The 111,345-nt window shown below is 33.3% G+C and carries 136 protein-coding genes, 2 tRNA genes and 1 pseudogene (2 of these 139 running past the window's edge); 57 read left to right on the forward strand and 82 right to left on the reverse strand.

Features of this window, described 5'->3' with window-relative positions; all coding sequences use genetic code 11:
- The 3 genes from NADRNF5_RS03295 to NADRNF5_RS03305 form a co-directional block, all read left to right on the forward strand.
- Window positions 1-1,107, forward strand: the 3' portion of a protein-coding gene (locus NADRNF5_RS03295; protein WP_048115684.1) for a multicopper oxidase domain-containing protein. The gene continues 288 nt to the left of window position 1, outside the view; the window shows 1,107 of its 1,395 coding nt (coding positions 289-1,395); its start codon lies beyond the left edge, outside the window; it ends in the stop codon at window positions 1,105-1,107.
- Between the two features lie 68 nt (window positions 1,108-1,175).
- A complete protein-coding gene (locus NADRNF5_RS03300) occupies window positions 1,176-2,108 on the forward strand; it encodes a D-2-hydroxyacid dehydrogenase (RefSeq protein WP_048115686.1) in 933 nt (310 codons plus the stop codon).
- A gap of 131 nt (window positions 2,109-2,239) precedes the next feature.
- Complete coding sequence (locus NADRNF5_RS03305) at window positions 2,240-3,082, forward strand: hypothetical protein (RefSeq protein WP_048115688.1); 843 nt, start codon at window positions 2,240-2,242, stop codon at window positions 3,080-3,082.
- On the opposite strand, the gene NADRNF5_RS03310 is transcribed toward NADRNF5_RS03305, so the two are convergent.
- The gene (locus NADRNF5_RS03310) at window positions 3,079-3,594 is read right to left on the reverse strand and encodes a hypothetical protein (RefSeq protein ID WP_048115690.1); all 516 of its coding nucleotides are present in this window, start codon (window positions 3,592-3,594) and stop codon (window positions 3,079-3,081) included. The genes NADRNF5_RS03305 and NADRNF5_RS03310 overlap by 4 nt on opposite strands.
- Complete coding sequence (locus NADRNF5_RS03315) at window positions 3,591-4,247, reverse strand: hypothetical protein (RefSeq protein WP_048118900.1); 657 nt, start codon at window positions 4,245-4,247, stop codon at window positions 3,591-3,593. The genes NADRNF5_RS03310 and NADRNF5_RS03315 overlap by 4 nt, the downstream gene beginning before the upstream one ends.
- 214 nt (window positions 4,248-4,461) lie before the next feature.
- Here NADRNF5_RS03315 and NADRNF5_RS03320 point away from each other — a divergent pair, with 214 nt between their 5' ends.
- Genes NADRNF5_RS03320 through NADRNF5_RS03330 form a run of 3 tightly spaced genes read left to right on the forward strand, consistent with a single transcriptional unit; the run spans window position 4,462 to window position 5,889 of the window.
- Window positions 4,462-4,917 carry a 50S ribosomal protein L15e gene (locus tag NADRNF5_RS03320; protein ID WP_048118902.1) on the forward strand — a complete coding sequence of 152 codons (456 nt, stop codon included), beginning with the start codon at window positions 4,462-4,464 and terminating at the stop codon, window positions 4,915-4,917.
- 1 nt (window position 4,918) lies between these two features.
- The gene (locus NADRNF5_RS03325) at window positions 4,919-5,470 is read left to right on the forward strand and encodes a hypothetical protein (RefSeq protein ID WP_048115692.1); all 552 of its coding nucleotides are present in this window, start codon (window positions 4,919-4,921) and stop codon (window positions 5,468-5,470) included.
- Window positions 5,471-5,523: 53 nt separating this feature from the next.
- On the forward strand, window positions 5,524-5,889 hold the full coding sequence (locus tag NADRNF5_RS03330) for a DUF6659 family protein (protein ID WP_048115694.1): 366 nt from the start codon (window positions 5,524-5,526) through the stop codon (window positions 5,887-5,889).
- 88 nt (window positions 5,890-5,977) lie between these two features.
- On the opposite strand, the gene NADRNF5_RS03335 is transcribed toward NADRNF5_RS03330, so the two are convergent.
- Window positions 5,978-6,643 (reverse strand): peroxiredoxin family protein, encoded by a 666-nt coding sequence (locus NADRNF5_RS03335; protein WP_048115695.1) that lies wholly within the window; start codon window positions 6,641-6,643, stop codon window positions 5,978-5,980.
- Between the two features lie 170 nt (window positions 6,644-6,813).
- Here NADRNF5_RS03335 and NADRNF5_RS03340 point away from each other — a divergent pair, with 170 nt between their 5' ends.
- The 3 genes from NADRNF5_RS03340 to NADRNF5_RS03350 are packed head-to-tail and all read left to right on the forward strand — an operon-like array spanning window position 6,814 to window position 8,887.
- Entirely contained in the window at window positions 6,814-7,269 is a 456-nt protein-coding gene (locus NADRNF5_RS03340; RefSeq protein WP_048115697.1) for a response regulator transcription factor, read from the forward strand.
- A gap of 48 nt (window positions 7,270-7,317) precedes the next feature.
- Entirely contained in the window at window positions 7,318-7,806 is a 489-nt protein-coding gene (locus tag NADRNF5_RS03345; protein ID WP_048115699.1) for a HEAT repeat domain-containing protein, read from the forward strand.
- 1 nt (window position 7,807) lies between these two features.
- Window positions 7,808-8,887, forward strand: a complete 1,080-nt coding sequence (locus tag NADRNF5_RS03350; protein ID WP_148313056.1) for a plastocyanin/azurin family copper-binding protein — start codon at window positions 7,808-7,810, stop codon at window positions 8,885-8,887.
- Here NADRNF5_RS03350 and NADRNF5_RS03355 read toward each other — a convergent pair.
- The 5 genes from NADRNF5_RS03355 to NADRNF5_RS03375 form a co-directional block, all read right to left on the reverse strand.
- Window positions 8,884-10,953 carry an AAA family ATPase gene (locus NADRNF5_RS03355; RefSeq protein WP_048115702.1) on the reverse strand — a complete coding sequence of 690 codons (2,070 nt, stop codon included), beginning with the start codon at window positions 10,951-10,953 and terminating at the stop codon, window positions 8,884-8,886. The two genes, NADRNF5_RS03350 and NADRNF5_RS03355, sit on opposite strands and share 4 nt — an antisense overlap.
- Window positions 10,950-12,092 (reverse strand): DNA repair exonuclease, encoded by a 1,143-nt coding sequence (locus tag NADRNF5_RS03360; protein WP_048115704.1) that lies wholly within the window; start codon window positions 12,090-12,092, stop codon window positions 10,950-10,952. The genes NADRNF5_RS03355 and NADRNF5_RS03360 overlap by 4 nt, the downstream gene beginning before the upstream one ends.
- The gene (locus NADRNF5_RS03365) at window positions 12,092-13,624 is read right to left on the reverse strand and encodes an ATP-binding protein (RefSeq protein WP_048115706.1); all 1,533 of its coding nucleotides are present in this window, start codon (window positions 13,622-13,624) and stop codon (window positions 12,092-12,094) included. The genes NADRNF5_RS03360 and NADRNF5_RS03365 overlap by 1 nt, the downstream gene beginning before the upstream one ends.
- Complete coding sequence (locus NADRNF5_RS03370) at window positions 13,621-14,412, reverse strand: DNA double-strand break repair nuclease NurA (RefSeq protein WP_192828371.1); 792 nt, start codon at window positions 14,410-14,412, stop codon at window positions 13,621-13,623. The genes NADRNF5_RS03365 and NADRNF5_RS03370 overlap by 4 nt, the downstream gene beginning before the upstream one ends.
- Window positions 14,413-14,531: 119 nt before the next feature.
- Complete coding sequence (locus tag NADRNF5_RS03375; RefSeq protein ID WP_148313057.1) at window positions 14,532-15,506, reverse strand: hypothetical protein; 975 nt, start codon at window positions 15,504-15,506, stop codon at window positions 14,532-14,534.
- Between the two features lie 162 nt (window positions 15,507-15,668).
- On the opposite strand from NADRNF5_RS03375, the gene NADRNF5_RS03380 reads away from it, so the two are divergent.
- The 4 genes from NADRNF5_RS03380 (at window position 15,669) to NADRNF5_RS03395 (ending at window position 18,510) form a co-directional block, all read left to right on the forward strand.
- Window positions 15,669-16,211 carry a PEFG-CTERM sorting domain-containing protein gene (locus NADRNF5_RS03380; protein ID WP_048115712.1) on the forward strand — a complete coding sequence of 181 codons (543 nt, stop codon included), beginning with the start codon at window positions 15,669-15,671 and terminating at the stop codon, window positions 16,209-16,211.
- A gap of 23 nt (window positions 16,212-16,234) precedes the next feature.
- Window positions 16,235-17,053 carry an aspartate dehydrogenase gene (locus tag NADRNF5_RS03385; protein ID WP_048115713.1) on the forward strand — a complete coding sequence of 273 codons (819 nt, stop codon included), beginning with the start codon at window positions 16,235-16,237 and terminating at the stop codon, window positions 17,051-17,053.
- Between the two features lie 93 nt (window positions 17,054-17,146).
- Window positions 17,147-18,103, forward strand: coding sequence for a quinolinate synthase NadA (gene nadA / locus NADRNF5_RS03390; RefSeq protein ID WP_048115714.1), 957 nt, complete (start codon window positions 17,147-17,149; stop codon window positions 18,101-18,103).
- Between the two features lie 5 nt (window positions 18,104-18,108).
- A complete protein-coding gene (locus NADRNF5_RS03395; protein WP_048115715.1) occupies window positions 18,109-18,510 on the forward strand; it encodes a tetratricopeptide repeat protein in 402 nt (133 codons plus the stop codon).
- On the opposite strand, the gene nadC is transcribed toward NADRNF5_RS03395, so the two are convergent.
- From nadC to NADRNF5_RS03410, 3 genes are read right to left on the reverse strand one after another with little or no spacing between them, the layout of a single operon-like run.
- On the reverse strand, window positions 18,507-19,325 hold the full coding sequence (nadC, locus tag NADRNF5_RS03400; protein ID WP_048115717.1) for a carboxylating nicotinate-nucleotide diphosphorylase: 819 nt from the start codon (window positions 19,323-19,325) through the stop codon (window positions 18,507-18,509). The two genes, NADRNF5_RS03395 and nadC, sit on opposite strands and share 4 nt — an antisense overlap.
- Before the next feature lie 43 nt (window positions 19,326-19,368).
- Window positions 19,369-19,545: a transcription elongation factor subunit Spt4 gene (spt4, locus tag NADRNF5_RS03405; protein ID WP_237089325.1), complete on the reverse strand. Its 177-nt coding sequence runs from the start codon at window positions 19,543-19,545 to the stop codon at window positions 19,369-19,371.
- A gap of 13 nt (window positions 19,546-19,558) precedes the next feature.
- Window positions 19,559-20,155 carry a DNA-directed RNA polymerase gene (locus tag NADRNF5_RS03410; protein WP_048115721.1) on the reverse strand — a complete coding sequence of 199 codons (597 nt, stop codon included), beginning with the start codon at window positions 20,153-20,155 and terminating at the stop codon, window positions 19,559-19,561.
- Window positions 20,156-20,301: 146 nt separating this feature from the next.
- Here NADRNF5_RS03410 and NADRNF5_RS03415 point away from each other — a divergent pair, with 146 nt between their 5' ends.
- From NADRNF5_RS03415 to NADRNF5_RS03430, 4 genes are all read left to right on the forward strand, one after another.
- Entirely contained in the window at window positions 20,302-21,414 is a 1,113-nt protein-coding gene (locus NADRNF5_RS03415; RefSeq protein ID WP_048115723.1) for an Mrp/NBP35 family ATP-binding protein, read from the forward strand.
- Between the two features lie 41 nt (window positions 21,415-21,455).
- On the forward strand, window positions 21,456-21,920 hold the full coding sequence (locus NADRNF5_RS03420; protein ID WP_082052025.1) for a GTP-dependent dephospho-CoA kinase family protein: 465 nt from the start codon (window positions 21,456-21,458) through the stop codon (window positions 21,918-21,920).
- Window positions 21,921-22,072: 152 nt separating this feature from the next.
- Window positions 22,073-22,450: a hypothetical protein gene (locus NADRNF5_RS03425; RefSeq protein ID WP_048115727.1), complete on the forward strand. Its 378-nt coding sequence runs from the start codon at window positions 22,073-22,075 to the stop codon at window positions 22,448-22,450.
- A 38-nt stretch (window positions 22,451-22,488) separates the two neighbouring features.
- Window positions 22,489-24,528, forward strand: a complete 2,040-nt coding sequence (locus NADRNF5_RS03430) for a sodium-translocating pyrophosphatase (RefSeq protein WP_048118908.1) — start codon at window positions 22,489-22,491, stop codon at window positions 24,526-24,528.
- Here NADRNF5_RS03430 and NADRNF5_RS03435 read toward each other — a convergent pair.
- Both NADRNF5_RS03435 and NADRNF5_RS03440 read right to left on the reverse strand, forming a co-directional pair.
- Window positions 24,525-24,707, reverse strand: coding sequence for a hypothetical protein (locus NADRNF5_RS03435; protein ID WP_048115729.1), 183 nt, complete (start codon window positions 24,705-24,707; stop codon window positions 24,525-24,527). The two genes, NADRNF5_RS03430 and NADRNF5_RS03435, sit on opposite strands and share 4 nt — an antisense overlap.
- A gap of 56 nt (window positions 24,708-24,763) precedes the next feature.
- The gene (locus tag NADRNF5_RS03440; RefSeq protein WP_048115731.1) at window positions 24,764-25,021 is read right to left on the reverse strand and encodes a DUF2024 family protein; all 258 of its coding nucleotides are present in this window, start codon (window positions 25,019-25,021) and stop codon (window positions 24,764-24,766) included.
- A 48-nt stretch (window positions 25,022-25,069) separates the two neighbouring features.
- On the opposite strand from NADRNF5_RS03440, the gene NADRNF5_RS03445 reads away from it, so the two are divergent.
- Window positions 25,070-25,462: a cyclophilin-like fold protein gene (locus tag NADRNF5_RS03445; protein ID WP_048115733.1), complete on the forward strand. Its 393-nt coding sequence runs from the start codon at window positions 25,070-25,072 to the stop codon at window positions 25,460-25,462.
- On the opposite strand, the gene NADRNF5_RS03450 is transcribed toward NADRNF5_RS03445, so the two are convergent.
- Together NADRNF5_RS03450 and NADRNF5_RS03455 are read right to left on the reverse strand one after the other, a co-directional pair.
- Window positions 25,459-25,851 (reverse strand): M67 family metallopeptidase, encoded by a 393-nt coding sequence (locus NADRNF5_RS03450; protein WP_048115734.1) that lies wholly within the window; start codon window positions 25,849-25,851, stop codon window positions 25,459-25,461. The two genes, NADRNF5_RS03445 and NADRNF5_RS03450, sit on opposite strands and share 4 nt — an antisense overlap.
- 2 nt (window positions 25,852-25,853) lie before the next feature.
- Entirely contained in the window at window positions 25,854-26,945 is a 1,092-nt protein-coding gene (locus NADRNF5_RS03455; RefSeq protein WP_048115736.1) for a cupredoxin domain-containing protein, read from the reverse strand.
- A gap of 97 nt (window positions 26,946-27,042) precedes the next feature.
- Between NADRNF5_RS03455 and NADRNF5_RS03460 the strand changes: the two genes are divergently transcribed.
- On the forward strand, window positions 27,043-27,930 hold the full coding sequence (locus NADRNF5_RS03460) for a heme o synthase (protein ID WP_048115738.1): 888 nt from the start codon (window positions 27,043-27,045) through the stop codon (window positions 27,928-27,930).
- Window positions 27,931-27,933: 3 nt separating this feature from the next.
- Here the strand turns inward: NADRNF5_RS03460 and NADRNF5_RS03465 are convergent, their stop codons facing one another.
- The 5 genes from NADRNF5_RS03465 to NADRNF5_RS03480 are packed head-to-tail and all read right to left on the reverse strand — an operon-like array spanning window position 27,934 to window position 32,066.
- Window positions 27,934-28,230 carry a hypothetical protein gene (locus tag NADRNF5_RS03465; RefSeq protein WP_048115740.1) on the reverse strand — a complete coding sequence of 99 codons (297 nt, stop codon included), beginning with the start codon at window positions 28,228-28,230 and terminating at the stop codon, window positions 27,934-27,936.
- Between the two features lie 2 nt (window positions 28,231-28,232).
- On the reverse strand, window positions 28,233-30,401 hold the full coding sequence (locus tag NADRNF5_RS03470; RefSeq protein ID WP_048115742.1) for a CDC48 family AAA ATPase: 2,169 nt from the start codon (window positions 30,399-30,401) through the stop codon (window positions 28,233-28,235).
- A gap of 8 nt (window positions 30,402-30,409) precedes the next feature.
- Complete coding sequence (locus NADRNF5_RS03475) at window positions 30,410-30,691, reverse strand: elongation factor 1-beta (RefSeq protein WP_048115745.1); 282 nt, start codon at window positions 30,689-30,691, stop codon at window positions 30,410-30,412.
- 3 nt (window positions 30,692-30,694) lie between these two features.
- Window positions 30,695-30,874: a zinc finger domain-containing protein gene (locus NADRNF5_RS10875; RefSeq protein ID WP_082051976.1), complete on the reverse strand. Its 180-nt coding sequence runs from the start codon at window positions 30,872-30,874 to the stop codon at window positions 30,695-30,697.
- 55 nt (window positions 30,875-30,929) lie between these two features.
- A complete protein-coding gene (locus tag NADRNF5_RS03480; RefSeq protein ID WP_048115748.1) occupies window positions 30,930-32,066 on the reverse strand; it encodes an NAD(P)/FAD-dependent oxidoreductase in 1,137 nt (378 codons plus the stop codon).
- A gap of 66 nt (window positions 32,067-32,132) precedes the next feature.
- On the opposite strand from NADRNF5_RS03480, the gene pth2 reads away from it, so the two are divergent.
- From pth2 to NADRNF5_RS03500, 5 genes are all read left to right on the forward strand, one after another.
- Complete coding sequence (pth2, locus tag NADRNF5_RS03485; protein WP_048115750.1) at window positions 32,133-32,486, forward strand: peptidyl-tRNA hydrolase Pth2; 354 nt, start codon at window positions 32,133-32,135, stop codon at window positions 32,484-32,486.
- A 44-nt stretch (window positions 32,487-32,530) separates the two neighbouring features.
- A complete protein-coding gene (locus NADRNF5_RS03490; protein WP_048115752.1) occupies window positions 32,531-34,132 on the forward strand; it encodes an NHL repeat-containing protein in 1,602 nt (533 codons plus the stop codon).
- Window positions 34,129-34,365, forward strand: coding sequence for a tRNA pseudouridine(13) synthase TruD (gene truD / locus NADRNF5_RS11705; RefSeq protein WP_250634621.1), 237 nt, complete (start codon window positions 34,129-34,131; stop codon window positions 34,363-34,365). Before NADRNF5_RS03490 ends, truD (NADRNF5_RS11705) begins: the two co-directional genes overlap by 4 nt.
- A gap of 29 nt (window positions 34,366-34,394) precedes the next feature.
- Window positions 34,395-35,324 carry a tRNA pseudouridine(13) synthase TruD gene (gene truD / locus NADRNF5_RS03495; RefSeq protein ID WP_250634623.1) on the forward strand — a complete coding sequence of 310 codons (930 nt, stop codon included), beginning with the start codon at window positions 34,395-34,397 and terminating at the stop codon, window positions 35,322-35,324.
- Window positions 35,325-35,393: 69 nt separating this feature from the next.
- Entirely contained in the window at window positions 35,394-35,624 is a 231-nt protein-coding gene (locus tag NADRNF5_RS03500) for an Lrp/AsnC ligand binding domain-containing protein (RefSeq protein ID WP_048115754.1), read from the forward strand.
- Here NADRNF5_RS03500 and NADRNF5_RS03505 read toward each other — a convergent pair.
- On the reverse strand, window positions 35,621-35,830 hold the full coding sequence (locus tag NADRNF5_RS03505; RefSeq protein ID WP_048115756.1) for a hypothetical protein: 210 nt from the start codon (window positions 35,828-35,830) through the stop codon (window positions 35,621-35,623). The genes NADRNF5_RS03500 and NADRNF5_RS03505 overlap by 4 nt on opposite strands.
- 103 nt (window positions 35,831-35,933) lie before the next feature.
- Between NADRNF5_RS03505 and NADRNF5_RS03510 the strand changes: the two genes are divergently transcribed.
- Window positions 35,934-36,620 carry a hypothetical protein gene (locus NADRNF5_RS03510; RefSeq protein ID WP_048115758.1) on the forward strand — a complete coding sequence of 229 codons (687 nt, stop codon included), beginning with the start codon at window positions 35,934-35,936 and terminating at the stop codon, window positions 36,618-36,620.
- A gap of 1 nt (window position 36,621) precedes the next feature.
- On the opposite strand, the gene NADRNF5_RS03515 is transcribed toward NADRNF5_RS03510, so the two are convergent.
- Window positions 36,622-36,876, reverse strand: a complete 255-nt coding sequence (locus NADRNF5_RS03515) for a hypothetical protein (protein ID WP_048115760.1) — start codon at window positions 36,874-36,876, stop codon at window positions 36,622-36,624.
- Window positions 36,877-36,996: 120 nt separating this feature from the next.
- On the opposite strand from NADRNF5_RS03515, the gene NADRNF5_RS03520 reads away from it, so the two are divergent.
- A complete protein-coding gene (locus NADRNF5_RS03520; RefSeq protein WP_048115765.1) occupies window positions 36,997-37,497 on the forward strand; it encodes a hypothetical protein in 501 nt (166 codons plus the stop codon).
- On the opposite strand, the gene NADRNF5_RS03525 is transcribed toward NADRNF5_RS03520, so the two are convergent.
- From NADRNF5_RS03525 to NADRNF5_RS03530, 3 genes are read right to left on the reverse strand one after another with little or no spacing between them, the layout of a single operon-like run.
- Window positions 37,487-37,720, reverse strand: a complete 234-nt coding sequence (locus NADRNF5_RS03525) for a hypothetical protein (protein ID WP_048115766.1) — start codon at window positions 37,718-37,720, stop codon at window positions 37,487-37,489. The genes NADRNF5_RS03520 and NADRNF5_RS03525 overlap by 11 nt on opposite strands.
- 33 nt (window positions 37,721-37,753) lie before the next feature.
- Window positions 37,754-37,906, reverse strand: a complete 153-nt coding sequence (locus NADRNF5_RS11285) for a hypothetical protein (protein ID WP_192828352.1) — start codon at window positions 37,904-37,906, stop codon at window positions 37,754-37,756.
- A gap of 36 nt (window positions 37,907-37,942) precedes the next feature.
- Window positions 37,943-38,977 (reverse strand): alcohol dehydrogenase catalytic domain-containing protein, encoded by a 1,035-nt coding sequence (locus tag NADRNF5_RS03530; protein ID WP_048115767.1) that lies wholly within the window; start codon window positions 38,975-38,977, stop codon window positions 37,943-37,945.
- A 73-nt stretch (window positions 38,978-39,050) separates the two neighbouring features.
- On the opposite strand from NADRNF5_RS03530, the gene NADRNF5_RS03535 reads away from it, so the two are divergent.
- Together NADRNF5_RS03535 and NADRNF5_RS03540 are read left to right on the forward strand one after the other, a co-directional pair.
- Window positions 39,051-39,284, forward strand: a complete 234-nt coding sequence (locus NADRNF5_RS03535; RefSeq protein WP_048115769.1) for a hypothetical protein — start codon at window positions 39,051-39,053, stop codon at window positions 39,282-39,284.
- Between the two features lie 43 nt (window positions 39,285-39,327).
- On the forward strand, window positions 39,328-41,355 hold the full coding sequence (locus NADRNF5_RS03540; protein WP_048115771.1) for a thioredoxin domain-containing protein: 2,028 nt from the start codon (window positions 39,328-39,330) through the stop codon (window positions 41,353-41,355).
- Here NADRNF5_RS03540 and NADRNF5_RS03545 read toward each other — a convergent pair.
- Complete coding sequence (locus NADRNF5_RS03545; RefSeq protein ID WP_048118911.1) at window positions 41,352-41,672, reverse strand: hypothetical protein; 321 nt, start codon at window positions 41,670-41,672, stop codon at window positions 41,352-41,354. The genes NADRNF5_RS03540 and NADRNF5_RS03545 overlap by 4 nt on opposite strands.
- Window positions 41,673-42,011: 339 nt before the next feature.
- Window positions 42,012-42,350, reverse strand: a complete 339-nt coding sequence (locus NADRNF5_RS03550) for a hypothetical protein (protein ID WP_048115773.1) — start codon at window positions 42,348-42,350, stop codon at window positions 42,012-42,014.
- Between the two features lie 301 nt (window positions 42,351-42,651).
- Between NADRNF5_RS03550 and NADRNF5_RS03560 the strand changes: the two genes are divergently transcribed.
- On the forward strand, window positions 42,652-43,110 hold the full coding sequence (locus NADRNF5_RS03560) for a hypothetical protein (protein ID WP_048115777.1): 459 nt from the start codon (window positions 42,652-42,654) through the stop codon (window positions 43,108-43,110).
- Here the strand turns inward: NADRNF5_RS03560 and NADRNF5_RS03565 are convergent.
- Complete coding sequence (locus NADRNF5_RS03565) at window positions 43,070-43,831, reverse strand: FxLYD domain-containing protein (protein ID WP_048115778.1); 762 nt, start codon at window positions 43,829-43,831, stop codon at window positions 43,070-43,072. The genes NADRNF5_RS03560 and NADRNF5_RS03565 overlap by 41 nt on opposite strands.
- A 166-nt stretch (window positions 43,832-43,997) precedes the next feature.
- Here NADRNF5_RS03565 and NADRNF5_RS03570 point away from each other — a divergent pair, with 166 nt between their 5' ends.
- Window positions 43,998-44,255: a hypothetical protein gene (locus NADRNF5_RS03570; protein WP_048115780.1), complete on the forward strand. Its 258-nt coding sequence runs from the start codon at window positions 43,998-44,000 to the stop codon at window positions 44,253-44,255.
- A 105-nt stretch (window positions 44,256-44,360) separates the two neighbouring features.
- On the opposite strand, the gene NADRNF5_RS03575 is transcribed toward NADRNF5_RS03570, so the two are convergent.
- From NADRNF5_RS03575 to NADRNF5_RS03605, 7 genes are all read right to left on the reverse strand, one after another.
- Window positions 44,361-44,708 carry a hypothetical protein gene (locus NADRNF5_RS03575; RefSeq protein ID WP_048115782.1) on the reverse strand — a complete coding sequence of 116 codons (348 nt, stop codon included), beginning with the start codon at window positions 44,706-44,708 and terminating at the stop codon, window positions 44,361-44,363.
- Window positions 44,709-44,797: 89 nt separating this feature from the next.
- On the reverse strand, window positions 44,798-45,487 hold the full coding sequence (locus tag NADRNF5_RS03580; protein WP_048115784.1) for a YidC/Oxa1 family membrane protein insertase: 690 nt from the start codon (window positions 45,485-45,487) through the stop codon (window positions 44,798-44,800).
- Window positions 45,484-45,774 (reverse strand): hypothetical protein, encoded by a 291-nt coding sequence (locus NADRNF5_RS03585; RefSeq protein WP_048115786.1) that lies wholly within the window; start codon window positions 45,772-45,774, stop codon window positions 45,484-45,486. Before NADRNF5_RS03585 ends, NADRNF5_RS03580 begins: the two co-directional genes overlap by 4 nt.
- A 33-nt stretch (window positions 45,775-45,807) precedes the next feature.
- Window positions 45,808-46,041, reverse strand: coding sequence for an Lrp/AsnC ligand binding domain-containing protein (locus tag NADRNF5_RS03590; protein ID WP_048115788.1), 234 nt, complete (start codon window positions 46,039-46,041; stop codon window positions 45,808-45,810).
- Between the two features lie 52 nt (window positions 46,042-46,093).
- The gene (locus NADRNF5_RS03595; RefSeq protein ID WP_048115793.1) at window positions 46,094-47,410 is read right to left on the reverse strand and encodes a DEAD/DEAH box helicase; all 1,317 of its coding nucleotides are present in this window, start codon (window positions 47,408-47,410) and stop codon (window positions 46,094-46,096) included.
- Window positions 47,411-47,512: 102 nt separating this feature from the next.
- Entirely contained in the window at window positions 47,513-48,319 is an 807-nt protein-coding gene (locus tag NADRNF5_RS03600; RefSeq protein WP_048118913.1) for a DsbA family protein, read from the reverse strand.
- Window positions 48,320-48,391: 72 nt separating this feature from the next.
- Window positions 48,392-48,466: transfer RNA gene (locus NADRNF5_RS03605), tRNA-Thr, on the reverse strand.
- A gap of 119 nt (window positions 48,467-48,585) precedes the next feature.
- Here NADRNF5_RS03605 and NADRNF5_RS03610 point away from each other — a divergent pair.
- Window positions 48,586-48,813, forward strand: a complete 228-nt coding sequence (locus NADRNF5_RS03610; protein ID WP_237089326.1) for a hypothetical protein — start codon at window positions 48,586-48,588, stop codon at window positions 48,811-48,813.
- Window positions 48,814-48,894: 81 nt separating this feature from the next.
- Complete coding sequence (locus NADRNF5_RS03615) at window positions 48,895-49,446, forward strand: pyruvoyl-dependent arginine decarboxylase (RefSeq protein WP_048118924.1); 552 nt, start codon at window positions 48,895-48,897, stop codon at window positions 49,444-49,446.
- On the opposite strand, the gene NADRNF5_RS03620 is transcribed toward NADRNF5_RS03615, so the two are convergent.
- On the reverse strand, window positions 49,447-50,604 hold the full coding sequence (locus NADRNF5_RS03620; RefSeq protein WP_048115794.1) for a hypothetical protein: 1,158 nt from the start codon (window positions 50,602-50,604) through the stop codon (window positions 49,447-49,449).
- 129 nt (window positions 50,605-50,733) lie between these two features.
- Here NADRNF5_RS03620 and NADRNF5_RS03625 point away from each other — a divergent pair, with 129 nt between their 5' ends.
- Window positions 50,734-51,303 carry a hypothetical protein gene (locus NADRNF5_RS03625; RefSeq protein WP_048115795.1) on the forward strand — a complete coding sequence of 190 codons (570 nt, stop codon included), beginning with the start codon at window positions 50,734-50,736 and terminating at the stop codon, window positions 51,301-51,303.
- Window positions 51,304-51,420: 117 nt separating this feature from the next.
- On the opposite strand, the gene NADRNF5_RS03630 is transcribed toward NADRNF5_RS03625, so the two are convergent.
- On the reverse strand, window positions 51,421-53,193 hold the full coding sequence (locus tag NADRNF5_RS03630) for a M3 family oligoendopeptidase (protein ID WP_048115797.1): 1,773 nt from the start codon (window positions 53,191-53,193) through the stop codon (window positions 51,421-51,423).
- Between the two features lie 77 nt (window positions 53,194-53,270).
- Here NADRNF5_RS03630 and NADRNF5_RS03635 point away from each other — a divergent pair, with 77 nt between their 5' ends.
- Complete coding sequence (locus NADRNF5_RS03635; protein WP_048115798.1) at window positions 53,271-53,468, forward strand: hypothetical protein; 198 nt, start codon at window positions 53,271-53,273, stop codon at window positions 53,466-53,468.
- A 14-nt stretch (window positions 53,469-53,482) separates the two neighbouring features.
- On the opposite strand, the gene NADRNF5_RS03640 is transcribed toward NADRNF5_RS03635, so the two are convergent.
- Both NADRNF5_RS03640 and NADRNF5_RS03645 read right to left on the reverse strand, forming a co-directional pair.
- A complete protein-coding gene (locus NADRNF5_RS03640; RefSeq protein WP_048115800.1) occupies window positions 53,483-53,737 on the reverse strand; it encodes a UBP-type zinc finger domain-containing protein in 255 nt (84 codons plus the stop codon).
- A 1-nt stretch (window position 53,738) separates the two neighbouring features.
- The gene (locus NADRNF5_RS03645; protein ID WP_048115802.1) at window positions 53,739-54,278 is read right to left on the reverse strand and encodes an inorganic diphosphatase; all 540 of its coding nucleotides are present in this window, start codon (window positions 54,276-54,278) and stop codon (window positions 53,739-53,741) included.
- A 101-nt stretch (window positions 54,279-54,379) separates the two neighbouring features.
- On the opposite strand from NADRNF5_RS03645, the gene NADRNF5_RS03650 reads away from it, so the two are divergent.
- Complete coding sequence (locus tag NADRNF5_RS03650; RefSeq protein ID WP_202812731.1) at window positions 54,380-54,949, forward strand: NADPH-dependent FMN reductase; 570 nt, start codon at window positions 54,380-54,382, stop codon at window positions 54,947-54,949.
- Window positions 54,950-54,951: 2 nt separating this feature from the next.
- Here NADRNF5_RS03650 and NADRNF5_RS03655 read toward each other — a convergent pair whose 3' ends face one another.
- The gene (locus NADRNF5_RS03655; protein ID WP_048115805.1) at window positions 54,952-55,368 is read right to left on the reverse strand and encodes a hypothetical protein; all 417 of its coding nucleotides are present in this window, start codon (window positions 55,366-55,368) and stop codon (window positions 54,952-54,954) included.
- A 57-nt stretch (window positions 55,369-55,425) separates the two neighbouring features.
- Complete coding sequence (locus NADRNF5_RS11755) at window positions 55,426-55,557, reverse strand: hypothetical protein (protein ID WP_255465256.1); 132 nt, start codon at window positions 55,555-55,557, stop codon at window positions 55,426-55,428.
- Between the two features lie 250 nt (window positions 55,558-55,807).
- On the opposite strand from NADRNF5_RS11755, the gene NADRNF5_RS03660 reads away from it, so the two are divergent.
- A complete protein-coding gene (locus tag NADRNF5_RS03660; protein WP_148313058.1) occupies window positions 55,808-56,113 on the forward strand; it encodes a hypothetical protein in 306 nt (101 codons plus the stop codon).
- Between the two features lie 41 nt (window positions 56,114-56,154).
- Here NADRNF5_RS03660 and NADRNF5_RS03665 read toward each other — a convergent pair whose 3' ends face one another.
- Entirely contained in the window at window positions 56,155-56,541 is a 387-nt protein-coding gene (locus tag NADRNF5_RS03665; RefSeq protein ID WP_048115808.1) for a response regulator, read from the reverse strand.
- A gap of 170 nt (window positions 56,542-56,711) precedes the next feature.
- Here NADRNF5_RS03665 and NADRNF5_RS10670 point away from each other — a divergent pair, with 170 nt between their 5' ends.
- Window positions 56,712-57,689, forward strand: coding sequence for a hypothetical protein (locus NADRNF5_RS10670; protein ID WP_052661869.1), 978 nt, complete (start codon window positions 56,712-56,714; stop codon window positions 57,687-57,689).
- Between the two features lie 33 nt (window positions 57,690-57,722).
- Here the strand turns inward: NADRNF5_RS10670 and NADRNF5_RS03675 are convergent.
- Window positions 57,723-57,819, reverse strand: a tRNA-Val gene (locus NADRNF5_RS03675).
- A gap of 93 nt (window positions 57,820-57,912) precedes the next feature.
- Between NADRNF5_RS03675 and NADRNF5_RS03680 the strand changes: the two genes are divergently transcribed.
- Window positions 57,913-58,161 carry a hypothetical protein gene (locus NADRNF5_RS03680; RefSeq protein ID WP_048115810.1) on the forward strand — a complete coding sequence of 83 codons (249 nt, stop codon included), beginning with the start codon at window positions 57,913-57,915 and terminating at the stop codon, window positions 58,159-58,161.
- 2 nt (window positions 58,162-58,163) lie between these two features.
- Here the strand turns inward: NADRNF5_RS03680 and NADRNF5_RS03685 are convergent, their stop codons facing one another.
- From NADRNF5_RS03685 to ileS, 6 genes are all read right to left on the reverse strand, one after another.
- Window positions 58,164-58,331 (reverse strand): 50S ribosomal protein L40e, encoded by a 168-nt coding sequence (locus tag NADRNF5_RS03685; RefSeq protein WP_048115813.1) that lies wholly within the window; start codon window positions 58,329-58,331, stop codon window positions 58,164-58,166.
- A gap of 31 nt (window positions 58,332-58,362) precedes the next feature.
- Entirely contained in the window at window positions 58,363-59,280 is a 918-nt protein-coding gene (locus NADRNF5_RS03690; protein ID WP_048115816.1) for a succinate--CoA ligase subunit alpha, read from the reverse strand.
- The gene (locus tag NADRNF5_RS03695; protein ID WP_048115818.1) at window positions 59,277-60,383 is read right to left on the reverse strand and encodes a succinate--CoA ligase subunit beta; all 1,107 of its coding nucleotides are present in this window, start codon (window positions 60,381-60,383) and stop codon (window positions 59,277-59,279) included. The genes NADRNF5_RS03690 and NADRNF5_RS03695 overlap by 4 nt, the downstream gene beginning before the upstream one ends.
- A 40-nt stretch (window positions 60,384-60,423) precedes the next feature.
- Window positions 60,424-60,753: a hypothetical protein gene (locus tag NADRNF5_RS03700; RefSeq protein ID WP_048115821.1), complete on the reverse strand. Its 330-nt coding sequence runs from the start codon at window positions 60,751-60,753 to the stop codon at window positions 60,424-60,426.
- Window positions 60,754-60,864: 111 nt separating this feature from the next.
- Window positions 60,865-61,452: a DNA protection during starvation protein gene (gene dps, locus NADRNF5_RS03705; RefSeq protein WP_048115823.1), complete on the reverse strand. Its 588-nt coding sequence runs from the start codon at window positions 61,450-61,452 to the stop codon at window positions 60,865-60,867.
- 52 nt (window positions 61,453-61,504) lie between these two features.
- On the reverse strand, window positions 61,505-64,702 hold the full coding sequence (gene ileS, locus NADRNF5_RS03710) for an isoleucine--tRNA ligase (protein ID WP_048115825.1): 3,198 nt from the start codon (window positions 64,700-64,702) through the stop codon (window positions 61,505-61,507).
- Between the two features lie 86 nt (window positions 64,703-64,788).
- Here ileS and purD point away from each other — a divergent pair, with 86 nt between their 5' ends.
- Window positions 64,789-66,051, forward strand: a complete 1,263-nt coding sequence (purD, locus tag NADRNF5_RS03715) for a phosphoribosylamine--glycine ligase (protein ID WP_048115828.1) — start codon at window positions 64,789-64,791, stop codon at window positions 66,049-66,051.
- Here the strand turns inward: purD and NADRNF5_RS03720 are convergent.
- Window positions 66,042-66,605, reverse strand: coding sequence for a 5-formyltetrahydrofolate cyclo-ligase (locus NADRNF5_RS03720; RefSeq protein WP_048115830.1), 564 nt, complete (start codon window positions 66,603-66,605; stop codon window positions 66,042-66,044). The two genes, purD and NADRNF5_RS03720, sit on opposite strands and share 10 nt — an antisense overlap.
- Window positions 66,595-67,458 (reverse strand): bifunctional 5,10-methylenetetrahydrofolate dehydrogenase/5,10-methenyltetrahydrofolate cyclohydrolase, encoded by an 864-nt coding sequence (locus NADRNF5_RS03725; RefSeq protein WP_048115831.1) that lies wholly within the window; start codon window positions 67,456-67,458, stop codon window positions 66,595-66,597. The genes NADRNF5_RS03720 and NADRNF5_RS03725 overlap by 11 nt, the downstream gene beginning before the upstream one ends.
- A gap of 44 nt (window positions 67,459-67,502) precedes the next feature.
- On the opposite strand from NADRNF5_RS03725, the gene NADRNF5_RS03730 reads away from it, so the two are divergent.
- Together NADRNF5_RS03730 and NADRNF5_RS03735 are read left to right on the forward strand one after the other, a co-directional pair.
- Window positions 67,503-67,835: an antibiotic biosynthesis monooxygenase family protein gene (locus NADRNF5_RS03730; RefSeq protein WP_237089327.1), complete on the forward strand. Its 333-nt coding sequence runs from the start codon at window positions 67,503-67,505 to the stop codon at window positions 67,833-67,835.
- A gap of 1 nt (window position 67,836) precedes the next feature.
- On the forward strand, window positions 67,837-68,157 hold the full coding sequence (locus tag NADRNF5_RS03735) for a cupin domain-containing protein (protein ID WP_048115835.1): 321 nt from the start codon (window positions 67,837-67,839) through the stop codon (window positions 68,155-68,157).
- On the opposite strand, the gene purN is transcribed toward NADRNF5_RS03735, so the two are convergent.
- The gene (gene purN / locus NADRNF5_RS03740; RefSeq protein ID WP_048115837.1) at window positions 68,154-68,771 is read right to left on the reverse strand and encodes a phosphoribosylglycinamide formyltransferase; all 618 of its coding nucleotides are present in this window, start codon (window positions 68,769-68,771) and stop codon (window positions 68,154-68,156) included. The genes NADRNF5_RS03735 and purN overlap by 4 nt on opposite strands.
- Window positions 68,772-68,847: 76 nt before the next feature.
- On the opposite strand from purN, the gene NADRNF5_RS03745 reads away from it, so the two are divergent.
- Entirely contained in the window at window positions 68,848-69,813 is a 966-nt protein-coding gene (locus NADRNF5_RS03745) for an MBL fold metallo-hydrolase (protein WP_048115838.1), read from the forward strand.
- Here the strand turns inward: NADRNF5_RS03745 and NADRNF5_RS03750 are convergent.
- Window positions 69,793-70,041, reverse strand: coding sequence for a hypothetical protein (locus NADRNF5_RS03750; RefSeq protein ID WP_048118940.1), 249 nt, complete (start codon window positions 70,039-70,041; stop codon window positions 69,793-69,795). The genes NADRNF5_RS03745 and NADRNF5_RS03750 overlap by 21 nt on opposite strands.
- A gap of 160 nt (window positions 70,042-70,201) precedes the next feature.
- Here NADRNF5_RS03750 and NADRNF5_RS11760 point away from each other — a divergent pair, with 160 nt between their 5' ends.
- Window positions 70,202-70,336, forward strand: a complete 135-nt coding sequence (locus NADRNF5_RS11760) for a hypothetical protein (protein ID WP_257719706.1) — start codon at window positions 70,202-70,204, stop codon at window positions 70,334-70,336.
- 40 nt (window positions 70,337-70,376) lie between these two features.
- Window positions 70,377-70,673, forward strand: a complete 297-nt coding sequence (locus tag NADRNF5_RS03755) for a hypothetical protein (RefSeq protein WP_048115840.1) — start codon at window positions 70,377-70,379, stop codon at window positions 70,671-70,673.
- A 191-nt stretch (window positions 70,674-70,864) separates the two neighbouring features.
- Here NADRNF5_RS03755 and NADRNF5_RS03760 read toward each other — a convergent pair whose 3' ends face one another.
- Window positions 70,865-72,142, reverse strand: a complete 1,278-nt coding sequence (locus tag NADRNF5_RS03760) for a glycerate kinase type-2 family protein (protein WP_048115842.1) — start codon at window positions 72,140-72,142, stop codon at window positions 70,865-70,867.
- A gap of 52 nt (window positions 72,143-72,194) precedes the next feature.
- Here NADRNF5_RS03760 and NADRNF5_RS03765 point away from each other — a divergent pair, with 52 nt between their 5' ends.
- From NADRNF5_RS03765 to NADRNF5_RS11895, 3 genes are all read left to right on the forward strand, one after another.
- Window positions 72,195-73,139: an iron-containing alcohol dehydrogenase gene (locus NADRNF5_RS03765; RefSeq protein WP_048115844.1), complete on the forward strand. Its 945-nt coding sequence runs from the start codon at window positions 72,195-72,197 to the stop codon at window positions 73,137-73,139.
- 94 nt (window positions 73,140-73,233) lie between these two features.
- Window positions 73,234-74,340 carry an LLM class flavin-dependent oxidoreductase gene (locus NADRNF5_RS03770; protein ID WP_048115846.1) on the forward strand — a complete coding sequence of 369 codons (1,107 nt, stop codon included), beginning with the start codon at window positions 73,234-73,236 and terminating at the stop codon, window positions 74,338-74,340.
- Window positions 74,341-74,399: 59 nt separating this feature from the next.
- The gene (locus tag NADRNF5_RS11895) at window positions 74,400-74,630 is read left to right on the forward strand and encodes a hypothetical protein (protein WP_082051977.1); all 231 of its coding nucleotides are present in this window, start codon (window positions 74,400-74,402) and stop codon (window positions 74,628-74,630) included.
- On the opposite strand, the pseudogene NADRNF5_RS03775 reads toward NADRNF5_RS11895, so the two are convergent.
- Window positions 74,625-75,043 (reverse strand): annotated as a pseudogene (locus tag NADRNF5_RS03775) (hypothetical protein). The gene NADRNF5_RS11895 and the pseudogene NADRNF5_RS03775 sit on opposite strands and share 6 nt — an antisense overlap.
- Window positions 75,044-75,251: 208 nt before the next feature.
- Entirely contained in the window at window positions 75,252-75,476 is a 225-nt protein-coding gene (locus tag NADRNF5_RS03780; protein WP_048115852.1) for a hypothetical protein, read from the reverse strand.
- A gap of 78 nt (window positions 75,477-75,554) precedes the next feature.
- On the opposite strand from NADRNF5_RS03780, the gene NADRNF5_RS03785 reads away from it, so the two are divergent.
- The 5 genes from NADRNF5_RS03785 to uvrC all read left to right on the forward strand — a co-directional run bounded on the left by NADRNF5_RS03785 (window position 75,555) and on the right by uvrC (window position 82,915).
- Window positions 75,555-76,187 (forward strand): pyridoxamine 5'-phosphate oxidase family protein, encoded by a 633-nt coding sequence (locus tag NADRNF5_RS03785; protein WP_048115853.1) that lies wholly within the window; start codon window positions 75,555-75,557, stop codon window positions 76,185-76,187.
- Window positions 76,188-76,272: 85 nt separating this feature from the next.
- Window positions 76,273-76,443, forward strand: coding sequence for a DUF1059 domain-containing protein (locus NADRNF5_RS10885; RefSeq protein ID WP_082051978.1), 171 nt, complete (start codon window positions 76,273-76,275; stop codon window positions 76,441-76,443).
- Between the two features lie 127 nt (window positions 76,444-76,570).
- Entirely contained in the window at window positions 76,571-78,526 is a 1,956-nt protein-coding gene (uvrB, locus tag NADRNF5_RS03790) for an excinuclease ABC subunit UvrB (RefSeq protein WP_192828353.1), read from the forward strand.
- Window positions 78,513-81,332, forward strand: coding sequence for an excinuclease ABC subunit UvrA (gene uvrA / locus NADRNF5_RS03795; RefSeq protein ID WP_048115855.1), 2,820 nt, complete (start codon window positions 78,513-78,515; stop codon window positions 81,330-81,332). The genes uvrB and uvrA overlap by 14 nt, the downstream gene beginning before the upstream one ends.
- Window positions 81,329-82,915 carry an excinuclease ABC subunit UvrC gene (gene uvrC, locus NADRNF5_RS03800; RefSeq protein WP_048115857.1) on the forward strand — a complete coding sequence of 529 codons (1,587 nt, stop codon included), beginning with the start codon at window positions 81,329-81,331 and terminating at the stop codon, window positions 82,913-82,915. Before uvrA ends, uvrC begins: the two co-directional genes overlap by 4 nt.
- 17 nt (window positions 82,916-82,932) lie before the next feature.
- On the opposite strand, the gene NADRNF5_RS03805 is transcribed toward uvrC, so the two are convergent.
- A complete protein-coding gene (locus NADRNF5_RS03805; protein ID WP_048115859.1) occupies window positions 82,933-83,562 on the reverse strand; it encodes a plastocyanin/azurin family copper-binding protein in 630 nt (209 codons plus the stop codon).
- Window positions 83,563-84,017: 455 nt separating this feature from the next.
- Here NADRNF5_RS03805 and NADRNF5_RS03810 point away from each other — a divergent pair, with 455 nt between their 5' ends.
- Window positions 84,018-84,539 carry a hypothetical protein gene (locus tag NADRNF5_RS03810; RefSeq protein WP_148313059.1) on the forward strand — a complete coding sequence of 174 codons (522 nt, stop codon included), beginning with the start codon at window positions 84,018-84,020 and terminating at the stop codon, window positions 84,537-84,539.
- Window positions 84,540-84,748: 209 nt separating this feature from the next.
- Window positions 84,749-85,414 carry a hypothetical protein gene (locus NADRNF5_RS03815; protein ID WP_048115862.1) on the forward strand — a complete coding sequence of 222 codons (666 nt, stop codon included), beginning with the start codon at window positions 84,749-84,751 and terminating at the stop codon, window positions 85,412-85,414.
- 24 nt (window positions 85,415-85,438) lie between these two features.
- Here the strand turns inward: NADRNF5_RS03815 and NADRNF5_RS03820 are convergent, their stop codons facing one another.
- Window positions 85,439-85,816 (reverse strand): hypothetical protein, encoded by a 378-nt coding sequence (locus NADRNF5_RS03820; protein ID WP_148313060.1) that lies wholly within the window; start codon window positions 85,814-85,816, stop codon window positions 85,439-85,441.
- Between the two features lie 142 nt (window positions 85,817-85,958).
- Between NADRNF5_RS03820 and NADRNF5_RS03825 the strand changes: the two genes are divergently transcribed.
- Window positions 85,959-87,392 (forward strand): NAD(P)/FAD-dependent oxidoreductase, encoded by a 1,434-nt coding sequence (locus NADRNF5_RS03825; protein WP_082051979.1) that lies wholly within the window; start codon window positions 85,959-85,961, stop codon window positions 87,390-87,392.
- Window positions 87,393-87,960: 568 nt separating this feature from the next.
- Here NADRNF5_RS03825 and NADRNF5_RS03835 read toward each other — a convergent pair.
- From NADRNF5_RS03835 to NADRNF5_RS03845, 3 genes are all read right to left on the reverse strand, one after another.
- Window positions 87,961-88,437: a universal stress protein gene (locus NADRNF5_RS03835; protein WP_048115867.1), complete on the reverse strand. Its 477-nt coding sequence runs from the start codon at window positions 88,435-88,437 to the stop codon at window positions 87,961-87,963.
- A 69-nt stretch (window positions 88,438-88,506) separates the two neighbouring features.
- The gene (locus NADRNF5_RS03840; protein WP_048115869.1) at window positions 88,507-89,004 is read right to left on the reverse strand and encodes a response regulator; all 498 of its coding nucleotides are present in this window, start codon (window positions 89,002-89,004) and stop codon (window positions 88,507-88,509) included.
- Between the two features lie 30 nt (window positions 89,005-89,034).
- Complete coding sequence (locus NADRNF5_RS03845; RefSeq protein WP_048115870.1) at window positions 89,035-89,418, reverse strand: response regulator; 384 nt, start codon at window positions 89,416-89,418, stop codon at window positions 89,035-89,037.
- A gap of 114 nt (window positions 89,419-89,532) precedes the next feature.
- Here NADRNF5_RS03845 and NADRNF5_RS03850 point away from each other — a divergent pair, with 114 nt between their 5' ends.
- Complete coding sequence (locus NADRNF5_RS03850) at window positions 89,533-90,990, forward strand: sensor histidine kinase (RefSeq protein ID WP_148313061.1); 1,458 nt, start codon at window positions 89,533-89,535, stop codon at window positions 90,988-90,990.
- A 23-nt stretch (window positions 90,991-91,013) separates the two neighbouring features.
- On the opposite strand, the gene NADRNF5_RS03855 is transcribed toward NADRNF5_RS03850, so the two are convergent.
- Window positions 91,014-91,382, reverse strand: coding sequence for a response regulator (locus NADRNF5_RS03855; RefSeq protein WP_048115871.1), 369 nt, complete (start codon window positions 91,380-91,382; stop codon window positions 91,014-91,016).
- Between the two features lie 135 nt (window positions 91,383-91,517).
- Here NADRNF5_RS03855 and NADRNF5_RS03860 point away from each other — a divergent pair, with 135 nt between their 5' ends.
- Window positions 91,518-92,165: a hypothetical protein gene (locus tag NADRNF5_RS03860; protein ID WP_048115872.1), complete on the forward strand. Its 648-nt coding sequence runs from the start codon at window positions 91,518-91,520 to the stop codon at window positions 92,163-92,165.
- On the opposite strand, the gene NADRNF5_RS03865 is transcribed toward NADRNF5_RS03860, so the two are convergent.
- From NADRNF5_RS03865 to NADRNF5_RS03960, 20 genes are all read right to left on the reverse strand, one after another.
- Window positions 92,162-93,544, reverse strand: a complete 1,383-nt coding sequence (locus NADRNF5_RS03865) for a YncE family protein (protein ID WP_148313062.1) — start codon at window positions 93,542-93,544, stop codon at window positions 92,162-92,164. The genes NADRNF5_RS03860 and NADRNF5_RS03865 overlap by 4 nt on opposite strands.
- Before the next feature lie 149 nt (window positions 93,545-93,693).
- Window positions 93,694-94,071 (reverse strand): response regulator, encoded by a 378-nt coding sequence (locus NADRNF5_RS03870; protein ID WP_148313063.1) that lies wholly within the window; start codon window positions 94,069-94,071, stop codon window positions 93,694-93,696.
- A 154-nt stretch (window positions 94,072-94,225) separates the two neighbouring features.
- Complete coding sequence (locus NADRNF5_RS03875; RefSeq protein ID WP_048118956.1) at window positions 94,226-95,050, reverse strand: CheR family methyltransferase; 825 nt, start codon at window positions 95,048-95,050, stop codon at window positions 94,226-94,228.
- A 1-nt stretch (window position 95,051) separates the two neighbouring features.
- Window positions 95,052-95,804: a chemotaxis protein CheC gene (locus NADRNF5_RS03880; RefSeq protein ID WP_048115873.1), complete on the reverse strand. Its 753-nt coding sequence runs from the start codon at window positions 95,802-95,804 to the stop codon at window positions 95,052-95,054.
- 10 nt (window positions 95,805-95,814) lie between these two features.
- A complete protein-coding gene (locus tag NADRNF5_RS03885; protein ID WP_052661870.1) occupies window positions 95,815-97,344 on the reverse strand; it encodes a chemotaxis protein CheA in 1,530 nt (509 codons plus the stop codon).
- 13 nt (window positions 97,345-97,357) lie between these two features.
- Window positions 97,358-98,413: a chemotaxis-specific protein-glutamate methyltransferase CheB gene (cheB, locus tag NADRNF5_RS03890; RefSeq protein WP_082051980.1), complete on the reverse strand. Its 1,056-nt coding sequence runs from the start codon at window positions 98,411-98,413 to the stop codon at window positions 97,358-97,360.
- Window positions 98,414-98,537: 124 nt separating this feature from the next.
- Window positions 98,538-98,771 carry a hypothetical protein gene (locus NADRNF5_RS03895; protein ID WP_048115875.1) on the reverse strand — a complete coding sequence of 78 codons (234 nt, stop codon included), beginning with the start codon at window positions 98,769-98,771 and terminating at the stop codon, window positions 98,538-98,540.
- A gap of 101 nt (window positions 98,772-98,872) precedes the next feature.
- Complete coding sequence (locus tag NADRNF5_RS03900; RefSeq protein WP_237089331.1) at window positions 98,873-99,406, reverse strand: chemotaxis protein CheW; 534 nt, start codon at window positions 99,404-99,406, stop codon at window positions 98,873-98,875.
- A gap of 54 nt (window positions 99,407-99,460) precedes the next feature.
- The gene (locus tag NADRNF5_RS03905; RefSeq protein ID WP_048115876.1) at window positions 99,461-100,828 is read right to left on the reverse strand and encodes a methyl-accepting chemotaxis protein; all 1,368 of its coding nucleotides are present in this window, start codon (window positions 100,826-100,828) and stop codon (window positions 99,461-99,463) included.
- Between the two features lie 88 nt (window positions 100,829-100,916).
- On the reverse strand, window positions 100,917-102,398 hold the full coding sequence (locus NADRNF5_RS03910; RefSeq protein WP_237089332.1) for a flagellar assembly protein FlaJ: 1,482 nt from the start codon (window positions 102,396-102,398) through the stop codon (window positions 100,917-100,919).
- A complete protein-coding gene (locus NADRNF5_RS03915; protein ID WP_048115878.1) occupies window positions 102,398-104,068 on the reverse strand; it encodes a type II/IV secretion system ATPase subunit in 1,671 nt (556 codons plus the stop codon). The genes NADRNF5_RS03910 and NADRNF5_RS03915 overlap by 1 nt, the downstream gene beginning before the upstream one ends.
- Before the next feature lie 8 nt (window positions 104,069-104,076).
- Window positions 104,077-104,778: a DUF7125 family protein gene (locus NADRNF5_RS03920; protein ID WP_048115879.1), complete on the reverse strand. Its 702-nt coding sequence runs from the start codon at window positions 104,776-104,778 to the stop codon at window positions 104,077-104,079.
- Window positions 104,779-104,856: 78 nt separating this feature from the next.
- A complete protein-coding gene (locus NADRNF5_RS03925) occupies window positions 104,857-105,360 on the reverse strand; it encodes a hypothetical protein (RefSeq protein ID WP_048115880.1) in 504 nt (167 codons plus the stop codon).
- Window positions 105,361-105,371: 11 nt separating this feature from the next.
- On the reverse strand, window positions 105,372-105,851 hold the full coding sequence (locus NADRNF5_RS03930) for a flagellin (protein WP_048115881.1): 480 nt from the start codon (window positions 105,849-105,851) through the stop codon (window positions 105,372-105,374).
- Window positions 105,851-107,215 (reverse strand): hypothetical protein, encoded by a 1,365-nt coding sequence (locus tag NADRNF5_RS10675; protein WP_052661871.1) that lies wholly within the window; start codon window positions 107,213-107,215, stop codon window positions 105,851-105,853. The genes NADRNF5_RS03930 and NADRNF5_RS10675 overlap by 1 nt, the downstream gene beginning before the upstream one ends.
- Before the next feature lie 10 nt (window positions 107,216-107,225).
- Entirely contained in the window at window positions 107,226-107,930 is a 705-nt protein-coding gene (locus tag NADRNF5_RS03940) for an archaellin/type IV pilin N-terminal domain-containing protein (RefSeq protein ID WP_048115882.1), read from the reverse strand.
- A 94-nt stretch (window positions 107,931-108,024) separates the two neighbouring features.
- Window positions 108,025-108,744: an archaellin/type IV pilin N-terminal domain-containing protein gene (locus tag NADRNF5_RS03945; RefSeq protein WP_048115883.1), complete on the reverse strand. Its 720-nt coding sequence runs from the start codon at window positions 108,742-108,744 to the stop codon at window positions 108,025-108,027.
- A gap of 110 nt (window positions 108,745-108,854) precedes the next feature.
- Window positions 108,855-109,577, reverse strand: a complete 723-nt coding sequence (locus NADRNF5_RS03950; RefSeq protein ID WP_048115884.1) for an archaellin/type IV pilin N-terminal domain-containing protein — start codon at window positions 109,575-109,577, stop codon at window positions 108,855-108,857.
- 110 nt (window positions 109,578-109,687) lie between these two features.
- Window positions 109,688-110,410: an archaellin/type IV pilin N-terminal domain-containing protein gene (locus tag NADRNF5_RS03955; RefSeq protein ID WP_048115885.1), complete on the reverse strand. Its 723-nt coding sequence runs from the start codon at window positions 110,408-110,410 to the stop codon at window positions 109,688-109,690.
- A 69-nt stretch (window positions 110,411-110,479) separates the two neighbouring features.
- Window positions 110,480-111,345: the 3' portion of a cupredoxin domain-containing protein gene (locus tag NADRNF5_RS03960; protein ID WP_048118966.1), read on the reverse strand. 1 nt of this gene lie beyond the right edge of the window; 866 of the gene's 867 nt are visible here — the last part of the coding sequence; its start codon straddles the right edge of the window (only 2 of its three bases are visible, at window positions 111,344-111,345); its stop codon occupies window positions 110,480-110,482.

A 111,345-nucleotide genomic window follows, 5' to 3' on the forward strand; every position in this document is an offset into this window, starting at 1 on the left:
TTTAGTGGTACAGTCCCAGGACCAACACTAAGAGTTACTCAAGGCGATGTAGTCAAAATGACACTTACAATTCCAGCTGATGAAGTTACTGGACACGGTAACGACATGCACGCCTCACAAATTTCTGCAAGCGCTTTTGAGTCTGTCAATCCTGGCGAAACAGCACAGTATTGTTACATTGCTGAAGCAGCTGGTATTTTCAAATACCATTGTTCTGGTGTCAAACTAATTGGCATGGACCAACACGTACTTTCCGGCATGTACGGAATTGCAATCGTTGATCCAGCTAATGGATACAAGAAACTAATGGTAGAGAAGACAAGCGGCAGCGGTGAATTAGACAGAAAGTTCTATAGTGCAGATGCATTAGAGTTCCAACTCCAATACAACCAATTGTATCTAACACCTGAAGGCAACTATGATGCCGGAGCAATGTTCAAGCATCATAACACTGCAACAGTTGTTAACGGAATGCAATTCGGTTATGTACCAAACATGGCTCATAACTTACTCGTCAATGGCGATGTAAACAAGAACATCTTTGTTGCACAACCATGGAATGGAATTGAACACAAGCAATACCAATCACAACTCTTGTTTGTTGAAAATGATCAACACGTGAGACTCTTTATCGAAAACTCCGGTAATGAACCAGTATTTTTCCACATTGTTGGAGAAATCTTGGACAGAGTTACACAAGGTAACAGAGTACAATCCGCAGCAACTGAAACATGGTTGATTGGCGGTTCACAGAATGCAATTGTTGATTTGGTCTTTGATGAACCAGGTGCATATGCAGCAGTAAACCATGATTATGCAGCAATTTACACTGGCGCAGCTACAGTCTTTGTAGCAGGTGACCCATTCGGCTTGAACCCAGTTCTAGTTGAGAAAGGAGTTATCCCAGCACCAGTAGCATCTTATGCATATGCTTTAGGCAATCCAAGTGATGCTGTCCCACCAATGGGAAAGAACAGTATTGCTCATCCTGCACTAAACATTCACGGTTTATACACTGATGAAGTAGCTTCTGAAATGCAAGCAAGTGGCGATTATGTCGCATTATGGGAAGTAATTCCTGTAGTAGCAGAAATCCTTACTTCTTGATCTTTTAACATCTTTTTTTCTTTTTATTTTCTTAATGAATTATATTCCGTAGTTCATCTTTTGATATCATGGGATTTGACGATTCAGTACTGATTTGTGATGAAGTAGATCCTATTTTGAATAAAATTTTAGAAGATAATGGACTCAAAGTCTCTTATGAGCCTGAGATAACTCCTGAACAAATTATAGAAAAAATTTCTAATTACAATATTGTAATTGTTAGAAGTAGAACAACTATTACAAAAGAAATGATCGATAAGGCAGATAATTGCAAAATAATTGCACGGGTTGGAGTAGGACTTGATAATGTAGATCAAGAAGCTGCTAAAACAAAAAACATCCGTGTAATCAATGCAGTAGAAGGAGCAATGAATGCAGTTGCTGAATTAGTTTTAGGATTAATGCTTTCTCTTGCCAGACAAACAGCTCGAGGTGATAGAGCGATTCGAAATGGAGAATGGCTAAAAAAAGAACTCAAAGGCACTGAACTTCGAGGAAAGTATCTTGGAATAATTGGTTTAGGTAATATTGGAAAAAGATTGGGACGACTTGCCCGTGCACTAAATATGAATATCATTGGATATGATGTAGTTCCAATAGATGAAGAGTTTTCAAAAGAAGTCGGATTGATGAAGGCTGACTTGAATACTCTATTGCAAAGCTCTGATTATATCTCAATACATGTTCCACTGCTTGACTCTACACACCATCTTTTAGATGCACAAAAAATGTCAACAATGAAAAAAACTGCAAAAATTATCAATACATCTCGTGGTGGAGTTGTTGATGAAGATGCACTTTACAATGCTCTCAAAAATGGAACACTGGGTGGTGCAGCATTGGATGTTTTTGAAAAAGAACCTGCAATTGGAAACAAATTGGCAGAACTTGATAATGTGATCTTGACTCCTCATATCGGTGCTCAAACAAAAGAGGCCCAATCTTTGGCTGCAAATGTTATTGCCGAAAAAATTATTCAGATTCTTCGTGGCGTCATCTAGGCTCTTCTAGTATAATTTCTGCCTGAACTTTAAAAATAAGCAAAAAAGCTTGACTTTTACGTGATTTATTCTGGGCCCTTCATTTTTAACGTCTATCTAGAGGTTAAAATATCGTAATGCAAAATTTCAATATGGACAAATTGCAATCTGACAGACTGAAGCATTTTCCAAATGTTACTTCCTTATTGAAAATCTCACTAGGACTAATTCTGTTTACAATAATTTCTACAGCTTTGGTATACGCTGAAACAATATCCGTTGAGGTTGAAGGCACTTCATATGATATTGATTATACTCCAACTGGAGTTGATGTATTAGGAATTGAAGCTGATGATTTTGGAGCACTATTGATTTCAGTTGATGTTACAGAATCTCCATCATTCTTAGAAATTGTTCTTAATAGAAATTTTTATGATTCAAAATTTGATGGTATTGATGATGAATTTTTTGTCCTAGTTGACGGTGAAGAGGGAGTGTATACTGAAGAAACTACTTCTGAAAGTAGGACTCTAAACATTGAATTGCCTTTTGGAACACAAGATATTGAAATTATTGGAAATGATTTTTTTGGTCCACCGGTAGTTGAAGAATCACCAGAAGAATCACCAGAAGAATCACCAGAAGAATCACCAGAAGAATCACCAGAAGAATCACCAGAAGAATCACCAGAAGAATCACCTGTTGTGACACCACCTAAAGTTGAGGAAAAACCAACTGTAACAACACCAAAAGTTCAGTGTGGACCAGGAACTATTCTCAAAGATGGAGCCTGTGTACTTGATGAGAGATGTGGTCCTGGAACTATTCTCAAAGATGGAGCATGTGTACTTGATTCAACTCCGAAACCAACTGTAACAACACCAGAAGGTGTAGGTAAACAAATGGTAATTTCCTTACTTGTAGCATTTGGTATAGCTGGTATTGTTGGAGTGATTTTAGCACTTATTGCTAGAGCAAGTAAAAGTAAAAACTAATCACAAGACAAATTTTCTGAATTCATTATTTTATCAAAATCAAATCCAGATATCTGAGTTGTAGTTGAATATGGGATCATTCCTATTATTGGAGTATCTACTTGTATCACAGTGATGAATTTGTTAGGATCAAGTCTAATATCTCCACCATCAAATTCAAAATCCAAAATCATAAAGACATGCTGAGATGCTGCAAGCTCTTCTGATGAAAAAATACCTTCCTGCACTTGTGATGATAATGGGTTGATTATCAACGGCTTTACGACATATGATCCTATGTGCTTTGAATCATAAAATGTTCCTACTTCAAATTTTTGAAAACTAATCCAGAATGGAATAGTGTTACAAAACTCCATCTCTCCGTGATTAGACATTCCAAAGAAACTAAATTGTCCCGGACCATTCCATCTATATTCTAATGTTTGAGTTCCAAGAATGTTTAATCCTGAAACGGAAAATGGAATGACAATTACAATGATTGCAATTCCTGTAATTATTGAATGCTTGTTCATATCTCACTACTATCTGATGAAAAAGAGATTATTTTTTTATCAATTAAATAGTTTAGAGTATTTCCCAAATCTTCATCTGAAATTGCATCTCCTAACCACCAATACCCAACATTTTTCACCCAATCAGGAATTGTAATATCGTAAACATTTTTCTCATTAATTTCAATAGGGATACTGACTATTTTTTTATCTACATATTTCTCAAATGCATCCATCAAAAATCCGTCTGAAATATTTCCAGAAAGCCAGTTGGCCATGATTGGTTTGATTAATTCTGGAATACATGTTGAATTTGAATCAATTAAATTAAATTCTGCAGTAACTTGTACCCCTGAATAATCAACATCTATGAAATATTTCCCTAATGGAAAAATTTCTTTTTCAAATGGAATAAGTGATGGAACTGGAGTCTGTAATTCTGTTATTAGAATTGGGATTGCACTGCTGCCTTTACCGGATTCATCTCTAATGTGAATAATTGCAGATTCATCAATGATTTCAGAAACCTCGATTGTATAAAATAATTTTTCACAATAGGTGTATGTAGTTTTTTCCAATATTATCTCAACTGAAGGCTCGGCGTGAATACTAGGAATAACTGAAATGATGCTCAATGCCACAAATAATGATAATAGAGTAGATTTTGTTCTCATCCCTCGTTTTCTCATACTGTCCAATAAAAATCTCAAATAATTTCTGAGGAATCCTTTTTAATAACTTGGGACTAGTTTAATTATCGAGTTTTCTGCGGAAGCAAAATCTTTGAGTGAGTGAAATTCGTTCACTCAAAGCAATTTTTACAACTTAGCGTTGCTTGGAATAAATTTTTGATTTACAGTTATTAAAGGGGATTTTTTTATGCCTGATATGCCTAGTCATCAAGACAAAATGTGGATCAGTCTTTGGAAGGAAAATGCTCCTGAACTACGTGAACGTGTAGTTGGATGGCGTAAGCAAAATGCAATCACTAGAATTGAAAAACCCAGTAGATTAGAGAGGGCTAGAAGATTAGGCTACAAAGCAAAACAAGGAATCATCGTTGTTAGAATGAGAGTCGGTACTGGTGGTATGAGAAAACAAAGACCTACTGGTGGTAGAAGACCAAAACATCTCGGTGTTACAAGAATCAAAGCAGATGATAACATGAAAACTGTTGCAAATAGAAGAGTTCTTGAAAGATATCCAAATATGAAACTTTTAGGTTCTTACTTTATCTATAAAGATGGAAAACATTATTGGTTTGAAGTTATCTTGGCAGACCCTCAACATCCAAGAATTGCTCAGGATAAAGAATTAAACAGACGAATTCCTCAAACTGCATAAGTTGAAGATATTATTTTCGGTTTCACTAGTTTTACTATTTGTAATTTTACCTGCATATGGTCAGGCTTTGTCTGATGCAACAGGATTAGTAAATCGATTGGATATTCAAACAGGAGGCTATACTTTTGAAATTGAAACAATTTCTAATTTCAACATCAATGATTTTGATTTTAACCCCGATGAGAAAAGATTGTCTCTGTTCATAAATAGTGGATTGGAAAATAATTTGGGTGAAGTACTAATTCCTCAAACACTTTTGGGAGGTAATTTTACATTTTATCTCAATGAACAACAATATTTTCCAAAAATTAATTCTAATGAAAAAATCTCATTTATCACATTGAATTTTACTGGCACTGGTGAAAACAAATTGGAGATTTTTGGAACAACTTATCTTGACGGGTTAGAAAAGAAGGATGAATTAATTCAAAATGAGATGCCTCCAATACAAACAAAAGAAACAATTTCTGATTCTCTTAGTTGGTTTGCACTAGTAGGAGTTTTGGTAGTTGCAGCAGCATTAATTGCAGTGAAACTAAAGAAAAGAAAGTAATTCCTCTATTTTTGATACAAAAACTCTAATAATTTAAGGTATGAATACATTTTATGGATTATGAAAAATTTTGCTCAGATATTTTAGCTGCTGATCCTAAAATTAGGTTTGCTACCGTATATGATGAATGGGCCTCTCGTGTTGCAGGTGGAATACGCGAGGGAGTTGAAAATTTACTTTCCAATCATGCTGAAAATGAATTAGTTAATCTTTCAATTATGGATTGGAAAGCACGAAAGGACATGTCAAAATGGTTGGGTATGACAAAATATACTCTGGGTGAATATGATAAAGTCAAACGATTTTCATTTTATCTTGGGGCTGAGCATCTGCTTTTGGTTAGTGCTGAAAAAGATGCAGACACTAATGTTGTAGTTGATGAAGTAATCAAACTCTATTATCAAAATCAACCAAAATGATTCTTTATGGATAATCCAAAAATTGCTTTGATTGGGGGATTCGTTACTGTAGTTGCTTTGTCAATAGCACTGGTCTTATTTCGTTGATTTAATCTTCAGCCATTAATTTTTTAATAATGGCTTCTATGTGTCCGGTTTGTCCAAATGACACATCTCTGAGAATTCCTTTTCTATCTACTATTATTGTTGATGGCGTTCCTTGCAATGCATATTTTTCAAATGTCTCAGCAGAATACTCCTTTGATTTCATATAGTCCTTGACTCTTTGAATTATTTGATTTTTGTAATCATCAGGCTGTGAATCAAAATCGGGAATTTGCGGATAGATAAACTGCATGATTTTTTCTTGGCTAATTTCTCCTGAAGTCTTTGTTAAATTATCCATCCCTAATGGAAATGGAATTTTATAATTTAGCTTATTTCCATCTTTTAATTGTCCATACATTGATAGTGCATTTTTTGTTTCTCCAATAACTTCACCAGTTTCTGCAAGCATCTTCAAATTTTCTAATGTATTTTTGTCAAAATCTTCAAATGCTGTTGCAAGACCTAGTACTCTAACTCCGTCATCTTTGAATTTATTGTAAATGTTAATTGCCTCTGGAAGTGCATTCATGAAACATCCTGGACAATTGACTTGAAATACTTCTAATACTACAATATGATCTTTTTCCTGGTCAAAGTTTGTTGGGGCACCTTGAACCCATTCTGAAACCCCAAAATTTGGTGCTTTTTGGCCAATTACTGCACTCATAGTACAATCTTATATTTTTTCCATTAAATACTAAACGCTAATTGTATTTTCTTTATATTGGAATTATTCATAGTAGAGTAGAAAATCCTACTTGTAATTTTAAATACATAATTTTTGATTGTTAAAATAAACAGACAATTCGATAAATCCCTTAGGAGCGAACTGTATTTGTGAGAAAATTTCCAATTATATTGATAGTAGATGACTCTCAAGCATTTCGTGTGTTCTTTAGGGATACTCTGAAAAGAACTGTAAAGTGGGCCCGTATTGTAGAGGCTAAAGATGGTTATGAGGGCCTAAAGATGTATCTAAAGTACAAACCAGATGTGATTTTATTAGATTTGAAAATGCCTAAACTAGATGGCTTCAAAGTATTGGAAGCTATAGTTCGAGATAACATGAATACAAGAGTTGTTGTAACTTCTGCGTATATTGATGATCAAACCAGTATCAATGAATTAATGAAAATTGGCGCCTTTAGCTATCTTCCAAAACCTATGAATCGTATGGTTCTGATGAAAACCATCACTGATGTTCTCAATAGTGGTAGAAAAGTTGATTCAAAGAAAAAGTCTCCAAGGGACAAAAGGACTTCTAATTCTTTTGTATTGAATCAAAATTATTAGATTTTTTTCAAGTAACCTAATATAGGACACACAAAGTTTCAAAACAAATTGCAAGTAGTAACTGATGATAGATTAGCACTTTTTGCTGAAATGGAAGAAAAGTATGAGCAGAAAGATACCGATTATTTTGTATCTCTTTTAGATCATCCTGATTATGTTGTTAGAACCAGAGTAGCTTGTATTTTGGTTGATTTTGGTGGTGAGGATAAGGTGCAATATATTGCCAAAGTTTTAAAAAATGATGAAAATGAATTGGTTAGACATGAAGCTGCATTTGCATTAGGTCAGATGAGCTATTCTAGTGCCATTCCCCCATTAACTGATGCAACTCTCAATGATCCAAGCATGTTTGTGCGACATGAAGCTGCAATTGCTTTGGGTGTTGTTGGAAATAAAGAGGCTAAAGAGGCACTTCAAAAAGCATTAAACGATCCGGATCCTCCAGTTGTAGAGTCAGCCGTAGTCGCCCTATCAAATATTGAATTTATGGAAAAGTTAAGTAAGAACGAAAAGTTTGCAAAGTTAACAGGTGGATGAGATGAATTTTGCATATGGAGTAATAGCAATTGTTGGTGTTTTAGCTGCAATCACATTGGGATTCATTGCAATGAATCCGGATGATATTATTCAACCAAGAATAGTTTCAATTGAAGAAAAACCAACTGTTTGTACAATGGAATATGCTCCTGTATGTGGTATTGATGGCGAGACTTATGGTAACATGTGTATGTTAAACGCTGCTGATGTAAAATTGGTCCATGAAGGCGAGTGTAGTGTTGATGATCCTAAAGTAAAACCAAGAATTCAACTTGAAGAAATAGTAGAACCAGAACCAATGGTAGAACCAACACCTGAACCAACTATGACTGCTCCAATGACATCTGGAATTCATACAGTAAACATTGCTGAAGGTTCTGGAGCACCTGGATGTGAAGAAACAAACGAATGCTATTTGCCTTATTCTATTATAATTTCTGTAGGTGACACTGTAATTTGGAACAACCCTGACAGTGCTGCTCATACTGTAACAAGTGGAACTATTTCTGATGGACATGATGGAATGTTTGATTCTAGTTTGTTTATGTCTGGTTCAACTTTTGAATTTACTTTTGATGAATCAGGAACATATGATTATTTCTGCATGGTTCATCCATGGATGACTGGCAAAGTTGTTGTTAATGAAATTGAAGAGATGATGGTAATTGAAGAACCTGAACCTGAACCAATGGTAGAACCAGAAACAATGACAGAACCTGAACCAATGGTAGAACCAGAAACAATGACAGAACCTGAACCAATGGTAGAACCAGAAACAATGTCAATGGCTATAGTCTCACTTCCTGCAGGATCTGCAATTCCAGGATGTGAAGAAACAAACGAATGTTACTTGCCTTACGAGATTACTGTATCTGTAGGTCAAACAGTTACTTGGAGTAATGATGATTCAGCTGCACATACTGTAACTAGTGGAACTGTTGATGCTGGAGTAACAGGAGTATTTGACTCTGGATTATTTATGTCAGGTTCAACCTTTGAGCATACATTTGAGAAAGCAGGAACATATGATTATTTCTGCATGGTTCATCCTTGGATGACTGGAATTGTTACAGTTAACTAAAGTGCTGTAACCAAACTTCCTTGTTCAGTGGATTCAAATTTGTAAATCTGTTCTACACTTGAATCTTCAAAGATTTCTGTATCGTGAGTAATGATTAGAAACTGCATGGGTGTTTGTGAGTTTGAAATCTCTGATAACTGAGACAAAACCCCTACCAGTGATTTTTTTCTTTCAGCATCCAAATGTGTTGTCGGCTCATCAAGTATCATTAGATTAAGATTTGATGCGCCCAGAAGACTTGCCATTCCTAATCTTAATGCTAATGCTACACTGACTTTTTCTCCTCCGCTAAGTGATTCTAAATCTAGCATTTCACTTTTTGAATAACATGTTATAGAAATATCTCTAGCTTTTTCTGATAATGTAATTCTCTGTATCTTTGTGTTGAGTAATGTCAGGTATTCTGAAGTTTTTACTGATATTGTATTTAGTGCCCATGATCTTAGACTTGTTGCAACTGGTCCGTCTCTACTGAAAATGTTTAGCTGAATTTCATCCAGTTTTACAATATACTCTTTAACTGTGATTAATTCTGAAATTGAATTTTGAATTTTTTCTATTTGTTCTTCGGATTTAGTAATTTTCTCTGAAATTGCTCCAATTTGTTGGTGGATTCCTGATAGATAATTTTGTTTTTCAGCTACTAATCTTTTTAGCTTGGCAAACTCGTTTTCATCAAATCCTTCAGTTTCGCTCTCCAATTTACAAATACTTTCAAATATCATTTTTGCATGTGTGTCTATTTGTGAGATTTCTAATAAACTCCCATTGTTTGTTAAAGGGATTTTCTGTTTTTTAATTTCTACTTCTTTTTGAATTTTTTCTAATTCTTCTTTATTTGTAATCGAGTGCGCTCTAAGTGTTGCTTCTGCATCTCGTGCATTTTGTACTTTGTGTAAAAAATCTTCTTTCTTTTGATTATACATGTCTCTCTCTTTTCCTTTTTCAATAATTTCATGCTCTAATGTTGTCAATTCATTTTTTAGATGGTCTTCTTGGAAAAGTGGATTAAGTTTTTCTACATGTGAATCACAAACAGGACATTTGTTATCTTTTAGCTGAAGTTTAGATGCTAGCAATTGTTTCTCTTTTAATGATGCGGTTTGAATTGTCATTTCTTGAATTTTCTTTAATGTATCCTCTATTGCTTGATCAATTTTTTGGATTTTCAATTCCAAATCTTCTTTTAGATTTGCATGCTCAAAACAATCTTTACAATCATGTATTTTACGCTCATTTTCACTAATTTCCCGCTTAATTTCATGTATGGCCTCTTTTGCATATGTCAAAAGCTCTTTTTTCCTCAATTCTAATTGGTTAATTTTATCTATTTTTGGAGATTCAGTTTCTACTTTATCCCGTAAACTATCTACTTCTTTTTGCAATTGGTTTTGTTTTATTTCTAGTTGATTTTTCTCAGGTTTTGCATCTTCTACTTCTTTTTGATTTTTTTCTAACTCATGTGACAAAATTTCAATATGTGTGTCATCATATCCGATTTTTTCTCTAATTTTTCCTCGAAATTCTTTATTTACCATTTTCATCGCTTCTGATGCAATATCGAGTTTATCAATTCCTATAATCGCATTAAGTAATTCTTTGAATTCTTTGGGTTTGGCATTAATTATGGCATTTAGTTCTCCTTGTTGTACAATTGATGCAATCTTTAATTTTTCAAAATCAAGTCCTATTACTTTTTCAACTTCATTCGTCATCGATTCCCCAAATTGCTTTCGTTCACCTGCTGCAATTTCAATACGATCTTCTTTTGTAATTTCTGAAAATTTTGCAGATAGACTTCCCTTACTATCTATTTTTCTTACTGCCTCGTAATTTTTTCCACTGATAGAAAACCCTACTTTTGCAAATCCTTGATTTGCACCACGTTTGATTAATCCTTTATTTGATTTTCTTGTGTGCTGACCAAACAATGCAAATGTTATTGCATCAATGATACTTGATTTTCCTGCACCGTTATCTCCTACAAATACTGTAACTCCGTTTTCAAATTTAATTTTTGTATTGGAATGTGCTAAAAAATCTCCTAGTTCTATAGTTGTAATCATTGTTTTTTCACCTTTTTATATTTCTCAAAATTTTCATAGACTAATTGAGAAGCCTCTTTAATTTGATTTGATGATAATATTGGAAGTAATTCTTTTATCGCAAAACTTGCATTTTCTTCTGAACCTAATGCGTCAACTGATAGTCTAAACATTTCATCATCTATCACATTTGGTCTATCTAGGAATACTGAAGAATCTGAAATTTGTTTTGAACTAATTCTCCAAAAACATCTGAGGACCAATGAGTTTAATCTTGCAATTTGTGCCTGAATTTGATCAGTTTCTATATTTTCACCTTGAATTTTTACTTCTACTATTGGTTTTTTCTTTGAATTTGATATCTTTTCAGAAATTTCATCGATTGTTTTTGATAATTCTTGATATTTTGTTTGAAATGAAAATTGTGGTCTGGTATCTAATTCAATCCAATTTGGATTCGCCTCTTCCCCTGAAATATCAACTTCGAAGAATCCTTTTTTTGTATCTTTAATTCCTTCACTTGTAGTTAATTCGATAGAACCAGGATATGCAATTGGTCCATTTAGGTGATTGAATCGTTTAACATCTTTGTCATGTAGGTGACCCATGGCATAATATGTAAAATTTTTTGGCAAATCTGTTGATTGTATCTCTGCTGCAAATTTGTTGAATTCTGTAACACCTTGATGCAAAACCAATATTTTGTGTCCTGAGTGATTTTGTGCTATTTTATCAATTTCAGAAAATTTATCTTCATATTGCGGAATTTCTGCCTTTCTAATTTTATCAAACCCTGCTAAGAGAACTCCTTTGTATTCTAATGGTTTTCCTTGTCCAATGTATTTTGAAAATTCCAAATTATGATAAACATATGGAATGGGTGTAGTTCTTATTCTACTAATGTCATGCTCTCCTAAAATAAAAAATGAATCTATGTTGTTTTGTTTTAGTCTCTTCAAGCCATTACCCATTTGCACAATTGCGGTTCCGTTAGGATTTGGAACATGAAAAATATCCCCCGCAAAAATTACAAAATCTACATGATCTTTTATTGAAATATCTATTGCTTGATTAAATACGTCATACACATCTTGTGCACGCTCATCTGTACCATATTGCACTAATCCCAAATGTGTATCTGAAATGTGAGAAAATAACATTAGTCTAACAACAAATCTTTTTGAACTAGTCCTTGAGTTGATTCAATTGCAACTTCCTTCATTTTTTCTGCATTTGCCCAAGCATTAACTGCACTTTGATCTGCACCCATGATTTTCTCTTTTACTTCTTCAACATGAACTAGTGATGGTAAATTTGTCCATTGTCCAACTAGAACTGCGTCTCCCACGTTGAGTGATGTCAACTGTGCAATCAATTCACGACTGGTAGATTCAGTTGCTGAGGCTATTTGACGCTGATCATCTTCTTGAATAATTTTCATTATGGCAAATGATCCTAATTGGCTTAGAACATTCAGATCCACACTTCTAGGCCTTTGTGATACGATCCCTAATCCTAATCCAAACTTCCTTCCTTCTCTTGCAATTTTAGCTGCCCAATATTTTGCACTGGTATCATGGTCTTTTGGAATGAAAACATGTGCTTCCTCTATTATTACAAATATTGGCGAATTAAATTGATAATTTCTTTCTCGTTTTGTTTTTCCATGCCTTGCAATACTTGCATCTTTTCTATCTTTCAATAACTGTTGTAAATAAAATGCTACAGCTACATTTGCTTGTTTTTCTGATAGCTCTGAAATGTTAAGGATGTTTGTGCGACCTTCCTTGATAAAACTAATCGGATCACCCATGTCTGGATCTAAAATATCTTCAAATCTTCTTTGTGCCTCTTCTATAATGTCTTGTACTCTATATGCTGACGTTCTAATTTCTTTTAATTTTTTATCCTCAGAATTAACTATGAAATCAATTTCGTTTTCTAGCTTTTGCCAAAACTCTTTTGATTCTTTGACATGTTTTGTAAATGCCATTCTTAAAACTCGTTGTTGAACATTTGCACCATCTCTAATTTCTAATACTTCTGAGAGTTGATCAGCATCTAGTAATCTAGGATTAATTTTGGCATCAATTACATTGATGCGTGGTATGTTTAGACTTGTGTAGTCGTTGTGATAATCAAATATTATTACTGTTCCCTTTAATTTTGAAATTTGTTTTGTAACAAGAGACACCAGATTACTTTTCCCCATTCCTGTCATTGCTAAAATCCCTAAATGTCTTGAAACAATTTTATCCAAATTTATCTTGGCTTCAATGGTTTTATTTCGTAAAAGATTTCCTATTGTTACCCATCCTTCTTTTTTTGGACTAAAAATTATTTCCAAATCTTGTTTACTTGGTTGGGTAATTTCTGTACCTGGAATTGGTGGAATTGAGGGTATGATTGATTGGCCTTTTCTCAAATTTTCTAAAAATCCTAAAATTCCTATATGTGCTGTAAATGTTTTGTCGCGTTTGTTGATTTCAGCAATTTCTGTGCTTTCTGATGCTTCATCAAAATTCCTAACATCCATAAAAGCTGCACTAGAAACAGATGATCTTTCAACCAATCCTAAAATTTCCCCTTCATCTGTTCTTATTTTGATATATTCTCCCACAGAGAGAGCCCTTGAAGTTATTGCCGTTACAAATGTGGGTTTTGATTCCCCAATCACGAATCCTAAACTCAACCTAGAACCTCCCTTGAACCAATTTCATTACTTAATCCTAACAAACTAACCATTTTTGCAAGCTCTTTATCAGATATTTTACAGTTGTTGTGTGCAAGCTTTAATGCATACGGGTATCCGCCAACACTATTTTTGTATAATTTATTCATTGCAGTTTTAATGTCATTTTCATCATGTTGATCCCCTAGAAACTCCAATTTAATTATTGGAGTGGAATCACTTAATCTGACAAATGTAGATGAGATGACTTTGTCTGTACCGTATTTTTTTTCTACAAATATTTTACTAAACCCTGAATTATTTGAAACATGGTTGTAATAGAAAATATCTCCTGCAAGAGATCCTAAATTTTCAAATTGTTTTTTTGTATTTGATGTTTTTGCAATAAAAATTACGTTGTCTCTTTTTTTCATTGTTTTAACTACCAAAGAATCTAGAGATGATTGTCTTGTCATAAACTGAGAATGAAGTGATCCATCCATTAATACCAAATCCACCATGTCAACTGTTTTTTCACATGCCTCGATCTCCATCTTACTTGCAATTCTTGAAAGGTCTTTATCTGAGCCAAGACCTGACTCATGTAAATCCACTAAAATTTCTCCATCTGACTTTATTGAAACTGCAGTTGTTGCCCAAAGTTCTATCCCTTGAAATTTGGTGTTGTTAAAACTACTATCTATGCCGGCAGTAACTGCTTCTTCTTTTTCAGGCGTAAATTCCACCCAATTCTCCTTTGCCTTTTGTATGATTTGCTCAAATTTTGGACCTTTTAGAATTGATAACATTTTCTCTCTGTTGATAATGGCGTCTTTGTAAACTGTATTGAGCACACCAATAGTTTGTTGGTTTGAATAAAATCTTTAGGTTATACTAAACTTTGACAAACCTGTTCTATCAAAACCATTTATCCAATTCTACCTTTATAGATAATTTTTTCATCAGTTCCTGAAGGTGTACTTCTATCAATGTATCTGATTTCATATTTGTCTCCGATGTGAATCACTTTACCGTCTAATTCTCTTGGGATCTTAATTTTTACTTCAAACGTGCTTGTATTGGGTCCCGTCTCAATCAAAGAACTGGAATTTGCATCAAATCTTGGATTTGCAAGTGTAGTTCTAATTCCTCCTTCTCCTCTGAATTCAAATGAGCTTAATGGAATTTTGTCTTCATCTTTAGAGTCTCTATTTGCATCAGGTTCGTAAATTCTTAATGTAAATTCATGTCCAATTCTAGAACCTCCTCCAGAAGTTTCAACTTTGGCAAATGTGGAAGTTAAAGGAAATGATTTTACAAGTATTCTTTTATCTCCTGCAAAGTCTGATTCATCCAAGTATTTTATGATGACCACATCATCTTGACTTAATGGTTTTCCATTGATTGTAGCAGGTAATTCTAATCTGATATAAAATTCACCAGTGTTTGGTCCTGTCTCAATCATTTTCTGAGGACCGCTAATTTCAATTCCATTAACTGTAAATTCAAACAAGCCTTGTGTGGAAATTTCTTCAACTCCATTATGTGCTACATTCAAGTCTTGATCTTTTATGTAAAAATTAACAATTGACATACTTGATGCAGGAATAGTTTCTATTTCTTTTTCTGAAGCTGAAACTGTTTTGAATTCTTTTTGCAAATCTGTGAATTTTATTGGAATGAATAACATTCCTAATTTTTGCATTTTTTCGGCAGTTTCTGCCCTTACACAGGCAGCAAAACCATTTGTTCTGATAACTAATTCTAATTCTGTCTTACAAAGAACATCTTGGGGTGAAATTCCACGTTCCATTTGTTTTCTAGGAGAATCAAAGTCTCCAAAAACTGGTTGTATTATAATGAGAAAAAGACTACAAAAAACTGTAATTTGCAAAGCATTCAACACAAATTTTTGATTTTCTTTACATAAATAATTTGGTGATAAATTGTACTTTGTTTCCGACTAGAAAATCAAAATTGATAATTAACTATTTTGTTATATGTGTTGGAATTATACTATTACTACTTGATTCGTTATGTTTTTCTACTTCTTTTACTTTTGGTAATGCCTGCATCCAACTATGCTTTTGCTGAACACATATTCAATCCTGATGCATATGCGCAATACCTTGACATTTCTCAAATAGAATCTGAAAAATTCACTTTTGAATTTGATGAAAAAACCTATGACATTTACTATGGATATCGTGGTAGTCTTGATTCTATGGGTGCTAATCATCAATACCCTATACTATCTTCGATGAATATCAACCAAGAACGAAAATCGATTGAAATCATAATGGAGGATGTTCCAGAAAAAACTGATTTTTGGGTAAGAACTCCTGAAGATGTTCTTTATGCTGAAGGTGAAAAATTCAAAGTTATAGTAGATGGGGTAGATACTGGTTATGATTTGATGAAATACCCTAATGACTATGTCGTTGGTTTAGTAATTTCAGAAGACACTAAAAAAATTGAAATAATTGGAACTAGAGTCATTCCGGAATTTGAAGGATTGACAATTTTGATTCTTGGGGTTTCTATTCTGGGAATAATTTACGTGGCACAAAAGAATCCCCTTGTAAAGGGTTTGACTAGAATTAATTAAGTGAACAGTTCTAGTATTATTGATTGAAACGAATAGGTTTGTTGGGATGTGGCGCAATAGGTACTCAAATTGCTCTTGCTATTGATTCAGGAAGGATTCCCGGCACGCTCACCCATGTTTATGATGCATCTAAAGAAAAAGCATCTGAACTTGTCTCAAAATTAAACTCAAAACCAGAAATCGTTGAAAACTCTCACCTTTTATCTTCTCATAGTGTAAACATTATAGTTGAAGCTGCATCTCAGGATGCCGTAAAAGATGTTGGCCTTAGTGTATTGCAAAATAAACGTGATTTGATGATAATGAGTGTCGGTGCATTATTGGATGAATCAATTTATGATATTTTATCTGATGCATGTGATCACTTCAAAAAAACTATCTACCTGCCCTCTGGTGCAATTGCCGGTTTGGATGGAATTAAATCTGTAAAAGACGAATTAGAATCTGTGTCGATTACAACAACTAAACACCCGCGTTCTCTGAAAGGTGCAAAGTTTTTTGAAACATCTCAAATTGATTTGAATGCTATTAGTTCACCTACAAAAATTTTTGAAGGCAGTGCAAAAGAGGCAGTTTCATTGTTTCCTGCAAACATCAATGTTGCAGCACTTCTTTCATTATCTGGAATCGGAAGTGAAAAAACAATCGTAAAAATTATCGCTGATCCAAATACTGATAAAAATACTCACCATATTGAGGCAGCAGGAAAATTTGGAAAGATGGATTTTACAATAGAGAATTTTCCAGATTCTAACAACCCTAAAACAAGCCGATTGGCAATTTTATCTGCAATTGAAACCCTACGAAAATATTGCTCGGATGATATTCAGATAGGTACCTAATCTGGCAATAATTGCCACATTTACCAGATTTTTAGAGAATTCTGGACTGCTTCCCATTCTTTAAATCCCTACAAACTCAAAATTTTGTAGCCTATGTTAGTTCAACAATCATCTCAGCTCAAAGAAGAGATTCTAAGACTCAAGAAGGAAAAAGATGTGGTAATTTTAGCACATAATTATCAAATCCCTGATGTGCAAGATGTTGCAGATTTTACAGGCGATTCCTTGGGGCTTTCACGTCAAGCTGCCACTGTAGACCAAAAGACAATTTTATTTTGTGGTGTAAATTTTATGGCAGAAACTGCTGCAATTATTAGCCCAGACAAGAAGGTACTTCTTCCTGATTTGGAAGCAGGTTGTTCTCTATCTGATTCTATTACTGTTGCTGAATTACGTAATTGGAAAAAGCAACATCCTGACGCAATAGCTGTAGGTTATGTTAATACTACTGCAGAAATTAAAGCGGAATTGGATTATTGTTGCACTTCATCTAATGCAGTAAATGTTGTAAAGGCAATCCCTGAAGAAAAAGAAATATTGTTTTTGCCTGACATGTTCCTTGGCTCTTATGTTGCAAAAATGACTGGAAGGAAAAATATGCATATCTGGGCAGGAGAATGTCATGTGCATGCTGGAATTACTCCTGAAGATGTAAATGAAAAACTAAACTCTATGAAAGATACAGAATTTGTAATTCATCCTGAATGTAGCTGTACTACCCCTATGATGTATGATGTTGCTGATGGAAGCTATGATGGCAAAAAAGTTTCAATTCTTTCTACTGAAGGAATGCTAAATCACGTGCATCAATCAAAAGCAAAAAACTTTGTTGTTGCAACAGAGACTGGAATCCTGTATAAAATGAGACAGCAAAATCCGGGAAAAACATTCATCCCTGCATCAGAGAAAGCTGAATGTCAATACATGAAGATGATTACTCTTGAAAAAGTGTATGACGCACTGGTAAATGAAAAGAATGTCATTACTGTACCAAAAGAAATTGCCGATAAGGCTCGTTTGGCAATTAATAGAATGCTTGAAATCAGCTAAATTGCGTGACTGCTTTGGTTGGATTATTTAGTAGAACTCCAAAAGATCCCAACAAGAAAAAAAATATTGAAAAACTCAAAGAGATAAAAAAACTAGTCAAAGAAAAAAAATATACTGCTGCTCTAAAGTCTGGCAATGATTTTTTGCACAAAGTTCCACACCATCATGATATCTTGTTTACTATGGGTGGAATATACTATTTACAAAACAAGTACAAAACTGCAATATCTTACTTTGATAAAGCATTAGAAATCGGTTCATATGATGTTGAAGTTTTACTGCTCAAAGCATATTCTCATCAAAAACTAAGTGAAAATAAAAGGGCAATTCAGTGCTGTGAAAAAATTCAAGAAATTGATCCTAAAAATAAATCTGTTTTAAAATTACTAGAAGAATTGAATTCTTAAATTTCTAAACTCATATCAATTCCTTTTACAGAATTTGTAATGCTTCCAATTGATATGATGTCTACTCCCGTCTTACCATAATTTGCAATATTTTTAGAATTAATCCCTCCTGATGCTTCAATCTTTATTCTGTTTCGTAATTTTTCATTTTTGAGCACTTGTATTGTTTTCTTGATTTGTGCTGGTGTGAAATTATCCAGCATAATTATTGATGCCCCCTCTTTTGCTGCGAGAACTGCATCTGATGTTTTTTCAACTTCCACTTCGAATTTTTTGTGTCTTTTTTTTGCTTTTTTAATGAGTGATGATATTGAGCCTTCAATTGCAATATGATTATCTTTTATCATGATCATTTCATCCAGTCTGAGTCTGTGCTTTTTACCTCCTCCAATTTCCACTGCTTCTTTATCAAAATATCTTAGTCCAGGAGCTGTCTTTCTGGTTGCATACAATTTTGTTTTTGTTGGAATCTTTTTTACAAGTTGATTTGTTTGCGTTGCAATTCCGCTCATTCTAGTAAGTATGTTTAATGCAGTTCTCTCACATGTGAGGATTTTTCCTGCATCTCCTGAAATTGTCATTATGGTTTGATTAGGTTTGACTTTGGACCCATCTTTTCTAGTAATTTTGACATTACATCCTTTTAATTTAAAAATATTTTTTGCATAACTTGCTCCTGCAACAATAGCTTCTTCTCTTGAAATTATTTTGGCTGAAATTTTTTTCTTGGGTAAAAGTGCACTCGTAATATCTCCCGTCCCTATATCTTCAGCAAGAAATTGTGATAATTGTTTTTTAGAATTAAATGACAACATTATTGTTAAAATATTAATGTGATTTTAAAGATTTAGAAATTTTTTATGTTACTTTGATTGCATACTTACCTTTTTGAGTGATGCCTAGAGTTTTTGAAATCTCTGAGTTTGTAGGATCAACTACAAGTACAATTCCAGTCCAGTCTGGTGTCAAATCTGATGATTTACAACCAGGACAAACTTTGCCTGTTGTAACAAATTTGCATTTACGGCATGCCATTTCTCGTGCCATCTTAACTTGCCTCTACTTCAGCTTCTTTTGCAGGTTTATCTGAATCCCCTGTGGATTTTTTAATCTCTTCTACAATCCAGTCATCTGCACCAAGGAATGGTTGTCTACATGTAATTCCAATCTTGCCCATTGCAGCAGCTTTTCCTAGTGATACTGCAGTAATTCTTGCACGAAGTGTAGAACCAACTTTTAATGTTCTTCCACTTTGATTAGCTAAAATCATTCCAGACTTTACATCACTTTTGAGATAATCATCCATCACTTGTGAAAGGTGAAGTAATGCATCAGTTGGACCTATTCTTACAAATGCTCCAAAGTCAGTAATGTCTACAATTTCTCCTTGGACAATTTCTTGTAATTTTGGATAAAATGTTAATGCTTCAAACTGAACTCTGTGGAATGTACCGCCATCTCCTGCAATCATTTTTCCCATTTCGTCAACTTTGGCATCTAAAATCATGATGATATATCCCAAATCTGCATTAATCATACTCTCGTACTTTTCCTTGAGAATGTTTACTGCTGCCTTTTTGAGTGTAGTTCCAAATAAGCTGGGAGGAATCCTAACAACATCAACTAGGGTAGATATAGAAAACAACTAAGTTTTTTTCTTGAATTTCAATTTATGAATCTTTGGGTGATTTACTCATAATTTTCTAAAGATTTTGTTAATTTTTCAAAAAAATGACAATTTTTTTTGATGTCTGACTTATGTTTAAATAATGTAGACAGGATTTTTACGCAATGGTTGGAATAGATCAAGTTCTTGAAAAACTAAGTACTGTCATTGATCCTGATTTGAAAAAAGACATTGTTTCAATGGGCATGATAAAAGACTTGGAACTAAATGATGGTGATTTAAAATTTACTTTAGAATTAACAACTCCTGCATGTCCGTTTAATGTCGAAATTGAGGATGATGTAAGAAAAGTAATTGGTGAAATTCCTGAATTGAAAAATTTTGATTTAAAAGTAACTGCTAAAGTCATGGAGGGTCGTTCACTTGATGCAGATACGGGTATGGCAACTGTCAAAAACATTATCGGTGTTGCAAGTGGAAAGGGTGGAGTTGGAAAATCAACTGTTTCATTAAATCTAGCTTTGGCATTATCTGAATCAGGGGCTAAGGTTGGCTTACTTGATGCTGATATCTATGGCCCTAGCATTCCGTTAATGTTGGGAATGAAAGACGGATTCATGGAAGTAGAAGAAAACAAACTTCAACCTGCAGACTTTAATGGACTAAAAGTTGTATCATTTGGCTTCTTTGCAGATCAATCTAATCAAGCAGCAATTTACCGTGGCCCAATTATTTCTGGAATCTTAAAACAATTTTTAGTTGATACTAATTGGTCTGATTTGGATTATCTTATTGTGGATCTTCCTCCTGGTACTGGTGACATTCCACTTACACTTGCTCAAACAATTCCTATTACTGGAATCCTTGTTGTTACTACTCCGCAGGATGTTGCAAGTAATGTTGCAGTAAAAGCTGTGTCTATGTTTGAAAAACTAAATGTTCCAATAATTGGTGTTGTTGAAAACATGAGTCACTTTATCTGTCCAAACTGTGATGACAAACATTACATCTTTGGTCAAGGTGGTGCAAAAAAAATTAGTGAGCAGTTTAACATGCCATTCTTAGGAGAAATCCCATTAAATTCTGGAATCATGACAGGTTCTGATTTGGGAAAGCCAATAATGATCACAAGTCCTGATTCTCCAAGTGCAGACGCTTTTAGAAAGAGTGCAAAAAATATTGCGGCCCAATGTAGTATTCTTGCATCAAAACTACAAGATGAAATGGCATCTGAAGGTACTGGCGAAGAATCTGCTCCCGAGCCAAATACAACTTAGTCACGATTACTGTGAAGTTACCTGATTCTTTAAGAGATCAATTGAAAATTCCTTTAGGATTACTTTTACCTGAAAACCAAGCTGATAAAATAAATATTCAAAAACATCTTTTGCCAAATTCCTATATCGTTACTGTTGGTGACAGAACAACCAAAAAGATGATTGAGTTTGGTCTTATCCCTTCTTTGCAAATTATTGATGGTCAGGAAAAACGAGAAAAAAAAGACCCACCAAAACTTGCAAATGCTATTGAATTGACTGTAGAAAACCCTGCAGCAGAAATAACTCCTCAAAGTATTGATGTAATTAAAAATGCCTTTACTATGAAGCCCCCAGTAAGACTCTTTGTTGTTGGAGAAGAAGATCTTTTAGTACTTCCAGTTTGTATCCATGCACCTGATAATGCAATTGTTTTGTATGGCCAACCAAATGAAGGACTGGTAATTGTAAGAATTACTCCAGAAATTAGAAATAAAGCACAATCCATACTTGATTTAATGGAATAATTGGGGTGTGATGAGACGGTGGCTGTATGATTGATGATTACTCTACTAAACCTTCTGACCCTATTAATTCATATTTTAAAGAATGAAAATACACCAAACTTCTCACAACAATTGACATTTCAAGATAAACACGGATTATTACAGTAAGATATGTGAAACTTGATCCTGAATTGAGACTGCAAATTTTGGAGAAAATTGGAATCTATTCTAATCGTTTTTCCATTTCAGAACCTCAAATTCTCCTATCTACAAAAGAGGTACTTGATGCTCCAAAAGAAATGACTGAGGGTAGACGTACTTCGGCATACAAGTATTATGGAGTTTCATATCTTCAGCATAATCTAGTTTTCATTAATGTTAGAAAAATTCCCGATGAGAAGACTCTGGAAAATACCATAGTGCATGAATTAATTCACATGAGATTTCCTTATCTTGCTCATGGCAAAAGATTCAACAAGTTGGTAAGACAAGGGCTCAAAGGAAAAACATTTTTGCCATATAGAAAAAGAAGTAAGATTTCTGCTATTTGATTTATATTTCCCAGACTTTGGCAAAAGCTGAGTATAACATGGAAATTGCTGAAATTCTGCCATTTGTTGCAGGAATTGCATCATTTTTAGTTGCTGGCGGTTTGGTTGCATGGATTACAAAACAACCTGCAGGAACAAAAGAGATGATGGACATCTCAAATGCAGTCAAAGAAGGGGCTGCAGCATTTCTAAAAAGAGAAATGATGATTATTGTTCCAGTAGCCATTGCATTATCGCTTATTATTGCAGTATTTTTGACTCCATCAAATGGAATAGCATTTGCAGTTGGTGCAGCATTATCTGCAGTTGCAGGAATTATCTCATTAAAAATTACAGTAAAAGCAGCAGTAAGGGCTGCAAATCTTAGTAGCAGTGGATTGGGAAAGACATTTGCTATGGCCTTTAGAGGAGGCGCAACAGTCGGTCTTGCAGTTCCTGCAATGGCCTTGATTGCAATTACTGGTCTTTATGTAATTTATCCAGACCCAATTACAATTGCAGGTGTAGGAATTGGCGCCAGTTTAATTGCATTATTCATTAGAATTGGAGGGGGAATTTTCACAAAAGCTGCAGACATGGGTGCAGACTTGGTAGGAAAAGTAGAGGCAAATATTCCTGAAGATGATCCTAGAAACCCTGCAACTATTGCAGACAACGTTGGAGACAATGTTGGTGATGCAGCAGGAATGGGATCTGATGTTTATGAATCATACATTGTTACAATACTTGCAGCATTACTTATTGCAGCATTAATTGGTGCACCAAACTATTTCCTTTATCCTATTCTTATTGGTTCATCTGGAATGATTGCATCAATCATTGGTGTTGTAATTGTTGGCTCAAAAGGAGTAACTGATGTGATGAAGCCACTTAATCGTTCATTTTATGTTTCAGCTGCAATTGCAATTGGACTGAACTATGTCTTTATCACGCAATTCATTGAACAGTCTGCTGCAGGATATGCTTTGTTTGGAACAACCGTAATTGGTGTAATTCTGGTTCCAATAATTCAGAAAATTACAGATTACTATACTAGTTACAAGAAAGCCCCTGTAAAAGAAATTGCAGATTCTGCAAAGTGGGGCTATGCGTCATTAACATTAATGGGAATTATCAAAGGTATGCAATCAACAGGACCATTTATGATTGCCTTGGTTGTTGCAATTATAATATCATACACTATTGCTTCATCAGCTGCGCCTGAAGGAACTGACCCAATACTTTATGGAATCTTTGGAACGTCTCTAACTGCAATGGCAATGCTAAGTCTTGCAGGAATTGTTCTTAGTATTGATGCATTTGGTCCTATTGCAGATAACGCAGGAGGAATTGTAGAGATGACTGGAATGGGAGAAGAAAATCGTAAAGTAACTGATGAGATTGATGCAGTTGGAAATACTACAAAGGCAGTTACAAAGGGATTTGCTATTGCCAGTGCTGCACTAGCTGCCTTGGCCATGATTCAAGCATTCCAATTTGAAGCAGCCCACATCTTTGAAGGCGTTTTGGAATTAGATTATAGCTTAACTAACCCTGCAATCATTGTTGGATTACTCATTGGTGGTTTAATTCCATTTATCATTACAGGTCAATTAATTAATGGTGTCTCAAGGGCTGCAGGAAAAATGGTAGACGAAGTAAGACGACAATTCAAAGCAGATTCTGGAATTCTTGAAGGAACATCAAAACCTGATTATGCTAAATGTGTAGATATTGCAACTGTTGCATCAATTAAAGAACTTTGGAAACCTGCAATCGTTGCAATTCTTGCACCAATAATTTTAGGTATCTTGTTAGGTCCAACCGCAGTTGCAGGATTACTGATGGGTGCAGTTGTTACTGGAATTTTACTGGCATACCACTTGGCAAACACTGGTGGTGCATGGGATAATGCAAAGAAGCTAGTGGAGATGAATGGCGAGAAAGGCTCTGAAGTTCACAAAGTCGCAGTAGTTGGAGACATCATAGGTGATCCTTACAAAGATACTGCAGGACCAGCACTTAACACTGTGATTAAATTACTAAACACAATTGCAATCGTATTTGTATCTGCGTTTGTTGCAATACTTGCAATCTAGTCTTCAATAATTAGTGTCATATCTAATTCATCAATTTGAGCTTGAATTGCTTTTTGTAAAGTTGTATTGTGAGTATCGCAAAATTTGAAATAGTTATCAGCTGTCTGGAAACAACCACAAATCCATTTTGTTTTCTTGTCTCCTTCTACTGTCCACTTTGAATATTTGTGCTCAGACATGATAGATGTAAAATGATAGATCTAAAAAAGTCTTGTAGAAAAAGAGAAAAAAATGTTTAAGGACAGCCTTCCATCTTTTGGATAAAGTAGCCTTTTTCCTTAATTGCCTGCTCAACAGGCTCTGGTGCTCCTTGTGAATGGCAGAATTGACATTCGTTAGTAGTCATCTCTGCTTCTCCTTCACCGATTGATTTTAACCACTCTTTTCCATATGTAATGGCTTTATCGTGATCTTTTTCACCAGTAATTACATCAAAGTGCATGGTATGACCATCTGCTGCTTTGACATAAGTGTCGTATACGTGAATTTCCATATTTGTAATTAAAAAAAGGGATATTTAATTCAAAGATAATCAAAATTCATGAAATATGCAGTTGAGATTAAAATTCCAAACTCTTCAAACATACTTTTAGAATTAGATGATCATAATTCTCCTAAAACTGTCAACGATTTTATCAAAAATTTGCCCTTTACAGTTGATCTTAATGTTTGGGGTGATGAAATCTATACTTCAAAATCTCCAATATCTCAACCTGAAGAAAATTCCAAGTCTCCTGTAGAACTAAATGATGTTGCTTATTGGCCTACAGGAAAAGCAATCTGCCTATTTTATGGTCCTACCCCAATAGGAAAGCCCGGTGAAATTACACCTGCTTCACCTGTAAATGTTATAGGAAAAATCATCTCACCTGACAAGTCAATTCTAAATGCTGTTGATACTGAACGTACAACATTTGTCTTGAAATCTGATTAATTCAATTCAATTGGAATTTCTACAATTTCTGATTCAAGTACAAATGCTCTGAAATTTTTATTGATTCCAGAATAAATTATCCATACCACTGGATTACTTTGCATGAATTTTTTGTCCGTACTTGAAGGAAATGCATCTGAATCTGGGTGTGAATGGAATATTCCGATAACATCAAGTCCTTTCTGTTCTGCAATCTTGTACCCTTCAATTAGTTGATCATTTGAGATTGTAAAATTAACTGGTGACTCTTCAATATTTTCCGTAAGAAACAAGTCTGAGACTATATCATTTTTTCCAAACAAAATTGCACATGACTCGTTAGGTTTTTGGTTTTCTGAATACTCTGATAGAATTTTTTTGTCTGTTTCTGATAAAATAATTTTCTGCAAATCTATTCTACGTTAACTGTTCCAACCATCCATGGATGTAAAATACAATAATAATCATAATTTCCAGCTTCTGCAAATGTAAACTCGTATGAGTCTCCCATAGATAATATATCTGAATCAAATACTCCATCAGCACCTGTTTCAGGATTACCTGAAGTTGAAGTGTGCATTGTACTATCTACATTTTCCCAAACTACTGTAGTTCCAACTGGGATGTTGATTACTTCTGGATCATAATATATCTGCCCTTCTTCTGGTATTGCAGCTCCTTCTGGTATTGTAACTTTGGTTGGTTCCTTTGGTGCTTCAATTATTAATGTTGAAACCATCCATGGATGTACAATACACAGATATTCATATTCGCCAACTTCTAAATTACTAGTATCTAATGTATAGACTTCACCTGCACTAATCAAGCTAGAATCAAATGTTTCTCCAAAGTCTACTGCACTAGTTACAGTATGTGCAACAGAGTCTACGTTTGTCCATTCTATTGTATGTCCTTGTTGGACTATAGCTACATCAGGTTCATAATCTGGTTTACCTTCTTCAGCTGAGCCTTCCAAAATTGCAATTGCAAATATTGGTCCTTTCGCTTCAATTTCTTCAACAGGTTCTTCTACTTCTGCCTGCTGTGGTAACATATACGTGTCAGGACTGACAAATCCAAACGCAATCCACATAATTATTCCAGTGGCTGCTGCCATTCCGACAATTGCACCGATTGGTTTTACAATTGTTGGATGCTTCATTGCAAGATATGCTATAATTATTGCTGGGAATGCTATTGCCATTAAGATTCCTGCAATAGTGATTACATAGTTTGAAGAGTTCATAGTTAATGCAAACATTCCAAATCCCAAAGCAATTGATATAATTACCAAAGTCGTTGCTTTGGCTCTATTACTAGTTGAAACACCTCCATCTAAGATACCTGCAGCTAAGAAAATCAACCCTACAAACATGGTAAGCCCTGTCAAAGCGTGCATTCCATCGATGAACGTATGCGCAATACCTGCATAAGACAAGGTAAGACCAGCTAATCCTATAGCTGTTAGTCCCATTCCAGGCATCATGAGGTCCCAATTACTCATTTAAGATAGCTGATAGAGCTGAGATACTTATTCCTTTTGAAATATGAAGATCACCTAGACGAAGAAATTAAATGGCTTTGGGAGAGGATAGAGTCAATTGGGATTTAATGAAATACTGGAAATATCAAAACCCAGAATTGTTGTACTTTTAGTAATAACTGCAGTTACATCCATGTATGCTGCAAGCAAACTAGTCCCAGGAGCTCCTGATCTTAGTTATTGGTCGTATTTACACATCATAATTGCAGGTGCTCTGGCATCTGCAGGATCTAGCGCTCTCAATCACTATTATGATAAAGACATTGATCCAAAAATGACGCGAACAAGTACTAGGCCAATTCCTTCAGGTCGAATGGCTGCATCAAGTGTTTTGATTTATGGTGTTGTTGTTAGCTGTATTTCTGTAATCTATGGATATTTTGCATTAAATGCAGTATCTGCATTCTTTATTGCAGTTGGAATCTTCTCATATGTGATAATCTATACTGTTTGGCTAAAACGTAGAAATACCTCAAACATTGTAATTGGTGGAATTGCAGGTAGTGCCGCAGCTTGGGCTGGATGGGCAGCAGCTACTGGTAGTATGGATTTGCTAGGATTCTTAGTTGGCTTTTTGGTATTTGTTTGGACACCTTCTCACTTTTGGTGTCTTGCAATGAAAATTAAAGATGAATATGAACAAGCTCAAGTTCCAATGCTTCCCGTTGTAATTGGAATGCAAAAAACATCAAAATTCATTTTAGGAAATACTTTGATTTTAATTCCATACTCATTGATACTTTCAATAATTCCTGATGGAATGGGAATTGTTTATACAATTATTGCAATTGCTTCTGGTGGATTGATGCTTGTATATCACTATAAACTGACAAAGAATCCTACGTCTGACTTTGCTTGGAAAGCATACAAAGTAACTGCACCTTATCTTACAATTATCTTTGTGGCTGTTGCATTAGATGCGGCATTTCATATTCCGTTATTCTAATAATTATTTCTCAAATCCTGGAAAACTTGCTTCATAATCTTTTTCCATCATTTCTTTGTTTTGCTCGTCGATCTTATCTACTTCCTCTTTGATTACTATAGCTTCTATCCTACGCTCATCTTTTGTTATCCATGCAACAGAAATTAATCCTAGAATTTCTAAATCTAAAAGTAGTTTATTGTATTTGTCTTCTGGAATGATTAATCCGTCACTTGTCAGGCTTCTGTAAAGCTCAACATCAGTTAATGATCCAACTTCTTTTACCTTATCATATATTGTATTTCGTAGTGGTATTGCCATTTTTATCCGTAGAATGATTTATCTCCTGTTTTTGGTACTACGTTAGATATACTTTCCTTCACCGTATTATACCACTGATCAACTTCTTTTGTAATTGATGGTCTAATCTGCTTCAAACTATTTGCAAAATGCTGACTGGATATTTTTGATGATTTCTCTCTCATTGCAAGAACTGCAGCTTCTCTACAAAGAGCAGCTAAATCTGCACCCGTGTAGTTTTGAGTGGCAACTGCAATCTCTTGTAATTTCACATCATTTGTCAAAGGCATCTTTTTTGTTAATATTTTGATTATTTCTAATCGTCCTTTTTCGTCTGGAGGTGCAACATAGAGGACTAAATCCAATCTGCCTGTTCTTAACAAAGAATTATCTAATACATCTGGTCTGTTTGTGATTCCAATGACTACAACTCTTGAAGAAATCCCTTCTTCAATTTCTGTTAAAAGTTGACTTAGAATAGTCTCGCCTACTCCTCCCTCCCCTGATTTGAATCGTGCCAAAGAGTCTAACTCATCAAAAATTACAACACATGGTGATGATGCTTTTGCTTTTCTGAAAATCTCTCTGATTGCTTTTTCAGATTCGCCCATCCATTTAGAAAGAATTTCTGGACCTCTAACTAAAATCATATTTGCTCCAGTCTCTGTCGCAAGTGCCCTTCCAAGTAATGTTTTTCCACATCCTGGTGGTCCATAAATCAAAGCTCCTTTTGGAGGTCTGATTCCCATCTTTGTGAATTTACTTGGTTCCTTCATTGCGATAATTAGGTTATCCGTTAATGCTTTTTTGATTTCATCTAATCCTCCTACATCTTGCCACCATACTTTTGGTCTTTCAACATAAAATTCCCTCATTGCAGTAGGCACTACCTCATGCATGGCATCGTAAAAATCCACTAATTTTATCTGCATAGATTGTAGTACTTCAGATGGTATCTTTTCAGTTTCAAGATCAATTTCTGGAAGATACCTCCTGATTGATTTTAGAGCAGCTTCTCTACAAAGTGATTTGATGTCTGCACCTGTATAACCGTGTAACTCTGATGACAAGTCTTTCAAATCAATATCGTCACTTATTGGCATTCCTCTTGTATGGATTTCTAGAATCTCTAACCTCCCATCTTCATTTGGAACTGAGATTTCAAATTCTCTATCGAATCTACCTGGTCTTCTAAGTGCTGGATCCACACTGTCTGGTCTATTTGTTGCACCAAGTACGATTACATTTCCTCTATCTGTAAGTCCATCCATTAATGCTAATAATTGCGCAACAACTCTTTTCTCAACATCTCCGTATGCCTCTTCTCTTTTTGGTGCAATTGCATCAATTTCATCTATGAAAATTATGCTAGGTGAATTGTCTTTTGCTTCTTTGAAAATCTCTCTTAACTTTGCTTCTGTTTCACCATAATATTTGTTCATAATTTCTGGACCATTTATTGAAAACATATTGGCCTCTGATTCGCTTGCCATTACTTTAGCTAGTAATGTTTTTCCACATCCTGGTGGGCCGTAAAGTAGAATTCCACTATGTGGCTCAATTCCTAATCTTGTAAATAATTCTGGATGTTTCAATGGAAGTTCTACAATCTCCCTCATTGCTTTGACTTCGTTTCTTAGACCTCCCACTTCTTCATATGTAACACGTACTTTTCTATCCACAGTAGATTCAGTTGAAATGGAGAGGTTTGTACTACGATCAATTTTTACAACTCCTTTTGGACTGGTCTTTGTAATTTTAAAGTCCATTGAGTTCCCTAAAATCATAACAGATATTTCATCACCATGTGTTATTGGCAATCCTTTCAATCTGTTTTTGACAAAATCAGTAAATTCCTTGTCTACTGTTACTGAATCATTAACTGGTGTAAGTGATACTGCTTTTGCAAATTTTGATGTTACTTTTCTAATTTTTACAAAATCATTTAGTGAACCCCCGACATTTTTTCTTGTTTGCCCATCAATCCTAATAATGTCTGGAAATTTTTCATCTTCATCAACTGGCCAAACAACTGCACAACTTGTTCTTGAACCCATTACTTCGATAATATCTCCTGGTGTAACTCTGAGAAAATCCATAGCTTCGGGACCAATTCGAGCACGTTTTTTACCTACGTCTCTTTGTTTTGCTTCTCCGATTCTCATTTGCAAAGGTTCTTCTTTGCGGGCCAAAAAATCTCCTATTTCATGTCGACTGACATTCGACTCATGTTAAGTACTTCAAATTCACTAACTCCTTCAACAGATCTAACTGCGTCTTCTAATGAATCCATTTGTCCTTCTTCATCTTCTAAAATAAATTCTGCCTTAAGAAATTCTAAGCCGAAAGCCAATGGCTCTTTAGCGTGCCTTTTCATAGAAATTCCTTCTTTTAGTGAACCTTTGATGGTTTCTGCTAATTTGTCAAGATCAATTTCAGTTCCATCCGGAAGAATTTTTGTGATTAGTAGTAATTGAGTCATTTTCTAAGGTCCCTGAAAATTACAAGAGGAACAAGTGTAGTTTCTTGCTGCTTCTCTGCAACTTTGACATCTCCATATTAAATCTGCACCACAATCAGGGCAATTGAATTTTACACATTTATCATTAGGCATAATGGGTCTATGACAACAACTACATGTTGGTAATGAAATCGTAGACGACATATTCCCATTTTTTCTGTAAACATCATTTATACCTTGCTTAGAAATTGAGCATGCTTTAACTCAATAATTTTTTGAGTTCTCCACCAATTAGGGTTTGAGCAGTTTTCAATGAACCTTTGACTCCAAGTAATTTTATAATGGAACCAGTATGAAAATCAAAATCATCTTTCTCTGAAATTTCTTTTGTGATCTCAGGTGTAATTGACTCAAATAATTTATTGATTGTATTGTTATCTATTCTTTCTAAGATTTTTCTTGCAAGTGATTGCTTTTCAAATTCCTTGCCAAACCTATGCATCCATTTCCTTTGATATTCCTCCAGAACTGTTTTATCATTCGTTTCTAAAAATTTTGAAATAGCTTGTCCTGCGTAAACTCCTCCCATACCACTAGTGAATATGCCTCCAGCTGTTGTTGGTTTTGCTTGTCCTGCTGCATCTCCTACAATTACTATTTTTCCTTCAACAAAATTATCAATTGGCCCTTTGATCCAAATTGGTGCAAAAATTTTCCTGATTACTGAAAAGTTTTTTCTCTCCTCTAGAATTTTATCTAGTGTTTCAGCTACGTTGATCCCTCTTCCTGCAACTCCTACTTTTCCTTTACCTTCTCCTGATGGAATGATCCATGCGAAAAACCCTGGGAATTTTTCCTGATCGAAAATTACTTCTACTTTACCTTTCTTTATCCAATTTGAATAGATTTCATATTGAGCAGATGATAAAATACCTGTTCTGTCTTTATGAATTAGCGATGAAACTCCTCTTGCATCAACTAAAATTTTACAATCAATCTTTTCCTCATTTGTTCTAATTCCTGTGTCTGTTATTTCCTGAAAACTTGTTCTGACTTTGATTACTGCTCCGTTCTTCTGAGCTTGAAAAGCAATCTGCTTGTCTAATTCTCTTCTACTAATTTCTACTACTTTTTGATTCTTTGAATTAATTGTAAAACTATTTCCATTAGGTGATGTAATTTCAGCTGAATCTATCATATGTTCAAATGTTTTTCTAAATGGAATGATTCCTAGTTCTTCTAAGCCTGCAATACTAACTAGTCCGCCACAATGCTCTGGAGTGCCAATTTCATAATCTTCTTCAATTACTAGAACTGAAAACCCTTTTGAAGCGATTTCTCTTGCACACAATAACCCTGCAACACTTCCACCTGCAACAACTACATCAAAGTACACATATTTCGTTTCTTTGTCAATTATTTAATTCAAAAGTTTTTCATTAAGCCTGTATTTGATTAGATCATGGGTGACATTAAACAAGTAATTATTGTAAGAACTGATCTAAAAATGGGTAAGGGAAAGATAGCTGCGCAAGTAGGACACGCTTGTGTACTTGGTGCAGAACATGTAAGAAAATCTCATCCTGAATGGTATCAGGAATGGTGGGGAGGTCAAGAAAAGGTTGTAGTCAAAGTCTCTGGAATTAAAGAATTACAAGAAGTAAAAAGACATGCTATTGATTTGAATCTTCCATGGTCTGAAGTTACTGATGCTGGACATACCCAGATTGCACCTGGAACAACTACATGCATTTCAATTGGACCTGCTCCTGAAAATTTAATTGATAAAATAACTTCTGAACTAAAATTACTATGATATACTTGGAATAAGATATAACGAGGCTTGATTTTTTTAAAGACATGAAGAAAAAAGCAGTAATGGTTACAGTATTTTTTGGATTTATTTTATTATCATCTACTATTATGATTACTCTCCCAGGAATCATGCCTCCAAGTGATGAAACTGAAATGACTGTTACTGGTACTCCTGCAGATAATTTTCCAGATGATCAACGTGCTCAGTTCTGTGGTTCAAGCACTCCAAAATCCACTGCTTTCATTCAAGAGTATTCTATCCCAACATTATGTACTAATCCTTTAGCTATTGTAGCTGATTATGATGGAAATGTTTGGTTCACTGAAACAAACACTGGTAATTTGGCAAAATTTGATCCTAGAACTGAAACATTTACTGAATATGAAAATCCTTCATGGCCACCTGGTGGACGCTCTATGATGTGGGGAATAGATTACGCACCTGACGGAACTGTTTGGTATACTGATGAAACATATGATTCTGTTTGGAAATTTTCAACTCTTGATGAAACGTATAGTAGACTATCTTATCCGTCTGAAGGAGATTCATTGCCTCAAAAACTTCAAATTCATGGTTCTCAAATTATAGTAAATGATTTTACTGGAAATAAAATTACCTTCTTAGATCCAAATCAATCTGAAGAAGATGTCAATTATCTAAGTATTCCTTCCCCTGTCGATGATTCTGTAACTGCTGATTTTGCAGTTGATGCAGATGATAATGTTTGGTTCACAAATTGGTTATTCCAACAAGGAGGTGTTTTAGTAAAGTTTGATCAAAATGCATATTTTGATTCTGTTTCAAATTCTGGTGAAAACTATCTTCCGCTACTTGACTTTATTGAAATATACCAACTACCTCCAGAATTACTTACGCCAAATGGCTCAGTTGTTTCTAATGATGGAACAATCTGGTTGGCCGATACCACTACGTCGTACTTTTTTAATTTTGATCCTGTGACTGAAAAATTCACCCAATACGTTACATCTGACCCATTGCCTAGCACATATGGTAACCAAACTGGAATTGTAAAGACTCCGATATCTAGACCATATTGGATTGAAACTGATGAACAGGATAGAATTGTCTTTAATGCACAAACTGCAAATAACATATCTGTCATGGATCCAAAATCTCAAACGCTAGTGGAATACCATGTTCCATCAAAAAATCCTAATTGGGGTGACTGTGATCCTGGAACTGGTTTAATGCTAGCTGATTGCGGTTTGGCTCAAATCTTTGATTTTACAATAGATGGTGAAAAAATTTGGTTTACTGAATGGGTTGAAAATAATATAGGCGTAGTTGATACTTCGGTTCCATTACCTATAGAAATTCAATTTGAATCCAATTCTATTGATCTTGCACCAGGTGGTAAAAAACATTTCAACTTTATCGTTTCCCCAAAGTCTCAAAATGATTTGATGGGTGTTTCATTAGTAATGTCTACTACTCATGATTTTCTAAATGTTGAACTTGAAAACCATTCTCCTAAAACATTTCAACTAGATTCTGATGGACCACGTCCAATTCATACTTCTATTATTGCCTCAGAGGATGCAGTTCCTGGAACTTACAAAATTCTCCTTGGTGCACAATCTACTGATGTGGCAGTCAGCAAATTTGTTACAGTGAAAATAGAGTGATACCAAATCTAGATTCAGAAATTGGTATTTCTGTTTACAGCACAACTTTTCCTGGAATCGGTGGAAAAATCAGAGTAGTTCCTGAAGATTTTATCGTCACAGAAATAATTTCAGATAAAACAAAAAACTCTGTAAGTGATCAAGAAGGATATGCTGTATACAAACTAAAAAAGAAAAAAATCGATACCAATCATGCATTATCTGGCATTTTTAAAAAAAAGGCATTCGATTAAAATCCCTTGGACTAAAGGATTCATCTGCAATCACTGAACAATTTGTTTGCTCTGGAAATAAAGGAAAAGCGATAGAAAATTTCTCAACCGAAAAATACTCGTTGGAAAATATTGGCTATGTAAAAAAACCCTTGTCGAAAAAAGACATGATTGGCAATCATTTTAAAATTCAAATTTCTGACTGCTCTGATGGTTTGTCAGAATTTATAGAATATGACCATGTCTTGAATTTTTATGGTTATCAGCGCTTTGGCTCAAAAAGACCTGTTACCCATCTAATTGGTAAGGCTATTTTACAGCGAGATTTCAAAAAAGCAGTAGATCTTATCTTATCTTTTACTTCTACGTATGATTCAAAAGAAAATATTGAAATTCGTGAAAAACTATCTGATAAGGAAAATTATGAAAAATATTTTGATCAAGTTCCAATCCAAATGGATATTGAGCGAATTGTTCTAAAGGAAATGATTGAACATGACGAACACATTCGTGCCATTCGGGCTATTCCTTTATCATTAAGACGATTTTATATTCAGGCATACCAATCTTTTATTTTTAATCAGTCTCTAAGTTTATCTTTTGAGGATGGTGAAAATCTTTTTGAGGCTCAATCAAGTGATGTTTGCTTTGATTACAATGGCATCATTGGAAAATATGTAAAAGGTTTGGATCAAAGATTGGCACTACCTTTTGTTGGGTATTCATATTACAAAAAAACAAGATTTGATTATCAAATATCAAAAATCCTAAAGCAAGAAGAGATTACACCAAAAGATTTTTTCATCAAGGAGATGCAAGAGGTGAGCAGTGAAGGTGGATTCAGGCAAGCTGCAATTCATTGTTTTAATTATACATCAAAACAAAATACTGTAGAGTTTTCATTATCTAGAGGTATGTTTGCAACAATTTTGTTAAGGGAGATCATGAAACCTGAAGATCCAATGTTGGCAGGTTTCTGAGATCATTTTTAGAAAGATATTTGCTTAGATGTCTTTAAGTTGGTGTTTTTTTAACAAAATTTGATCTAGATGGAAAAAGCATACATGCTAATTAGTTGTGAAATAGGGGAAGAGCAATCCCTTTCTACTCAATTAAAAAAAATACCTGAGGTGAAAAACTGTCTGATAACTTATGGTAGTTATGATGTTGTGGCAGAATTTGTTACAGATACTCCTGCACAAATGAATGAGATAATTTCTGCCAAGATTAGAAAACTACCAAAAATTCGAAGCACAATAACATTACGTGTTACAAACTAATCTTTTTTCAGTACGAAGATTGCTGTCCCTATTCCTATTACAATTAATCCTATTATTGCAATTTGAATGCCATAGGTTATCCAATCAGGATTTGAATACATGAATGATGATTCAGGGCCTACCACGGATTGCCCTTGAAGATGAAAAATAATGCCAAACAATCCAATAATTGCTCCTACTATTATGATGGAAATCCACTTTTTCATAAAATATCTAAAGTTTTAGTGCTAAAAAGGGTAAAGAGAATTGATAATTTGACCAAATGATTTTTCGATTTGCTCTTTAATTACATCCCTAAGAGTTGATAAAATGTACGAATGGGATACGACCTATGAGTCGCACGGCCACAAATATGTGGGTTTGATATTATTTGCATCTTCAGCATCTCTGGCAATTCTCTTGTTTCTAATTTTTCATCCACAAATTGAATCTATCAATAAAGAATCCCCTATTTTGATAAATATCATGTTTCTTCCAGCCATGGCAATTGGATTTCTTTATGGTGTGAGGATTACAGAAAGGGCTGTACGTCCTTCAGAAATACGTAGTGCGTTTAAAAGATCCATTGTAAAAATATTCTTGTTCTTTTTTGTTATAGGTGGCATGTTCAGTGCTGTGAACTTTGCAATTAATGGCGGAAGTGTGATGCCAGAAGTTTCAATTTTAGATGATGGACTTTTACCATGGGTAAATGAATTTGTAACTGCAAATGGCGGTGCAACATTTCTGATAATCACTAGTATTACATTGATGGCTTCTGCAACTAAAAGAATTGTTGGAATGAATTCTGGGTTTTTGAATAGAATGGTGACCTTTGTTGGAACCTTTGTGTTTATGACAATTCTTGTTTTGAGTTTCACTAAATCTGATCCAACCTCTTCTGGAGTCTTCTTGTATACATTTTATCAAGCAGGAATAGTTGGTGGAGCATTTTATGCTATGAATAAACTGACAAAAAATCAAAACATGCTAGAAGATTTTACTAATGGTTACTGAGTTATTCCCACTTTACTGGGTCTACATAAATTCCTGAGATTTCATTGTTAATTCTATCTCTGTATTTTACACAATCATCTGGTACAAAATCATTTAATTTACATTCATTGAAATGTGCTGTGGCATCTCTTTGAATGTTATCTGCAAAAAGTACATCATCTGCCATAAATAATGCCAAAAGACCTACAACTGCAAGACTTGCTGAAACTAAAATCATTGAATAACCAACTTGGGCATAATTGTGAGGTTCTTTCATTTACTAAAAATCAAAAACTCTTGAATTTAATCTTTTCAAGTTATGATTTTGCGATCAATTTCTTAGAACTAGGGTATTTTTTGGGAAAAAAAGAAAAGAAAGTACTCTAAAAGTTCTACATTGAGCATTCAAATTCTCCAGTATGAGTTTCTAGGTCCAATCCCTCTTGATGATTGGGGACCACCAATGGAAAAATTGGTCTATCTAATCCTTTCAAAAGATCAGGACAAATTCAATGTTCTCTATATTGGTGACTGTGAGAAGACTGATGACAAGTCCTTTTTTGTACAGCACAAAGATTTCAAATGCTGGGTTCAGAAATCAGGCTCTGAAAAATCACTTTACCTTGCAATATTGCCTATGTTTGAATCAAGTAAGGATTACAGACAAAGTGTTTACAATAAAATACTTTCAAGATACAAACCACCATGCAATTCTGAAAATACTGTAAAACCAGAGCCCACTTATACTGTTAGAAATTCTGAAGAATCGAATGAAAAACCACAAAAAATTTCTTGTCTATGTTGTGGTTCGGAAATGAAGGCAGAACAAATCCTTGAAAAATCCACCGTTTATCGATGTACTAGCTGTGGGTTGAGTGACACAAAACTTAACTCTTAACTTTATTTTGCACATCAAACAATTGCAGAGTTAGCAAATCAATAGCCTTTTTCAAATGCTGAAATTCATTGATTGAATGCATTTGCCCTTCTACTAGAGCCCTCATTATTTTAATTGAATTTTTTTGATAATCATCTGATGCAACAATTTCCATTGCATTTATTTTTGATAATAAATTGTCTAATTCTTTAATCATTTCATCTGATGGTTTATGTTTGTCCATGAATACTGTAAATTGATTTTACTATATGAATTGTTACAACAAATCTTCATCGATTTCTTGAATTGGATCCAAGTATTGCTGACATGTGCATGTGGGAATTTGACATTTGCCGACTTTGATTATAGAATTACTCTCCTCGTTTGGTGAATGTGCTTCATCAGTATGATGGCATCTATTGCAATTCATATCCAAATTCAGATTTTCCGATATTTAATCTGCAAGTTATGGTATTAAGACTGCTCGAGCTTCAATTTCGGAATTTTTTAATTTTTTTAGTACTTCATTTGCACTTTCTAATGGGAACGCTTGGGAAATCACCTCAATATTATTCTCATTGCATATTTTGATTACCTGCTCCATATCTTTTGTAGAACCAATCAAAGTTCCTCTAATTGTTTTTTCCTCAAATGCCATGAATGAAGGATTTTCTCCAACCGTTGCAATTACGATTAATCCCCCTTTTTTTACTGATTTTATTGCAGTGTCTGTAACTATGTCTGCAGGCGCAAAAACTATTGCAGCATCTAACATCCCATGTTTTTCTTTTACTTTGTCGAGAAATTCATCTTGATTTTCTGAAAATGTCATTGAATCAACTGCACCCAATCTTTTTGCAACATCAAGATGCTTCTGTGTTCTAGAAAATGCAATGACATCACAATTTTCAACTTTAGCAAACTGTATGGCCATATGTCCAACTCCTCCAATTCCAAAAATTCCAATTTTTTTATGTAATTTTGGTTCTACTGCTTTGACTGCCTTGTATGCTGTAATGCCTGCACAAAACAACGGTGCAGCATATTCTGATTTCATATTATCTGGAACTTTTGTAGCAAAATCTTCTGTAACTGTGATAAATTCTGTATAGCCACCTTTGAATGACTCTCCAGTAATTATTGATGATTCACAAAGATACTCTTTACCTTCTTTACAATATTGACAGTCTTTACATGCCTCTAATAGTGGGGTGATTCCTGCCCTGTCTCCTACTTTGAATTTGGAAACTGAATCACCTATTTGAACAACTTTACCAACAAGCTCATGACCTGGAACTGTCGGAAGATTTGGTGGTATACCAATATCCTTCCAATCTCCTTCAATTCCGTGAAGTTGAGAATGACAAACTCCACATGCTTCAATTTTTAAGAGAATTTCATTTGGTCTTTGAATTTGATGCTTATCAATCTCAGTTAATTTTAATGGATTTGTTTCAATTTTGGCACATTCAGATAGTACCATGGCACGCATTTTTTCCATATAATGGAGCATAAAGCATGAAATTTTAAGATTCGCTCATTAGAAAAATAAAGGACTAAAATTCAGATGAATCATGGCTGAAATTACTGATGAGGATCGTGAGAGGGTAAAACTATTGCAGCAAATCACAGCATCTAAAAATGAATTTAAGAAATTATCCTTAGAGCAATTACAGCGATTACAAGAATTAGTTGAAAAAAAAGATTACAGTCATGATAAAAAGGCTCATAAATCAAAAATGAAATTGCTTGGAAAAATTAATGTTAGAATTTATGAATTAACTGAAGGCAGAGGCATTTGGGGCTAGTATATCCAATTAAGTACTAATATTGAAATGACTTTGATTAAACGTGGCAGAAAATAATCTTATTCATGAGAGTAGTCCCTATTTGCTTCAACATGCACATAATCCCGTTGAATGGTATGGCTGGAATGAAACTGCATTAAAAAAAGCAAAAGATGAAAACAAACCAATTTTTCTGAGTATTGGGTATAGCTCATGCCATTGGTGTCATGTAATGGCACATGAGTCCTTTGAAAATGAAGATATTGCAAAATTCATGAATGAAAATTTTGTAAACATCAAGGTTGATAGAGAAGAAAGACCTGACATTGATGATATTTATCAAAAAGTTTGTCAAATAGCAACTGGTCAAGGTGGTTGGCCTTTGAGTATTTTTCTTACGCCTGATCAAAAGCCATTCTATGTTGGCACTTACTTCCCTGTTTTGGATTCTTATGGACGACCAGGATTTGGAAGTATTTGCAGACAGCTATCACAGGCATGGAAGGAAAAACCAAAAGACATTGAAAAATCAGCCGAAAAATTCCTTGATGCACTTCAAAAAACAGAAACAACTGCAGTTCATACAAAATTAGAACGATCAATTCTAGATGAAGCTGCTATGAATTTATTTCAAATTGGTGATCCGACATATGGTGGATTTGGCTCTGCACCAAAGTTCCCAAATGCTGCAAATATTTCATTTCTATTTCGCTATGCAAAACTTTCAGGTCTATCGAAATTCAATGAGTTTTCCCTCAAAACACTCAAGAAAATGGCAAAGGGCGGAATTTTTGATCAAATAGGTGGTGGTTTTTCTAGATATTCTACAGATGCAAAGTGGCTTGTTCCTCATTTTGAAAAAATGCTTTATGACAATGCATTGGTATCTGTTAATTATGCTGAGGCATATCAAATTACAAAAGATCCTTTTTATCTTGATGTGATGAAAAAAACACTTGATTTTGTATTACGTGAAATGACTTCTCCTGAAGGTGGATTCTATTCTGCATATGATGCAGATTCTGAAGGTGTTGAAGGAAAATTCTATGTTTGGAAGAAAAGTGAAATTAAAGAAATTCTAGGTAACGATGCTGATCTATTTTGTCTTTACTTTGATGTCACTGATGGTGGCAATTGGGAAGGAAATAATATTCTGTGCAATAACCTTAATCTCTCAACTGTTGCATTTAATTTTGGAGTAACTGAGCAAAAAGCTCAAGAAATAATTAATTCATGTTCTGAAAAATTATTAAAAGTTCGTTCAACGCGAATTCCACCAGGCTTAGATGATAAAATTTTGGTCTCTTGGAATTCTTTGATGATTACGGCATTTGCGAAAGGATATCGTGTTACAAATGATACACGATATCTTGATGCTGCAAAAAACTGCATTTCTTTTATTGAAAATAATCTTTTTGAAAATGATAAATTATTACGTACTTATAAAAATGGATCCGCAAAAATTGATGGATATCTGGAAGATTATTCCTATTTTGTAAATGCACTACTGGATGTATTTGAAATTGAACCTGAAAAAAAATATCTTGATTTGGCTTTAAAATTGGGTGTTCATCTGGTAGATCATTTTTGGGATTCAGACACTAGCAGCTTCTTTATGACTTCTGATAATCACGAAAAATTAATTATTCGACCAAAGAGCAACTATGATTTGTCATTGCCCTCTGGAAACTCTGTTTCTGCTTTTGTAATGCTAAGATTATTTCATCTTTCTCAAAAACAGAATTTTCTAGAAATTTCAACAAAAATAATGGAATCTCAGGCACAGATGGCAGCAGAAAACCCTTTCGGATTTGGATATTTACTCAATACTATTTTTAACTATGTGCAGAAACCATTGGAAATAACAATTGTTAATACTGAAAATTACGAGTTATGTCATTCTATTGTAACTGATTATCTGCCTAATTCATTTATTGTAACTATTCAAAATTCTACACAATTGGATGGCTTATCTGATTTTCCATTTTTTGCTGGAAAAACTTTTGAGGATAAAACTACTATTTTTGTTTGTAAAGATTTTTCTTGCTCATTGCCATTACATACATTAGATGAAATAAATTCACATCTTTAGATTTTTTTTAAATTTACATCAATTGTACTTCCAACTTGAGGTCTTCCCATGTTATCGTATCTTGATTTTGGCATAGCTATTGTAATTTGTGTTTGTTGATATGATTTTATATTGACTGTGGGTTGAGCTTGTAAAATAGCTTCAAGTAATGGCATTACTTGTTCTTTTGTTTCAGCATCAAGTCTTTTTGAAACATTTTCTATAATCATTTGTTTTTGTGATATTGGTTCTGTTGAAACATTTTCTACTAGTGTTAATTGGATCATCTGCCCATTATCTACTATCTGTGTTATTTTGAATTCGTTTGTTGCTGACAATGATTTGTTTAGTATTTTTGATGATTTATCTTTACCGAATTGCAAAATATAGTGCAATTACTGCAGTTGCCACAGCTGCACTTACACCTAACCCGAAGATGATTTTACTACCGTCGACATTCATATTTTTATTTTATTTATTCGGAATTAAACTGTACTGGTTTTTCTTTTTTCTGATTAACCCACTAATGATTTCTACGTAAGTGTTTTAATAGAAAAATTCTATTTTTTATTATTACAAGCCAAAAAAACTGTGTCCATACCCTCTACGCGGAAACCCTTTCTAACAGAGGAGTCACGAAAGAGTGCCTAATCAGGCACTCTTTCACATCAATATTACTATTCTTTGAAAATAGAATCTTCATTTCCATCTGCCTCTTTTTTATTGGTTTCAAATCTATGAGGTTCCAAAATAGATTTTTTGATTAGTGGGGCACGCTCTTTGATGATCTGATTGAATTCTTTCATATCTTCCAAACTTGGTGACTGTTGTTGATTTTGATATGCCTGTAAAAACCCTGAATAAACACATCCAGTAATAATGCCAAATGCAGTATCGGGAACAGATCCTATTTCTGGTACAAAATTCTCTGCAATTTGCCTATATGACTCAGATTCATTAATGTAATAGTCGATCAAACTATCGATAAAATCTTTGTTCTCTTTAGAAATTGTCATGATTTTTTCTCTATTTCCTAGTTTATTTAATTGTCTTTGAATTGATTTTTCTCTATTTGCAAAATTACCTTAATTGACTATCTGCCTGTGACGTAAGAAATATACAAAATTGATGAGACAATTAGAGATGCAGATAGGATTAATGCTAACTCTTTTTTTGAAAAAACACTTGCTCTAAAACTCATAATATCGCTGAAATGATTATGAATAAAGCCTTGAAAAACTACTCTGACTAAAATTTTAACAAATTGTACCAATTGTCTTTGATTAATCGTTTATTTATTCATAAATTATTTTTTAGATGTTGTGGAAATTAGAATCTGACGAAGACTTTTTTCGAATATATGATTCAAAAAAAATGGTGGCAGGATACTTTGATCCAGACTATGGAAACATTTTCCCAAAAGCGAACTCTGAAGAAATTATTTCATCCATGCTAAAAAATCATGATAAAATTTTAGGTGGTATTGTGATGGTCCCTCTAGTTAAATTTGGTTTATTTGATTCTGATTTGGATACTGATATTTCTAAAGTAGAAGAAAATGTAACTAGGGTTAATGAGCATTTGCAAAAATGGAAGAATTTTTTATCTCAAACTAATAAAGAAAAGCACTCAATTAGAATATCCCATACAGATCAAGATATGCTTACAATAACTTTTGAAGTGAAGTTTTCAAAACCTACTCCTCTTGAAAAAAAACACCTAGCGGAAGAACTCTCTACGACTTTAGATTTGTTGCAGAAATTAGATTTGTTATGATTTTACCTGAAAATCTCGTAATTCCAATATATGCTGATAGTGTTATTGCTAGTAAAACAAGTGTGCTTATGGGAAATTCTGGAACCGCTGCATACTCTTCTGATTCAGCAATCAATGTGTATTCTTTTATCTGACTATTTTGAATTTTATCGGGAATTGTAACCAAAAAGAAGGCATTGTCATTTACCCCTAAATAGTCTGGTTCTGGATGGATTCTGGAGACTCCTGCCACATTTCCTTCAACATCATAAAGAGTTGCAATGATTGCTACCGTATTTGCTGTAATGTAGCCATTGTTCTTGACAACACCAGTAATGATTAGGTTATTGTGATTGTCTGTTGATAATTCTGATTCAGTAATATCTATCACCTGACTTTTTGGATGACTCAACTCATAATCTAAATTCAATGAATATGATTTAGTATCTTTTGCTTCATTACTTGGCAATATCAGTTCAAATGGTCCCTTCATTCCTGGCATGATTGTATTTACTAAAGAATTCACTTCTTTTACTAAAATTTGATTTTTATTTTCATCAAATAATGTTATTATCACATTGATTTGGCTTAGGGGGACCTTGAGATTATTTGTTATCTCCCCAACAACGTGGAGAGATTTGTCGTCTCCAATAAACTGCTGATCATTTTCAATAAATACTTCTCCAAATACAGGTGTAATAATTCCTGTAATTAGAAATATGATGATAAAAACCTGTTCCATGTTTTGGTTTGTTTGAATTCTTTAAAGAAGTTTTATCTTTCATATCTTGTTCCTTTTTTGCCTACATGCATAATTGTGATAAATCAACTCAAGAGAGAATTATCTTAGAAAACTGGTCTTTTTAAAAATCTTATTAATGAGAATCGAGTATAAACTATTAGAAAATATGGCTAAAATAAAAGTACGATCTGGTAGAGGAACAGGAACTATTGAAGTTGATGAGGATGCCAGTAAATGGTCAGGCTCTGATTTCAAAAAAATTCAAGCTGCAAGAAAAGAAGCCTCAAAAGACAAGTATGTAACTGTTGGAAGAGGAACTGGAAAAATAAAATTTGGTGATATTGCATCTACCAAAACCACTGACACAAAAGGCATGTGGGTTAGTTCTGGTAGAGGAACCGGAAGACGACAACTCAAAAAGTAAACTGAAAATTAAATTACAATTAATATTTTTTTAAGTAGCCTAAATAATTTTAGCATTAATTAATATGTAAATAAAAAAATAATAGAAAAAATGAAATTGTTGAGGTTACTTGAATGAGCGCACCTTTCGAACAACTTTGTTATGATCTAAGGAAGCAGTAGTAGTCACATACAAAATATGATTCTTTCCTGCAGGAATGACTATTCTCTTTACTTTGTCATATTCTGCAACAACATATTTGCATGCACCTAGTGTTTTCAATAGTTTTTTTCTTTGCTTCCAATCATATGCTGCAGCCTTCAATGATGCCAAACTCTGCTTCTTTGTCACCAAAATGCTTACTTTCTTTGAACGTGCTGAATAAACCAGTTTTCCATTTAGATCGCATACAGTCACTACTCTAACTGATGGACTAAGTTTCAATAGTTTTTCAACAGCCACTTCAATTTCCATAATAATACCAAAACATTCTAGATGATAAAATTTACTAAAATATTTTTAAAAGATTTCATTGTTTTGTGATGATAAAATTTTTTTCCTTATTAGGGTAAATGTTCAATTTTCCATTTTTTGGCCTCATTTGTACAGTTGAACCATTCGATTTCTATCTGCTCTGAATCAAATTCTCCTAGCTCATTTCTAAATTGATTGTCGCATTGTTTTTTCATATTTTCAGAAATTTGTATTACTTTTTGTGTCAGTCCTGTTTGTGGTGCTTCAAATTTTTCTGGTTCATCATAGTTTTTGACACCCGTTTTAGCAGAATAAAATTCAACCAAGCCCAGCATCTCATATTCTAGTGATTCCTGAATTTGGGTATCTGAGCGAATTTTAGCTGATTCATCCCCTGTTTTTATCCATTTGATAAACTCTGTATCACTATCTAGTTGAGCCTGGGATGATAATTTCAATAGCTCTACTGACCCCTTGAAAATCTCTGGAGGTGATAAATCATCATATTTAGAAATTATTACTTCAAAATCTTGTAAATGCTTTTCATAAAATTCTAACAATTCTTCTTTTGTCATATCGCCTTCTTCCCATCGTGTTTTTTCAGAATAGAATTTTGTTTGCAATTCTTTAACCTCCTCTTGAATTTGTTCAAGCTCTATTCCGAATTGAAGACCTTTCTGTTTGGTTTGGTCTACAGAAAAATTGTATACTATAATAGCGCCAATTATTGTAACTGCTATTATCCCAATTGTGATATTTTGTATTTTCTTTTTCTTCAAAGATAATCTATGTAATTCCCATCTTCATCTAACTTTAATTCTACTGTAAATTCTGTACCGCTGATAAACGAATCATTTCTGGTTGTTCTAACTCTTCCAATAACTAATTCATATGGCCAAATCTCAACAACTATTGCCCCAACTTTGGCTTTTGGAGTTTCAGTAATCTCCATATCTTCTCGTTTAACTCCATGTCTTTCTAGCATATGGATGGCGTGATCTAATAGTGGTTTTGGATTATTATAATTTAATACCCAAACTGGAGCTTCATAATCAATTTTTTGCAATTTGAAACAATTCCAATATGACTCATATAACTATTATTCGGGTTGAATGACATTTAGAGTCATAGTGCTTACAACTCTTGATAATTTTCTAATTTCTCCAATCACTTTTTCAAATTCATCTTGATTTTGTGTTTGCACTTCTGCAACTACATCATATGCTCCAAAAGTAAGGTATGCATTATTGACATCTTGCATGTGTTTTAATTCATCTACGATATATTCTTCAGCTCCTAGATCACAATTCAGTAAAATGAATCCTTTGTGCATTAGTATACCTAGTAATGATTAGTGAAGTTCAGGTCTTTAAGTTTTACAGTGATTACCATCTACTACGTCCGCCGTAGCTATTTTTATTATCATTGTCTCGATATCTCTTTCTTCCGCCTCTGTCGTCTCTGGGATTTCTATTTCTGTCTGATCCTCCATATCCTCCTGAACGGCCTCCTCTGGAATAATTGGATCTTGATTGGCCGCCATATCTTCTAGATGGTGTCTGTCTTTTTAGCGGATCTGGAATGGATATTTGAATTCCCATCTCTTGATTTAAATCCCTTAGAGGAACTTTGATTTGTCTTTTAATGAGATTCCAATCTCCTACTGATGAATATGATACAAATGTAACAGCTTTACCAAGTGCCCCAGCTCTTGCAGTTCTTCCAATTCTATGGAAATATGCCATCTCTTGATTTGGTACATCATAATTTACTACTAGTTCTACTCTTGGGACGTCAATGCCTCTTGATGCCACATCTGTTGCAACAAGAATGTCTGCTTTTCCACTTCTGAATTTGCCCATGGACTGTTCTCTTCTATGTTGAGACATATCCCCTTCAATTGCAACTGCATTGTATTTTTCCTGATGGAGGAATTTTGCTACGTCTCTGGTTCTATATTTTGTTGAACAAAATACAATTGATTGACCTTTTGTTTTTTTGATAAAATCAATTAGATACTTGAATTTATCTCGGTCTTTTATTACTAAATATGATTGATCAATTCCCTCTCCACTGAGATCATCGGCATCTAAAAGGAATTGTTTTGGATTGTTGAGATATTCTTCTGACAATCTTAGGATTTCAGTAGGCATTGTTGCAGAAAACAATGACATAACTCTATCTTCTGGTGCTAAATCTAAGATAAATGAAATGTCATCTACGAATCCCATATCGAGCATTGTGTCTGCTTCATCAAGAACAATGTGGGTTACATCTCTGAGTTCGATAGAACCTCTTTTTAGATGATCAATTAATCTACCTGGAGTTGCAACAACAATCTCTACCCCTCTATGAAGAGCATCTAACTGAATTCCCATTCCTTGTCCTCCGTAAACTGTAGCTACTTTGATTCCTGTATACTTTCCAAATTTTTTAACTTCATCACTAATCTGCATTGCAAGTTCTCTTGTGGGGGCCATGATTAATCCCTGAATTCCATTTTTTGGTTGTATCTCTTGTAGCATTGCCAATGCAAATGCTGCAGTTTTTCCTGAACCTGTATGTGCTTGACCTACTACATCTCTTCCTGAAAGAAGTACGGGGATAACAGCCTCTTGAATTGGAAAAGCTTCATCAAAGTGTTGATCAGTAATTCCCTTTAGTACTTCATCTTTTAATCCTAATTCTGTAAATTTTGTCATTTTGTTTTCTTCTCTTAAGCAATGACGAAAAGCTCATTGCTTTGACGTCATTATTCCGATAATTGTAATGACTTTGAAGGTGTAATAAACGCTTGTTATTATTTACGCCTCTAACTGAGCATCAATAATTTTTTTAAAACTCTCAAATGGCTGTGCACCTTTAATCTCTACATATCCGATCTGATCATTTCCTACAAAAAATCCAGGTGTTCCTGAAACTCCATAATCTCTACCATCGTCGAGATCTTTTCTAATCTCTTCGATATATTTTCCACTAGTAAGACATGAATCAAATATTCCTTTATCCAATTGAATCTCTAATGCATAATTACTAAACAAAGAAAGTACATCACTAGTTTCTAATTTGTTCCACTGATTTTGATTATCAAATAACATATCGTGCATTTCTCTGAACTTTCCTTGCTCATTTGCACATTCAGCTGCAACAGACGCTGGTAGTGCATTTGGATGAATGCTCTGAATTGGGAAATCTCTAAAAACTAACTTTACTTTTCCTTTCTCAATGTATTCTTCAAGAATTAATGGAAGTGTTTGAATGTGGAATCTGGCACAAAATGGACACTGAAAATCTGAAAATTCTATTATTGTAATTGGCGCATCAGGATTTCCAATAATTGGGTCATTATCTGCTGAAATTTTTACTGTGGGTGTTGGTTGTTTTGTCGGTAATTGATTTTGTAGTAGTTTCAGTTCTAATTTGGCAATTGCATCATCTAGATCTTCTTCTGTAATTTGATTTGAGTTAAGTTCAGAGACATAAGAACCAGCAAAAAATGCCGCAATCCCAACTATGGTAATAAAACCGATTATTAATCCATTAAATGTTGATTTTCTTACTAAACGATGATCATTATGATTTTGATTAGATTCCACATCCTCAGAACTCATTTTGATTAATGACAAAATCCAGCATACTTATTCGTATTGCCAAATTTGGAATTAATTATAGAAATATGATAAAGCCAATGACGGGATCCGAACCCACGACCTGCTGATTACAAATCAGCTGCTCTAACCAGGCTGAGCTACATTGGCACAAAGTAAAATGAAATTTTTCAGGTTTAAAATGTTACCAAGATTTAGTTGACTCCTCTATATCTTGATCCCTTTGTTTGACAGTCAATTTATAATAATGTCGTATTTTGATACGACATATGCGATACATTGAACCAACAAGGGTCAAGGTTCTGATGATGATGTTTTTCACTACAGGGGTACTTGGAATCATTATTGGATTATCTGTTGCACCTCCATCAATGACTGTTATGATTACTTTTATGGGTCTGATCAATGTTGGTTTAGGGGCATTCTTTACATTCATCTTTCTGACACAAGTTCAAAAATCTCCCGATAAAAGAAAGAAGAAAAGAAAAAGAGATTAGATAGATATTTTTGGTTTAGATTTTAAAATTTCTCTCTGTCAATTAAAGTATAAATAATAACTCTCTTTCATGAATTCAGAAATGCTTGATTTAGTTGCTAAAAAATTATTTCTTACAAAAGGAAAAGGCGTACATGAAGATAGATTAACCAGTTTTGAATATGCATTAAGGGATGCGGGAATTGCTGGAACTAATCTAGTTCTTATATCTAGTATATTTCCACCTAAAGCAAAATTAATTTCAAGAAAAGAAGGCCTTAAGAGAATTAGCCCTGGACAGATATTGTTTACAATTTATTCAAAAAATCAGACTAGAGAACCCCATAGAATGTGTGCAGCTTCTGTTGGTATTGCAATTCCTAAGGATTGTTCTAGATATGGATACCTTTCAGAATACGAATCTTTTGGTCAAAATGAAACTCAAGCCGGTGATTATGCTGAAGATATTGCAGCACAAATGCTGGCATCTTCATTGGGAATTCCATTTGATGTTGATAAAAACTGGGATGAAAAAAGACAACAGTGGTCTATATCCGGGAAAATTTACAATACAAAAAATATTACCCAGTCAACGAAAGGTGATAAAGATGGAAAATGGACTACTGTTTTTGCAGCAGCTGTCCTCTTACTGTAATTATTTTCTATATCCTTTAAGGTAGAATATCGCAGCAGCAATTGCAACAACAGTGATAATGATCACAACTATAATTGATTCATCAAATTCTATCTTTTCAGGCTGTTTGCTTTGTAATTGCTCCCCTCCAAGTGAAAATTCTAGTTCTTGCTTGCTAACTGTTGTGTCTTTGCCGAAAATATATTTTCCTTGAATTCTTTGTCCTTCTTGTGGATCAAAAACCCAACCTTGCTCTGTAATGTTTGTTGGAATTCTTTCACCACCTATGATTTGTGAGGGTGTAATATTTCCTTTCACATCAGAAACCTTTGTACTTTCAGTATCTAATACTACTATCTGAATTATTGAATTCAAAGGGTAAAACCCTGATGAAAAATAATCTGATCTTTTCAACTCATCTGTTTTTAAAAATTCTAATGGACTGACTTCATTAATCTCTGATGCTGTTTGAGGGTAATTTACTGACAATCTTAACTGAAGTAATGATTTATTCTCAGTTGGAATTATTGAGAATGTCGTTTTTGCATTTTCGTGATTTGACAAGTTTCTTGCAACATCATAAAACCCTCCTGATTCTCTAATGATTTTAGGAATTAATATTGCAGATATTTTCTCATACATTGAATCTGTATCTTCCATCGGCATTGTATATACCGCAGAAATAGTTCCTCTGCCCGAAATTACTCCTGATGTTTCCATAGCAGTACTTGCTTCATCTGAACTGTGGATAAATATAGAATGTAGCTTGGCATTGGTATCTAGTACCTCGTTTATCTCATCAATGAATTCTCCGGCAATCTGGATGGTTCTGTTTTGAATTTGTAGAAAATTCTTATCATCTGGATTTCTCTTTACATTAATCAAAATACATGATTCATTATTTACTCCTAATACACACTGGTTCTGATTAGTTAGGGTTACTGCAGAAATATTTCCATTTTCTCTAATTCTTTGTTCTAATTCTGCTGGAATTTTGATCTCTTGAATACTGGTGCTTTGTAGTGTAATTGAGGCAGTTGTATTTTGCGATATGCTCTTATCAATAATCACTTGAGCAGTTTCTTGAAAAGTTGCAAGACTCATTTCTTGTGAATATGAATAATTTACTGAAATTCCAATCATTGCAACTAAAAAAAACAAAAAAATTAACTTCTGCATGGTGTTCCAAATATTGAGGAAATTATAAAATTTACTCTTATTTTAGATTCTCAAACATATGATTTGATTATGATGGTTGAACCCACACCAATTAGATAATATTCTCTTTATTTGAATAATCTACTGGTAATGGCACTAATTCCGTTTCTTGTTGAAACTTTCAATGAACCTATTATACAACTTATTGCAGTCTTAGTAGTTTTTGGAATTGGTCTTATTCAAGGAATAATCTTGGGGCGCTCAATTCTTGTAAGATTCCCTCGTCTTCAAAATCATATTAAGACAGTTTCTGTGACATTGTTTTTTTTATTTTTGGCAAATGCTATTTTGAGTGTTCCTAGATTTGCATCTCCTGAAAAAATTGATCTCTTTAATTTACCTGCTGGAAATACTAGCGAGATTGCTTCATCATTATTTTTGATTTTTGGAATGAATACTGGCTTTCTTACTATCTTGGCAATTTCTGTTACTGTGATGACCTTTGTTCTTTTAAAATTTACAAATCTTGGTGGTCCATCAAAAATATTCGTTTTAATTTCTAGTGCTCTTTTACTTTTGCTTACCGGTTTGAGTAGATTTACAGATCTTACTCCAAGTTCATTTGAAGTTCTTTTGTATTTCCTGTATCAATTAGGTTTCACTATTGGAATTCTTGCTGGGACGATTAGGAAAATTAAACCAAAAAAATTGGGCCTATGATTACTTCAAACGTTTAAATCAGATTGACATTTTCTTTAGGATGACATCGAATTCAAACCGTTCGGGGAACAAGCTGGCAGTCCATGCGTTGGACTGTCAGCCCCATTAATTTAAAACCTAGTTCAATAATGATAATGTTCTAACTTGGTCTCTGACATAATCAAATCCTTCTTGCCAAAATTTTGGGGATCTAATGTCAAAACTGTGCTCTAATAGGAGTTTTTCTGGTTTCTTTGAGCCACCTGCTGCAAGAATTTCAATATATGATGGAACAAAGTCTTTTCCTTCCTTTTTGTATCTTTGAAATAGTGATAGTGCAAGTAAATTCCCAAAAGAATATGCGTAGCAGTAAAATGGTGTATGGTAAAAATGTGGAATACAACTCCACTCTATTGCAAAGTCTTCAGATAGATTTACTGAATTTCCAAACTGCTCTTTGAGATTTTTAAGATATGTTTTTGAAATCTCATCCACAGTAGTTCCTTTTCCAATTTGCTCATGAGCATCTACTTCAAAAATGGTGAAAAATGATTGTCTGAGTATTGTAGCATATAGATCATCTATTTTTTCAGATAACATAATCTTTTTTTCATTGTCTGAAATTTTGTCTGATAAATTATCATACAATAACAATTCTGAAAATGTAGATGCAGTTTCTGCTAAAGGTAATGGGGCATCTTGAACCAGAATTGATCTGTTTTGCGCAGCTTGACTGTGAACTGCATGGCCTAATTCATGAGCTAAAGTAAATACGTCTCTTGACTTTCCTGTAAAATTTACTAGAACATAGGGTGTGATTTTTGGGGTTAATGTACTACAAAATGCTCCGTCTCTCTTTCCTTGTCTTACTGATGAATCAATATGTTTTTCATTGAATACCTTTCTTGCAAATTCTTCTAATGTTTCACTAAATTTCCCTAGAGATTCAAAAACTAGTTTAACTGAATTGTTGTAAGAATAATTCTTTTCTTTGATACTTGCTGCTGCTGGTGCGTACAAATCATATCTTCTTAATTTTTTCATTTTCAACATCTTTGCTTTTTGGGCAAAGAATTTTTGAAATATTGGGGAATTTTTTCTGCATACTAAAAGAAGTGATTCTATAGTTTTATCATCTACATCATTTCCAATATTCCTCATTGATATTGGGGATTTGTAACCTCTGATTTCTATTCCTTCATCTCTCCAATTGAGAACAATATTTTGATATATTTCTCCAATTACTCCTTTGTTTTCAGAATATTTTGTCAGAATTGTTTTGTAGGCCGTTTCACGAACTTTAGAATTTGTACTTCGAACATAATTTGTAAGCTCTTCTCTTGTCATTTTTTTTGTTTTATTTCCTATCTTCATTTTGTACTCGTATGCATTTGTTATTTTGTCATACAGTTTTACAAGTGCAGAGATTCCAGTAACATCTAGAGTGTTGATTATTCTCTCTTCAGGTTCGCTTAGTGCGTATTTTGCAAATAATCTTTTATGGGATAGATATTCTGTTATTTCTCCTGCATTTTTCATTAGTCTCTTTGCATTTTTGTCGTCAACTTGGGTTTTCCACCATAAATCAAAAAATAATATTTTATTTGAAATCTCGGAACCTAACTTTGACATTTTAGTCATTAGTGATGTTGCCTCATCAGATTGCGTATCTGATGAATATGATAAAGATGCATATCCTCCAATCTTACTCATCTTTTCAGAGATTTCTTCTACCTGATGCAAAATATTCATAAATTTCTCTGTTGACATTTTAGGATCTAGTTTTGATTTTATTTTTTCAAATTTTTCAGATTGTTTTTCTAATTCCTGAATTTGTTTTTGAAATGCTGGACTTTTTGGATCTTTTGCCAATTCTGATAGATCCCATTTTCCAAGCTTATACTCTTTCATTAAAAATATCAACTTGTAACTATTAAAAAATCAATATGTGCTGAAATTCTTAAATCTCAAGCTCACGTATACTATACGTGGCAACAAGAGATGATCTTAGAAATGATATTTTTAAAGCAACTGAAGAACAACAGCGACTCATGGCACTCCGAAAACCTCTCTTAGGATCAAAAGCTAACGAGGATCAGATGAATGCGTTTCGATTAACTACACAAATAATGAAATATGAAGATTTTATTCGTGATACTGAAAAACAATTACGAACAATGAACTAGTCTGGTCGTAATTATCAGTAATATTCTTTGTGAATATAACACCACTTCCAAATATCATTAGGAATTGCTTTCATTACGGGATGTCCTGTTTCCTCAAAGTGTTTAGTGGCGTGTTTTCCAATTGATGAATCACAACATCCAACATGACCGCATGTCAGACACATTCTAATTGCAACAACTGGCAGGTGTTCCTTTTCGCATTCTTCACAACTTTTTGTATTTGGGGATACTTGTTTCTCTTGAGTGAAATGCTCGCAATTTTTTGACATGCTAATATTTTTTCAAAGTGTCTTTGTATCTTTTTATCGATTCTACAATGACAATTTTTGCTTCTTTTGCAGATTTCCAACCTAAAATCTCCACTTTTTTTCCTTCCAGATCTTTATACACTTGAAAAAAGTGAGCAATTTCTGAACGATAGTGATCTTCTATATCTGCAATATCTGTAGTATGCAGATATCTTGGATCATTTGTTGCAACACAAATTATTTTGTCATCTAATTTACCATCGTCTTTCATTTGTAGCAATCCAATTGGTCTTGCCTCAATTAGAATTCCAGGATATGTTGAGTTTGTTACTAGTACTAGTGCATCAAGCGGATCCCCATCATCAGACAAAGTTTGAGGAACTAATCCATAATCGCCGGGATAGTGAAATGGTGAGAAAAGAACTCTGTCTAATTTTATCATATTGTGTTTTTTATCATATTCGTACTTGTTCATGGATCCCTTTGGAATTTCAACAATTACGTTAATAATCTCAGGAATGTCATTTCCTGATTCTATATCGTGCCAATAATTCTTACTCATTTTCTAGCTCTTCCACTATCCAATCAATATATGAATTCTGTGAATTAATTCTAGGTGAAATTAGAAAAAATCTTTTATTGTATTTTCTGATTATGTGCCTATTGGCAAAAATTGTAGTCATTGTTGGTTCTGTCAGATCTGAAAGACAAGGAATCAAAGTTGCAAAATGGATAGTTGAAAAACTGCAAGACCGAGGTCATCAAGTATCTATGGTAGATCCTATGGATTTGGAACTTCCATTACTTGATAAAATGTACAAAGAAATGAAATCCCCTCCTGTGAAATTACAAGAACTCCAAAAAATTATCCAAGATGCAGACGGATATGTTCCAATAACTCCTGAATATAATCACAGTGTCTCATCTTCATTAAAAAATACGCTGGATTATTTTTTAGAAGAATACTTTTTCAAGCCTTCAGCTATCGTTTCCTATTCTGTAGGTCCATTTGGAGGAATTCTGGCTGGAAATCATTTACGGCAAATATTGGCAGAGATGGGAATGCCTGCAATTCCATCACAATTACCAATATCCAAAGTAAAAGATGTTTTTGATAATGATGGGAAACTATTGGATGAAAATTATGAGAGAAGAATTGCTAAATTTTTAGATGAATTTGAGTGGTATGTTTCAGCTTTTACAAAACAACGAGAAATTGGAACCCCCTATTGATTTTAAACTATATCGTTGGAATTTGGAATGACTCTGAAAATCTTGACAATATATTCTCCTTCAAAAACATTTACAAATTCTCCTGTAGTTGAATCTAGGTTTCTTACTCTGAATTTGTATTCATATGATCCATCTCCCTTTACATCGACTTGAGCAAAATGAACAGGATCCTCACCGCTGTAAAACTGAATGATTACAGGAAATCTTTCAACGTATTCAGATGGTGCACCTTTTACAAAACCCCAAGGCAACGTGTTGTCTTTAGGTATGTTCATCGTGGCTACTGTTTTCTCCAAACTAATCTCTTCATTAATTGGGGTGACTGTAACTTCGTTTGTTTGTGCAGAAATCTCTACTGGAATGATCCCAATAGACAAAGCTGCTAAAATTGATGCCATCAAAAATACTTTGGATTTCATCTGATAATGTTTTTTCAAAGCTACTTAAAAAATTTTTTACTAATTTGTTCTAGTAAGTCATGGTAATTCTTCTTCTAGATCTGAGCATGCCTTGTGAACCCATTTATCATCTGAATTTTTCAAAATTTCCTTTCCTACCTTAATTGATTCTCCACATTCTACACATTTACCATTAAACTTGGCCTTCATAATGTTAATTTGATTTTACTCCATTTTAACTAGTCTTTTTCAATTACTTAATCCCAGCCAATTTTGGCTAACTTAAATAATTATTATTTATACTCAATGTGCTTAAAATGCACAACATTCGTATTAAAACCAAAAAACGTGTCATCTCATAATATCCTGATGTCTTACTTTGTGATTTTTGATAATTCTCTGAGAAAACACAAAAGTCTGTATTTTTCTATTTTAGAATTTAATTTTGGAAATGATTTCTATGGATGAATATAAAATCAAAAATCTAAATGCTGATGAAACCTACCGAGAGTTAGTGGCAACAGTAATTGAACACGTACTTCTTGGAATTAGTGTTGACTCTCTTGAAATTGTAAATAAAAAATTAAAAGAAGATCATAGTATTACTACTAGTGAAATATTTGATCATCCTGAAAGTCTAAAGTCTGTTCTGATTAGTCTTTATGGGAATTCATATGATTCAATTCTCAATAAAATTAAAAATATTTTTGATACCTCAATTAGTCAAAACAGCATATCTGATTTTGTTTCTGTCTTGGAAAGGTAGATTAAATTTTTTTAAAATTTTTGATTTTATAATACAATTTCCTAATTACTTAGAGGTATGGAATTATTGATTGAAACTTTTTTTATTGTTTCCATAATTATGTTCATACTAGATGGCTTGGGCAATATTTCAGAGGCTCCCTGTGCTATCAATTCATCCTGCAATTTTTCATCTACACTTCCTGTTAGCATAATTACTTTGGCATTGGGATTTATCTTACGGATATTCTCTAGTCCATATAGTCCGTTATATTGTGGCATCAAATAATCCATCACGACAACATCTGGTGAGTATTTTTTGTATAGCTCGACTGCCTCTTTTCCATTTCTCCCAATGGCAATTACGTCAATTGAGTTGAACCCAAGAAATTCTGAAATCACTCCAGTTACATCATGGTAATCATCAATTAGCATAACGCGAATTTTCATTACATTATGATTGATTTGTGGAATAAGTGATAGCGTTTGAATTTAATGGACAAATTACGCATGAATTAAATTTTTGATAATCAAAAGTATTCATTCTCTAATCTGGCTCACATCTATGATGGTGCTATTCTCATAATTCTTTAATTATTGAATGATATTTCTTAGGAGATATGATTCTAAACTCTGGCATAATTTTTGTATCAATACTTGTATTGATAATTGTCAGTTCAAATTTTGTATCTGCCTCTGCCATTTCTGGTAGCTCGACTGAGTTTGGTTCGCTAAATATTGACCAAGATTCAGTCTCTATCTCTGAAACTGCTCCTACAATTCTTAATATCTCTGGAACTGTAGTTGATTATAATTCGGGCCAGATGATACTAATTGAAATCAAAAAACCTGACAATACTTCGATAACTCTTAAAACTCAAGCAGATAAGGAAGGCATTTTTTCTACTCCTATTCTACTTGACTCTAATTGGACTGTGGGAAACTATCAACTATTAGCAACTTATCTCAATAATGAAATTGGTTCTGCCTCCTTTTCTATCACTTCTGTTTCTGTGCAAAATATTCCAGTCATGTCCAACATTGGAAGTTTGGAGATTGATGAAGAGGAAATTATCGTTACAGGTAATGAGAAATCCACAGTTGAGGTAAATGGTAATATTAAAAATTATCAAAGAGGAGATCCAATCACACTAAAGATTCTTCATCCTAGTGGGTTAACATCTGATGTAACAATCACTGGAAAATCTAATGGTGATTTTACTGCTCACATCAGTATCGCAGATAATTGGGAATCTGGGAGTTTTAGTATAATTGCATCTTATGATGAAGAAAATTTTGGCAAAGTGGAATTTCAATTAAATAAAATCCAAATTCCATCATATTTCAAAAATGTTGCATCCTGGTGGTCTGATGGACTGATTGAAGATTTTGAATTCGTAGATGGAATTGAATATTTAATTTCTGAGGAAATTATTGAGATCCCAAATCTATCTGGAAGTGCTGGAAGTTCTGATAATGTGGTTCCAGATTGGGTTCGTCAAAATATTGGATGGTGGTCAAATGGCCTTACATCTGATACTGAATTGGTTAATTCCATTCAATATCTGGTGGAAAAAGGAATTATTCAAGTAAATTAAATTCTAAATCTCTTACGATTTGATGTAGTGGTATGGTGGACCGGATGGGATTTGAACCCACGACCTTTGCGGGGATTACTCCCTTACGCAGTGTGAGTGCGTCATCCAAACCAAACTAGACGACCGGTCCGAAGATTCTACCAAAAGACGATCTTTTTTATCTTTAGATTAGATTATAATGTAATTACCTTGGGCTTTTGTATTCATTTTAGAAATTATTGACATGTCTCTGCAAGAATTTGATGCGCTAATTGATAGAATGAAATTGGCATACGAGTATGCTGAAAATTTGGGACAATATGTAGAGGCTGCCAAAGTTCTCTATCAGATGAATGATCAATTACCTGATGATCTTCAATTAATTTTAGATGATTTAGAAAATCCTGAATCTGCAAAATCATTTATCATAAAATACAATAATGAATTAAAATCTGCAATTGTAAATTATAGACAAAGATTGATGAATTTTTAGTTCTATTTCTTAACGCCTAGGTTTCTGTTCTTTAATCTCAAGTATGGATTTCTGCATTTTCTGCATCGTGTAGCATCAATATCGTTTCTACATCCACATTTGAAGCAAATTCTCATTACAAGACGAGCTTGCTGGGCAATTCGTTTCTTTTCTGGGTCTGTAATAGGCATTTAATTGACTCCTGAATCTCTCTCTTTTATTCTAATCGGATTTATCCATTTTTCCAGCTAATAATACTGGTACTTCTGCCGGTCTTTTTGCTACTGGAATGTTTGCCTTGTTAAACATTGAAATTTTGGATTCTGCAGAACCATAATTTCCCATTACGATTGCTCCTGCATGTCCCATTCTCTTTTCTTTGGGTGCTGCTCTGCCTGCAATGTAAGCTACTGTTGGCTTGCTAAATCCAGTATCTATGATTCTTTGAGCCAGCATTTCCTCAGAGTCTCCTCCTATTTCTCCTACAACTACCATTCCTTCCAAATCTGGAATGTCTTTTACCATGTCAAATGCATCAATTAGTCTTGTTCCGTTAATTGGATCTCCTCCAATACCAATTGTAATTGATTGACCAAATCCTGCATTGGTTAATGCATCAGAAATTTCATAGAGTAATGTTCCGCTTTTTGACAATACTGCAATTTTTCCTGCCTTGAATGGCATTGGTGGCATGATTCCGATTTTAATTAATTCTGGAATCATAATTCCTGGAGTGTTAGGTCCGATTACTACTGCTCCTTTTTGATTTGCAAGTTCTAAAGTCTCCATAGTGTCTCTAATAGGGACATGTTCTGGAATTGCAACTAGCAGTTTGATTCCTGCTTCTAATGCTTCTTTTGCAGCTGATAGAAAGAATTTTGCTGGAACAAAAATGATTGAGATTTTAGCGTGGGTGGCATCAACTGCCTCTTGCATGGTATTGTAAATTGGTACACTTTCATTCCATGTTTGGTCTCCTTTGCCTGGAGTGACACCAGCAACAATGTTGGTTCCATACTCCAACATTTTTCCTGCATGCAGTGATCCATATGATCCTGTAATTCCTTGAACTATGACTCCTTTATTTTCATAATCATCTTCTCCTGGATTTCCTTTTAGGAGTCCAAAAATATCTGTCATTTCTTAACTCCCATTACTGCAGCATTGATAGCATCCTCTACTGAATCAAATATTTTGGTTCTGGATCCTTGCAACATTTCTTTTGCTTTATCTGACTCTGTTCCCTTTAATCTTGAAAATACTGGCAAGTCAATTAAATTATCTTCATATGCTTTTAGAAATGCTTCAGCTACCACTGTTGTCTTTACAATTCCTCCATACAGATTCACTAAAATTCCTTTTACTCTATCTAATTTACTAATCAAAGTCAATGCCTCATAAACTGATTCAGTAGTTGCGCCGCCACCAACATCTAAGAAACATGCTGGCTTTCCACCATTATCTGATAACATGTCTAATGTAGACATTACAAGACCTGCACCATTTCCTACAACTGCAATGTCTCCATCTAACTCTACTAATGAAAATCCACTTTTTTCAGCTTGCTCTTCAATCTCTGTCTTTTCTTGATATTTTTGTAGTTCTGGATGTCTAAAGTTACTGTTGTCATCTGTTACAAATTTACCATCAAGTGCCATGATTGTGTCATCTTGCATTATTGCAAGTGGATTAATTTCTACCAATTCTGCCTCTTTTTCAATAGTGAGTTTTGATAATTTTTTCAAAGTGTCTACAAATTGTTCTGCAGTAGTTCCTTCCAGCCCCATCTCTTTTGCAACTTCTTTTGCAAGTTCATCTGAAACATGTCCTAATCCAACTTCTTTGATAATTTGATTTTTGACTGATTCGATCTCTACGCCCCCTTCTGCAGATGCAATGATTGTGTAGCATCTTTTTGAACGATTCAAAAATAGTGACAGATACAGCTCTTTTTTAATATCTGCCATTTTTTCAAGTAAAATTGCTCTTGCTTTCTCTCCTTTGATTGTCAAGTCCATTACTTGAGGATATTTTAGTTCAAATTCATCATCGTTTTGACATTTTTGAATTCCGCCTGCTTTTCCTCTACCTCCAACTGGGACTTGGATTTTAATTACAAATGGATATCCTAATTCTTTTGCATGCTTTCTACCGTCTTCGATATTTGTAGATGATATGCTCTCTAGTAGGTTAATTCCGTATTCTCTAAATAATTCCTTTGCCTGAAATTCTAGTAATTGCATGCAAAAAATGTGAACTCTACGGTCTTTATTAACTATGATGCTATTTTAATTGCTCATCAAGAAAATCAATCATTTCTAAAAAGCGATCTTTGCTCTTTCGTAATAATTCCTCAGGATACTCTTTAATTGTAAATACAAACTGCTGATGAAAACTTGGAACTAAAACACCGCCTGATGTCACCATCTGTTCAATAACATATCCTTTGGTTAGAGTGCAGACAATTTCTTCATAGGATTCATCCTCTTCTTCAAGAGTTTGTCTGTACAGTACAATTGGTCTATTTGTCTTTGCAACAATGTTTGAACCCTTTTCTAGTAGATCTGATAACTGTTGAATCTGCCATGCATCTAAGCTAATCTGTTTTACCATATTCTCTGTGAGTGATTTTTCTATTTAACCGTGATAAAACAACGCATCTTCACAACTTGTCGTCAATAAAATCACAAAATTTACAATTAAAAGAAAGAAAGTGATTTGGCCTTAGGCCATATCGAGTGCTCTAGAGTGTTTTCCAGTATGTGGTCTTTCACCAGAAAACTTTCTTCTCATGTGTCCTGATGGTCGCCCGTAGATTAGTTCTAAGAACCAAGACTCGTGCTCAATCTCTTCAGCTAAGATATCTTTTGCAATATCATATGTGGCAGGATCTTTTCCTAATGTCATCTGGCAAATTTTATTCCAATTGACAATTGCACCCTGTTCTGCTTTGAGACATTTCTCTAGAATTGCTTTATGATCTGTTGGATTTGCTGGAAGCTGTAAGAACTCACATCCAGACATTTTGATAAATTCTGTTGCATCATTTGGAAGGGCTCCTCCTAATTGGTAGATTCTCTCAAGACATGATTCAAAGTGACTGAGATCTTCTAGTCTTGCATCTTCAATAATTCCTTTTAGTCCTTCACCTTCCATGCCTGTACAATGTGCTCGTAGATTGGTAAAGTAATAGTATGCAGTAAATTCAACTGCTGCATTTTTTATCAACTCTTTTACCAGTTCATCAACATCTAGCCCATTTTGCTTTAGAACATTGATTCCAACAACATTTGGTTCATTTGATTCAGACATTTGATTTTACACTTTCTGGTTGTAATAAAAATATTACATTGAATTTTGATATCTATTCTACGGATATTCTTATTTTTTGACCGTCAATATCATCGTCTTTATACTCTTTGCATGATTCTGAAAAATTCACCTGTTTTACTCTGACTAAAAATGCCAAGTCATCTGCCTTGTCTTGAATCATTTCCAGTGATTCCTCATCCAAATCAAGAATTGATGCTGTCTCTAAGACATCAGTAGGATTGTATCCTCTCTCTTTTCTGAGAGTTTGGAGCCTTCTTGCAATATCTTTTATCAGTCCTTTGGCCATCATCTCCTTATTTCTGGATGTTGAAATGAATACTATGTAATTGTCCCTTTTAGATACTGCAAAATTTTCACTTGCATCAAAATCTACAACATAATCTTCCTTGTCTAATGAAATGATTTCTCCATCAATATCAAAGTCATATTTTGAATTTTCTTGTAATGATGAAATGATTTCTTCTGGATTTGTTTCTGCAAATTTTGCAACAAGTTTTCCCATGTGTTGTTTTGCTTTGGGTCCGATTCTTTTTCTCTCTAATTCGATTACTGGTTTTACTGGCATTCCTAATTGTCTTAATTCTAAAATTTGTTCCAGTCCTGAATCTTTTTGAGTTTCTACAATTGAGAATTTTTCTACATTTAATTGAGATTGCAACAAATCTGATAGTGATTCAAGTTTAGTTTTTTGATCTTTTTTGACACAAATCTGTGCTTCATTTAATGGCCATCTTCTTTTTAATTTCCCTTTCATCCTTGCCGCAGATGATACAGACACCACGTCTTTCATAATGTCAAAAGATTCCTCAATCTCTTCGTTTACAAGTGACTTTTCATATTCTGGCCATTTGTCTAAAAGAATACTCTGCTTGCCCTCAAATACTGTCTGGTATAGATACTCACTTGTAAATGGACAAAATGGATGAATCAAAATATCTAACGTTTTGAGTACTTCACTTAGTACTGCATAAATTGATAGTCTTCTATTCTTTTTGTCTTCGTCCTCATCCCACAATTCCCCTCTAGTAATTGGAATGTAGATTTGACTTAGATTGTTAATTATGTAATCATCTATTGCTTTTGCACTTTCATGGAATTTGCATGTTTGATTTTTTTCTGTGATTTTTTGAATTAGTTTTTGAAGTTTTGATAGCAGCCAAATATCTGGTGATGTGAGTAAATCATTTTGCTTTGCCCATGAAATTGTATTTGATTGTTCAAAATTATCGTATTGACTATTTTGTTTGAAATACAAGTGGAGATTAAATAATGTATTAATGACTTGATATGGTCTGGACATTAATTCATCAGTGCTGAAACTAAGTGGCTCAATAGGACTTGCCTTCCACATGAAATAGAATCTTATCAAATCAACTGGATATTTTTGCAATAACTCTGCACCTTCCAAAACATTCCCTTTACTTTTGCTCATTTTTCCACCATTCTCATCAAGCACATGTCCCTGAAACAAAAATGATTTGTAAGGTGGATTGGGGCCATTGTTTAAGATTACATTTTCAATTAGTAGAGTGTATGCCCACCCTCTAGTCTGATCAATTCCTTCAGTGAAAAATGGGGCTGGAATTTCATTGGCGTATTGCTCATCAGTCAATGATGAGTATGGTGCAGATCCACTATTGTGCCATGTATCTAAAACATACTCTTCTCTTTTTGTTTTTGAGCTTTCACATTTTTTACATTTTATTGTAATGTTGTCAATCCAAGGTCTGTGTAATTCAAAGTCGGGGCCATCAGGCAAGTTGGTTGCAGCATCAACAATTTCTTTTCTTGAGAAAAACCAGTTTTTCTCACCACAATCCTCGCAATTCCATACAGGTAAAGGGCATCCCCATATTCTTTCTCTTGAAATGCACCAAGGGTGTTTTTCTTTGATTATTCCCAAGAATCTATTTTTTGGTTGCTCAAAAAAATACTCTACACTTTCTGCTGCATCTATTGCTTTGTTTTCTAGTCTGTCTAATTTGTAAAACCATCCTCTTCTTGCAAGCCACACTATTGGATGGTGTGATCTCCAACAAAGAGGATACTTGTGTTTAATTTTTCCAATTTTTACTAGTGCATTATGCTCTTTTAGATCTTCTACTATGGTCCTGTCTGCATCTCTTACAAACATTCCCTGATATTTTCCAGCATCTTTGGTAAATTTTACTTCATCATCAATTGGGCTGAAAATCTTTACTTTTCTTTTGTTGGCTATTTTGATATCTTCTTCTCCGTTAGCTGGAGATAAATGAACAAGACCACTGCCTGTACTTGCATCGACAAATGTTTCTGAGACTGCCACATGAAAATTATTACTTTTTGAGCATTCTCTTAACTCTGGTATTTCTTCAAGTAATGGGTGGGCGTATTTCTTCCCTTCAAATTCAGAACCTTTTACAGTTTTTTCAATTTTATAATTCTCAATTTTAATCTCTGTCATAAATTCTTCTAGTCTTGTTTTTCCAACAACCCATGTTTCGTTTTCAATTTTGACATATGCATAATCTTCTTCTGGCTGTAATCCTACCATTGCATCAGTAACTAGAGTAAATGGCATGGTCGTCCATACAATCAAAAATGCATCTTCATCAACTAGTTTTACTTTGTAATATAATGAAGGATCCTTTACTTCTTCATATCCTTGATTTACTTCTGCATGACTTAGTGATGTCTGGCAACTGGGGCAGTATGCAATCACTGTGAAATCTTCTTCTAATATTCCATTTTCATGTGCTTTTTTTAGTACTTGCCATTCTCTTTCAATAAATTCATCTCTATAAGTCCAATATGCTTTTTCATGATTAAATGACATCCCAAGAAGTTCATCTACTTCTACCCAAGACTTGTTGTATTTTTTTACAACTTTTTTACATTCAGTGACAATTCTTTCAATTCCAAATTGTTTAATTGCTTCAGTCTTTCCACCTGAAACCCCTAACTCTTTTTCCACTTGCAATTCTACTGGAAGGCCTTGTGTATCCCATCCTCCATTAAATTCAATTTTTTTTCCTTGTAATGTATTGAATCTATACCACAAATCTTTGATGACTCTGCCTCTTAGATGTCCTGCATGTGGAATTCCGTTCATTGTTGGTGGACCTTCAATAAATCTAATTTTTTCAGGTTTATCTGATGCAAAAATTTGTTTTTCTAAATCAATAGATTTGATGTATTCTTTTACTTGGGTCTCTACTGATTTTGCATCAAACTTTGTAGAAAGTTCCATCTGGATTTTGATATGTATGTGGCATTATAAAGCTAAATTGACTTGATGAGACTTGGATTATATAATTGAGCAAAAGATGATTTTTGTTGGTAAATATCCTAGTAGTCGGCTCTGGAGGAAGAGAGCATGCATTATCCTGGAAATTATCTCAAAGTGATAAAGTTGATACAGTTTTTACAGCTCCCGGAAATGGTGGGACTAAAAACAATGTCTCAATTGATGTCAATGACTTAGATGGATTAGCTGATTTTGCTAAAAAAAATAATTGTTTTACTGTAGTTGGCCCAGAAGATCCCTTGGCTGCAGGAATTGTTGATAAATTTAATCAAATAAATCTCAAAGTTTTTGGCCCTTCTAAAAAGGCAGCACAACTCGAATCAAGTAAGATATGGGCCAAAGATTTCATGAAGCGAAATAATATTCCAACAGCTAGATTTGAAATTTTTGATGATGCAACTAAAGCTCAAGATTATGTAAAATCACTTGATTACAACGTGGTGGTAAAAGCTGATGGACTTGCAGCAGGCAAAGGTGTGATTGTTTGTGATAGTCTTGATGAAGCAGTATCTGCAATTCAAACAATTCTGATCAAAAAATCATTTGGTGAGGCTGGAAATCGAATAATCATTGAAGAACGAATTGATGGGATTGAGGCATCATACATTGCACTTTCTGATGGAAAAATTGCTTTAGCTATGGCATCTAGTCAAGACCATAAGAGAATCTATGATGATGACAAAGGTCCAAACACTGGTGGAATGGGTGCTTATTCCCCAACTCCGATAATCACAGATACAATGGCAGAAAAAATACAGAAAAAAATTATTGATAAAACAATACAATCAATGAAAAATGAATCTATTGAATTCAAGGGTTTTTTGTATGCAGGAATAATGATTAGAGATGATGAGCCCTATGTTTTAGAATACAATGTTAGAATGGGTGATCCCGAATGTCAGCCAATTCTAATGCGAATGGATTTTGATTTGTATGATTATTTTGTCGCAAGTATTGAAGGTAAATTATCTGACATGCCTTTGCCCACTTGGAAAAACCAATACGCCGTATGTGTTGTCTTGGCATCAAAGGGATATCCAGAGTCTTATCCAAAGGATGAAACCATTTCAGGTTTTGATTCAATTCCAAACGAATCATATGTTTTTCATGCCGGTACAAAAAAAGTAGATGGAAAAATTCTTTCAAATGGAGGGCGTGTTTTGGGTGTTACTGCTTTGGGTGATAGCTTGGAGGACGCAATAAAAAATGCATATGCTGCATCTGATAAAATATCTTGGAATAGTAAGTATTGTAGAACAGATATTGGTAAAAAGGGAATATCTTATTTTTGAGTCTGAAAAAATCTATCTTCTGTTACTATCCAATCAATAGTTACATCATGATCTGATTTTGGAATATTTTTTACAATTTGTTTTTCTAAAATTAATGCAATTGTTGTTGTGCTATTTTCTGCTAGAAATTTATCGTAGAATCCATACCCGTATCCTAATCTTACTCCCTCAGGAGAAATGCCTACTGTTGGAACTAAAATGACGTCTAGATTGTTATCTGTTGGACAGTCCTCTTTTGGCTCCATAATGTCGAAATTACCCTTCTCTAGGCTCGCAAAATCCTTTATTTTCCTAAATTCCATTTTTTCTCCAATTACTTTTGGTAGGAACACCTCTTTTCCATCACTAATTAATTCTTGAATGATGTCCTGTGTGAAAATTTCACTTTGAATTGGATAATATGCCCCGATTTTTTTGGCATTTTTGAATGCATAAATCTTTTTAATTTTTTTCTGCATCTTTTGACTTGCAATCTTTAGAAGATCAAAAGATGTGTTATCTCTTTTTTCTAGCAAAAGATTTCTCAGTGAATCTTTTTTCGAACTATCTTCCAATTTGAGTACTCAATGATGCAGCAGTAATTGTATTTTTTAATAGCATGGCAACTGTCATTGGACCAACTCCTCCTGGAACTGGTGTTGCAAAAGATGCTTTTTTAATAATTTGCTCATAATCCGAATCTCCTACAAGTTTTTCTTCAAATCTGGATATTGCAACATCAATAACAATTGCATCTTGTTTAATCATTTCTGGTGTTAGAGTGAACTTGTTTCTATCTCCCACTGCTGTAATGATGATATCTGCGGATTTGCAAAACTCTGTAAGGTTCTTTGTTTTAGAGTGGCATGTTATTACCGTGGCATTTTTTTCTAATAATAGATGATAAAGTGGCTTTCCTACTAGATTGCTTCTATTAATCAAAACAATATTTTTTCCTTCTAGATCAATTTTATGATGTTCGAACATTTCCATTACACCTGATGGTGTACATGCTACAAGTGCAGCTTTTTTCATGGCAAGTAATCCTGCATTATGTGGGGTTAATCCATCAACATCTTTAATTGGTGATATTCTTGATGTGGTTGCAAATTCATCTAGCTGTGGGGGTAATGGAAGCTGAACTAGAATTCCATGCACTGAACTGTCGGAATTGAGATTATCGATGATTCCATTTAGTTCTATTTGTGTGACATTTGAATCCAGTTTATGATCTTTTGTTACAATTCCTACTTCCTCACATGCAATGTGTTTGTTTCTTACATATGTGGCAGATGCAGGATTGTCTCCTATCAAAATCGTGGCTAAACATGGGTTGATTCCTTGAGATTTGAGCTCTTCTGCTGCCTTTTTTACCCTGTCTTTGACTGATTGAGCAATTACTTTGCCGTCAATCTTAATGCCTGTCATACTTTGATTTTGATTTGTAGATATTTAATTCTTGGAATTCATAATTGCGAATCTCAGAAAAGAAATTTAATGGTGATATTTCTAGTCACAGCATGTTTGTAATGATGGCAGATGTTCAGCTAAAAGATGGTGCTGAAGAAGATTTTAAAAAATGGTTTTCAGAATCAAACAAAATACTGGCAAACTTTCCTGGATTTATCTCAAGACGCTTTCTAAAAGCAAACGATGGGGGATATAGAATAATAGTGGAGCATGAGAGCAAAGAAACTTTCATCAAGATGCATAATAGCCCTGAACACGATAAACTCCATCCAGAGGGACATTCCTATATGAGTGCGCCACCCGCACGAAAAACATTTTCAATTGCTGCTGAATAAATTGAAACTAGATTATGACTTAAATTCATATCTTGAAAAAATTAAAAAAAATAATTCATATTTTCACACTTTTATTAATAGAGATAGTCTTGCTGCAGGTATTTTGGTTTTACAACCTGGTGAGGAGGACACACAAGAGCCTCATGACACTGATGAGGTTTATTATGTGATATCTGGAGATGGCTTTTTAAAAATTAATGACAAAGATTACCCTGTTTCAAAAGATAAATTATTTTTTGTTGGAAAAGACGTAGAGCATTTTTTTCACGGGAATTCAAAAGAGCTTAAAGTTTTGTATTTTTTTGGTGGGCCTGATTCTTAACTGATGATAGTTTTTCTTCCAAAAACTTTGACTTTATTTCTTGCAATTAGATTTACTGCTTCAGGATAGATTCTGTGTTCTTCTTTTAGGATTCTTTTTGATAATGATTCTTCTGTATCATTTTCCTTGATTTTTACAACTGCCTGAATGATCACTGGGCCTGTATCCATTCCTGCATCTACAAAGTGTACTGTACATCCTGAATACTTGGCACCATAATCTAATGCCTGTTTTTGAGCATTCAATCCTGTAAAGCTTGGAAGCAATGCTGGGTGAATATTGATTATTCTATTTTTGAATTTTTTTACAAATTGTGGGCTAATGATTCTCATAAATCCTGCAAGACATACTAGGCCGTTATCCGGGGTAACCCCGTATTTTTTTAGAATTGAGATTATTTTTTTATCATAATCTTCTCTATTTCCTTCAAAACTTTTGCTCTCGATTACCTCTGTGTTGATTCCTAATTTTTTAGCAATTTTGAGGCCTTTGGCATCTCTTCGATTTGAAATAACTACTGATGGATTTATTGGAATTTTTTTCCTTTTAATTGACTTGAGAATACTCTCCATGTTGCTCCCACGACCTGAGATTAGAATTCCTAGATTTAGCAACTAGTCAATACTAGATCAAACCTGCAATTTATATCAAATCCAATTATTTTGATTTTCATTGCCTAGAAAAGTCAGGATGACTAAAAATGGAATCCTGTGTGAGGTAAATGAAAATCGTGTTTACCTAGATCCTAAAAATACTGATAAATCTGGAATCAATTTTGTTTCTCATGCTCATTCCGATCATCTCCCAACTAAAAATGGCGGTACAATTTTAGCATCAATTGAGACAAATGAAATTGCAAATCTTCGTGGATTTAAAATGGAAAAGCATGTGGAAGCATTGGAGAATTTCTCTCTAATTGATAGTGGTCATATTCTTGGTGCCAAAGGATTGCTTTTTGATGATATTTTTTACACTGGAGATATCTGTACAAGAGATAGAGGTTTTTTGCAAGGAGCAAAAATTCCAAAATGTAAAACATTGATTACAGAATGTACTTTTGGATTACCCGAATTTGTTTTTCCAAAAATAGATGAAATACAAAAGCAAGTCAATGAATTGATTTCAGAACTTTACGGTAAAGGAATACCAGTTATTTTAATGGGGTATCAATTGGGAAAAGCTCAAACCATTACCCAACTATTTGGTCATTGGGGACCTCTTTATTTTCATGATTCTGTAAAAGACATGAATTCACTTCATCAGAAACTCGGAGTGCCACTAAATGATGGAATCGGTCATTCAGAGGCTGAAAAAAATGGACTACTAGATAAAAAACCATGGGTGATGGTAGCACCTCTAATGTCAAGTAAAAATAAATTCCTTCAAGATATGAAATCAAAATATGGTGCAGTAACAATTGGATTCAGCGGATGGGCTCAATCTACTAGATTCTCTTTTGGAAGAAGAGCTGACTATTCAATTACAATGAGTGATCATTGTGATTATAATGAACTTGTAGATATGGTTGTACAATCCGGGGCAGAGCAAGTATACACAATTCATGGTTTCGTAGATGAGTTTGCACAAGAATTACGCAAAATCGGTATTAATGCCCAACCCCTTATAGAAAATTCTTTAGATGATTTTACTAGTTGAAAATCTACTACAATCACAATTCTCAACTAGACATGTTTCAGTATTTCTAATGTGGTCGTGTGAAAAATGTTTACATTTTTCATTTTTACATATTCTTCTTTGAGATTCCTTTTGTACTATGGATTGAGCAATTGCATTTGCCTTGTCTTTTGAATACCCTTTTTTATCAATGTAAAAATGAACAATTCTATTATACAGCAAATCTGGATTGAATTGTTTTTCAAGCATCTTGTTTCTAGGCATTATTACCACTTTGTTGTATTAAAAGATCATGTGATGTCTACCTTGTATGAAAAATTCTCGCCCTATATTCATGCAGATAAAAATTAATGGTATCAAACTTGAAAATTATGACTCTGCTAATATGTAGTGATTTATGACTTAATTTATGAGCGATAAGGATGATAATACAGCCAAAGAATGGAAGAAACTAGAGCAGGATGAAATGAAAGAACAGGAACATCAACTGGAGCTACAAGATAATTATATTCAGGATGAAAAATACGATGATTCTGAGGATTAAATTATAAACTCTTTTTTAAACCAAAAACATAATTCCACTAATGGGGTTTTTATCGAATTTCAGAAAAGATTTACAGACTCAAAAAAGAAATAAATCTGCCCAAATAAATGGTAAAAATCTCAAAGGTCTGCTAAAAAAATTCAAAGAAGAACGAGATAGAATAGAAAAAGAGACTGGTATAAGACCACAAATTGATGACACAACACAAATGTTTATGCAAAAAATCCTTAATGTTTGGATTCAAGAAGGAAAGGATATTGACGAAGAAAAATTTTGGAAGGAAGTTGACTATAATAGACAATTCACACATCCTGTTGATTATTATGAAAAATCATGATGGATTTGAATTTTAATTTACAATAGTTTATCTTGAATCAAAAATACAAAATATCAGTGTAATAATTGGATAAAGAATGGTTGCGAGTTAAAAGTGGAAGAAGTAAAGGATGTAGAGATTGTATTAATCATCGATGTATCCCAAACAGCTGCACTTGTGATTGCCATAAGTAGCTTCAAAATTCTATAAATTTATCTTAAAACCATGCCTATGTCCATTAGATTGGTGTGAGTGAAATCTGTTAGAATGTTTGCTTTTTGCTTTTCAAAGAATCTGCCTGAATCACTATTTCTGAGAAACTCTTTCATTACACTCAAATCAATTTTGGTATTTTCTGTTATGGCACCTGCAAATCTGGAATTTCCATCTATCCCATCTGTTCCCATGGATGCGATGATTATTTTTTTTGATTTCTGAGTATTCTTTAAAATTCTTAAAACTAACTCTTGATTTCTGCCTCCCACACCTTTGCCCAAAACTTTCACTGTTGGTTCTCCTCCAAAAATCAGACATGTGTTGTGATTCTCTGAAATGTTTTCGAGTATTTTTGGTACTGCTTCTTTAATGTCTCCGAAAATCTGCATAGTTGACACATTATATCCTATGTCTTCAGCTTTTTTTTGCATTGCTTCTAAACAGTTTTTGTTATTTGCAATAACAAAATTATCAATTTGCGCTTTTTTTGGTGTTTCTTTGGTTTTTTTATTTAATCCGTTCTCTAGAATTTGTAAAACCTCTGTTGGTATCTTCCATCGTATTTTGTATTTATCAATAATATCTAATGCATCTGCATATGTTGTATCATCCATGTATGTTGTACCTGACGCAATGGATGAAAGATCATCTCCTTCCACATCTGACAATATCAAACTAACTCCTTGGCATTTCATATTTTCAATTAATTTTCCGCCTTTGATTTTTGATAGGTGCTTTCGAATACAATTAAACTCTTGAATGGTCACTCCAGTTTTTAAAAGCAATTTTGTAACGTGAACTTTGTCATCAAGAGTAATTTCATCAGGCATTGCCAAAAGAGATGATCCTCCTCCTGATACAAGAAAAATGATAAATTCATCACTTCGCTTATTTTGAACAAATTTCATTACTTCTTTGGCAGCTTTCACGCTTATTTTATCAGGTTCAGGATGTCTGGAATTGAAAATTTGGAATTTCTTTCCTTTGATTTTTGATTTAGATCCTTTTGGAATTACCACAATTCCACTTTTTATAGGTACTATTGCATTTAATGCCCTTGTCATAGAATCTCCAGCTTTTCCAAAAGCTACAGAATAGATGTTTGAATATTTCCCAATATTGATGATTTTATTATTCATCTTAATTTCATTTGGTGATACATACTTTGGAATGATATTTTGAGGATCTGCTGCTTGAAGACCTGCCTCTAAAATTTCTAGGCAATCTTTTTTCTTATCTGTAGTTGCCAACTCTTTGAAATTTTGTATAATCATACTGAAACTCAATAATGCAAGATATAATAATAATCAATGATGCCTTTGATTTATGCACACAGTACGTATTCCAAAAGTTATCAACTTTGGAGAAGACGCACTTGGTCAAACAGAGTATCCAAAAAATGCCCTTGTTGTAACAACCGTTCCACCAGAACTTTCTGATAAATGGTTGGCAAAAATGGGAATTCAGGATTACATGTTATATGATCAAGTGAAACCTGAACCATCAATTGACGATGTCAATACATTGATTTCACAATTCAAAGACAAAAAACCATCTGTTCTAATCGGATTAGGTGGGGGAAGTTCAATGGATGTTGTAAAATATGCTGCCCAAGATTTCGGTGTAGAAAAGATCTTAATTCCTACTACATTTGGAACTGGAGCTGAAATGACAACTTATTGTGTTCTAAAATTTGATGGAAAAAAGAAATTGTTACACGAAGATAGATTTTTGGCCGACATGGCTGTAGTCGATTCATATTTCATGGATGGAACTCCAGAACAAGTCATCAAAAATTCTGTCTGTGATGCATGTGCTCAAGCTACTGAGGGCTATGACAGTAAACTCGGTAATGACTTGACTAGAACTCTATGTAAACAAGCATTTGAGATTCTCTATGATGCAATAATGAATGACAAACCAGAAAACTATCCTTATGGTTCAATGTTATCTGGAATGGGATTTGGAAATTGCTCAACAACTCTAGGACATGCTTTGTCCTATGTGTTCTCAAATGAAGGTGTGCCACATGGCTATTCCTTATCATCTTGTACTACAGTTGCACATAAACATAACAAGTCAATCTTCTATGATCGATTCAAAGAAGCTATGGAAAAACTTGGATTTGATAAATTAGAACTCAAAGCCGATGTTTCTGAAGCTGCAGATGTCGTAATGACTGATAAAGGACATTTGGATCCAAATCCAATCCCAATATCCAAAGACGACGTTGTTAAATGTCTTGAAGACATCAAATCAGGTAATTTGTAAAAAATTCACAAATTTTTTACCTTTTTTCTATTTTCTTGATAAACTGCGAAATTGGCAGCTAGATGAAACTTTTTATGCTAATAATCTAAGGTAATTGTACTTGGCTTCAAAGAAACTCAAATTTGGAATTCAAAATGGATTAAATGTTGCAAGAGCTGGTTATACTGAAGATCAAATTTTAACGGCTTGCATGCTTGCTGATAAAACTGGCTATGATTCAATTTTCTATATGGACCACACCAATGTCCCACAATGGAAAAATGCTACTGTGCTTGATCCATGGGTTATGTTATCTGCAATAGCTGCTGTCACAAACAATGTTGAATTGGGAACTTGTGTTACTGATGCAATTAGAAGACACCCATCAAATATTGCTCTAGCTGCTATCACTCTTGATAGAGTTTCAAAGGGAAGGGCAATCCTTGGAATCGGTGCAGGTGAGGCTCAAAATCTAAAAGAATTTTGTATTCCATTTGAAAAACCAGTTTCAAAATGGGCTGAACAAATCGAAGTTATTCATACATTGTATGACTCTACTCCAGATAATACAGTTGATTATGCTGGAAAATATTATCAATTAGAAGGTGCATGTTTGCAGGCACCACCAATTAGAAAACCACGTCCTCCAACTTACATGGCTTCTGGTGGTAAAAGAACATTAGAATTAACAGGAAAACTTGGTGATGGTTGGCTACCAATTGGCTACACTCCAGAATTATTTGAGGATCATAGAAAACAAATCGAAGTTTCAATGGATAAACATAACCGAACTCAGGAAGAAAAAGATAACTTCCAAATGGCTTTGGATATCGATGTTTACTTTTCTGAAGATGCAGAAGAATCATGGGCAAAAATGAAAGAAGCTGTAAAGGTTAGTTTATTCAAACCTGAAGTTTTGAGAGTTCATGGATTAAAAGAGATTGAAGGATTTGATTTCGTAAAATACTTTACAGAATATTCTATGTCTGATCAAAGTTGGATTGTTAAAATGAGAGAGGCAGCTACCAAAATACCAGACAAAATAGCACGTTCATCTACTGCTGTTGGAACTCCTGAAGATATAATCCCGACATTTGAGCGATTCATGGATGCTGGTGTTAATCACTTTGTAATTCGATTCTGGGGAAAGAACTACTTTGGCTCTATTGATAAATTTGCAAGTCATGTCATGCCTGCACTTAGAGCAAGAGCCAAACAATAACCAGTCTCATAATATTACATACAGAAAATCATTTACTTAGCTTGTTTTGATGATGTATTATGAAGGATGATCTTCCTGAATCTGTTAAAAAATGCCTTGATATTTTAGATGAAAACGTCGAAATCTTGGCGAATCTAGAATTTGATCTAGATGATGAACAAGAAGATCAATTGACTCCGGAGATGGAACTTCATAATTTGTATGATATGACTGAAGATGTTGCTGAATCTTCAAAACTCAAACGCGCTGAATTTAATTTTTCACGAAGACAGTCTGAAGATTCTTTATGATTTGTGTGGTCTTCTGTTTTTAGCCTTTGAAAATGCCTTTGCCCTACGTTTGTTTTTTGTTTTTCCAACCTTTTACGTGTACGTTCAGTGGCATTTGTTGAGCCTTGAATAATTTTTGTTTTACTCCCATCCCTCAACATAATCTCCTTTCCTTTGAATCTAAATTCTACATCTCTGCATTTGATATAGTATTTTTTGAGACAAAAAAATATCCTGTTATTTGTACCATGCATGTCTTTGACTTCCTTTGATTTTTTTAATTCATTGATGATATTCCGCAGTAGTCCCTTGTCTATGTCTGTAATTCTATGTATTTCTCTAAACCAGATAAATTTTGACTCTGAGCCCCATTCCTCTAAAAGTTCTAGTACTTTTTGGGTTGCATCCTCATATTCTTCATTAATTTTACTCATCTATTCTGGAATCCTAAACCTAAATTTAGCAATTTACATTGATTAAAAGTATGATGGGAAAAGTCAATTTTTGTGATGTCTTTTCTTTTTGAGTTTTTTTTAAATTAATTGATATGAGTACAAAATTAGAAAATGAATGCACATATCTTGAATGCAGAATTTTACAAATAAAAAAAATGGCTCAAGAATTTGAAAACGAGGATTAATGTTACTTTTTTGATTTTTTCTTTTTTTCTTTTAATCTAGATTTTGTTACTTTGACTGATTGCTTTTGATTATTCTCCATTTTATTTGCAATAGAATCAATCTGTTTGATAATTTTTGTCTGTAATTCTGTAGAATTTGCTTTTAGAAGTTTCTTTTTTAATTTTTTTAATTGATCAGAATAATTTTTAAAATCATTTTTTAGTTCATCAAGATATGGATCATCCATACTTGCTTTCTACCTATCTTGTATTTTAGCTATTTTTTTATGATCTGGATTTATAATATTATTTATTTCATTTAATCTATGCAGCTAGTAGGGATTCTTCAGATTAAATCGTATGAGAAAATTAAAGAATTTCTACATGATGAACATGTAGGTCGTCTATCAAGTATTGATATCAATGGATTTCCTCAAATCATTCCAATGAATTTTGTATTCCTCAATGATGTAATTTACATGCATTCTCATGTAAGGGGTGAAAAATTAGATAATATTTCTAGAAATAATAAAGTTGGATTTGAAGCAGATAGGGAACTAGAATTTTTACCCTCTTACTTTGAAGATCCACATAATGCATCCCTTGCAGATACATTGTACATCAGTGTTGTAGTAAAGGGAACTGGAATATTCGTAACCAATAGAGATGAAAAAACACTAGCACTCAACGGTTTGATGGAAAAATATCAGCCCGAAGGAAAATATGATCCAATTGAATCTGAAATGAAAGTATTAGATGCTGTTAGTATAATCAAAGTTGTTCCAAATACAATTCACGGTAAATACAAAATAGGACAGCATTTGAAGCCAAAAGATAGGATGGAACTTGCAAAAAATATTCTGAAAAAAAATTCCCCATCATCAAGACAAACTCTCAAAATAATGGGTTTTGAGGAAACTGCTGATGGGTTAAGAATGATTGATGAGCCTATTTGGTAATTTAATACATTTTACTCATACATGTTTCAAGTTTATTCAAATCAAACATACACATCTACTATATTGTTTGAGATTATTTTGAATTATGGCAAAAAGTTACACCTGCTCTAGCTTGGTTAAAGATTGTACTTGGTCAACAACTGCTAATGACACTGCAACTTTGATGAAGAAAATAGTTGCTCATGCAGAATTCAAACACGATCTTCAACTATCAACAGCAGATAAAATCAAAATACAATCCTCAATCAGGGGATAGATAAACACCATTTATACAAAAATCATTTTTATTTTTAATCTCTAAATTTCCCAAAATCATTTTTTTGTTCACTTGAGGGTTCCAATTAAGAAACGTTAGCTATAAGTTCTGTTTTTAGGGATTGTATATGTTGGAGCAAACAACTAGATTTGAATTAATATCTGATTATTTGCCTACGGGGGATCAACCTCAAGCAATTGATGCCCTAGTTGAAGGGGTGAAGAAAAAATCAGTTCAAACTTTACTGGGAGTTACTGGAAGCGGAAAAACGTTCTCTATTGCAAATGTTATTGCTAGAACAGGGAAAAACACACTTGTAATATCGCATAACAAAACTTTAGCAGCTCAACTATATTCTGAATTAAAGCAGTTCTTTCCTAAAAATAATGTTGGTTATTTTGTCTCATACTATGATTATTACCAACCAGAAAGCTATCTGCCTCAAACTGATACGTATATTGAAAAAGATACTCAAATTAATGAAAAAATTGAAAAATTAAGACTAGAGGCAACTGCAATGCTTTTATCAGGTGAGCCTACAATAATTGTCTCTACAGTTTCATGTATTTACTCTCTGGGAAATCCAAAGGATTGGGAAGATTTAGCAATTACAATAAAAACTGAAGATGAAATTAAACGAACAGAAATTATTAGAAAATTCATTGATGCAAGATATGAAAGAAACGATACAGAGGTAGCACCAGGAAACTTTAGAGTAAAAGGTGATACTATTGATGTTACTCCTGCATATTCTGAAGATTTGGTGCGAATCTCCATGTTTGGAGATGAGATAGAAAAAATTACATTACTTGATCATGTTTCTTTAAAAGAAAAAAAGAAAGTATCCCAAATGAAAATTTTTCCTGCAAAACACTATCTTATAGCAAAAGATGTCCGTCAAAAAGCTGTTAACTCTATCAAAAAAGAATTACAAAAACGACTACCTGAATTAAATGAATTAGAAAAACAAAGACTTGAGATGAGAACAAACTATGATTTGGAGATGATTGAGGAATTGGGATATTGCTCCGGGATTGAAAATTACTCTAGACATTTTGATGGAAGGTCTCCTGGAGAAAAGGCATTCTGCTTGATGGATTTTTTTGGGGATGATTATATTTTGGTAATTGATGAATCCCACGTTACACTGCCACAACTACATGGAATGTACAAAGGTGATCATTCACGGAAAAATGAACTTGTAACATATGGATTTCGATTGCCAAGTGCCTTTGACAATAGGCCCCTGAAATTTGAGGAATTTGAAGAATATATCCAAAATACGATATTTGTCTCTGCTACTCCTTCTGATTATGAGAAAAAAATATCCTCTAAAATTGCCGAGCAAGTCGTAAGACCTACGGGACTGCTAGATCCTGTGGTCGAAATTAGACCCACACAAGGACAAATGGATGATTTAATCAATGAAATTAACAAAAGATCTGCCATTTCTGAGCGTGTTTTGGTTACTACTCTTACCAAAAGAATGGCAGAAGATTTGGCAGAATACCTCTCAAAAAAACAAGTCCGTGTAAGATACATGCATTCAGAAATTGATGGATTGCAAAGAACTGAGTTAATTAGACAATTACGCCTTGGGGAATTTGATGTCCTCGTTGGAATCAACTTGCTAAGAGAAGGATTGGATATTCCTGAAGTGTCACTTGTTGCAATTTTGGATGCAGACAAAGAAGGATTCTTGAGAAATTTTACCAGCTTAATTCAAACATGTGGAAGAGCTGCAAGAAATGAACATGGGACTGTGATAATGTATGCTGATAACAATACCAAATCTATGAAAAATGCTATGAATGAAACTAAACGTAGAAGGGAAAAACAAATCCAATATAATCTTGAACACAACATCACACCTAAGACTATAATAAAATCAGTACCAGAACAAGAAACTGCATTAGATGAATCTAAATTAAAATCGATTCATGATTTACATAATGATGTTGTTGATTTGGAAGCTCAAATGAAAAAATATTCTGAAGATTTAGACTTTGAGCATGCAATTGAATGCAGAGATAGGATAAAAAGACTAGAAAAGGAGATTCAATTCAAAGATGACAGAAAATAAATTAAAAATTCGTGGAGCTAGACACCACAATCTAAAAAATTTAGATATTGATATTCCAAAAAATAAACTAGTTGTAATTACTGGTTTATCTGGCTCTGGTAAATCTACATTGGCCTTTGACACAATTTATGCTGAAGGGCAAAGACGGTATGTTGAATCTCTTTCTGCATATGCACGACAATTTCTAGAGATGATGGATAAACCTGACGTTGATTCTATTGAAGGATTATCTCCTGCAATTTCTATTCAACAAAAAACTACCAGTAAAAATCCTCGCTCAACTGTGGGTACTACAACTGAAATTTATGATTACATGAGATTATTATATGCTAGAATTGGGATTCCTTATTGTACAAATTGTGGTAGAAAAGTATCTACTCAATCCATTGAGAGAATATGTGATTCTGTACTGAAAGATTTTTCAGGAAAAAAAATACTGATTTTGGCTCCAATTATTCAAAGAAAAAAAGGTACCTATGAGAAATTGTTTGAGCAAATCAAAAAGGATGGATATTCTAGAATACGCGTTAATGGGGAGATTTTGAGCCTCGATGATGACATTCCTCCACTTGATCGTCAAAAATGGCATAATATTGAGATAATAGTTGATAGAATAACTACTGAAAAATCAGAAAGATCAAGATTATTTGAGGCAATTCAGACTGCAATAAAATCATCCAAGGGTGAGGTGATGATTGCAACTGAGAAGACTGAAAAAATATTCTCACAAAATAATGCATGTCCATATTGTGGATTAACAGTTGGTGAATTAGAGCCACGCTCTTTTTCATTTAATTCTCCATTTGGTATGTGTAAAACTTGCAATGGGTTGGGAGTTAAAATGGAATTTGATGCTGATTTAGTAATTCCTGACAAATCAAAATCGATTTTGGATGGTGCAATTGTTCCATGGAGTGGTAGGTTCTCATCATTTAGAAGACAAGCATTAAGAGCAGTTGGAATGAAATTTGGTTTTGACTTGATGACTCCTTTGGAAAAAATTAAACCAAAACATTTTGATATAATTTTGCATGGGACATCTGATTTGATTGATTTTAAATATCGCTCAAAATCTGGAGATTCATCATGGCAATACACTGATGCATTTGAGGGAGTTCTTGTGAATCTTCAGCGCGTTTTTATGGAAACTGACTCTGAATCAAAACGCGAATGGCTAAAACAATTCATGCGTGATACTCCATGTACTGCATGCAATGGAAAAAAATTAAAACCTGAATCTCTTGCAGTTAAAATCAACGAACAAGGAATAATGAATGTTTGCAATATGTCAATTGATCATTGCTATGATTTTTTTTCTACACTAAAATTAACTAAAAATGAACAATACATTGCTAAAGATGTTCTAAAAGAGATCAAAGAACGTTTGGAATTTTTAATGAATGTGGGTTTAAATTATTTATCTCTAAATCGATTGAGCTCCACATTATCTGGAGGTGAATCTCAAAGAATTCGTTTGGCTACTCAGATTGGCTCTAATCTGACTGGTGTGTTGTATGTTCTTGATGAGCCTACAATTGGATTGCATCAGCGTGATAATGCAAGATTGATTAAAACGCTAAATAAACTACGAAATCTTGGAAATTCTGTCATTGTAGTAGAGCATGACGAAGAAGTTATACGAAATTCAGACTGGATAGTTGATTTGGGTCCAGGTGCGGGTGTTCATGGAGGTAATGTGGTTTTTCAAGGGACTGTGAAAAAAATTCTTAATGGAAGTGATTCTGTTACAGGTGCATATCTGAAAGATAATTCTTTGATATCATTGCAAAATAAAATTCGTAACAAGTCTGGTTTATTAACAATTAAAAAAGCATCTGAGAATAATCTCAAAGAAATTGATGTTGAAATTCCATTGGGGCTTTTTGTTTCAGTTACTGGGGTTTCCGGCTCTGGAAAATCTACTTTGATCAATGATGTGCTGCTTAAAACCTTGGAGAGCCATTTTTACAAAACAAATGTTAGGCCTGGTAATCACAAAGAAATTACTGGTTTAGAAAATATTGATAAGGTGATTGCAATTGATCAATCTCCAATTGGAAGAACCCCCAGATCAAATCCTGCAACGTACATTGGAGCATTTACTCCCATTAGAGAACTATATGCAAACACTGCATTGTCAAAAGAGCGCGGTTATGCCCCAGGACAATTTTCATTTAATGTGGCCGACGGTAGGTGTTTTGCATGTGATGGAGATGGCGTTAAACAAATCGAGATGCAATTTTTGTCTGATGTCTATGTGAAATGTGATGAATGTAAAGGAAAAAGATACAACACTGAAACATTATCTGTGTTGTACAAGGGTAAAAATATTTCAGATATTTTAGACATGACTGTATATGAGGCATTAAATTTCTTTGAAAATATTCCCTCAATTAAACGAAAATTACAAACCGTCTATGATGTTGGGTTGGGATACATCAAGCTTGGCCAATCATCTACTACGCTGTCTGGGGGAGAAGCTCAAAGAGTCAAACTTGCATCAGAACTCTCAAAACGCGGTACTGGAAAAACACTCTATATTTTAGATGAGCCTACTACTGGATTACATTTTGCAGATGTTCAAAAATTACTTGATGTTCTTAATCGATTAGTTAACTTGGGAAATACTGTAGTTGTGATTGAGCATAATATGGATGTCATTAAAAATTCTGACTGGATAATTGATCTTGGTCCTGAAGGGGGAGATGAGGGTGGTAAAATTGTGGCAACTGGAACACCTACTACCATATCCAAGGCTCCTGGCAGTTATACGGGAAAGTTTTTGAGAAAATTATTGAAAAAATGACTTTTGATATTTCTACAATAAACATTCCAACCAACCCTGGAATCTATTTGATGAAAGATTCTGATAAAAAAATAATCTATATTGGCAAAGCAAAAAATTTGAAAAATAGAGTAAAGTCATATTTTACAAAAAACCAAAACTACAAGACCCAAAAACTTGTGGAAAATATTTCAGATGTTGAATTTGTTTTAACAGATAATGAAAGTGAAGCTTTTCTTTTAGAATCAAACATGATAAAGAAATATCGCCCTAGATTTAATATTGAATTAAAAGATCAACAAAGATACACATATCTTAGAATTTCTGATGAAAAATATCCTCGTTTACTTGTCGCTAGAAGAACTCGGGATGGCAAATTTTTAGGCAAAGGAAAAACTTTTGGGCCTTTTACTCAAGGCAGTTCAAAGTTACTTACGATTGGAACTTTGAGAAAAGCCTTTCAAATTAGAATTTGTAAAACTTTGCCAAAAAAAGTATGCCTTGAATATCATTTAGGAAATTGTGAAGGGCCATGTGAGTTCAAAGATGCCCAAGAAAGATACTCAAAGCATGTTTCTGCTTTGGAAGATGTTCTAAAGGGCAAAAACCAAACAAAAATCTTTACAAAAAAACTTGAAGAAGAGATGCATCAAGCAGCAAAACTTCAGCAATTCGAGCGGGCAAAAGACATTCGTGATACTCTAGTGAGGCTTGGAAGCCTTCAGACTAAACAAAAAATGGAATATGTTGATAAATCTGATGAGGAATACTTTGGAGTTGGTACTCAGGAGCAGTCTGTAACTGTGATGAATTTTAGAATGATTAATGGGGTGATTCGAGATAGTGATAAATTCTTTTTTGATCTGGTGGGTGATAATTCTTTTTCAAATTTTCTTTTCCAGTATTATTCAACTCACAAAATTCCAAAATTTATTCTAGTCAGTGAGATTCCTGAAAAAAAGGAATTGTTGGAATCTTTACTTTCTGAACAAGCTGGATTTACTGTGAGAATTTCTAGACCAACCAAAGGAAAGCGAAGAGAAATCATTACTTTGATTTTAAAAAATATCCAATTAATTCACTCAAAGGGGGGAGAACCTGGGTTGGCTGAATTAAAAGAAATTCTAAATTTACCTGAAATTCCAAAAATTATTGAATGCTTTGATATTTCAAATCACGGAGTAGACTTTGCCGTAGGTTCGATGTCTCAATTTGTAGATGGAAAACCACACAAATCGGGATATAGAAAGTTCAAAATCAAAACAGTGTCTGGAAGAGATGATTTTGCAATGATTGGCGAAATAATTAAACGAAGATATTATAGATTGCTAGAAGAAAAATCTCAATTGCCTGACTTGATAGTTATTGATGGTGGAAAAGGCCAGCTTAATGCTGCAATTAATTCTTTAGAATCTTTAGGATTGAAACTTCCGTGTATTTCATTGGCAAAAGAAAATGAAGAAGTCTATGTTCCAAAAAATAAAAATCCTATTGTAATTTCAAGGGAAATGTCATCATTGAAAATCCTACAGCATGCTAGAGATGAAACTCATAGATTTGGTGTTGCATATAATAGAACAATTAGGAAAAATAAAATAAAATAAGAAAAAGGATTTTTTGGTTAGTTTACTGTAACACTGCCAACCATCCAAGGATGAACCATGCAAAAGTAATCATAACTGCCTGAATCATTAAAGGTAAATGCATATTCTGCACTTGCCATGACTAGACTGCTATCAAATACACCAGATGGACCATCTGCTGGACTGCCACCAGTAACTGTATGTGCTGCAGAGTCTATGTTAACCCAATTCACAGTATCTCCAGCATTTATTGTAATGTCTGCTGGTAAGTAACATGCATTAGATTCTTCACATCCTGGAACTGAAGTGCCTACTGGAATATCAACAGAATGTGTTGTTGGTCCTGCTGGTTTTTCCATAGCTTTTTCTTTTGGTTTTTCTTCAACCATCTTCATTTTTTCTTCAACTTTTACAGTCTTTTCTACTGGTTTTTCCTGAGGTTTCTCCATCATCTTCTCTTCAACTTTTGGAGCTTCTTGCTTCACCTTATCTGCAATATCTGCAAATGGATCTGCTTGTGCTTTAGGCTCTACTGTTTTAGTTGCAACACTTGGAGTGGAGACTACAGGAGCGGCATCTTGTGCTGCACCCATTGAGAATGCAATACCTACGCCTACAGCTACTATTGCAATAGAAAATGCAATTGCTGCTTTGTCTATACCTGCCATAATTGATTCTAAGCCATGCCAATAATAAATAAATCTAATTACTATTCGGAATTTTTATGGCTTTGCCAAAGTCTGATCTGTTTCTGTCTTAACATCATGATCAAGTATCGTCTAATCAATTTATTCAAATAATCACAATAATTCTAAAATTTTCTTGTAAATCTCATATGATCACTCCAATTGTTCATTGGCTCTAGTCAATGATGTTGAACAATTACCTCTTTTATGAAAATGGGTTCTTATGATATGCATACGTTGCAATTGAGCTGTCACCAAGTAACATTGTGTTTTTGGTCTTAAGCTCCTTTGCTTTTTCTATATATTGTTAATAAACACCTGTTTTTTGTTTTATGTGACCTTATTTTTATTATCTTTCTTCTCAAAATTGATTTGAAGAAAGAATGAACAAATTGTTATTTTTACTCCCATTAATTGGAATTCCACTCCTTCTTATAATGACTAATCAAGAAGGAGAAAAGTATTCAGAACTTGAACTTACTGGTCAATCTGCAATTTTAAAAGTTGGGGAGGATTTTATTGAGCAGGCATCAAAAGAAAAATCCACAGAAGAACATACTCTAAATGAATTGAGAGAAATAACTGAAGAAGAAATCCGTATGGCGACAAAAATTCCTGATCTTAAAGAAGCTGAAAAGATATTTGAAAATGGAATGAAATTAAGTGATGATTATAATCAGATAAGTTTCAATTATTCTACAGAAAAAATTAGTGATGATGAATACTATTCTGAATTATTGAATTTTCAAATAAAATATCAGAAATACATGACTGCAATTGATTCTTACATTGGTGATAAAGATATATTGAATCTTAAACATTCGTTGATACTAGAATATGAAAAAATCACTCAAGATATCATTTCATTCAAAAATTCTGGAACAATAAATGAGGACTGGCAGTCACAATCAGAATATGACAAATACAAAGATTTTCTTCCATCTATGTTTCAACCATAAATATCATTTTCAAAAATAAAATTGATAAAAATAATAATCCGTCAATAACCAGACTAGTGTCCAACAAAAAAGAGTTTTTTGTTGTTTTTTTAGTTTTGACTCGTTACTATTTTTTATCTGTATATACAAACTATGAAATTTGTTAAATGATATTGCGTGTTTTTTTTGAACTAGCTGATTTCTAGATGGTTTAATGGCTTAACTAAATTATGGCATTAATTAAAAAAAGTGATTCTAATTACCTGTTACACCCATTTCTTGAATTTCTAATTGTAGCTATTTCTTTAATTGCAATTTTAGTGCCATTACGAATTTTTGCTAAGATAATTTTTATTGATGAGTGGATAGGAGCAATTGGAATTATTACAGCGGTATTTGGATTGATGCTTTATCTATCAAAAAAAGAAAAATTAGGAATTTTTGGCAAAATGTTCATTCGCCAAATCACTAAAAATCATAAAGGAAAGCGAAAATGGATAATTTATTCTCAAACAGGCTTGTTTTTATCAATTGGGATTATGACTATTTTTTGCATTCATGCTGGAAATACTGAATATCTTATTTTAAAAGAACAAGTAATTAGTGAATTTGAAAACCAAGGAATACTAATTGGCTCTGAATTAAACTTTGATGCGATAAATCAAATATCCTCTCAAGTTACTCCTGAAGAACAAGTTGGTGCAATTGCTGCATTACCTATGCTGACAATACAAAATTTTGAAATTTTCTCTGTGGTTTTGGCAGTTACTGACCAATTGATGGGAGGCTGGGTCTTGTATTTTTGGCAAATTATGGTAATAGAAACTATAGAGGTTACAATATTCCTGGCTATTACTAGAAAATTTATTTTTAAAAATAATTTAAATATTAAATAATTTTGACTTTAATTTTATGTATTATTATCTTGCTTTCTTTTTTAATGCATCTTTATAATCTTGATATGCGTTATCTTTAGTAATTTTTGCAGCATCAAAAATTATTTTTGTTGCGTCTATATCATCTTGAACCCCTGAACTTTTAGCTGATTTATAATTCTCTTTAGCAGTCTTCCAAACTGCAAATGCTGCTTTGTAAGCTACAAAAGCTTCCTTTTTTTCTTCAATTACTTCTTTCTTATTTCCTTCATTATCATAGTCTTCACTTTTTGTTTCAGCTGATTCTCTTGCTGCTTTATTTCTAGGATCTGTATTGTGATGACCTTCTACAACTGATATGGTTTGTGCTAAAAGTAATACTGTCATTAAAACAATGGTTGGTAATATTATTTTTTTACTCACATTAATTTTTATCTTTTAGAAAATATTATCTAGTGTTTGTTTGTTTTAATCAGTCAATTTACCTTAAGTTATTTTTCAAAATCCGCATGTTGTAGAAATTAAACAGACAGGTTGTTTTTAAATCGTTACAATTTAATTATTTATGTCTGTGATTAATTGCAATTGCTGTGATCTTGTATTTGATTCTGAATCAAAATATTATGCTCATTACATAGGTATTCATAAAAGCACTTCACCTTCTGTAAAGAAAATTTTGATTTTAGGAGGGGGATTTGGTGGGATTAATGTATTAAATAAAATTGAAAAAAAGTTCCAAAATGAATCCATTGAAATTACTATTGTGTCTGATGAAAATTTCTTTCTTTTTACCCCCATGTTGCCTCAAGTAGCCTCAGGATTGCTACATCCAAGTAATATCACAATACCTGTTAGGTATTTCTGCAAAAAGGCAAAATTCCTACATGCGTCAATTGATTCAATTGATTTGGAGCAACAATTAGTTACCATTCAAAGATCATTTGATAATAAAGTCAGAACTTTAGAATATGATTACCTGGTGTTGGCATTAGGTGGTCAAACAAATTTTTTCAATAATAAGAATCTTGAAAAACACTCTTTCACAATGAAAACTATAACTGATGCAATTGCAATTAAAAATCATTTAATTGTAATGTTGGAACATGCTGCACAAACAGGAAATTATGAATTACAAAGAACATTGTTGACATTTGTAGTTGTAGGTGCAGGATTTGCAGGAGTTGAAACAGTAAGTGAAATTAATCAGTTTATAAAAAAATCAATTTCTAAATCATACCCAACAATTAATCCAAAAAATGTTAACGTCATTTTAATTTCTGCAAAAGATCGAATTTTACCAGAGCTAAATGAAAAATTATCTGAAAAAGCTACAGAATTTATTGAAAAAGATAGGATAATGATAATAAAAAATACTAAAGCCGTTGATGCTGATGAGGAGAATGTTCAATTAAGCAATGGTGGTAAATTGTCTTGTGCCACGCTGATTTGGACTGGTGGAACAAAGATGGATAGAGTGATTTCTGATTTAAACTGTGAACATGGTCTTGGTGGAAGGATCATCGTTGATGGATCATTGAGGATGAAAAATAAAGAGAATGTCTTTGTATTAGGTGATTGTGCACTGATTAAAGATGATTCTTTGAATTCATACTATCCATCTACTGCACAACATGCAATAAGAGAAGGAAAAACTGTGGCTGAGAATTTATTACTCACATTTAAGAAACAAAACAAATTAAAAAAATTCACATTTCATAGTTTGGGAATCATGGCAATAATTGGCGAAAGAGTTGGAATAGCTACAATTGCTGGTAAAAATATCACTGGAATTCCTGCATGGCTTATTTGGAGGGCATATTATATATCAAAAATACCCACATTTGGCAAAAAATTAAAAATCTGCGTTGATTGGCTTACTGATAGTATTCTGGCAAGAGATGTTACTCTTGTTGGCTCTATAAAGAAAAAAGAAATTCACTCAATCCATATTAATGAAAATATGCCATCAATTAAGGAACAATTGATGTCAAACAACTAGGTTATCTAAAAATTACACACAAAGAATTCTCATTAGAAATTATATGATAAGAATAATTTTTTAAGCATGTTTTGAATATTTTCTCAAAAAATTTTCCCAAAAATTTGGTTCCATTATCCCCTGATTTATGAATAACTTTAAAATTATTTCTCCCTGTTTTTTGTATATATTCAAATGTACCAAAATTTGAATCCTGAAAAAACTTTTCACAAATTTTAGCAATCTCATCTACATTTTTTGAACTAGTCAATATTGTTTTTGTATTAATTATTTTAATTACAATATCGTTAATTGCTTTTTCTACTGTTTCATTAATAATGTTGTTAATTGAATGTTTTTCAAAATTTATTTCATCTTTGTAATTAACTGATTTATTAAAATTATCAAAAAGTTCATTCCTACTTATTTCATCAGGCACACTTTTGTTAAATTTGAAATCTAAATTCTTTTGCAATAAAATATTTCTCAAAGAAATCTAGTATTATCATATGTGTGTCTTTTTTATACAAACGTCATCTCTTATCTTGTACATTTTTGTATTAATCATCAATTATGTTTTAGAATAAAATCATTTCACTAGCAATACAGGAACTGGTGATTTTTGTGATACTTCAAGTGACACACTGCCTAACATTAATTTTCTATCAGAACCATTTCCTCTTGTACCCATAATCACAAGATCTGCCTTTGTAGAATAAATATAAGACATTACAGTTTGAGTGATTGAGGATGAAGCTGCCACAAAAGTTCTACATGTAACACCGGATTCTTCTGAAATCTCTTTTAATTTTTTGTGTTTTAATTTAATTTCGTTTAATTTCTCCCTTTCTATTATGGTCTGATGTGCATTATAATCCAAAAATGAAATTGATAAATGATCGCTATGGTAAACTGACAAAATAATTATTTCTGTTTTATGATTAAAGTTTAGATTTATTGCATGCCAAAATGCTCTGTCTGACATTTTTGAATTGTCAAATGGCACCAAAATTTTTTTAAAAAGTATCTTTGAAAATTTTTCAGATTGTGGTGAATAAACTTGCATGCTTTTTATCAGTAAGCAAATTTTAAAGCAAGTTGTATGATTAAATTAAACAGAATATTGTATCAAATTTTATTCTAATTTATCGTGAAGCTTTTTCATAATCTCCAGATATGTGCTAATTTGAGCATGTGTGGGCTCGAGTTCTTTTAGATTTTTTATATCTACATTGAGCTTGGCTAATTCATCGTATGTTGTTGTGTCTTCAATTACATTCAAAAGTTTTTGGAGTCCAAACGGTTTCTGAAGAAGTTCTACAATTTGCTTCAAAGTCTTAATTGATTCTTTTAATGTGTCCTCGACATATGCTGAGGCAAACAAAATTCTCTGATTTGGGCATTTAGCCAAAATTTCTGATGCCACTTGCATACCGTTTTTTCCTGATAGCTGATAATCTAAAATTACAATATCGTATGGGGTAGATTCTGAATTGGAATCAAAATTACTAAAATATGTTTTTAGCCCTGACTCACCATTCATTTCTAATGTCACAGTATGATTATTAGATTCCAGAAAAATCTTGTATTCTTCTAATAAATCAATTTCATCTTCAACAATTAGAATTTTCATATTCTTAATCCTCTATCTATTATTTATAATCTATGTTGAAATAATTGGCTTTGTATTATTTGAAACATCCTCTACTGCTTTCATAATTTGGTTAATTTTAAATGGCTTGAAAATTACTGCATCCACATTACACTCTTTTAATTTTTTATCTGTTTCTTGAGTTAAATCTGCTGTAACCATGATTATCTTTGCATCCTTGAATTTTTCCCTCAATTTCGTAATGAGATAAAATCCGTCATACTCTGGCATCCAAAGATCTGAAAAAATTATGTCTGGCTGTTTCTCCTCAAATAATTTAATCCCATCTAATCCATTGTATGCTTTGCCAAGTACATCTATGTTTTGCAATGAAAGAAATTCTGAAAACACTTCTACTGTATCAAAATCATCATCTACGATAACTGCACTAGTCATACTTTTTTTACAATTTTTCTATATCAAAAGGAATTGTTCTGAATTTTTGAACAAACAAATACGTCTGTTTAATATAAACAACCAGTAATTCAAGTTCGTTTTAATTTACACATAATGTTGTTAGAAATTACTAGTCATTCTCAGTTTAGAATTGGAATATGTATATCTATGATAATTTTGTTGTTGGGTGTTGTTTCAATTTATACTATAAAAACAATGGATGATATTAATCAGAATTATAATTTTATTTTAGATTACAATAAAAAAATATCCAATTTTGATGATATTAAAGTAAAATATGAACGACAGATGACGATATTTGAAAGTTTAAAATCTGAAGAAAACTTAATGGGTGTTGGTACATTTTGGATATATAATACTGAAATTAAAAATAAAATTTATGATTTTAATAGATTAATACTTGATAATCATCACATTGATGAAATTTTAGTTGATGAAAAATCATCTGAACTTGAAAATACTATTAATTTGTACTATAATTTACACTTAGAATATGAAAATAGCGCATCTAATGCATTATCGTATTTTTATGATGGAAATTTTGGTGGATTTTTACTAGAATATGAGAACTTGAAATATTTGCAATTTGAACTACTTGAGAAACTTGAAGACATAGAGCAAATGCTTGAGATAATCCCAATATATTCAAAATTATCTGTAGATGCTATTATTACAGATTTTCAGATTTTGCAATGGACTATGATTATTTTAGTAGGGGCCGTAACCTCTATGCTGGTATTTTTTCTTAATCAGACAAATAAAAATCTCAAAAATGAAATAAAGGAACAAACAAAAAACCTCCAAAAATTAAATGAAAAACTAAAAAAAGTAGATAAGAAAAGGGAGGAGTTCATTTCAATTGCATCCCATGAACTAAAAGGTCCAATTCAACCCATTTTTGGATTTGTAGAACTTGCAAAAACAGGCATAATTTCAAAACAAGAAGCCCTGGAAGGAATATCTAATATTGCTCTGAATTTAGAAAATATCGCCAATAATGTACTTGATCTCACAAAAATTGAAAACGATGAATTGGAATTACATTTAGAGAAAAATAATATCAATGATATTGTTTCTGAAGTTCTGGATTCTGAGCATTATAACCCTGATAGAAAAGTTCCAATTAAGACAAGATTAGATCTGGATGTTGTCATGAATCTTGATAAAACCAGAATTAAACAGGTCTTAAGAAATATCATAGATAACTGTATTAAATTCACAGAAACTGGGGATATAACCATCCAAACAAATCTTCTGAAAGATAAAAAAACTCTCAAACTATTCATAACTGATTCTGGCCCTGAAATTCCCGATGATGTTCTACCAAAAATTTTCAAAAAATTTGTAACTAAAGGCAATTACAAAGTTTCAGGTTTTGGACTAGGCTTGTATATATCTAAAAAAATTATTGATGCTCATAATGGAAAAATTTCTGCATATAATAAAAATGGACACCCTGTTTTTGAAATTGCATTACCTATTTTTGATTTTGATCTTAATTGGAAAAATTCAGTTGTAGATGACATTGAAAAAACTTTAAAAAATAATTAAATCTAAAAAATTCTTTTCTAAATTTATACTAATTCTAGAATTTTTGAGAGTTGGAATGGTTTTTGAAGAAATAAAATCTTGTCTTTTAATTTTGAAAAATTTCTTTCAGTTGATAATGCATATGCTGATGCAAGAATAATTTTTTGTTTTGGGTTCAAAGATAAAATATCTGATGCTACTTCTGCCCCATTTCTTTGTGGCATAGAATGGTCTAAAATCAATACATCATATTTACTTTCTTTTGAAACATCATTCATACTATCGATGTATTTCTTAATACAATCATCTCCATCTTTTGCAATTTCAACTTCATGATTCCCACTTTGAAGTATTTTTTCATATTGCATCGCAGTGAATCTATTGTCTTCTGCTACTAGAATTCGTTTTACCATATTTTTTCAGTTAAATTAAGGTTAATCACACATTGTCTGTTCAAATAAAACACGAAAAAATGATTTTTGCTTTGATACAGTTCGTTCAATTGTCACACATTATATAATATTATACAAATACTCATGATTATTTTCATGAGGTTTGATAACTCTGATGATTTTGATGGATTTGAATATGATTCTAAAAAAGAAGCGCAATTGTTAGAAAAATTTAATGATTATGCAAATCTAGAAAAAAAGATTTCAAAACGAGCATTTCTTGAAGTTTCTGATGAATCAAAACCTGGAAAGTTTGGAAAAAAATTCATTATCTCTGCAATGATACAGGGAGCAATTGTTACTGGATTGACAATAGCACTTTTTCTAAATCAACTTTTTGTGTTCAATGGAAATCCACAAAATATGTTTGAATTTGCATTTACTGATAATTTGGGAATTTTCTTTTTTGGATTTGTTCTTCAAATTGGATTGACTGCTGGGTTGGCCACTATTGGAATATTCTATAATCATATTGAAACAAATCTGCATAGCGGATTTAGTAAATTTAATACTCTGGTATCTTGGATTCATCTATTTGGAACAAATGTATTTGGAAGCATAATTACAATATCTTTAATTTTTGCAGGAATTGCCACTAGTCCATTATATCAAACTGAATTAAGCTATTTACTATCATCTATCCCATCTCTAGTTTACATTTCTGCAATTAGTCTTGCCATAGTTCTAGGTATTGGTATTCTTGGAACATTATTTTTATTTATGAAAAAAAATTCTGATGATTAGGATAATGCACAGATGGGTAGAATACTTACCCAAATATCAAATGGATTGATGTTGTCAATATCATTGATGGGGAAAAATGCATCATCATCACAATTGATTTCTTTTTTTGGCTGATTTCCAAGATCATCACTAAACATTAGGGCTAGTTCAGTTGTCCAAGAAGGGACTTGAGCGGTTTTTGGTTGTAATTCCTTCTTTTCATTATAATCGTCAAGAAGAATTTGTGCGATTCCATTCCCATCAAATTCTCCTGTAACTCCTAAATTCTTCAATAGTCCTGCAATCATATCTGTGTCAAAATCTTCACGCTGAGGAATATTTGTTATTCCTTGAATTACCTCTAAAATCAATTCATCATTTACAGAATCATTATCCGCAATCACTTCTTCAATAATTGGTGTAAGGCTTCTATGTTCATAATCATACATTACAGAAGAGACTGAATTAGATAATGGATTTGTAACATAAATGATATTTGAGGTTGGAGACGCAATCATAGATTGTGGTGAGTCCAATACAGAAATTGTTTGAATTTTTCTTGAGTTCTCATCTAGTATGTATAGTTCATTTGAATGCTCATTGGAAATTATAGTTATTCCGTTTTTTTGATTTGTTGTCATTTGCCATGCTCCAGACATAATGGGTATTTCATAAATTATTTGATTATTTTGAATATCAATTACTGTAATTTCATTAGAATCCCAACTGGACACATAAATGACATTACTCTTTTCATTAATTGATAAACCCCAAGGTTTTACTCCTGGATTTATTTCATAAATTAGACTATCTGTTTTTCCATCAATTACATTAATTGCTTCTGAAGTGCCACTTGCAACATACACTTTATTCGTATTTTGATTTATGGCAATTGACCAGGGACTAGAATTTACAGATATTGACTTAATTACTTTAAAATTATCTTTATCCAATACAATTATTTCATTTTTAATCAAGTCTGAAATGTACAACTTGTTGTTGTTCTCATTTATTGCAATGTCCCACAATGACTCTCCAATTTTCTTTGAATTGATAACTTTGCCCTCAACGCCATCAATTATTGAAAGTGTGCCCGATATTTTATCTGTGACATATATCAAATGTTGATTTTTATCAACAGCAATTCTGGTGGGATTTGAATTATTTTCATTAATACTTATTGTATCCTTGATGATCATATTGGTTGCATCAATTACCGAAATTGTCCCTGATTCATAATTTGGGACATACAGATTATTCAAAAATGGATCAAAATCTATGTCTCGTGGAAAATCGCCAACTAATACTGAATCTTGACTAGCATACACATTTCCTGAAAAAGTGGTAATCCCAAATACCAATACTAGAATTGCTATCGCCCCACTATGTTTGAAATTCATGCATAAATTACAGCAAATTAGACTATAGGGAATCCGGAACTATTTCTTAAAATATACTTCCATTTTGGTAGAAAATCGTGTAAATGGTATGTGTTTTTTTATCCACAGATCATTATATTTTGCAGGATTTAACAAATCATCTGAGTTTGTTATTTTGTTCTTAATACTTTGTTGAATACTAATCCGACATTTCCTCTCTCAAATGGTTTTATTATGTAATCTCTAGCACCTGATTTCATTGCATCTTGAACAATGTGTTTTTGTTCAACAGATGTCACCATTATCACACGTGCATTTGGATTTACTTTCATAATTCCTTTTAATGCTTGAATTCCATCAGCTTTTGGCATGTTAACATCCATTGTAACTAAATCTGGTTTATGATTGATAAATTGGCGAACAGCTTCGACCCCATCTGGTGCTTCTACAATATCTGTTGCAAGTCCATTTGATTTTAAAATATCTTTTAAAACAGTTCTCATAAATGAAGCATCATCTGCAATTAAGACTTTAATTCCATTTCCCAATTTAATAATCTCCTGTAGATATGTGGTGAATCATTATACTTATTCTGTTTAGCAATCTCATATATTATCTTCATACTTGTATTAATATCTCAGAGTTTGTTTAGGAAATACAAACATGAAACAATATTCCAATTAAAGTGGTGGGGGAATAAATTTAATTTATTGAGTGAGGTATTTTTTGATAAATTCTTTCTTTGGGATCTAGTATTTCGAAGAATTCCTTTCCCTTAGTTCCAATCATTGATTCATCTTGTCCAAGAACTAAAATCCCTCCATCCATTAATGATTCTGAAAACTTTTTGTAAATACATTCTTGAGAGTTTTTATCATAGTATATCAAAACATTTCTACAGAAAATAATATCAAACATTTGTCCTGTAGTTTTCATCAAATCCATCTCCTCATATTGAATTTTGTTTCTGATGTTAAGTTTAACTTGGTAGTATTCCTCTGAAATTTTTTCAAAATATCTATTAATTTTGAGATTACTCACATTCACTAAATTTGCATTTCGATATACAGCTTTTTCTGCACGAATTAATGCATGGTTGTTTATATCGTTAGCATAAATTCTATAATCTTTCCCAGTTCCTTTCAACAATTCATGTAGCATTATGGAAATACTATGTGGCTCTTCACCTGAAGCACTGCCACAACTCCAAACTTTAATTCTAGAGAACTTTGATTTTTCAATTAACTTGGGGATGGTCTCCTTTTCTAATTTCTCCCAGACTTGAGGATCTCTAAAAAATTTTGTTACATTTATTGAAAATGATGAATATAGGGATTCTGCCTCATTACAATTACTTGATACTAATTCGAAATATTCTTTTAATTCAGATATATTTAGTATTCTCATTCTGTATTGTATTCGTCTTTCAAGAAAAACAGGTTTAAACTCTTGAATACTTTTACCTGTTTTTTTCTTAATCTCTGATATGATCTTTTCAATATAGTGACTTGTTTTGGATTCTATCAAGTTAATTTTCTCCAATATTTTTTTTCAAAGATTGATTTTTAGAATTGGATTCAACTTCTGTCTTTTTTAAATTAAAATCTCCTATCAGTTCGTCAATAGAATTGTTTTTACCGCCTAACAAATTTGTATTTGATGGGTTTTCATATTTTGGAACTTTTAAATTCTGATCTCTAAACGAAATTAGTTTTTTTGCATGTTCGGGATGTTGTATGATTATCATGTGAAGTTCAATATCTGTGACAGCGCCTGACAAACTTACATCTGTAACTATTACATCTTTGAGATTGCTATTGACATCGTTTGCTGGTTCTTTGATTAATTCTTTTAATCTCCCTTCTTTGAATGATGGAGTTGAAAGATCAATACGATACCCCGTATTTTCAGACAATGCATTGAAGAACGAACCTGTTAAAATATTTGCAACTTCTTGTAATGCTGACATTCCCATTTCATCTAATTTATTGATTTTTGTACCTAGTAGTTTTGATGCAATATTAATCGCATGATTCAATTTTATTGTGTAGAGTAATTCAATGTGGAGATCACCTTTACCATTTAATCTTACTGAGCACATTTTTATTTCATCTGATGAAAATGAAATTTTATTTTTAGAGTTATCGTTATTATATTGGATTGAAATCTTATGATTGATTGACTCGTTAAGAAGTGTGGATAGTGCACTGCATGTTTTATTTGTAATATATTCTTCTATAGTTCCTACCAATGTTTGAATTTCATTATTTTTTAATTTCATTTTTAATCACCTAATTAATTAACGCTGAAGGATCAATCACTAAAGCTACATCTCCATCAGGAAGTATTGTTGCATTTGAAAATAAATCTGATGATTCATTTCCATCTAATTTTTTTATGACAATTTCTTGATTTCTTTCAAAACCATCTACTAAAAACCCGTATTTTTTATTATTGTTTTCAATTACTATGACGGTTAATTCTTTATTCTCACTATAGCGGGTTTTCTGTATTTCCAAAAGATCATTAAGACGGATTAATGGTATAATACTATCTTCAAAATTAATGAATTCTGTTCCATGTACTACGTCTACCTCTTCATTTTTTATTTTCAATGTAGAAATTATGCTGGAAAGGGGAATTGCAAATCTTTCTCCAGATATGATTACCAGAAGTCCTCGTATTATCGAAAGATTTAGTGGTAGCGATAAAACTATTTTTGTGCCTATATCTTTTTCACTAGTAATTTTTACTGTTCCATTCACCTCTTCTATTTGAGATATTACGACATCCATCCCTACCCCACGCCCTGAAATGTCTGTTACTTCCTTTGCAGTAGATAATCCTGGTGCTCCAATTAATTGCATTGCGTCTTGTTCTGAAATTTTATCTGCCTCTTCTTGAGTGATTATCCCGTTATCTACTGCTTTTTCTTTTACTCTGTTTACATCAATTCCTTTTCCATCATCCTCTATGGTGATTAGAATATTTTCTCCTTTTCTTGATACTGTAATACTTATGTTGCCTGTCTCTGATTTGCCAAGTCTGATTCTATCTTCAGAAGATTCTATCCCGTGATCTACACAATTTCTTAAAATGTGCAATAGTGGATCCACCATTGCATCTAAAATACTTCTGTCTATCTCAATTCCTGAACTATCCATATTCAAATCTATGTTCTTTTGAAGTTTTTGTGATATATCGCGTACAGTCCTATTGCATCTATCATAAATTTGATTTATTGGAACTAGCCTAATTTTCATTGCCTGATATTGTAAATCTGTAATTAAACGTTCAATTTGAGTTGAAACTTGTTTTAATTCATTGTGATTTTTATTTTTTATTGTTTGTTGAAGTTGCATTTTTGATGTTAATAATTCCCCTACTAAATCCACTATGGAATCAAGATCTGACATTTTGACTCTAATTGTTGAGGATGAAATTTTTTTACTGTTTTTTTGAAATGGCATGTTTTTAATTTCTTCTTCAGGTGATTGCAATTTTTCTAAATAAGGTGTTAAATCTACTTTTAATTCTTCATCCATGATCATTTGCTGTAATAGATCAATACAAACAAAAAGTGCACTGGAAAGATCATGTGTTAGATGTTTTTCACCTTTTCTAATTTCATCAAAAATATTTTCAATATTTTTACATAGTTCACTTGTATCATTATAGGACATAGTTGATGCCATTCCTTTAATGGTGTGAGCTGAGCGAAAAACTTGATCTAAATATGATCTATTTGTGGGATTGTCTTCTAGTTGTAATAATGTTTGATTTATCAGTTCAACATGTTCTGTTGCTTCTGAGACATACATCTCTCGGTAATTATTATCTGATAAGATTTTGCACCTCCTCGGAAATTTTTGAAGGGATCTTATCTAATCCAAGTATGAAATCAGCTGCATTTAGATCAATTACTGCCTTTGGCATTCCAAAAATTACGCTAGTTTCTTTATTTTGAACAATCGTGTGTCCGCCTCTTTTTTTAATTGATTTCATTCCAAATCCTCCATCGTGACCCATCCCAGTTAGAATTACTCCTACCAAGTTTGATCCATATACTTCAGATGCAGAAACCATTGTCATGTTCACAGATGGTCGTACACCAAATCTTTTTTCACTTGAATCTAAATGGATTTTTTTATCTGGTTGTACAATCATATGATAGTCCCCCGGGGCTAAAAGAATTTCATGATCTCTGATGATCTCTCCTTCCTTTGCTTCCCTTACTACAAATCCTGTGTTTTCAGATAATCTCTGTGCAAACTGTTTAGTGAATTCTTTTGGCATGTGTTGAACAAGTAGAATTCCTGCAGGAATTTCTTCTGGCAATTCAGATAATACTTTTTGAATTGTTCCTGGTCCTCCAGTTGATGAACCAATGACAATTAATCTTTCAGAGGCACCTGCACCTGAAATTCTTTTTTTGTTTGGCTTAAGAGAACAAATCTTATTTTTAATTAAATGAATTGGATCTGAATTTGAAGCAATTTTTATTTTTGACACTAAAGAATCCTGAAGTTCTTTATCATTTCCATTCTCTTGATTGATAGTTACAAAATCCACTGCGCCATTCTCTAATGCATCTAACACTAGTTTTGATCCATCCTGTGAAAAACTACTAACTATGATTGTTGGAATCAAAATACCTTTTTTTGTCATTTCATCAATGAATGTAAGTCCGTCCATTTTTGGCATTTCTAGATCTAATAGAATTACATCTGGTTTTTTTCGAAAAACTTTTGTTAACGCATTTTCCCCATCAGTTGCAGTTAGACTTACTTCTATTCCTTCAACTGAAATTAAATCTGAGATATATTTTCTCATTAGGTTCGAATCATTAATTATGCCAACTTTGATTGACTTTAGCTGTTGTTCTAACAAAGGGAATTATACTCCCATACAAATTTTAAATGAATTAACATGATGAGTAATCATAATTTTTAATTAAAAAAAGTAATAATAATATGATGTTTGTCTGAGCCGAACAGACTCTGATGCTGTTTTGTTAATTTTCTAAAATATCATTTTGAACTTCATGTGCTCTTATTAGTGATATTCGGAATTGATTATACAATATAGGGTTGTTGTCTTTTTTTGCTTTGATTTTTAATTCTATCAAATCCTTTACAATTCTTTGAATGTGCTCTTGTTCCCATTTTTTATCCCAAATTTTATTTTTTGACTTGATGTCTATTTTATCCCACATTGAATTAAGATCAGTTTGATAAGATATGTGCATGATACTACAATCTTATTTTTTTAATTAAAAATAATGGTAATATCTAAGAACTTTGAATTCCAATATGGAATAGATTCAAAATATGCATAAAACCCCTGTTTCTAACCATTAATTTTTTGATTTATTATTTCTTCAATTTCAGGAAGAATTTCATCCTTTTCAATATTTTTAATTTCTTCAGATGAGATATTATCAGTTTCTTTTGACTGCGATACTGGGTCTTTATTTTCGTTTTCCCCTATGAATTCAGGAATATCTAAAATAACATATAATTTCTCATTTACTTTTGCTATCCCTTTGATGTATTTTGTATCATTGAATGCTTCCAATGGAGCCGTCTCGATATCTTTTTTATTTAATCTTAATACCTCATTTACTTCATCTACTAAAAGACCTGTAAGTACATTTTTAGAATCTGCAACTAGAATTCTTTGTTTTGTGTGATTGGCATTGGTATTATTTGAAATCCCAATCTTACTGTTAACATCAATTACTGGAATAATTTTCCCTCTTAGATTCATGACTCCTTTAACAAATGATTTTGATTTTGGTATTTTGGTAATTGTGCCAACAGTCTTAATTTCTTTGACTTGCTGAATTGGAACTGCATAATTCCCATTTTTTTGATGATTCATTTATGGTAAATGTCACAACTTGCAGAATTTCATTTGAATTTTTTTCTTCAGACATTAAAAACCGCCTTCTTTTAATTTTTTAATTATTCCTCTGAAAAATGGATTTGGGTTTTTACCAGTCTCTATATCTTTACATGCTTCTTCAATACCTGTCATCTCCATTAATTCTGTAATGGGTGTTCCAATGCAAATGTAGCCTTTAATTTTTTTCTCTTCATCAAATATTGGACTAATTGTTGTTTTTAACCAATATGTGCTTTTATCGATAACTGTATTTCTTATGTAACCTTGGAAAACTTTTCCACTTGAAATCGTTTGCCATAAATTATCTAGTAGTTTTTTATCATGCCAATCTAATTTGAATATCTTGTGCATTTCTCCCTTTAATTCTTCTTTATCCATTTTTGTAATCTCTAAAAAGAAATTATTCATGTAATTACTTAATCCATCAATATCTGTAGTGGATATGATAGTTGACGAATCTATGACGTCTGTAATTTCAGCTAAAGTATTTGCTGAAGTGTTTGCATCTTTTAGAATTCTTGTTTCTCTATCTTGTGCCTGTGCAATATCTGAAAAGCTACTTAGATTTGTTTGGGCTACTGACAACACTTCTTCACTTGCAGCAGTTGCCTCTTCTGTACCGCTAGATACCTGTTCTGTAGCTGCTGAAATTTCTTGCATTTGAGCAACAACTTCCGTAATTGAAATTGAGATATTTTTTATTGATACTAGAATATTTGTGATTACTCCATAAGCATCTTGAACTACACTATTTCCTTTCTGAATACTATCTGTTGTTTTATCTGATGAATCTTTTAATGATGTTACAAGGTGTGATATGTCTTCAGCTCCTTTTTTAGAATTTTCAGCTAATCTTCTTACTTCATCTGCTACAACTGCAAATCCCCTGCCTACATCTCCTGCTCTAGCTGCCTCTATAGCTGCGTTAAGTGCTAACAGGTTTGTTTGTTCAGCAATTTGGGTGATAAATGCAGTCATGTTATCGACTTTGGCAAGTTCTAGTGTTAGTTTTTGAACATCTTTTGATGATTCAGAAACAATGGACTTCATACTGTCCATCTTACTCATACCCTTTTCGGCATCAGCACTAATGGTTTGAGTAATTTTTTCTGATTCTTTCATCATATTCATTGCTTTGTTTGCATTTACTGCAACTCCTTGAATTGCAGTTGCTATGGATTGCAATGACTGTGACACTTCTTCAATTCCACTGGTTTGACTTTTTGTTGCTGATTCTAATTCCATTACTGTATTACTAAGCTGTTCTGAAGCAATTACTGCTTCATCAAATGTCCTTAATACCTTTGATGTGATTTTTTCATCATCTGCTGAATCATTAAATGTTTGTTCTGTTCTTGTTAATTTTTTGTCAATAGCCTCAGTTGATTGTGATGTCATAACATCATATTGAAAATTTTCTAGTTAATGATTTGTCTGATCATAGAGGACAGATAATATTGAAAAAATCATTTCAAGAAAATCATTCTTATATTCCTGGGACTGGTGCTGTAAAGATTATACTATCTAAAAAGTCTGCCATGAATTCATTTATTGCAAACATTGAGATTCCTCCAACTACAAGTAATATGCCAATATGGAAAAAGACTGTTTTGTATAGTCCTCCTTGAATAATCTTTATTGCAAAACCACTAATTATTGATGTCATAATTAGCAAAACAGGCATAAGCATGCTCATGAGGACTGGATCAATTGGACTTAGCTCAAATGCGGCATTTGAAAGATCTCCTTCTGATAAATCATTGAATAATTCTGTAAGCTTATTCATTAATCCAAAGATTGATAGAGATAATACATGTAAAATTACTACAACTAATTGAAATGTGGATGCATTTTGAGCTCTTTTCCCTCTTAGTTCACTAATCTTTTTCGTAATATCTGCAACTACATTTCCTACCAGGTTCATATCTGCGCCTTTGTATATTGATGTTGAAACAATATCGTTTCCATTTGCGATAATATGGTGTCCAGCTTCAATTGAGAATAATTGGAAACATATGGTTTGGTCTATCCTATTTTTAATCCTATTTTTTAATCCGTCAATAAATTCTTGAATTGTTCCAAAATTACTCCTCATTACTGCCTGAAGCGCTTGTCCCATAGAGCCTACTGTGGATAGCAATTGACCAAAATGAAGAATAAATGTTGGATACCATTCTGTGTATGTGGCAATTTTAGATTCTTGTTTTTTTGCAATAATTCCTGGATATAACAATGGTATTCCTCCCAATCCTATTGCAAGAATTGGTGGCAACATATTTGTCAATAAAAGAACTGCTGAAACCCCAACTGTACCAAATATTCCTACATACATCTTCATTCTAAATTTTTTCTCAATTGCATCATCTGTATGAGCTAATACGTCTCTTGGAAACATAAAAAACATCATTGCTACAAATACTGCCATTCCTGCACCCGTCCCCATCATAGAAACTATGAGAATAGATTCTGAATCACCAAATCCCATTAACATACTCATAATTGAATTTGCAGAAATCATAAATGATGCAGTGGACATTAAAGTGTAAAACATTTCTGAAAATAATTTTTGTGTTTCAAGATTTGCCTCATATTTTATGGCATACGTCTGTAAGGAGTTTTTTAATTCATCTCTAAAAAATGTCTTCAAATCATCTCCTAATCTTACAACTTGAGATAATTTTACTAAAAGTAACTTCATAGGATCGTCTTTATTGTTTGAAACTTTTCTACCCATCATTTCACAAGCAGAAGCTAGTCCATATGACCAACCTACACCTAATCTATAGGTGTCTCGAAATGCCTGGGAATATTTTCCATATTTAGAATCCTTTCCAGTTTTAAAAAGCTCAACGGCTCCAATCTCTCCCGTTGAAATACAGTATAGTAAACCGATGAAATACACAAAATTTTCATCTACTTTACTACCTGTTGAAAACATATTTTTTACATCTTTTACTTTGTTGACCATCATTGCTCATCAAGCTCCTTTAGATATTCTTCTAATCCAATTTCATTACAATGTGAAATTGCATTAAACACATCATAATAATTGAAAATTTTCTTCTCCATCATTTTTTCTAGAATTTTTGATCTTAATTCTAATTCATCATATAATTTTCCTTCATCTTTCTTTTTCATACCTCTTTTTTCTAAAACTTTTGAAATGAATAAGGCACTACTTCCCTTTCCTTTGAATCTTACAGTATCTGTTCCTGCATCCCAATCAAATACAGGAATGAACATAACGTTACCATCATTTGATATTCCTAAAATTTCATTAATTGATAAAACACGACGAACTCTTTTTCCTTCGGGATTGAGAACTGCTCCTTGAAATAATGCTAGGTTTAGATTTTCCATGTAAGTCTTTGGAATGTTAATTGGATCGTTTGAGAGTCTTTGAATAAGGGGGACCATTCCTGCTGCGTGAAATGTTGCAATAACTGGGTGACCTGTCTGCATTGCTGCAAATGCTACGTTTCCTTCTGCACCTCTGATTTCTCCTACGAGAATATAGTTTGGTCTCTGTCTTAATGCTGCTTTTAGTAGATCATCCATTGTTACACTAGAAGCTGCATTCCCTGTGTTTCTTGTTGCTTCTGTAATCCAATTGTTGTGAGGTAAAGTTAATTCTGGCGTATCCTCAATTGTTACTACTTTCCAATTTGCAGGAATAAATGCAGTTAATCCCATTAAGGTTGTTGTTTTCCCTGATGCTGTCTCTCCATTTACAAAAAGACTCATTCCTGCTTCTAGCATCATCCACAAATAAGCAACTTCAGTAAAATTCATCACACCTGATGTTAGAACTTGAATAATTGATAATGGGGTACTTGCAAATTTACGTATTGTTGCATTTGTTCCTTTTCTACTGATATCTTTTCCAAACACTATGTTAATTCTGGAACCATCTGGTAATGTTGCATCTACAACTGGTTTTGCATGTGATATTGTTTTTCCAAATTGCTCCGATAAACTAATAATCAACTCATCAATTGCATCCACACTAAGAAAAACAGGTACCTTCAAAGTTCCAAATGCTTTATGAATAATGTACATGTTTCCTGCACCAATAATGGAAATATCTTCAAGGTTAGGATCATTTAGGAATGGATCCAAAAGGCCCGTGCCTGCACGTTTTTGTAGAAAATGATATTTTAAATCATTCATTTTTTTTGATTCAACTGGAAAATTCTTGACTGTAAAAGGATCTCCTAATTTAGAATAATCCACAGGTGATGATGATGCTACTAACGTTTTACTGAGATATGTGTCAACCATATTGAATCTCTCTGTGATCTCTACTGGTGGATCTAACCCTCCAGCTTTTGCAGCAAATACTTTGTCTGCAAATTCCATTAATTCTCTTTCCGGCTCATCAGGTTCAATTATAACATATTCGTTATACCCGTCATCAGAAGTAGTGTGTGGATTTATGTGGATGAATGTATCTTCTGCTACTGAATAAATTAAATTTGGTTCCTTCAGCTTTTTATGTTCTGCCTTTAATTCTTCTGAGAAAAGAGGTAGTGGATTCCCTTTGCCTTGGTATGTTTCCAGATAGTTTTTTAGATATGGTTTTTCCTTTATTTTTGCAACAAACTCAGCATCATTAATTTTTGATAAGTCAAAAACCATTTTCTCACCTATGCGTTAGCCATTGATACAGGAACAATCTTTATGCCAAAAATCAAATCTACCTCAAATGCAAATCCTGCCTCAGGGGTATCTGCAGCACCTAATAGTTTTATGATTTTTAGAGTTTTAACTTCTCTATCTCCTACTACTACTGTTCCTAATTTAAGATATACATCTGCAGTTCCAATTACTGCCGTATTTGTAGCGTCTGAAAAATCTGATGAATGACTTGTAATAATTACTGTTTTACCCTTTGCAACAATTTCCTTACAAAATGAGAGAAAATCTAATATTGATTCATTTTTGGAATTATTGACCATCGGTGAAATTGAATCAATAACTACTCCATCCACCTTATCTATTTTTTCTAAAATAAACTGTTTAATTGCAGGTAAAATTCTCTCAGTGTTTTTCTCAGACCATTTTGCATTTTTGATGTACATTGGAACAAATATCAGTTGACTGCGAACAAAAGGTTTAGAAAAATTAAATGTGATTGATTTCATTTTTTGAATATGCTGTTTTACAGTATTCTCAATTACACAAAGTAGGCTTTTTTTTGTTGTTAATAATCCGTTCATGATCTGAGCTGATATGGCACTTTTACCTGTGCCATGAGCTCCTTCAATAAACACAAGTGATGGTGATGGAATGCCTCCACCGAACTGTCTGTCGATTTCTTCATTTCCAGTAGAAATAATATTACGCATAAGTACACCTCAAATTGAACACGATCAAACTATGAGAATTTTCTATTAAAGAAAATGTTTGACTTTTTTGAACAGAACTTAGACTAGTTTTGTTTCTTTTACTACTATCCCGTTATCTGTTGAAATAACTATAATCATTGTGGTGCCACTTTGTAGCAGTCTACTAATTGTACCCTCAATAATTATGGATTCTCCTTGATTGATAATTTTAGGATCTATCACATCGTTGCTAAATAGAGTGATACACCATTTTCCTACACCACAAACTTCTGCATATTCTAAACTTTCAGTATATGTTGTACCTGCACTATCATAGGTAATGATCATGTCAAATTTATCATATGCCCATAATTTCTCAATACCTGTGTTTGTAATATCTACTGTAAATGTAGATGCAGGTGCAGCTGTAATTATAGAATCTATTGTAAATGAAGTTTTTAGAATTTTATTTTCCAAATCTGATGTTTCAGTAGATGCATCAGAAAACAATGCAGCTTGATCTGTAAATCCTCCAAATGTAAAAATCACATATGTAATTCCGAACATGATGATTCCACCACTAATTGCATTACTTAGGCCCATTTGAAATCCTCTTAAGACACGGAGAATATGTGATCGTTTGACTCTCCATTTGATATTGTGAATTGAATCAAATATGATGTTGAAGTTTGTAATGCAGAATCATCTTGTAATTGGATTTGTATGGTTTCCCCTTGATTCCAAACTGAACTAGGATCTTTAGTTCCATTAAAACTCCACTGGGGATTTGAACCTGAAGAATATCCTACATAATTTACCGATGTAATCGGCCCGAAATACACATCAACTGAATCTAATTCTCGAATTGGAGTTAATCCTGTATTTTTTATCCAAGCCTTCACTGAAGTATTATTGATTTTACTTACGTGGATGATTTCAAACTTGCTTAACATTTTATCTTTCTGTGCTTCAGTATTTGCTGTGTAATATCCTTCAAATGTCCCGACTTTACTTACAACTATTCCTGTGATTAGCCCTGCAACCACTATTGATGCTATAATTAAAATCCCTTCACTAATCATTCCAGATGACATTATTTCACCTCATTTTCAATAGTTTTTGCCAACATTTTTTCCATATCTGATTTCTCTTCATTTTCATTGATGGGCTCATTTGAGTTATTTTTTTTATCGATAAATTGCTTTAATTGTTTTTCATCAATTGTAATGTTCAAAGTTTTGCAATGTACTTTTGTTAGCTCAAATACTTCTTCAGGGATAAAATCTCTTGATAACTCGTCTACTAATGATATGATATCTTCAGGCAATTCTGCATCTTGCACAACAGGTTCTTGCACAACAGGTTCTTGCACAACAGGTTCTTGCACAACAGGTTCTTGCACAACAGGTTCTTGCACAACAGGTTCTTGCACAACAGGTTCTTGCACAACAGGTTCTTGCACAACAGGTTCTTGCACAACAGGTTCTTGCACAACAGGTTCTTGCACAACAGGTTCTTGCACAACAGGTTCTTGCACAACAGGTTCTTGCACAACAGGTTCTTGTTTTTGTGAATTTGGTTTGATGTTATCTGGAGATTTTTCTGATTTTTGAACTAATGCATCCACATTAATCGTTTGAATATTTTCTTTAAATGGTGCATCTTCCTTCATAAAGTTGAGTGGATTATTCATATCTGTAGTCAATAATTTAATGTCTGTCAATGTAGTCTCAAAAGAATTTGAAAGAATTTCAACTTCTTCTTTAACGGTAGTTAGATCCTGTTTGAACTGATCAAAGTCTGTTTTTAGGGTCTGTATGTCATTTTCAATGGGTTCCATTTTTTCCATAATGATTAATTCTGTATCTGAATTATCTAGTGAAGAATCCGAATAATTATCTCCTTCATTTGTTTCTGCACCTGCCAGTAAAGCTTCAATTTCTGGATTTCCTCCAATACCTTCTTCAGGTTTATCTCCCTCTTCTGTTTTTGCTAGCATTGCATCAATCTCAGAATTTCCATTTTCTTTACCCTCTGCTTCTGTTTTTGCCAGTAAAGCTTCCATTTCGGATGTGCCTGAATTATTTTCTGAACCTGTTCCTGCTAATAGCGCATCAATCTCAGAATTTCCTGCAATCTCAGAATCTGCATCTTCAATTTGATTTTGAGTTTCGATCTCAGAATTTTTAGTATTTCCTTTCCCTTTAATAGAAATACTCTTCAATGAAATGTTTTTTAATGAAAAGTTTTTTAAATTAATTTTTTTAATATTTAGACCGACTACAACTACAACTAGTGGTACAACTAAAGTAAATAAAACATATTGTTCATCAAAAAGATATTCAGGAAACATTTCATATAATACAAGAAAATACATTGCAAATCCTGAAAAAATAATTAATTTTAAATTGCTTTCACTAATTTTTATTTTAGAAAAAATAGTTGATGGGAGGAGCATAAAAAATCTCCTAGCCCAAATCTACTATGGTATTTGTGATTGTTGGAACTTGTCTTTCCACAGTTAAGGCTGAACCTGTTGGAGTAATTATTTCCACTTTGATTTTGTCTAATGCTTGTGGTCTATCTCCGGATGCATAAGCAACTGCTAGAACTGCTGATTCTCCTTGTGAGAGAATATCATTACTTGTACTTTCTTGTGTAAAGTAAATGAATGCACGAGTGTATGTTGGTCCAGGACTTGCTCCTGTTGGGCTGTTATCAATTTGTCCAAATGTTTCGTCACCTGATGAACCATCAGATACTGCTTGTGCTGTTGCAGAACTGAGACTCTTGAATTCTCCTGTTAGTGTTCCGACATAAATGTCGCTGTAATCAATTGAATTGCTGACATATCTTACAGAAGTTGTTTTTGCTTCTAGATTAATGTCGTTTCCACCAGATGAAACCTTGATTGGAAATGCAGTCATATTCAAGTATCCTGTTGAAGAATCACCTTCACCGATGACCTTACCTGCAACTTGCATACTGCTACTTGCTTCTCCCAAACTGGAAATTATTGATGTCTTTGCTTTCTGTGATGTAGTAAATCCCATGTTAAGTACAACAAATGCTAAGGCTGCAGCTACGATTACAAATGCAATCATGACTATTGCAGACTCTACACCGATGACTCCACGATGAGAATGTCGCGTTCCCTTTCGTTGTAATTTCATTGATAGGATTAAGTGGCATGGGGGTATATCATAGCGTGTGTTTGGCGTGATCAAACACAAGAATTCATTTAAAAATTGATTTTCTTTTGTATGGCTATCCTAAATCTAGTACTTCATGTGTGATGCTTGGGATGTCTCTTTCTACTGTTAAAGTGGCCCCATTTGAAACTATGATTTCAAAATTGATTTTTTCTAACGCATATGGTCTATCATTTGTTGCAAATGCTATGGCTAAAATGGCATGTTCTCCAACATCTAAAACTTGATTTGAATTCAATCTTTTAGCCCAATATAGAAACGCACTAGTTTCATCTGGCAGTGTACCGTTAACCGGATTAGCACCATTAAATGCATCAAAAGCAGCATCTGTTTCTAGTTCTGCTTGTCTGTAAGCCAAAATTGATTGTCTATATGTATCTGCAGTTATTGCACCTGTGTAGATATTGTCATACTGAATTGATTCACCAATATATCTAATTGATATAACATCTGGAGAAAAATTTACTGAATTCCCATCTTTTGAAATTTTGAGAGGTATGTTTGTTGCATTAATCCTTGGAATGCTAAAACACGAAGATTCTGAATCTATACATCCAACTGCGGTAATTGTTCCTGATATTTTCATTGAACTGCTTGATTCTTCTAATCCTGCAATAGTAGTTGTTTTTACCATCTGTGATGTAGTAAATCCCATGTTAAGTACAACAAATGCTAAGGCTGCAGCTACGATTATAAATGCAATCATGACTATTGCAGACTCTACACCGATAACTCCACGATGAGAATGTCGCGTTCCCTTTTCCTGAAATATCAATATTTTCTATTGCCTTCAAAAGAGTATATCATAAAGTCTGTATTTTGTAAACAGACAATACAAATTTGTAATGATTGAAAATAAGAAAGATTGGAAACCAGTTTTAGTGGTTAACCCATATCTACTATACTGGTGGTGATTGTTGGAATTTGTCTTTCAACTGATAGTGATGCACCAGTTGCTGGAATTATTTCCACTCTAATTTTGTCTAATGCTGTGGGTCTCTCAGATGAAGCAAACCCTATTGCTAATGCTGCATGTTCTCCTTGATCCAAAACTTGATTGGTGTTGTATTGAACTGACCAATAGATGAAGGCTGCGGTTTGTGAAGCAACAGTTCCGTTAATAGGGTTAATGGAATCTCCTGAAAATCCAGTTAATGAATCAGTATTTGCTTCTTCAAATGCTCCTCTCAAGGTTCTATGTTCTTCAGATGTTATTGGTCCAGAGTAAATGTCATCATACTCTACACTGTTACTGAGATATTTTACAGCTGTTGTAGCTGTTCCTAAATCTATTGAATCTCCTCCTGGAGTAAGTCTAAGTGGAAATGCTGTGGCATTAATCTTTGGTGTTGTTGCACAAGTAGTATCTGATGATGATGAAGTACATCCAACAGCTGTTACTTTACCTGCAATTTGCATACTGCTACTTGATTCTCCAAGTCCTGCCATAATAGTGGTCTTTGCTTTCTGTGATGTAGTAAATCCCATGTTAAGTACAACAAATGCTAAGGCTGCAGCTACGATTACAAATGCAATCATGACTATTGCAGACTCTACACCGATAACTCCACGATGAGAATGTCGCGTTCCCTTTCGTTGTAATTTCATTGATAGGATTTAGTGTGATATGAGTATATCATAGCGTGTGTTTGCTGTGATCAAACAGAATGATGATTGAAAAAATGAAAAATAAGAAGATTGGAAACCAGTTTTAGTGGTTAACCCAAATCTACTACGCTAGTTGTGATTGTTGGAACTTGTCTTTCGACTGACAATGATGCACCAGTTGCTGGAATTATCTCAGCTCTGATTTTATCTAGTGCTTGAGGTCTCTCAGCTGCAGCAAATCCTATTGCTAATACTGCATGCTCACCTTGATCCAAGATTGCATTGGTATTAGTTTGTACTGACCAGTAAATTATTGCTGCAGTTTGTGAAGCTGTAGTTCCATTTACAGGATTACAAGAATCACATGAAAATCCAGTTAATGAATCAGTATTTGCTTCTTCAAATGCCCCTTTCAAGGCTCTGTGTTCTTCAGCAGATATTGGTCCAGAGTAAATGTCATCATACTCTACACTGTTGCTGAGGTATTTCACTGCGGTTGTGGCCAATTCTAAATTGACTGCATCTCCACCCGTGGTTACCTTGATTGGATATGCTGTAGCATTAATCTTTGGTGTTGTTGCACAAGTAGTATCTGATGATGTAGAAGTACATCCAACAGCTGTTACTTTACCTGCAACTTGCATACTGCTACTTGATTCTCCAAGTCCTGATATGATGGTGGTCTTTGCTTTCTGTGATGTAGTAAATCCCATGTTAAGTACAACAAATGCTAAGGCTGCAGCTACGATTACAAATGCAATCATGACTATTGCAGACTCTACACCGATGACTCCACGATGAGAATGTCGCGTTCCCTTTCGTTGTAATTTCATTGATAGGATTTAGTGTGATATGAGTATATCATAGCGTGTGTTTGCTGTGATCAAACATCTATGAAAAAACTATCCTTGCAGATTTTCTCTAAAAAAATCTAATGAATATCTAACCTCTGTTTCTGTAATCAATCCCTTATCAAACCAACACAAAGATATCTGATACCAATTTGGAACATTAACTCCATCCCAAATAAATTCCAAATCTGATAGAGGAATTTGGCATAGTTCAAGTGAACCTGAATCATAACTAATGGTATTGCTCTGAATGTTTAATGGAATGTTTGTAGCTTCACTAGGCACGCCATAGACTAACTTGAGAGTATAATCTTGCTCCATTCTCCATATTTCTTTTGAAATATCTATGGATGAATCAAATGTTGCATCTTGATTAAACATATTTCCTTGTTGGTAAACAAGATTATTTTGATTGTTATATACTAAAATATCATATTCTGTATTGGCAAAATCTGAATCGACTAATCCACTAACTTCCAATACCTTGTCTTCTCTAATTTTATATGAAATATCTAATGTAGATTCAATTACATTTGGATTGTCTTCAAAAAAGATTTTCCCGGTAAACCATGGGTGAATTTCACAAAAATAATAATATCCTGCAAATCCTGTGTGTTCCAAATTAATTGAATATCCTTTACCTGTACCTAGACTCTCTGAGGAAAAATATTCTCCAGCGTAATCTGGATGTTCAGGTACACCACTTACAATTTTATGTATAGTTGAATCATTATTTTGCCAAGTTATTCTGTCTCCTGACTGAATTGGAAGTTCTCTGGGTTGAAACAATTCATTTTTCCCAAAATTATCATAAGGATTAATGAAAATAATCCATGAATCCTCTGCAAAAACTGTTGAAGTTGTAATTGGGAGCATTAGTAATACCCCTGAAAAAATCACAATTGCTCTTAATGTCA

The organism is Nitrosopumilus adriaticus (assembly GCF_000956175.1).
Taxonomy (GTDB): Archaea; Thermoproteota; Nitrososphaeria; order Nitrososphaerales; family Nitrosopumilaceae; genus Nitrosopumilus; species Nitrosopumilus adriaticus.

Excerpts from the sequence above, each read along its gene's own strand:
- NADRNF5_RS03610 (WP_237089326.1), top strand. The coding sequence starts at position 48,586 with ATGCGATACATTGAACCAACAAGGGTCAAGGTTCTGATGATGATGTTT.
- NADRNF5_RS03535 (WP_048115769.1), top strand. The coding sequence starts at position 39,051 with ATGGCTGAAATTACTGATGAGGATCGTGAGAGGGTAAAACTATTGCAG.
- uvrA (WP_048115855.1), top strand. The coding sequence starts at position 78,513 with ATGACAGAAAATAAATTAAAAATTCGTGGAGCTAGACACCACAATCTA.
- NADRNF5_RS03950 (WP_048115884.1), bottom strand. The coding sequence starts at position 109,577 with ATGAAATTACAACGAAAGGGAACGCGACATTCTCATCGTGGAGTTATC.
- NADRNF5_RS03335 (WP_048115695.1), bottom strand. The coding sequence starts at position 6,643 with ATGAGTGCAGTAATTGGCCAAAAAGCACCAAATTTTGGGGTTTCAGAA.
- NADRNF5_RS03315 (WP_048118900.1), bottom strand. The coding sequence starts at position 4,247 with ATGAGAACAAAATCTACTCTATTATCATTATTTGTGGCATTGAGCATC.
- NADRNF5_RS03665 (WP_048115808.1), bottom strand. The coding sequence starts at position 56,541 with ATGAAAATTCGCGTTATGCTAATTGATGATTACCATGATGTAACTGGA.
- NADRNF5_RS03725 (WP_048115831.1), bottom strand. The coding sequence starts at position 67,458 with ATGACAGGCATTAAGATTGACGGCAAAGTAATTGCTCAATCAGTCAAA.
- NADRNF5_RS03690 (WP_048115816.1), bottom strand. The coding sequence starts at position 59,280 with ATGACAGATATTTTTGGACTCCTAAAAGGAAATCCAGGAGAAGATGAT.
- NADRNF5_RS03920 (WP_048115879.1), bottom strand. The coding sequence starts at position 104,778 with ATGCGTAATATTATTTCTACTGGAAATGAAGAAATCGACAGACAGTTC.
- NADRNF5_RS03560 (WP_048115777.1), top strand. The coding sequence starts at position 42,652 with ATGTTGTGGAAATTAGAATCTGACGAAGACTTTTTTCGAATATATGAT.
- NADRNF5_RS03435 (WP_048115729.1), bottom strand. The coding sequence starts at position 24,707 with ATGTCTGAGCACAAATATTCAAAGTGGACAGTAGAAGGAGACAAGAAA.
- NADRNF5_RS03815 (WP_048115862.1), top strand. The coding sequence starts at position 84,749 with ATGGCATTAATTAAAAAAAGTGATTCTAATTACCTGTTACACCCATTT.
- NADRNF5_RS03655 (WP_048115805.1), bottom strand. The coding sequence starts at position 55,368 with ATGAAATCCAAAGTATTTTTGATGGCATCAATTTTAGCAGCTTTGTCT.
- NADRNF5_RS03895 (WP_048115875.1), bottom strand. The coding sequence starts at position 98,771 with ATGCACATATCTTATCAAACTGATCTTAATTCAATGTGGGATAAAATA.
- NADRNF5_RS03550 (WP_048115773.1), bottom strand. The coding sequence starts at position 42,350 with ATGACAATTTCTAAAGAGAACAAAGATTTTATCGATAGTTTGATCGAC.
- NADRNF5_RS03530 (WP_048115767.1), bottom strand. The coding sequence starts at position 38,977 with ATGGAAAAAATGCGTGCCATGGTACTATCTGAATGTGCCAAAATTGAA.
- NADRNF5_RS11285 (WP_192828352.1), bottom strand. The coding sequence starts at position 37,906 with ATGAATTGCAATAGATGCCATCATACTGATGAAGCACATTCACCAAAC.
- NADRNF5_RS03865 (WP_148313062.1), bottom strand. The coding sequence starts at position 93,544 with ATGAATTTCAAACATAGTGGGGCGATAGCAATTCTAGTATTGGTATTT.
- NADRNF5_RS03310 (WP_048115690.1), bottom strand. The coding sequence starts at position 3,594 with ATGAACAAGCATTCAATAATTACAGGAATTGCAATCATTGTAATTGTC.
- NADRNF5_RS03490 (WP_048115752.1), top strand. The coding sequence starts at position 32,531 with ATGAAGAAAAAAGCAGTAATGGTTACAGTATTTTTTGGATTTATTTTA.
- NADRNF5_RS10885 (WP_082051978.1), top strand. The coding sequence starts at position 76,273 with ATGGCAAAAAGTTACACCTGCTCTAGCTTGGTTAAAGATTGTACTTGG.
- NADRNF5_RS03525 (WP_048115766.1), bottom strand. The coding sequence starts at position 37,720 with ATGGACAAACATAAACCATCAGATGAAATGATTAAAGAATTAGACAAT.
- NADRNF5_RS03905 (WP_048115876.1), bottom strand. The coding sequence starts at position 100,828 with ATGACATCACAATCAACTGAGGCTATTGACAAAAAATTAACAAGAACA.
- NADRNF5_RS03320 (WP_048118902.1), top strand. The coding sequence starts at position 4,462 with ATGCCTAGTCATCAAGACAAAATGTGGATCAGTCTTTGGAAGGAAAAT.
- NADRNF5_RS03695 (WP_048115818.1), bottom strand. The coding sequence starts at position 60,383 with ATGCAATTACTAGAATTTCAGGCAAAGGAATTATTTAGAGAATACGGA.
- NADRNF5_RS03430 (WP_048118908.1), top strand. The coding sequence starts at position 22,489 with ATGGAAATTGCTGAAATTCTGCCATTTGTTGCAGGAATTGCATCATTT.
- NADRNF5_RS03305 (WP_048115688.1), top strand. The coding sequence starts at position 2,240 with ATGGACAAATTGCAATCTGACAGACTGAAGCATTTTCCAAATGTTACT.
- NADRNF5_RS03845 (WP_048115870.1), bottom strand. The coding sequence starts at position 89,418 with ATGACTAGTGCAGTTATCGTAGATGATGATTTTGATACAGTAGAAGTG.
- NADRNF5_RS03750 (WP_048118940.1), bottom strand. The coding sequence starts at position 70,041 with ATGCTTGAAAAACAATTCAATCCAGATTTGCTGTATAATAGAATTGTT.
- NADRNF5_RS03515 (WP_048115760.1), bottom strand. The coding sequence starts at position 36,876 with ATGAAAGAACCTCACAATTATGCCCAAGTTGGTTATTCAATGATTTTA.
- NADRNF5_RS03855 (WP_048115871.1), bottom strand. The coding sequence starts at position 91,382 with ATGGTAAAACGAATTCTAGTAGCAGAAGACAATAGATTCACTGCGATG.
- nadC (WP_048115717.1), bottom strand. The coding sequence starts at position 19,325 with ATGTTGTCATTTAATTCTAAAAAACAATTATCACAATTTCTTGCTGAA.
- pth2 (WP_048115750.1), top strand. The coding sequence starts at position 32,133 with ATGGGTGACATTAAACAAGTAATTATTGTAAGAACTGATCTAAAAATG.
- NADRNF5_RS10670 (WP_052661869.1), top strand. The coding sequence starts at position 56,712 with ATGATTCTAAACTCTGGCATAATTTTTGTATCAATACTTGTATTGATA.
- NADRNF5_RS11895 (WP_082051977.1), top strand. The coding sequence starts at position 74,400 with ATGAAGGATGATCTTCCTGAATCTGTTAAAAAATGCCTTGATATTTTA.
- NADRNF5_RS03500 (WP_048115754.1), top strand. The coding sequence starts at position 35,394 with ATGGAAAAAGCATACATGCTAATTAGTTGTGAAATAGGGGAAGAGCAA.
- NADRNF5_RS03685 (WP_048115813.1), bottom strand. The coding sequence starts at position 58,331 with ATGCCTATTACAGACCCAGAAAAGAAACGAATTGCCCAGCAAGCTCGT.
- NADRNF5_RS03760 (WP_048115842.1), bottom strand. The coding sequence starts at position 72,142 with ATGATTATACAAAATTTCAAAGAGTTGGCAACTACAGATAAGAAAAAA.
- nadA (WP_048115714.1), top strand. The coding sequence starts at position 17,147 with ATGTTAGTTCAACAATCATCTCAGCTCAAAGAAGAGATTCTAAGACTC.
- NADRNF5_RS03625 (WP_048115795.1), top strand. The coding sequence starts at position 50,734 with ATGGCACTAATTCCGTTTCTTGTTGAAACTTTCAATGAACCTATTATA.
- NADRNF5_RS03590 (WP_048115788.1), bottom strand. The coding sequence starts at position 46,041 with ATGCACAAAGGATTCATTTTACTGAATTGTGATCTAGGAGCTGAAGAA.
- NADRNF5_RS03850 (WP_148313061.1), top strand. The coding sequence starts at position 89,533 with ATGTTGTTAGAAATTACTAGTCATTCTCAGTTTAGAATTGGAATATGT.
- NADRNF5_RS03755 (WP_048115840.1), top strand. The coding sequence starts at position 70,377 with ATGGGGTTTTTATCGAATTTCAGAAAAGATTTACAGACTCAAAAAAGA.
- NADRNF5_RS03915 (WP_048115878.1), bottom strand. The coding sequence starts at position 104,068 with ATGGTTTTTGACTTATCAAAAATTAATGATGCTGAGTTTGTTGCAAAA.
- NADRNF5_RS03355 (WP_048115702.1), bottom strand. The coding sequence starts at position 10,953 with ATGATTACAACTATAGAACTAGGAGATTTTTTAGCACATTCCAATACA.
- NADRNF5_RS03940 (WP_048115882.1), bottom strand. The coding sequence starts at position 107,930 with ATGAAATTACAACGAAAGGGAACGCGACATTCTCATCGTGGAGTCATC.
- NADRNF5_RS10875 (WP_082051976.1), bottom strand. The coding sequence starts at position 30,874 with ATGTCGTCTACGATTTCATTACCAACATGTAGTTGTTGTCATAGACCC.
- NADRNF5_RS10675 (WP_052661871.1), bottom strand. The coding sequence starts at position 107,215 with ATGCTCCTCCCATCAACTATTTTTTCTAAAATAAAAATTAGTGAAAGC.
- NADRNF5_RS03925 (WP_048115880.1), bottom strand. The coding sequence starts at position 105,360 with ATGGGCCTAAGTAATGCAATTAGTGGTGGAATCATCATGTTCGGAATT.
- NADRNF5_RS03565 (WP_048115778.1), bottom strand. The coding sequence starts at position 43,831 with ATGGAACAGGTTTTTATCATCATATTTCTAATTACAGGAATTATTACA.
- NADRNF5_RS03440 (WP_048115731.1), bottom strand. The coding sequence starts at position 25,021 with ATGGAAATTCACGTATACGACACTTATGTCAAAGCAGCAGATGGTCAT.
- uvrB (WP_192828353.1), top strand. The coding sequence starts at position 76,571 with ATGTTGGAGCAAACAACTAGATTTGAATTAATATCTGATTATTTGCCT.
- NADRNF5_RS03680 (WP_048115810.1), top strand. The coding sequence starts at position 57,913 with ATGTCTCTGCAAGAATTTGATGCGCTAATTGATAGAATGAAATTGGCA.
- NADRNF5_RS03300 (WP_048115686.1), top strand. The coding sequence starts at position 1,176 with ATGGGATTTGACGATTCAGTACTGATTTGTGATGAAGTAGATCCTATT.
- NADRNF5_RS03880 (WP_048115873.1), bottom strand. The coding sequence starts at position 95,804 with ATGAAATTAAAAAATAATGAAATTCAAACATTGGTAGGAACTATAGAA.
- NADRNF5_RS03930 (WP_048115881.1), bottom strand. The coding sequence starts at position 105,851 with ATGTCATCTGGAATGATTAGTGAAGGGATTTTAATTATAGCATCAATA.
- ileS (WP_048115825.1), bottom strand. The coding sequence starts at position 64,702 with ATGGAACTTTCTACAAAGTTTGATGCAAAATCAGTAGAGACCCAAGTA.
- NADRNF5_RS03505 (WP_048115756.1), bottom strand. The coding sequence starts at position 35,830 with ATGAAAAAGTGGATTTCCATCATAATAGTAGGAGCAATTATTGGATTG.
- NADRNF5_RS03840 (WP_048115869.1), bottom strand. The coding sequence starts at position 89,004 with ATGAAAATTCTAATTGTTGAAGATGAAATTGATTTATTAGAAGAATAC.
- NADRNF5_RS03955 (WP_048115885.1), bottom strand. The coding sequence starts at position 110,410 with ATGAAATTACAACGAAAGGGAACGCGACATTCTCATCGTGGAGTCATC.
- NADRNF5_RS03370 (WP_192828371.1), bottom strand. The coding sequence starts at position 14,412 with ATGTTATCAATTCTAAAAGGTCCAAAATTTGAGCAAATCATACAAAAG.
- NADRNF5_RS03570 (WP_048115780.1), top strand. The coding sequence starts at position 43,998 with ATGGCTAAAATAAAAGTACGATCTGGTAGAGGAACAGGAACTATTGAA.
- NADRNF5_RS03900 (WP_237089331.1), bottom strand. The coding sequence starts at position 99,406 with ATGAATCATCAAAAAAATGGGAATTATGCAGTTCCAATTCAGCAAGTC.
- NADRNF5_RS03645 (WP_048115802.1), bottom strand. The coding sequence starts at position 54,278 with ATGAGTAAGAATTATTGGCACGATATAGAATCAGGAAATGACATTCCT.
- NADRNF5_RS03860 (WP_048115872.1), top strand. The coding sequence starts at position 91,518 with ATGAGGTTTGATAACTCTGATGATTTTGATGGATTTGAATATGATTCT.
- NADRNF5_RS03380 (WP_048115712.1), top strand. The coding sequence starts at position 15,669 with ATGCCTGCATCCAACTATGCTTTTGCTGAACACATATTCAATCCTGAT.
- NADRNF5_RS03615 (WP_048118924.1), top strand. The coding sequence starts at position 48,895 with ATGCTTGATTTAGTTGCTAAAAAATTATTTCTTACAAAAGGAAAAGGC.
- NADRNF5_RS03350 (WP_148313056.1), top strand. The coding sequence starts at position 7,808 with ATGAATTTTGCATATGGAGTAATAGCAATTGTTGGTGTTTTAGCTGCA.
- spt4 (WP_237089325.1), bottom strand. The coding sequence starts at position 19,545 with ATGGCATGCCGTAAATGCAAATTTGTTACAACAGGCAAAGTTTGTCCT.
- NADRNF5_RS03805 (WP_048115859.1), bottom strand. The coding sequence starts at position 83,562 with ATGGCAGGTATAGACAAAGCAGCAATTGCATTTTCTATTGCAATAGTA.
- NADRNF5_RS03825 (WP_082051979.1), top strand. The coding sequence starts at position 85,959 with ATGTCTGTGATTAATTGCAATTGCTGTGATCTTGTATTTGATTCTGAA.
- NADRNF5_RS03330 (WP_048115694.1), top strand. The coding sequence starts at position 5,524 with ATGGATTATGAAAAATTTTGCTCAGATATTTTAGCTGCTGATCCTAAA.
- NADRNF5_RS03810 (WP_148313059.1), top strand. The coding sequence starts at position 84,018 with ATGACTAATCAAGAAGGAGAAAAGTATTCAGAACTTGAACTTACTGGT.
- NADRNF5_RS03595 (WP_048115793.1), bottom strand. The coding sequence starts at position 47,410 with ATGACAAAATTTACAGAATTAGGATTAAAAGATGAAGTACTAAAGGGA.
- NADRNF5_RS03910 (WP_237089332.1), bottom strand. The coding sequence starts at position 102,398 with ATGGTCAACAAAGTAAAAGATGTAAAAAATATGTTTTCAACAGGTAGT.
- NADRNF5_RS03600 (WP_048118913.1), bottom strand. The coding sequence starts at position 48,319 with ATGAGTTCTGAGGATGTGGAATCTAATCAAAATCATAATGATCATCGT.
- uvrC (WP_048115857.1), top strand. The coding sequence starts at position 81,329 with ATGACTTTTGATATTTCTACAATAAACATTCCAACCAACCCTGGAATC.
- NADRNF5_RS03510 (WP_048115758.1), top strand. The coding sequence starts at position 35,934 with ATGTACGAATGGGATACGACCTATGAGTCGCACGGCCACAAATATGTG.
- NADRNF5_RS03745 (WP_048115838.1), top strand. The coding sequence starts at position 68,848 with ATGACTAAAAATGGAATCCTGTGTGAGGTAAATGAAAATCGTGTTTAC.
- NADRNF5_RS03455 (WP_048115736.1), bottom strand. The coding sequence starts at position 26,945 with ATGAGTAATTGGGACCTCATGATGCCTGGAATGGGACTAACAGCTATA.
- NADRNF5_RS03785 (WP_048115853.1), top strand. The coding sequence starts at position 75,555 with ATGCAGCTAGTAGGGATTCTTCAGATTAAATCGTATGAGAAAATTAAA.
- NADRNF5_RS11755 (WP_255465256.1), bottom strand. The coding sequence starts at position 55,557 with ATGAAGGCCAAGTTTAATGGTAAATGTGTAGAATGTGGAGAATCAATT.
- NADRNF5_RS03765 (WP_048115844.1), top strand. The coding sequence starts at position 72,195 with ATGCACACAGTACGTATTCCAAAAGTTATCAACTTTGGAGAAGACGCA.
- NADRNF5_RS03835 (WP_048115867.1), bottom strand. The coding sequence starts at position 88,437 with ATGCAAGTTTATTCACCACAATCTGAAAAATTTTCAAAGATACTTTTT.
- NADRNF5_RS03700 (WP_048115821.1), bottom strand. The coding sequence starts at position 60,753 with ATGGTAAAACAGATTAGCTTAGATGCATGGCAGATTCAACAGTTATCA.
- NADRNF5_RS11760 (WP_257719706.1), top strand. The coding sequence starts at position 70,202 with ATGAGCGATAAGGATGATAATACAGCCAAAGAATGGAAGAAACTAGAG.
- NADRNF5_RS03445 (WP_048115733.1), top strand. The coding sequence starts at position 25,070 with ATGAAATATGCAGTTGAGATTAAAATTCCAAACTCTTCAAACATACTT.
- NADRNF5_RS03575 (WP_048115782.1), bottom strand. The coding sequence starts at position 44,708 with ATGGAAATTGAAGTGGCTGTTGAAAAACTATTGAAACTTAGTCCATCA.
- NADRNF5_RS03885 (WP_052661870.1), bottom strand. The coding sequence starts at position 97,344 with ATGTATGTCTCAGAAGCAACAGAACATGTTGAACTGATAAATCAAACA.
- NADRNF5_RS03415 (WP_048115723.1), top strand. The coding sequence starts at position 20,302 with ATGGTTGGAATAGATCAAGTTCTTGAAAAACTAAGTACTGTCATTGAT.
- NADRNF5_RS03620 (WP_048115794.1), bottom strand. The coding sequence starts at position 50,604 with ATGCAGAAGTTAATTTTTTTGTTTTTTTTAGTTGCAATGATTGGAATT.
- NADRNF5_RS03640 (WP_048115800.1), bottom strand. The coding sequence starts at position 53,737 with ATGTCAAAAAATTGCGAGCATTTCACTCAAGAGAAACAAGTATCCCCA.
- dps (WP_048115823.1), bottom strand. The coding sequence starts at position 61,452 with ATGTCTGAATCAAATGAACCAAATGTTGTTGGAATCAATGTTCTAAAG.
- NADRNF5_RS03475 (WP_048115745.1), bottom strand. The coding sequence starts at position 30,691 with ATGACTCAATTACTACTAATCACAAAAATTCTTCCGGATGGAACTGAA.
- NADRNF5_RS03630 (WP_048115797.1), bottom strand. The coding sequence starts at position 53,193 with ATGAAAGAGTATAAGCTTGGAAAATGGGATCTATCAGAATTGGCAAAA.
- NADRNF5_RS03465 (WP_048115740.1), bottom strand. The coding sequence starts at position 28,230 with ATGGCAATACCACTACGAAATACAATATATGATAAGGTAAAAGAAGTT.
- NADRNF5_RS03780 (WP_048115852.1), bottom strand. The coding sequence starts at position 75,476 with ATGGATGATCCATATCTTGATGAACTAAAAAATGATTTTAAAAATTAT.
- NADRNF5_RS03660 (WP_148313058.1), top strand. The coding sequence starts at position 55,808 with ATGGATGAATATAAAATCAAAAATCTAAATGCTGATGAAACCTACCGA.
- NADRNF5_RS03360 (WP_048115704.1), bottom strand. The coding sequence starts at position 12,092 with ATGTTATTTTCTCACATTTCAGATACACATTTGGGATTAGTGCAATAT.